This window comes from Arthrobacter sp. LAPM80 (genome assembly GCF_046736435.1).
Lineage (GTDB): Bacteria > Actinomycetota > Actinomycetes > Actinomycetales > Micrococcaceae > Specibacter.
The window spans coordinates 1-114218 of record NZ_JBCHVD010000003.1; the positions used below are offsets into that span (position 1 = coordinate 1).

General features: G+C 63.4%; 105 protein-coding genes, 4 tRNA genes and 2 pseudogenes (1 of these 111 running past the window's edge). 42 read left to right on the forward strand and 69 right to left on the reverse strand.

Going from position 1 to position 114218, the window contains the following annotated elements; genetic code table 11:
* The coding region (gene sucB / locus AAGW05_RS04095) for a 2-oxoglutarate dehydrogenase, E2 component, dihydrolipoamide succinyltransferase (RefSeq protein ID WP_411803207.1) at positions 1-1316 on the forward strand (1316 nt) is incomplete at its 5' end.
* Positions 1317-1807: 491 nt separating this feature from the next.
* On the opposite strand, the gene AAGW05_RS04100 is transcribed toward sucB, so the two are convergent.
* Positions 1808-6364 (reverse strand): discoidin domain-containing protein, encoded by a 4557-nt coding sequence (locus tag AAGW05_RS04100; RefSeq protein ID WP_411803208.1) that lies wholly within the window; start codon positions 6362-6364, stop codon positions 1808-1810.
* Positions 6365-6900: 536 nt separating this feature from the next.
* Here AAGW05_RS04100 and purS point away from each other — a divergent pair.
* From purS to AAGW05_RS04120, 4 genes are all read left to right on the forward strand, one after another.
* Entirely contained in the window at positions 6901-7152 is a 252-nt protein-coding gene (purS, locus tag AAGW05_RS04105; RefSeq protein WP_411803209.1) for a phosphoribosylformylglycinamidine synthase subunit PurS, read from the forward strand.
* Positions 7153-7154: 2 nt separating this feature from the next.
* Positions 7155-7907: a phosphoribosylformylglycinamidine synthase subunit PurQ gene (gene purQ, locus AAGW05_RS04110; protein ID WP_411803210.1), complete on the forward strand. Its 753-nt coding sequence runs from the start codon at positions 7155-7157 to the stop codon at positions 7905-7907.
* Positions 7908-7916: 9 nt separating this feature from the next.
* Entirely contained in the window at positions 7917-10226 is a 2310-nt protein-coding gene (gene purL, locus AAGW05_RS04115; RefSeq protein WP_411803479.1) for a phosphoribosylformylglycinamidine synthase subunit PurL, read from the forward strand.
* 574 nt (positions 10227-10800) lie between these two features.
* Positions 10801-14604 carry an alpha-L-fucosidase gene (locus AAGW05_RS04120; protein ID WP_411803211.1) on the forward strand — a complete coding sequence of 1268 codons (3804 nt, stop codon included), beginning with the start codon at positions 10801-10803 and terminating at the stop codon, positions 14602-14604.
* Positions 14605-14679: 75 nt separating this feature from the next.
* Here the strand turns inward: AAGW05_RS04120 and AAGW05_RS04125 are convergent, their stop codons facing one another.
* The 8 genes from AAGW05_RS04125 to AAGW05_RS04160 all read right to left on the reverse strand — a co-directional run bounded on the left by AAGW05_RS04125 (position 14680) and on the right by AAGW05_RS04160 (position 20541).
* Positions 14680-15255 (reverse strand): DUF1990 family protein, encoded by a 576-nt coding sequence (locus tag AAGW05_RS04125; RefSeq protein WP_411803212.1) that lies wholly within the window; start codon positions 15253-15255, stop codon positions 14680-14682.
* Entirely contained in the window at positions 15236-15649 is a 414-nt protein-coding gene (locus AAGW05_RS04130; RefSeq protein ID WP_411803213.1) for an MmcQ/YjbR family DNA-binding protein, read from the reverse strand. The genes AAGW05_RS04125 and AAGW05_RS04130 overlap by 20 nt, the downstream gene beginning before the upstream one ends.
* On the reverse strand, positions 15646-16260 hold the full coding sequence (locus AAGW05_RS04135; protein ID WP_411803214.1) for a dihydrofolate reductase family protein: 615 nt from the start codon (positions 16258-16260) through the stop codon (positions 15646-15648). The genes AAGW05_RS04130 and AAGW05_RS04135 overlap by 4 nt, the downstream gene beginning before the upstream one ends.
* A 59-nt stretch (positions 16261-16319) precedes the next feature.
* Positions 16320-17231, reverse strand: a complete 912-nt coding sequence (locus AAGW05_RS04140; RefSeq protein WP_411803215.1) for a polysaccharide deacetylase family protein — start codon at positions 17229-17231, stop codon at positions 16320-16322.
* 40 nt (positions 17232-17271) lie between these two features.
* The gene (locus AAGW05_RS04145) at positions 17272-17688 is read right to left on the reverse strand and encodes a CoA-binding protein (protein ID WP_411803216.1); all 417 of its coding nucleotides are present in this window, start codon (positions 17686-17688) and stop codon (positions 17272-17274) included.
* Positions 17689-17719: 31 nt separating this feature from the next.
* On the reverse strand, positions 17720-18232 hold the full coding sequence (locus tag AAGW05_RS04150; RefSeq protein WP_411803217.1) for an SUKH-4 family immunity protein: 513 nt from the start codon (positions 18230-18232) through the stop codon (positions 17720-17722).
* A 63-nt stretch (positions 18233-18295) separates the two neighbouring features.
* A complete protein-coding gene (locus AAGW05_RS04155; protein WP_411803218.1) occupies positions 18296-19102 on the reverse strand; it encodes a carbon-nitrogen hydrolase family protein in 807 nt (268 codons plus the stop codon).
* 146 nt (positions 19103-19248) lie between these two features.
* The gene (locus AAGW05_RS04160) at positions 19249-20541 is read right to left on the reverse strand and encodes an adenylosuccinate synthase (protein ID WP_411803219.1); all 1293 of its coding nucleotides are present in this window, start codon (positions 20539-20541) and stop codon (positions 19249-19251) included.
* A gap of 326 nt (positions 20542-20867) precedes the next feature.
* Between AAGW05_RS04160 and AAGW05_RS04165 the strand changes: the two genes are divergently transcribed.
* The 4 genes from AAGW05_RS04165 (at position 20868) to AAGW05_RS04180 (ending at position 24719) form a co-directional block, all read left to right on the forward strand.
* Positions 20868-21614 (forward strand): SDR family NAD(P)-dependent oxidoreductase, encoded by a 747-nt coding sequence (locus AAGW05_RS04165; RefSeq protein ID WP_411803220.1) that lies wholly within the window; start codon positions 20868-20870, stop codon positions 21612-21614.
* Positions 21607-22161, forward strand: a complete 555-nt coding sequence (locus AAGW05_RS04170; RefSeq protein WP_411803221.1) for a MarR family winged helix-turn-helix transcriptional regulator — start codon at positions 21607-21609, stop codon at positions 22159-22161. The genes AAGW05_RS04165 and AAGW05_RS04170 overlap by 8 nt, the downstream gene beginning before the upstream one ends.
* A gap of 1 nt (position 22162) precedes the next feature.
* Entirely contained in the window at positions 22163-22963 is an 801-nt protein-coding gene (locus AAGW05_RS04175; protein ID WP_411803222.1) for an SDR family oxidoreductase, read from the forward strand.
* Between the two features lie 112 nt (positions 22964-23075).
* On the forward strand, positions 23076-24719 hold the full coding sequence (locus AAGW05_RS04180) for a DHA2 family efflux MFS transporter permease subunit (RefSeq protein ID WP_411803223.1): 1644 nt from the start codon (positions 23076-23078) through the stop codon (positions 24717-24719).
* A 79-nt stretch (positions 24720-24798) separates the two neighbouring features.
* Here AAGW05_RS04180 and AAGW05_RS04185 read toward each other — a convergent pair whose 3' ends face one another.
* Positions 24799-25224 carry a DUF3151 domain-containing protein gene (locus tag AAGW05_RS04185; protein ID WP_411803224.1) on the reverse strand — a complete coding sequence of 142 codons (426 nt, stop codon included), beginning with the start codon at positions 25222-25224 and terminating at the stop codon, positions 24799-24801.
* A 1-nt stretch (position 25225) separates the two neighbouring features.
* On the reverse strand, positions 25226-26248 hold the full coding sequence (gene fbaA / locus AAGW05_RS04190) for a class II fructose-bisphosphate aldolase (RefSeq protein ID WP_411803225.1): 1023 nt from the start codon (positions 26246-26248) through the stop codon (positions 25226-25228).
* A gap of 56 nt (positions 26249-26304) precedes the next feature.
* On the opposite strand from fbaA, the gene AAGW05_RS04195 reads away from it, so the two are divergent.
* Complete coding sequence (locus tag AAGW05_RS04195; RefSeq protein ID WP_411803226.1) at positions 26305-26436, forward strand: hypothetical protein; 132 nt, start codon at positions 26305-26307, stop codon at positions 26434-26436.
* A 4-nt stretch (positions 26437-26440) separates the two neighbouring features.
* On the opposite strand, the gene AAGW05_RS04200 is transcribed toward AAGW05_RS04195, so the two are convergent.
* The 4 genes and pseudogenes from AAGW05_RS04200 to AAGW05_RS04215 form a co-directional block, all read right to left on the reverse strand.
* A complete protein-coding gene (locus AAGW05_RS04200; protein ID WP_411803227.1) occupies positions 26441-26620 on the reverse strand; it encodes a hypothetical protein in 180 nt (59 codons plus the stop codon).
* Positions 26617-27222: a hypothetical protein gene (locus AAGW05_RS04205; RefSeq protein ID WP_411803228.1), complete on the reverse strand. Its 606-nt coding sequence runs from the start codon at positions 27220-27222 to the stop codon at positions 26617-26619. Before AAGW05_RS04205 ends, AAGW05_RS04200 begins: the two co-directional genes overlap by 4 nt.
* Positions 27223-27915 (reverse strand): annotated as a pseudogene (locus AAGW05_RS04210) (protease pro-enzyme activation domain-containing protein).
* Between the two features lie 94 nt (positions 27916-28009).
* The gene (locus tag AAGW05_RS04215) at positions 28010-28678 is read right to left on the reverse strand and encodes a TrmH family RNA methyltransferase (protein WP_411803229.1); all 669 of its coding nucleotides are present in this window, start codon (positions 28676-28678) and stop codon (positions 28010-28012) included.
* A gap of 92 nt (positions 28679-28770) precedes the next feature.
* On the opposite strand from AAGW05_RS04215, the gene AAGW05_RS04220 reads away from it, so the two are divergent.
* On the forward strand, positions 28771-29565 hold the full coding sequence (locus AAGW05_RS04220) for an HAD-IIA family hydrolase (RefSeq protein WP_411803230.1): 795 nt from the start codon (positions 28771-28773) through the stop codon (positions 29563-29565).
* A 180-nt stretch (positions 29566-29745) separates the two neighbouring features.
* Here the strand turns inward: AAGW05_RS04220 and AAGW05_RS04225 are convergent, their stop codons facing one another.
* Both AAGW05_RS04225 and pyrE read right to left on the reverse strand, forming a co-directional pair.
* Positions 29746-30372: a thymidine kinase gene (locus AAGW05_RS04225; protein WP_411803231.1), complete on the reverse strand. Its 627-nt coding sequence runs from the start codon at positions 30370-30372 to the stop codon at positions 29746-29748.
* Positions 30373-30720: 348 nt separating this feature from the next.
* Positions 30721-31284 carry an orotate phosphoribosyltransferase gene (pyrE, locus tag AAGW05_RS04230; RefSeq protein ID WP_411803233.1) on the reverse strand — a complete coding sequence of 188 codons (564 nt, stop codon included), beginning with the start codon at positions 31282-31284 and terminating at the stop codon, positions 30721-30723.
* A gap of 62 nt (positions 31285-31346) precedes the next feature.
* Between pyrE and nadE the strand changes: the two genes are divergently transcribed.
* Positions 31347-32168: an ammonia-dependent NAD(+) synthetase gene (gene nadE / locus AAGW05_RS04235; RefSeq protein WP_411803234.1), complete on the forward strand. Its 822-nt coding sequence runs from the start codon at positions 31347-31349 to the stop codon at positions 32166-32168.
* 95 nt (positions 32169-32263) lie between these two features.
* Positions 32264-34000, forward strand: coding sequence for an AMP-binding protein (locus tag AAGW05_RS04240; RefSeq protein ID WP_411803235.1), 1737 nt, complete (start codon positions 32264-32266; stop codon positions 33998-34000).
* 127 nt (positions 34001-34127) lie between these two features.
* Here AAGW05_RS04240 and AAGW05_RS04245 read toward each other — a convergent pair whose 3' ends face one another.
* The 3 genes from AAGW05_RS04245 to AAGW05_RS04255 form a co-directional block, all read right to left on the reverse strand.
* Positions 34128-35018: a glycine betaine ABC transporter substrate-binding protein gene (locus tag AAGW05_RS04245; protein ID WP_411803236.1), complete on the reverse strand. Its 891-nt coding sequence runs from the start codon at positions 35016-35018 to the stop codon at positions 34128-34130.
* A 74-nt stretch (positions 35019-35092) separates the two neighbouring features.
* Positions 35093-35947, reverse strand: a complete 855-nt coding sequence (locus tag AAGW05_RS04250) for an ABC transporter permease (protein WP_411803237.1) — start codon at positions 35945-35947, stop codon at positions 35093-35095.
* Between the two features lie 2 nt (positions 35948-35949).
* Positions 35950-37218: a quaternary amine ABC transporter ATP-binding protein gene (locus AAGW05_RS04255; RefSeq protein ID WP_411803480.1), complete on the reverse strand. Its 1269-nt coding sequence runs from the start codon at positions 37216-37218 to the stop codon at positions 35950-35952.
* 632 nt (positions 37219-37850) lie between these two features.
* Between AAGW05_RS04255 and AAGW05_RS04260 the strand changes: the two genes are divergently transcribed.
* A complete protein-coding gene (locus AAGW05_RS04260; RefSeq protein WP_411803238.1) occupies positions 37851-38654 on the forward strand; it encodes an exodeoxyribonuclease III in 804 nt (267 codons plus the stop codon).
* A 3-nt stretch (positions 38655-38657) separates the two neighbouring features.
* The gene (locus AAGW05_RS04265; RefSeq protein WP_411803239.1) at positions 38658-39500 is read left to right on the forward strand and encodes a hypothetical protein; all 843 of its coding nucleotides are present in this window, start codon (positions 38658-38660) and stop codon (positions 39498-39500) included.
* Between the two features lie 39 nt (positions 39501-39539).
* Here AAGW05_RS04265 and AAGW05_RS04270 read toward each other — a convergent pair whose 3' ends face one another.
* The 14 genes from AAGW05_RS04270 to AAGW05_RS04335 form a co-directional block, all read right to left on the reverse strand.
* Positions 39540-40559: a LacI family DNA-binding transcriptional regulator gene (locus AAGW05_RS04270; protein WP_411803240.1), complete on the reverse strand. Its 1020-nt coding sequence runs from the start codon at positions 40557-40559 to the stop codon at positions 39540-39542.
* A 316-nt stretch (positions 40560-40875) separates the two neighbouring features.
* Positions 40876-41715: a carbohydrate ABC transporter permease gene (locus tag AAGW05_RS04275; RefSeq protein ID WP_411803481.1), complete on the reverse strand. Its 840-nt coding sequence runs from the start codon at positions 41713-41715 to the stop codon at positions 40876-40878.
* A 47-nt stretch (positions 41716-41762) separates the two neighbouring features.
* Complete coding sequence (locus tag AAGW05_RS04280) at positions 41763-42794, reverse strand: carbohydrate ABC transporter permease (RefSeq protein WP_411803241.1); 1032 nt, start codon at positions 42792-42794, stop codon at positions 41763-41765.
* A 122-nt stretch (positions 42795-42916) separates the two neighbouring features.
* On the reverse strand, positions 42917-44203 hold the full coding sequence (locus AAGW05_RS04285) for an ABC transporter substrate-binding protein (protein WP_411803242.1): 1287 nt from the start codon (positions 44201-44203) through the stop codon (positions 42917-42919).
* A gap of 409 nt (positions 44204-44612) precedes the next feature.
* Positions 44613-44894 (reverse strand): hypothetical protein, encoded by a 282-nt coding sequence (locus tag AAGW05_RS04290; protein WP_411803243.1) that lies wholly within the window; start codon positions 44892-44894, stop codon positions 44613-44615.
* A 100-nt stretch (positions 44895-44994) separates the two neighbouring features.
* On the reverse strand, positions 44995-45270 hold the full coding sequence (locus AAGW05_RS04295; RefSeq protein WP_411803244.1) for a hypothetical protein: 276 nt from the start codon (positions 45268-45270) through the stop codon (positions 44995-44997).
* A gap of 66 nt (positions 45271-45336) precedes the next feature.
* On the reverse strand, positions 45337-45957 hold the full coding sequence (locus tag AAGW05_RS04300; RefSeq protein WP_411803245.1) for a hypothetical protein: 621 nt from the start codon (positions 45955-45957) through the stop codon (positions 45337-45339).
* On the reverse strand, positions 45954-46574 hold the full coding sequence (locus AAGW05_RS04305; protein WP_411803246.1) for a hypothetical protein: 621 nt from the start codon (positions 46572-46574) through the stop codon (positions 45954-45956). The genes AAGW05_RS04300 and AAGW05_RS04305 overlap by 4 nt, the downstream gene beginning before the upstream one ends.
* Positions 46571-46945: a hypothetical protein gene (locus AAGW05_RS04310; protein ID WP_411803247.1), complete on the reverse strand. Its 375-nt coding sequence runs from the start codon at positions 46943-46945 to the stop codon at positions 46571-46573. The genes AAGW05_RS04305 and AAGW05_RS04310 overlap by 4 nt, the downstream gene beginning before the upstream one ends.
* Positions 46942-47094 (reverse strand): hypothetical protein, encoded by a 153-nt coding sequence (locus AAGW05_RS04315; protein WP_411803500.1) that lies wholly within the window; start codon positions 47092-47094, stop codon positions 46942-46944. The genes AAGW05_RS04310 and AAGW05_RS04315 overlap by 4 nt, the downstream gene beginning before the upstream one ends.
* Positions 47095-47129: 35 nt before the next feature.
* Positions 47130-47690, reverse strand: a complete 561-nt coding sequence (locus tag AAGW05_RS04320; protein ID WP_411803249.1) for an Asp23/Gls24 family envelope stress response protein — start codon at positions 47688-47690, stop codon at positions 47130-47132.
* A gap of 384 nt (positions 47691-48074) precedes the next feature.
* A tRNA-Phe gene (locus tag AAGW05_RS04325) sits at positions 48075-48150 on the reverse strand.
* A gap of 57 nt (positions 48151-48207) precedes the next feature.
* Positions 48208-48281 (reverse strand) — tRNA-Asp (locus AAGW05_RS04330).
* 99 nt (positions 48282-48380) lie between these two features.
* A tRNA-Glu gene (locus AAGW05_RS04335) sits at positions 48381-48453 on the reverse strand.
* Between the two features lie 196 nt (positions 48454-48649).
* Between AAGW05_RS04335 and AAGW05_RS04340 the strand changes: the two genes are divergently transcribed.
* Both AAGW05_RS04340 and AAGW05_RS04345 read left to right on the forward strand, forming a co-directional pair.
* Complete coding sequence (locus AAGW05_RS04340) at positions 48650-49057, forward strand: metallopeptidase family protein (protein WP_411803250.1); 408 nt, start codon at positions 48650-48652, stop codon at positions 49055-49057.
* Between the two features lie 162 nt (positions 49058-49219).
* Positions 49220-50707 carry a C40 family peptidase gene (locus AAGW05_RS04345; RefSeq protein WP_411803251.1) on the forward strand — a complete coding sequence of 496 codons (1488 nt, stop codon included), beginning with the start codon at positions 49220-49222 and terminating at the stop codon, positions 50705-50707.
* Between the two features lie 109 nt (positions 50708-50816).
* Here AAGW05_RS04345 and AAGW05_RS04350 read toward each other — a convergent pair whose 3' ends face one another.
* Entirely contained in the window at positions 50817-51821 is a 1005-nt protein-coding gene (locus AAGW05_RS04350) for a universal stress protein (RefSeq protein ID WP_411803252.1), read from the reverse strand.
* A gap of 250 nt (positions 51822-52071) precedes the next feature.
* Here AAGW05_RS04350 and AAGW05_RS04355 point away from each other — a divergent pair, with 250 nt between their 5' ends.
* The 3 genes from AAGW05_RS04355 (at position 52072) to AAGW05_RS04365 (ending at position 55405) form a co-directional block, all read left to right on the forward strand.
* Positions 52072-53388: an amino acid deaminase/aldolase gene (locus AAGW05_RS04355; RefSeq protein ID WP_411803253.1), complete on the forward strand. Its 1317-nt coding sequence runs from the start codon at positions 52072-52074 to the stop codon at positions 53386-53388.
* Positions 53385-54692, forward strand: a complete 1308-nt coding sequence (locus tag AAGW05_RS04360) for a D-arabinono-1,4-lactone oxidase (protein WP_411803254.1) — start codon at positions 53385-53387, stop codon at positions 54690-54692. Before AAGW05_RS04355 ends, AAGW05_RS04360 begins: the two co-directional genes overlap by 4 nt.
* Positions 54693-54766: 74 nt before the next feature.
* Complete coding sequence (locus tag AAGW05_RS04365) at positions 54767-55405, forward strand: FAD-binding protein (RefSeq protein ID WP_411803255.1); 639 nt, start codon at positions 54767-54769, stop codon at positions 55403-55405.
* A gap of 12 nt (positions 55406-55417) precedes the next feature.
* Here AAGW05_RS04365 and AAGW05_RS04370 read toward each other — a convergent pair whose 3' ends face one another.
* Positions 55418-56032 carry a copper resistance protein CopC gene (locus AAGW05_RS04370; protein WP_411803256.1) on the reverse strand — a complete coding sequence of 205 codons (615 nt, stop codon included), beginning with the start codon at positions 56030-56032 and terminating at the stop codon, positions 55418-55420.
* A 233-nt stretch (positions 56033-56265) separates the two neighbouring features.
* Here AAGW05_RS04370 and AAGW05_RS04375 point away from each other — a divergent pair, with 233 nt between their 5' ends.
* A complete protein-coding gene (locus tag AAGW05_RS04375; protein WP_411803257.1) occupies positions 56266-57720 on the forward strand; it encodes an NCS2 family permease in 1455 nt (484 codons plus the stop codon).
* A 166-nt stretch (positions 57721-57886) separates the two neighbouring features.
* Entirely contained in the window at positions 57887-58849 is a 963-nt protein-coding gene (gene hutG / locus AAGW05_RS04380; RefSeq protein ID WP_411803258.1) for a formimidoylglutamase, read from the forward strand.
* A gap of 55 nt (positions 58850-58904) precedes the next feature.
* On the opposite strand, the pseudogene AAGW05_RS04385 reads toward hutG, so the two are convergent.
* The 4 genes and pseudogenes from AAGW05_RS04385 to AAGW05_RS04400 all read right to left on the reverse strand — a co-directional run bounded on the left by AAGW05_RS04385 (position 58905) and on the right by AAGW05_RS04400 (position 65450).
* Positions 58905-60924, reverse strand: a pseudogene (locus AAGW05_RS04385) (ABC transporter ATP-binding protein).
* Positions 60924-62654, reverse strand: coding sequence for an ABC transporter ATP-binding protein (locus AAGW05_RS04390; protein ID WP_411803259.1), 1731 nt, complete (start codon positions 62652-62654; stop codon positions 60924-60926). The pseudogene AAGW05_RS04385 and the gene AAGW05_RS04390 overlap by 1 nt, the downstream one beginning before the upstream one ends.
* A 173-nt stretch (positions 62655-62827) precedes the next feature.
* The gene (gene hutH, locus AAGW05_RS04395) at positions 62828-64393 is read right to left on the reverse strand and encodes a histidine ammonia-lyase (RefSeq protein ID WP_411803260.1); all 1566 of its coding nucleotides are present in this window, start codon (positions 64391-64393) and stop codon (positions 62828-62830) included.
* A gap of 217 nt (positions 64394-64610) precedes the next feature.
* Complete coding sequence (locus AAGW05_RS04400; RefSeq protein WP_411803261.1) at positions 64611-65450, reverse strand: IclR family transcriptional regulator; 840 nt, start codon at positions 65448-65450, stop codon at positions 64611-64613.
* 191 nt (positions 65451-65641) lie between these two features.
* Between AAGW05_RS04400 and AAGW05_RS04405 the strand changes: the two genes are divergently transcribed.
* Together AAGW05_RS04405 and putP are read left to right on the forward strand one after the other, a co-directional pair.
* Positions 65642-67075: an amino acid permease gene (locus AAGW05_RS04405; RefSeq protein WP_411803482.1), complete on the forward strand. Its 1434-nt coding sequence runs from the start codon at positions 65642-65644 to the stop codon at positions 67073-67075.
* 181 nt (positions 67076-67256) lie between these two features.
* Positions 67257-68744: a sodium/proline symporter PutP gene (gene putP / locus AAGW05_RS04410; protein WP_411803262.1), complete on the forward strand. Its 1488-nt coding sequence runs from the start codon at positions 67257-67259 to the stop codon at positions 68742-68744.
* Between the two features lie 37 nt (positions 68745-68781).
* Here the strand turns inward: putP and AAGW05_RS04415 are convergent, their stop codons facing one another.
* From AAGW05_RS04415 to AAGW05_RS04445, 7 genes are all read right to left on the reverse strand, one after another.
* Positions 68782-69639, reverse strand: coding sequence for a spermidine synthase (locus AAGW05_RS04415; RefSeq protein WP_411803264.1), 858 nt, complete (start codon positions 69637-69639; stop codon positions 68782-68784).
* Positions 69640-69801: 162 nt separating this feature from the next.
* Positions 69802-70470: an O-methyltransferase gene (locus tag AAGW05_RS04420; protein ID WP_411803265.1), complete on the reverse strand. Its 669-nt coding sequence runs from the start codon at positions 70468-70470 to the stop codon at positions 69802-69804.
* Between the two features lie 59 nt (positions 70471-70529).
* On the reverse strand, positions 70530-70862 hold the full coding sequence (locus AAGW05_RS04425) for an MTH1187 family thiamine-binding protein (RefSeq protein ID WP_411803266.1): 333 nt from the start codon (positions 70860-70862) through the stop codon (positions 70530-70532).
* A 173-nt stretch (positions 70863-71035) separates the two neighbouring features.
* Complete coding sequence (locus AAGW05_RS04430; RefSeq protein WP_411803267.1) at positions 71036-71347, reverse strand: AzlD domain-containing protein; 312 nt, start codon at positions 71345-71347, stop codon at positions 71036-71038.
* Positions 71344-72099, reverse strand: coding sequence for an AzlC family ABC transporter permease (locus AAGW05_RS04435; RefSeq protein WP_411803268.1), 756 nt, complete (start codon positions 72097-72099; stop codon positions 71344-71346). Before AAGW05_RS04435 ends, AAGW05_RS04430 begins: the two co-directional genes overlap by 4 nt.
* A 73-nt stretch (positions 72100-72172) precedes the next feature.
* Positions 72173-74038, reverse strand: a complete 1866-nt coding sequence (locus AAGW05_RS04440; RefSeq protein ID WP_411803269.1) for a glycoside hydrolase family 15 protein — start codon at positions 74036-74038, stop codon at positions 72173-72175.
* Positions 74039-74089: 51 nt separating this feature from the next.
* A complete protein-coding gene (locus tag AAGW05_RS04445) occupies positions 74090-74878 on the reverse strand; it encodes a glycerophosphodiester phosphodiesterase (protein WP_411803270.1) in 789 nt (262 codons plus the stop codon).
* A 115-nt stretch (positions 74879-74993) separates the two neighbouring features.
* Between AAGW05_RS04445 and AAGW05_RS04450 the strand changes: the two genes are divergently transcribed.
* A complete protein-coding gene (locus AAGW05_RS04450; protein WP_411803483.1) occupies positions 74994-76199 on the forward strand; it encodes a DUF445 domain-containing protein in 1206 nt (401 codons plus the stop codon).
* Between the two features lie 54 nt (positions 76200-76253).
* Here the strand turns inward: AAGW05_RS04450 and AAGW05_RS04455 are convergent, their stop codons facing one another.
* The 3 genes from AAGW05_RS04455 to AAGW05_RS04465 all read right to left on the reverse strand — a co-directional run bounded on the left by AAGW05_RS04455 (position 76254) and on the right by AAGW05_RS04465 (position 78099).
* On the reverse strand, positions 76254-77123 hold the full coding sequence (locus AAGW05_RS04455) for a hypothetical protein (protein ID WP_411803271.1): 870 nt from the start codon (positions 77121-77123) through the stop codon (positions 76254-76256).
* Positions 77124-77284: 161 nt separating this feature from the next.
* A complete protein-coding gene (locus AAGW05_RS04460; RefSeq protein ID WP_411803272.1) occupies positions 77285-77725 on the reverse strand; it encodes a DUF2871 domain-containing protein in 441 nt (146 codons plus the stop codon).
* 116 nt (positions 77726-77841) lie between these two features.
* Positions 77842-78099, reverse strand: a complete 258-nt coding sequence (locus tag AAGW05_RS04465) for a hypothetical protein (protein ID WP_411803273.1) — start codon at positions 78097-78099, stop codon at positions 77842-77844.
* 182 nt (positions 78100-78281) lie between these two features.
* Between AAGW05_RS04465 and AAGW05_RS04470 the strand changes: the two genes are divergently transcribed.
* The 6 genes from AAGW05_RS04470 to AAGW05_RS04495 all read left to right on the forward strand — a co-directional run bounded on the left by AAGW05_RS04470 (position 78282) and on the right by AAGW05_RS04495 (position 85950).
* Positions 78282-79070, forward strand: a complete 789-nt coding sequence (locus AAGW05_RS04470; protein ID WP_411803274.1) for a DeoR/GlpR family DNA-binding transcription regulator — start codon at positions 78282-78284, stop codon at positions 79068-79070.
* On the forward strand, positions 79067-80014 hold the full coding sequence (locus tag AAGW05_RS04475; protein WP_411803275.1) for a 1-phosphofructokinase family hexose kinase: 948 nt from the start codon (positions 79067-79069) through the stop codon (positions 80012-80014). The genes AAGW05_RS04470 and AAGW05_RS04475 overlap by 4 nt, the downstream gene beginning before the upstream one ends.
* Before the next feature lie 17 nt (positions 80015-80031).
* Positions 80032-82059: a fructose-specific PTS transporter subunit EIIC gene (locus tag AAGW05_RS04480; protein ID WP_411803276.1), complete on the forward strand. Its 2028-nt coding sequence runs from the start codon at positions 80032-80034 to the stop codon at positions 82057-82059.
* Between the two features lie 23 nt (positions 82060-82082).
* Entirely contained in the window at positions 82083-83795 is a 1713-nt protein-coding gene (locus AAGW05_RS04485; protein ID WP_411803277.1) for a putative PEP-binding protein, read from the forward strand.
* Between the two features lie 50 nt (positions 83796-83845).
* Positions 83846-84121, forward strand: a complete 276-nt coding sequence (locus AAGW05_RS04490) for an HPr family phosphocarrier protein (RefSeq protein WP_411803278.1) — start codon at positions 83846-83848, stop codon at positions 84119-84121.
* Between the two features lie 242 nt (positions 84122-84363).
* Positions 84364-85950: an MFS transporter gene (locus tag AAGW05_RS04495; RefSeq protein ID WP_411803279.1), complete on the forward strand. Its 1587-nt coding sequence runs from the start codon at positions 84364-84366 to the stop codon at positions 85948-85950.
* 25 nt (positions 85951-85975) lie between these two features.
* Here the strand turns inward: AAGW05_RS04495 and AAGW05_RS04500 are convergent, their stop codons facing one another.
* The 3 genes from AAGW05_RS04500 to AAGW05_RS04510 form a co-directional block, all read right to left on the reverse strand.
* Positions 85976-86737 carry an SDR family NAD(P)-dependent oxidoreductase gene (locus tag AAGW05_RS04500; protein ID WP_411803280.1) on the reverse strand — a complete coding sequence of 254 codons (762 nt, stop codon included), beginning with the start codon at positions 86735-86737 and terminating at the stop codon, positions 85976-85978.
* The gene (locus tag AAGW05_RS04505; RefSeq protein WP_411803281.1) at positions 86738-87073 is read right to left on the reverse strand and encodes a GNAT family N-acetyltransferase; all 336 of its coding nucleotides are present in this window, start codon (positions 87071-87073) and stop codon (positions 86738-86740) included.
* 110 nt (positions 87074-87183) lie between these two features.
* The gene (locus AAGW05_RS04510) at positions 87184-88017 is read right to left on the reverse strand and encodes a hydroxymethylpyrimidine/phosphomethylpyrimidine kinase (protein ID WP_411803282.1); all 834 of its coding nucleotides are present in this window, start codon (positions 88015-88017) and stop codon (positions 87184-87186) included.
* Between the two features lie 164 nt (positions 88018-88181).
* Between AAGW05_RS04510 and AAGW05_RS04515 the strand changes: the two genes are divergently transcribed.
* A complete protein-coding gene (locus tag AAGW05_RS04515) occupies positions 88182-89225 on the forward strand; it encodes a hypothetical protein (protein WP_411803283.1) in 1044 nt (347 codons plus the stop codon).
* A 109-nt stretch (positions 89226-89334) separates the two neighbouring features.
* Here AAGW05_RS04515 and AAGW05_RS04520 read toward each other — a convergent pair.
* Positions 89335-89407, reverse strand: a tRNA-Lys gene (locus AAGW05_RS04520).
* Positions 89408-89464: 57 nt separating this feature from the next.
* Here AAGW05_RS04520 and AAGW05_RS04525 point away from each other — a divergent pair.
* The 4 genes from AAGW05_RS04525 to AAGW05_RS04540 all read left to right on the forward strand — a co-directional run bounded on the left by AAGW05_RS04525 (position 89465) and on the right by AAGW05_RS04540 (position 92074).
* On the forward strand, positions 89465-89596 hold the full coding sequence (locus AAGW05_RS04525; RefSeq protein ID WP_411803284.1) for a hypothetical protein: 132 nt from the start codon (positions 89465-89467) through the stop codon (positions 89594-89596).
* A 9-nt stretch (positions 89597-89605) separates the two neighbouring features.
* Positions 89606-90253 (forward strand): hypothetical protein, encoded by a 648-nt coding sequence (locus tag AAGW05_RS04530; protein WP_411803285.1) that lies wholly within the window; start codon positions 89606-89608, stop codon positions 90251-90253.
* Between the two features lie 190 nt (positions 90254-90443).
* The gene (locus AAGW05_RS04535) at positions 90444-91061 is read left to right on the forward strand and encodes a DUF47 domain-containing protein (protein ID WP_411803286.1); all 618 of its coding nucleotides are present in this window, start codon (positions 90444-90446) and stop codon (positions 91059-91061) included.
* A gap of 5 nt (positions 91062-91066) precedes the next feature.
* Positions 91067-92074, forward strand: a complete 1008-nt coding sequence (locus AAGW05_RS04540; RefSeq protein ID WP_411803287.1) for an anion permease — start codon at positions 91067-91069, stop codon at positions 92072-92074.
* Between the two features lie 145 nt (positions 92075-92219).
* On the opposite strand, the gene AAGW05_RS04545 is transcribed toward AAGW05_RS04540, so the two are convergent.
* The 5 genes from AAGW05_RS04545 to pstS form a co-directional block, all read right to left on the reverse strand.
* On the reverse strand, positions 92220-93326 hold the full coding sequence (locus AAGW05_RS04545) for a hypothetical protein (protein ID WP_411803288.1): 1107 nt from the start codon (positions 93324-93326) through the stop codon (positions 92220-92222).
* Positions 93327-93403: 77 nt separating this feature from the next.
* Positions 93404-94183 carry a phosphate ABC transporter ATP-binding protein PstB gene (pstB, locus tag AAGW05_RS04550; protein ID WP_411803289.1) on the reverse strand — a complete coding sequence of 260 codons (780 nt, stop codon included), beginning with the start codon at positions 94181-94183 and terminating at the stop codon, positions 93404-93406.
* 23 nt (positions 94184-94206) lie between these two features.
* Positions 94207-95313, reverse strand: coding sequence for a phosphate ABC transporter permease PstA (gene pstA, locus AAGW05_RS04555; RefSeq protein ID WP_411803290.1), 1107 nt, complete (start codon positions 95311-95313; stop codon positions 94207-94209).
* Entirely contained in the window at positions 95313-96245 is a 933-nt protein-coding gene (gene pstC / locus AAGW05_RS04560) for a phosphate ABC transporter permease subunit PstC (RefSeq protein WP_411803291.1), read from the reverse strand. The genes pstA and pstC overlap by 1 nt, the downstream gene beginning before the upstream one ends.
* Positions 96246-96267: 22 nt before the next feature.
* Positions 96268-97386 (reverse strand): phosphate ABC transporter substrate-binding protein PstS, encoded by a 1119-nt coding sequence (gene pstS / locus AAGW05_RS04565; RefSeq protein WP_411803292.1) that lies wholly within the window; start codon positions 97384-97386, stop codon positions 96268-96270.
* Between the two features lie 199 nt (positions 97387-97585).
* Here pstS and AAGW05_RS04570 point away from each other — a divergent pair, with 199 nt between their 5' ends.
* The 3 genes from AAGW05_RS04570 (at position 97586) to disA (ending at position 101433) form a co-directional block, all read left to right on the forward strand.
* Positions 97586-98719, forward strand: coding sequence for an FUSC family protein (locus tag AAGW05_RS04570; protein WP_411803293.1), 1134 nt, complete (start codon positions 97586-97588; stop codon positions 98717-98719).
* Between the two features lie 39 nt (positions 98720-98758).
* A complete protein-coding gene (gene radA, locus AAGW05_RS04575) occupies positions 98759-100156 on the forward strand; it encodes a DNA repair protein RadA (RefSeq protein ID WP_411803294.1) in 1398 nt (465 codons plus the stop codon).
* A 206-nt stretch (positions 100157-100362) separates the two neighbouring features.
* Positions 100363-101433: a DNA integrity scanning diadenylate cyclase DisA gene (gene disA, locus AAGW05_RS04580; RefSeq protein WP_411803295.1), complete on the forward strand. Its 1071-nt coding sequence runs from the start codon at positions 100363-100365 to the stop codon at positions 101431-101433.
* A 5-nt stretch (positions 101434-101438) separates the two neighbouring features.
* On the opposite strand, the gene AAGW05_RS04585 is transcribed toward disA, so the two are convergent.
* A complete protein-coding gene (locus AAGW05_RS04585; RefSeq protein ID WP_411803296.1) occupies positions 101439-102146 on the reverse strand; it encodes a hypothetical protein in 708 nt (235 codons plus the stop codon).
* Positions 102147-102361: 215 nt separating this feature from the next.
* On the opposite strand from AAGW05_RS04585, the gene AAGW05_RS04590 reads away from it, so the two are divergent.
* Entirely contained in the window at positions 102362-103273 is a 912-nt protein-coding gene (locus AAGW05_RS04590) for an A/G-specific adenine glycosylase (RefSeq protein WP_411803297.1), read from the forward strand.
* Positions 103274-103288: 15 nt separating this feature from the next.
* On the opposite strand, the gene dhaM is transcribed toward AAGW05_RS04590, so the two are convergent.
* From dhaM to AAGW05_RS04635, 9 genes are all read right to left on the reverse strand, one after another.
* Positions 103289-103984 (reverse strand): dihydroxyacetone kinase phosphoryl donor subunit DhaM, encoded by a 696-nt coding sequence (dhaM, locus tag AAGW05_RS04595; protein WP_411803298.1) that lies wholly within the window; start codon positions 103982-103984, stop codon positions 103289-103291.
* Positions 103981-104628: a dihydroxyacetone kinase subunit DhaL gene (dhaL, locus tag AAGW05_RS04600; RefSeq protein ID WP_411803299.1), complete on the reverse strand. Its 648-nt coding sequence runs from the start codon at positions 104626-104628 to the stop codon at positions 103981-103983. Before dhaL ends, dhaM begins: the two co-directional genes overlap by 4 nt.
* Positions 104629-104630: 2 nt before the next feature.
* Positions 104631-105632 carry a dihydroxyacetone kinase subunit DhaK gene (gene dhaK, locus AAGW05_RS04605; RefSeq protein ID WP_411803301.1) on the reverse strand — a complete coding sequence of 334 codons (1002 nt, stop codon included), beginning with the start codon at positions 105630-105632 and terminating at the stop codon, positions 104631-104633.
* Positions 105633-105775: 143 nt separating this feature from the next.
* Positions 105776-106282 (reverse strand): amino-acid N-acetyltransferase, encoded by a 507-nt coding sequence (locus AAGW05_RS04610; protein ID WP_411803302.1) that lies wholly within the window; start codon positions 106280-106282, stop codon positions 105776-105778.
* Between the two features lie 176 nt (positions 106283-106458).
* Positions 106459-108948 (reverse strand): ATP-dependent Clp protease ATP-binding subunit, encoded by a 2490-nt coding sequence (locus tag AAGW05_RS04615; protein WP_411803303.1) that lies wholly within the window; start codon positions 108946-108948, stop codon positions 106459-106461.
* Between the two features lie 225 nt (positions 108949-109173).
* Positions 109174-109506, reverse strand: a complete 333-nt coding sequence (locus tag AAGW05_RS04620) for a histone-like nucleoid-structuring protein Lsr2 (RefSeq protein WP_411803304.1) — start codon at positions 109504-109506, stop codon at positions 109174-109176.
* 96 nt (positions 109507-109602) lie between these two features.
* Positions 109603-109755: a hypothetical protein gene (locus tag AAGW05_RS04625; protein ID WP_411803305.1), complete on the reverse strand. Its 153-nt coding sequence runs from the start codon at positions 109753-109755 to the stop codon at positions 109603-109605.
* 12 nt (positions 109756-109767) lie between these two features.
* On the reverse strand, positions 109768-111216 hold the full coding sequence (lysS, locus tag AAGW05_RS04630) for a lysine--tRNA ligase (protein ID WP_411803484.1): 1449 nt from the start codon (positions 111214-111216) through the stop codon (positions 109768-109770).
* 135 nt (positions 111217-111351) lie between these two features.
* Positions 111352-112338 (reverse strand): LacI family DNA-binding transcriptional regulator, encoded by a 987-nt coding sequence (locus AAGW05_RS04635; protein WP_411803485.1) that lies wholly within the window; start codon positions 112336-112338, stop codon positions 111352-111354.
* A 232-nt stretch (positions 112339-112570) separates the two neighbouring features.
* Between AAGW05_RS04635 and AAGW05_RS04640 the strand changes: the two genes are divergently transcribed.
* A complete protein-coding gene (locus tag AAGW05_RS04640; protein ID WP_411803306.1) occupies positions 112571-113572 on the forward strand; it encodes a nucleoside hydrolase in 1002 nt (333 codons plus the stop codon).
* 20 nt (positions 113573-113592) lie between these two features.
* Positions 113593-114218, forward strand: the 5' portion of a protein-coding gene (locus AAGW05_RS04645) for an MFS transporter (protein ID WP_411803486.1). Its footprint extends 775 nt past the window's final position; only the first 626 of its 1401 coding nucleotides appear in the window; it begins with the start codon at positions 113593-113595; its stop codon lies off the right edge, out of view.

A 114218-nucleotide genomic window follows, 5' to 3' on the forward strand; every position in this document is an offset into this window, starting at 1 on the left:
CCGCGGCGAAATCACAGTGGATCGGCCCACCCATGTCTGAGTCGTTGTTGCTGCCCGCACTGGGTGAAAGCGTCACCGAGGGAACTGTGACCCGCTGGCTCAAATCAGTTGGCGATTCCGTTGCCTTCGACGAGCCGTTGGTTGAGGTCTCCACCGAAAAGGTGGATACCGAAATCCCCTCCCCCTTCGAGGGAATCCTGCAGAGCATCCTGGTGCCTGAGGATCAAACCGCCGAGGTGGGCGCGGTGCTGGCCATCATTACCCCCCATGGCGCCGCCCCTGTTGCTGAGGCACCGGTCGCGGAAGCACCGGTCGCGGAAGCAACGGCTCCTGTGGCTGCGCTGGCTCCGGCACCTGCGGCGTCGAGCAACGTCGTGGCCTCCGGTAACGGAAGCTACTTCACCCCGCTGGTGCGCCAGCTCGCCCGCCAGCACAAGGTGGATCTGTCCGCCGTCACAGGTACGGGCATTGGCGGACGCATCCGCGGCGACGATGTCAGAGCTGCTGCGGCGGCGCAGTCCGCATCGGCGGTCATCGTTTCTGCTGCTCCGACCTCCGCCCCGGCCAAGGTAGAGGCATCAGCGTCGACAAGCCTGCGCGGAACTACCGTGAAAGCTTCGAGGATTCGTGCCGTCATTGCCAAGCGCATGCGTGAATCGTTGGATACTTCAACCCAGCTGACGCAGGTGCACGAGGTGGATGTCACCAACATTGTGCGGTTGCGCGGACGGGCAAAGGGGGCGTTTGCCGCAGCACACGGGGTAAACCTGACGTACCTGCCGTTCATCGCCTTGGCGGTGGCCGAGGCACTGAAGGCCTTCCCCATGCTCAACGCCTCCTTCGATGAAGCGGCCGGGACCATCAGCTACCACGACGCCGAACACCTCGCCTTCGCGGTGGACGCGCCCAAGGGACTTTTGGTGCCTGTGGTCCGCAACGCCGGGGAAATGAATCTCGCCGGACTCGCCGCGGGCATTGCCGACGTCGCAGCACGAACCCGCGACGGTTCCATCAAGGCCGACGAGCTCTCCGGTGGCACCTTCTCCATCACCAACATTGGTTCGGTGGGTGCGCTCTTTGACACGCCCATCATCAACGCGCCGCAGGTGGGCATTCTGGGGGTTGGCGCCATCGTCAAACGCCCGGCTGTGGTCACCGGTCCTGAAGGGGACGACGTGCTGGCCATCCGCCACATGATGTACCTGTGCCTGACGTACGATCACCGTCTGGTTGACGGTGCCGACGCCGGCCGGTTCCTGCAAACCGTGACCGCCCGGTTGTCATCCGCAGCCTTTGAGGGCGATCTGGGCTTGTAAGCACAACAGTTGCAAGTGCAAAGCACGTGCCCCCTACATTGGAGAATGCGAAGTGGAATCCGCATTCGCCAATGTCGGGGGCATTTTTTTGCCCTGCAACTCTGCAGAAAGCTGGGCGAGATTCTTTGGGCCATGAGGGCGTAGGCGGCGGTGTCGGGCATGAGGGTGTCGGGATTGCGATCCCGGGCTTCCTCTTCGCTGAGGGCGGCAGGCCCGCCAATCAGGTGCAGCCGCACGTCGCCCTAGACCACAACCGTTGAAAAGGCCTGCACTGTGGCCCGGCCCGGCCCAGGTTGGTCAGCTGCCGTGCGTGATCCACCGCCGGCCCACTTCACCAACGGTGGTGACGAAAACGCCGTCGAACGTTGCCTGCGCCGGGGAGAAATCCCTAAAAGCGTCGGCCGGAGGGCTCCGGCCTTGGTACGCAAAAGCGGGGGCTGCCGGTGCTTGTGGCACCAGCACCCCCCGCTATTTATGGGTTTCGCGTCGAACTACTGGCGGGCACCCCGGGGGGAGAACCTGCGCAGGGCTAGCGTTCCACCGAGCAGGAGTAAAAGCCCACCCATCAGGCCTACCGGCAACAAGCCAAAGCCGGTGTTTGCCAGGGCATCGCCTGTTGTTCCAGCAGCTGTGGAACTTGCGGCGGAGGCCGGTCCGGTGGTGCTGCCGGTGGCTGCACCCGTGGGGGCAACCTTCACGGCAATGCTGACTTCAACGGCTTTGCCATCGGCACCCATGCCTGCAATAACCACAGTGTGGGCACCAGCTGGCACGTTTGCCGGCAGCTTGGCCGTCAGGGAAACCGTTCCGTCAGCCCCAACCACAGCCGTACCCAAAACCACAGGATCCGAATGCAGTGTGAACGTTGCAGTGGTGCCCGGCTTGAAGTTCTTGCCTGTAATGGTCACGGTGCCTCCAGCGGAAACCGTGCCCGAACCCACCGAACCTGACGGCTCACCCTCGGCCGGAGGAGCCGCTGTCGGAGCAACCGTGGCCGAAGGCGAAACTGACGGGCTTATTGTCGGGCTGGCCGACGGGGTGACGGAAGGGCTGACCGACGGGCTGGCAGACGGGCTGACGGACGGGCTGACGGACGGGCTGGCCGACGGGGTGACCGACGGTTCCGCAGACGGGCTGACGGACGGGCTGGCAGACGGGGTCTGGGTTGGTTCTGGAGCAAGCTCCAGTGCAAACGCAACTCCGGCAGCCGTGTTGGCAACGTTCTTGACACCATTGTGGGCGGCGCCAGCAACGGAGATCTCAGCTACCTTCTTGGCAATCAGGTCCGCTGCAGTCACTGTGTGCTTGAAAGTCCCAACAGTGCTTGCACCGGCAGCCAACGTAGCCGCGGCTCCGGTCGTATCAGGCAGGGAGAGACCGGTCAGCGCAACGTTTCCATCGTTCTTGGCAGTCACCGGGAAGCTGACAACGTCCCCCACACTGGCGAAACCGCTGGCATCCTTGTCTTCTAGGACGCCCGTGCCGACAGTCAGTGCCAATGAAGGCCTGCGGACAAGAACATCAACCTCGCCACCGTCGATGGTGTAATTTACGGACGTGGCGCCGGTTCCTTCTGCCGTCCACTGTGTCACGGGTTGGAAGAAGCCATTGGCAACGTCTTGGGCCGTAATGACACGCTTGGCCGTGGTGCAGGTGTAGCCACCACCAACGGGGATGTTCCTGTAGCGGCAGTTGGGCGTCCCGTCGATGTTGAATCCGGAGAGTTCACCGGCGGTTGGGTAGACCGTGGAGACGATGTCAGCGGTGCTCTTGACAACAAAGCTGTACGGCAGTTCCTGGCCCACCGTGTACGGGCTTGTCATCATGTCTCGGCTTGTGTCCGTGCGCTCGCCCTTGATGGTTGCGCCGACAACTGGCGTGCCTGTGCTGGGAACCGCGGTGACAACGATCCCCACTGTGGCGCTGACAGCTCCTGCCGTGGCAGTCACCGTGCGGTTGCCTGCAAGGATGCTTGCAGGAACCGTAACCGATGTGGTGGCCTTGCCAGCCGCATCAGTGGTGACGCTGCCCAACGAGGCTCCGCCATCCAACGTCAGTGCCACGGCGGTGCTGGCCGGGAATCCTGATAGCGATACCGAGATGTCCTTGCCGGCCTCAACTGAGCCCGGGGTTGCGGTAACCGATGCTGCACCTGCTGTGACTGCCAGGCCGCCGATGTTGACTTCGGCGCCTCCGCCGAAGGCATTCCCGGCGATGGAGTTCAGGCCGACAAGCTTGACGTAGCGTCCTGCCTTGTTGCCGGCAATGACAATGCGCTGGCGCTCGGCGACGCCCGTAAACGAGCCGCTAGCCACCTTCGTGCCAAAGTCGGTGAGGCTGTCGGAGACAAAGATTTCATAATCCTTGATCTTGCCATTTGTTGCATTCTGGCGCTGCGTGTATTCGAAACCAGTGATCTGGTAGCTCTTGCCAAGGTTGAAAACCACAGAGTGGGGAAAAGCCCCTGGCGTGCCCGACCACTTGGTGTGCCAGAACGTATCGGGGTTTCCGTCTAGCAGGGCTGCTGCCGGACCGTTGGGTGCGGTCTCGCCTGTCAGCTCTTCCGATGAGACTGACGCAATGGTGATCTCGCGCTGCGGTATCCGGTTCGCGATAGGCGGCTCGGCGCCGCAGAGTTCATCGCCACAGGCTGCGACAGGGGCCGATGAAACCGATGCAGCGGCAACCTTTGCACCGTTCCTCGCGCTTACTGCGAGTCCCTTTGCCGCGACCTTGTTGGCGGAAACATCCGCGGCCGTCAGGGTGTAGACGGATGTGGATGTCTTGCTTTCAGCTACAGCCAGATCGAAGCTTGCGGCACCGAATCCAGTCACGTCTGCGAGCTTCACATTGCCAGTATTCGTGACAACGGATGTGTAGGTGACGGTGTCGCCGACAGAGGCGAACCCGCTGCCATCAACATCCATCAAGGCGCCAGCGGTGTAGGCCAGGGAAATAGACGGCTTGCGGACCAACAGATCCACTTCGTCACCTGTGATAGTGGTGCTCTTGGTGAGGGCTCCGGCAGTGGCCTTCCAGGTGGTCAGCGGAACAAAGTATCCGTTCGCCAACTCATCAGCGGTCACTGCGTGCAGGGCAGTGTTGCAGGTGTAGCCTTCAGCAACCGGCAATGATCCCCAGCGGCAGTTGCCTGCATCGGCAGTGCCACCTTCAGCCACACGGAGCAGCGGGTTGAAATTGCCTGCCGTGGGGTAGATTTCGGCGGCAATGTTGCCGGCATTCCTGATCATGAAATTGTAACCAACCTTGTCCCCGACAGCGTAGGGGGTGGTGGCAACATTGCGCAGTGGTGCCCGCAGCTCGCCGCGGCCGTCAACGCCGACGACGGTGTCCGCCGCGCCGCCTGTAACGGCAACCCTTACGGTGGTGGTCACCTTGTCAGTACCGCGGGTCAGGTTTGCATTGAATGTGACTTCCCCAACCTTGGCAAAACTGGGAATGCCAACAGGAACCTTGACGACTGTGGAGGCACCGGGTGCCACGTTGGGCACTGTGACCGAACCTGCGGTCCAACCGGCGTTGGTTACGTATTTTCCACTTGCGCCCGGAACGGGAACCCCAAGGGAAGCAACGGCACCGGAGAGAACGTCGGTGCCGTTGTTCGTCACGGTCAAGGCCACATCCACGGTGGATCCGTTGGCGCCTGAGCCGTTGGCGGCCGTGAGGGCCGCACTCATGATGCCCCCACAGTTGACTTCCAGCCACGCGGCGTCGAACTTGCCGAACGTCATGGCGTTGCCGTCAGCCTCGTAGAACAGGCCGAACGTTCCGTCGCTGAGCGCTGTCACGGTGGAGTACGCCATGTAGCCGCTCTTGAACTGCTTGCCGGCGCTCCATGTGGTGCCGTCGTCGCAGGAGTAGCGGATGGTGCCGTTGGAGCGGCCTGAGGTGCTGTTTGCGTTGGAGAATAACAGCATCTTGGCTTCGGCCGAGCCCTGCACGGCATTTGGGTACATGCGCGCAATGGAGGCGTTGTTGACGGGGTCAATCAAGGTGCTGTTCACGGTGACGGGACCGTAAGTTTCACCCCCGTCCTTGGAAATGGCTACCTTGCGGCCGGTGCCACCACTGCTGATACGGGAGTTGAGCATGACGTCGCCGTTGGAAAGTTCAACGGTCTTGTTCTCATCCATGCCATCACCGACGAAGGACCCGCGCTGCCAGGTCTTGCCGTGGTCATCGGAGTACACGCTGTAGGCCTGGTACGGGGTGCTTCCGTTTGCCTGCTTGACCTTACCGGTGAACTGCTGGATCAAACGGCCCTTGTGAACACCGTACTGAAGCTGGATGCCTTCGCCCGAGGCGGCAAAGAGACCTGCGACGCCGCCAACATTGCTTGCATCTCCGACCGGCTTGACCACGTCCGTGATCAGCGGTCCGTCAAATGCCGCAAAGGGTGAGCTGGCAGCATAGTTTGCCGGGGGCAGAACAGGCATGTTGCCGGGGTCAGTGGACCATGTCAGGCCCTTGTCCCTAGAGACGGAAACCTGGGTGCCGATGATCTGGCGGTTGGCGTCGTCGTTGCCATATCCGCTGCCCTGGAAGCCCTGATCCTTGGAGTAGACGTGGAAGTTGAAGACGTCTCCGGTGACCTTGTCCACAACGTAGCTGGGATCGCTGAAACCGAAGCGCAGGTTGCCGTTTTTGGCTTCCTGGCCGCGCGCAATGTAGGTGGGCGCACCCCAAGTGAGACCACCGTCCACGCTGCGGCGCTGGACGATGGAGTTTGGCGAAGGAGCATCGCCGCCGTCTGGGCGGCCGTCATAAGAGGCCAGGACAACGCCACCGCCCAGATCCGCCAAGGCGGGGATGCGGTAGTAACGGCCCAGGCTTGCATCAATGGCGTTGTCGCCACTTTTGGCCAAAACCTGTTCGGCGTAGCTGCCAGCGGCAGCCAACGGGGCCGGTGCCTGATCTTGGGCAAAAGCCGGGGCCATCATGCTCGTCAGCAGTCCGGCTGCCAACACACCCGCCGTGACGGTTGCAAAGCCGCCCTTTGTTCGACGGGCCTTATCGGTGAATTTCATCGATTCCTTTCAAGTGACCATCATGGCCAAGAAAAATATGCTGTCTTACCAGAGCATCCAGCGACTACCCCAAGAAGTCGGACATAGGATGACCGGTATGATTCTATAGTGTTATGGATCACTCTTGAGGGAGATTCCCAATTATTACTCCGGCCACCCTGCCGATCCCTGTTCGACGAAACAATCCGCCGATGAATATGACGAGCACCGAGGTAACTGCAACTGCGTGGCCCGTGTTGCAAAACCGGTTAACCCTGTCGGGAAATGTGATTTATAGGACATGGAACATCAGGTCAATCTAACGTGCTTGTGATCACAAAACCATTTTGCCAAGCGACTCATTTGTGACTACTATCAATCTCCCGTCGTCCAGCGGGGCCCCAAATTCCTGAGTTTGGAAACTCTCGGTAGAATGGGAGTGCAAGCTCGCGGAGCGCTCTTCTTATCGGTTTTCAGGCGGAATACAACCTGACCCACAAGACGGCGTAAGACGGCACCTCCGCGGCACCCCCTCTTAAACACCAGGAGTTCCTTCGATGCCCCGGATCGTTGTCGACGTCATGCTCAAGCCCGAAATTCTGGACCCCCAAGGGAAGGCCATTGTTGGCGCACTCCCTCGTTTGGGATTCAACGCATTCTCCGCCGTCCGTCAGGGTAAGCGCTTCGAACTGACGGTGGACGGCGAGGTGACCGAGGAAATCCTGGCCCAGGCCCGCGAAGCCGCGGAGACCATGCTCTCCAACCCCGTCATCGAAGATGTTGTTAACGTTGAAGTTGTGGCGGACTAGCCATGAGTGAAACCCCCTTGATTGGCGGGGCCGTCCTGGCCCCAATTGACTCCCGTCTGGCGGGCGCCCGCATCGGCGTTGTCACCTTCCCCGGCACGCTGGATGACCGCGACGCAAGCCGCGCCGTCCGCCTCTCCGGCGCAACCGCCGTCGACCTTTGGCACGCTGACACGGAACTGGCCAACGTCGACGCCGTCATCATCCCCGGAGGATTCTCCTACGGCGACTACCTTCGTGCCGGCGCCATTTCACGCTTCGCGCCGCTGATGTCCAAGATCATCGACGCCGCAAAATCCGATGCAAAGCTGCCTGTTTTGGGTATTTGCAATGGCTTCCAGATCCTGACCGAGTCGCACCTGTTGCCCGGTTCCATGATCAAGAACGATCACCTGAAGTTCCTGTGCCGCGATCAGGTGCTGCGCGTGGAGAACAATGCCACCGCCTGGACCAATGCCTACGCCGCTGGCGAAGAGATCACGATTGTCCTGAAGAACCAGGACGGCCAGTACATCGCGGACGAAAAGACCCTTGACGCCCTTGAGGCCGAGGGTCGTGTGGCATTCCGCTACGTGGGCGGCAACCCGAACGGCTCACGCCGCGACATCGCAGGCATCACCAACGCCGCAGGAAACGTGGTTGGCCTCATGCCGCACCCCGAGCACGCGGTTGAAGCCGGCTACGGCCCCGGCCACACGGGCACCGACGGGCTGGGCTTCTTCACCTCAGTCTTGAACACTCTTCTGGGAGACAAATAAATGAGCGAGATCTCAACTGAATCCGCGAAAAAGTTCAACATCGACACCGTTGCTAACGCAGCCGTGACACCTGAGGTTGAGCTGCCGTGGGCCGAGCTTGGCCTGAAGCAGAACGAGTTCGACGACGTCGTAAAGGTTTTGGGCCGACGCCCCACCGCCGCTGAGCTGGCCATGTACTCCGTCATGTGGAGTGAGCATTGCTCCTACAAGTCCTCCAAGAACCATCTGCGCCAGTTTGGCGAGAAGGTCACCGAGGAAATGAAGAAGGACATGCTGGTGGGCATCGGCGAAAACGCCGGCGTCACCAACCTTGGCGACGGCTGGGCCGTGACGTTCAAGATCGAGTCCCACAACTCCCCCACGATGATCGAACCGTACCAGGGTGCCGCAACCGGCATCGGCGGCATTGTCCGCGACATCATCTCCATGGGCGCACGCCCGGTTGCAGTCATGGATCCGCTGCGTTTTGGCGCCATTGACCACCCGGACACCGCCCGCGTCATGCACGGTGCCGTTGCCGGCATCGGCGGCTACGGCAACTCGCTGGGCCTGCCGAACATCGGCGGTGAAATGGTCTTTGACTCCGTTTACCAGGGCAACCCGCTGGTGAACGCCCTCGCCGTGGGCGTCATGCGCCACGAAGACATCCGCCTGGCCAATGCCTCGGGCAAGGGCAACAAGGTTGTGCTGTTCGGCGCACGCACCGGCGGCGACGGCATCGGCGGGGCCTCGATCCTGTCCTCCGAGTCCTTCGACGACACAAAGCCCTCCAAGCGTCCCGCCGTCCAGGTGGGCGACCCCTTCGCCGAAAAGGTGCTCATCGAGTGCTGCCTTGAACTGTTCAAGGGGTCCCTGGTGGAGGGCATCCAGGACCTCGGCGCCGCAGGCATTTCCTGCGCCACCTCGGAACTGGCCTCTAACGGCGACGGCGGCATGGAAGTCGAACTGACCTCCGTGCTGTTGCGCGACCCCACCTTGACCCCGGGTGAAATCCTGATGTCAGAGTCGCAGGAACGCATGATGGCTGTTGTCTCCCCGGAGAACATTGCAGCGTTTGAAGCCGTCATGGAGAAGTGGGCCGTGGAGTACTCCTGGCTTGGCGAGGTCACCGACACAGGCCGCCTGATCATCAAGTGGGACGGCGAAGTCATTGTCGACGTCGATCCCCGCACTGTTGCGCACGACGGCCCGGTCTACGACCGCCAGTACGCCCGCCCGGAGTGGCAGGACGCCTTGCAGGCTGACGCCTTCAAGGGTTCAGCCGCCGATGCCGGCCGCCCCTCCACCCCGGATGAGCTCAAGGCCGCCGTGCTGGAACTCATTGCTTCCCCGAACATGTGCTCAAAGGACTGGATCACCAACCAGTACGACCGCTACGTTGGCGGCAACACCGCCATGGCGTTTCCGGACGACGCCGGCGTGATCCGCGTGGATGAGGAAACAGGCTTGGGCGTTGCCCTGGCCACCGACGCCAACGGCCGCTACACCTTCCTTGACCCGTACCATGGCGCCCAGCTTGCATTGGCCGAGGCCTACCGCAACGTCGCCACCTCAGGTGCCATTCCGATGGCCGTCAGCGACTGCCTGAACTTTGGTTCCCCCGAGGATCCGGATGTCATGTGGCAGCTCGCCGAATCCATCCGCGGCCTGTCCGACGCCTGCATGGTGCTTGGCATCCCCGTCACCGGCGGCAACGTCTCGCTGTACAACCAGACGGGCACCACGCCCATCCACCCCACCCCCGTTGTCGCGGTCTTGGGCAAGTTCGACGACGTCGCACGCCGCACGCCGTCGGGCTGGAAGGAAGACGGCCAGGCCATCTACCTGCTGGGCACCACGGCTGATGAAATGGATGGTTCCGAGTGGGCCAACATGCGCGGCCACCTGGGCGGCCTGCCGCCGAAGGTTGACCTGGCACGCGAGCGTGAATTGGGTGAAATCCTGATCAACGCCTCACGTGACGGCATGATCGACTCCGCGCACGACCTCTCCGAGGGTGGCCTTGCCGCCGCACTTGTTGAGTCCTCACTGCGCAACAACACCGGTGCGCGTGTGGCCCTGGATGAGGTTGCTGCCCGGGACGGCGTCGACATCTTCACCCTGCTGTTCTCCGAGACGCAGGGACGCGCCATTGTGGCTGTCCCGCGCAGCGAAGAGGTCCGCTTCAATGACATGTGCACGGCACGGCGTTTCCCGGTCTCCCGCATTGGCGTTGTTGACGCGGCCGGTGCGGCTTTGGATATCCAGGGCCTGTTCACCGCAGAGCTGGATGAACTCCGTGTTGCACACGAGGGCACGTTGCCGAAGTACTTCGGCTAACCACCCCTCCCCCATCTGTGACGCGGTTACTGCACGATAATCCCCATTTTTGGGGTTTTTTGGTGCAGTAACCGCGTCACAGTTGTTTAAGGCTGCGCAGTAGGCCCTTGACGCAGGAGGTAGCGGCGCTTATTGGCGCAGCCAAAGCCGTGGAAGCTGCGCTCGTGGTGCCTGTCCCCGGAGCGACGGTCTGATAGATGGAAGGTGCCGTCGCCGGGGCTGAAAAGTCCGATGTCTGGGCGTGAGTGGCGTAAATGACGCCTGCGAACGGTCCTTCCTGACGGTAATTTTCATGAAAAGTCCCCAAATGATATCCATAACTGTTACCTTTACACGCATACGTCTGATGTTTAATCGATGTATGCGTGTGGGTCAGTGCCGTCGCTATGAAGGTTTCGAATCGGCCGGCCTCGCAGTCCAAACCGACAGGGAGCCTTTGCAAGAAATGAAATTGACCAAGCTTCGAACCCGCCCAAATCGGGGGTCCGCCCCGACCACAAGTGCCAGACCGTTCAGCAGGCCCGGCAAGCTGCCCATCGCCGCCACGATTGCCGCCGCCGGTATGATTGCCGCAATGTTGTCACCTGCGATATCAGCCCAGGCCGCCACGTCCGACTCGTTGAACATTGGCTTCAATGGGTCCCTCGTGGGCACTACCGCCTACACGACCACAGGCGATGAAAGAATGCGCGGCGTGGTCCGGCGCATCAACGGCGGCGAGGAGCAGGTCGCCCAAGTCGGCGTCAAACTCACCGGTGGAACCCAAGGAATTCGCTTCGATTCAGCCGACCTGAACACCGGTGTCGACAAGGCCGACCAGGGCTTCCTCGGCGAAGTGAAGTTCACGCCCACCTCGAGTGCGGACATGTCCACCGTGTTCTCGGCTGGCGGCAACTTCTACATCCGCTCGCAGGGCGGCAAGCTCCGCTACGGCTTCGACTCCCTCACCGGTTCCACCTGGGCAACCCACATGAAGGAAACCCCCTACCCTGAGCTGAACAAGGCACACGCACTCTCCTTCCACTACCTGCCATCTGTAACGGGAGTGACGCTCTCCCTCATGCTCGACGGCGCAATCCTCCCACCGGTGACAAGCACCGAACCGGCCAAGAATGCACTGAACTTGGGCAATGCCTTTGGCTTTGGCAATGAACTCAACAGCCAGGGCGCAACGCGCGGCTTCACCGGAACCCTGCACGAAGTCCGGCTGGCCTCGACCGCCAAGGCGTTCAACGCCGCCGACTTTGAATTCCAGCCCCTGCCCGCATCCACGACCTTGCTGGATGTGGCATTCGGCGGCACGCTCGCTGCCAATGCCTACTCCCCCACCGGCACGGAAACCGTGCTCGGAACACTGGGCACCCGTGCAGGAACGGAAGTGGTCTCGGGCGGCAAAATCGCCTTGACAGGTGGCACCCAAGGTATCGACTTCTCCTCCACCAATGTCTCTCTCGGGACGGCAACGCTTGACAAGGCCTTCGTCGCAGAGACCGTATTCACCCCGTCGTCCGGCCAGGTCCAGCAGGGTACCCTGCTGGCCGTCGGCGGCAACTTCTTTGCCCGCTATGCAGCCAACGGCACCGAATTCGAGTACGGCTACAGCACCAACTCAAGCGGAAGCTGGGTGGATTTCAAGAACGCCATCCCCCTCCCGGCCGTCGAGCAGGAACACACCTTCTCCGTTGCCTACGTCCCGGCCGCGGACGGCAAGGTGACACTCTTTGCCGGACTCGACGGAAAGGAACTGGGAAGCGTGAACGGCACCGGCCTGTCCACCCGAAGCACCGCTGTGACAAGGACCGTGGGCTTCGGCAATGACGTCAACCCTGGGGCACTCTCACGCGGATTCAAGGGTTCGCTGAGCAAGTCCCGTTTCGCGTCCCTGCCGGGCAGTTTCAAGCCTGAGGCGTTCATCTACCAAACACTTGAAGCGACTGCCCCTGAAACATGCGAGCCACTGCTGATCGACCCCGCCAACTACATCAGCGTCACGGCAACAGATTGCACCGCGAACATCGTGGCCAAGTCCACCCTGGTGCGCCCCACACTGCCCCAGCTCGAATGGCAGGAAGCCCGCCAGACAGCATTCGTGCACTTTGGCATCAACACCTTCTACGATCAGGAGTGGGGCCACGGCACGGAGGATCCGAAGAGGTTCAACCCGAGCGATTTCAACGCCGACAGCTGGGTCAAGACCCTCCGCGACAACGGCTTCCGCCTGGCGATCCTGACCGTCAAGCACCATGACGGCTTCCTTTCCTACCCCTCCCGCTACACCGACTACAGTGTCAAGTCCTCGCCGTGGAAGAACGGCAAGGGTGATGTCTTGCGTGAGTTCACCGACGCGGCCCACAAGTACGGCATGAAGGTGGGCGTCTACATGTCCCCCGCCGACTCCAACCAGGAAGTCGACGGAGTCTTCGGCAACGGCAGCGCCAAGAGCGAACGCACCATCCCGACCCTGGTGCAGGGCGATGACAGGGCGGGCAAGACCCTTCCGCAATTCAAGTACCAGGCAACCGACTACGGATCATTCTTCCTGAACACCTTGTACGAAACACTGACCGAATACGGCCAGGTTGACGAGGTCTGGTTCGACGGGGCCCAGGGGAACACCGAAAAGCAGGAAACGTACGACTACCCGGCCTTCTACAACATGATCGGCAAACTGCAGCCCAACGCCGTCGTGGCCGTGGGCGGCAAGGACGTCCGCTGGATCGGCAACGAAAATGGCACCGCCCGCCAGAATGAATGGAGTGTCATTCCGGTCAAAACACCGAACGATGGCGGGAAGATCAGCGCCGTTTCCGGTGAGCAAAACGCCACCCTCGGCTCCCGGGACTCACTGGTCCAGGCGGCAAAGAGCGGCAGCGCCAACAACCTGCACTGGTGGCCGGCCGAGGCTGACATGAAGCTGACCCAGGGCTGGTTCGCGCACCCCAACGACGCCCCGAAGTCCCCGACAACCATGCTGGGCAAGTACCATGACTCCGTGGGCCGCAACTCCGTGTTGCTGCTCAACGTCCCGCCCACCACAACCGGCCAGTTCGCCCCATCCTCGGTCACGGCCCTGCAGGGCTTCACCGCAGAGCGCCAAAAGTCCTTCTCCGCGGACCACGCCCTTGGCAGGCCTGTCACCATCGGCGGGACCACCACGGCCCTAATGACCGACGGAAACCTGCGCACCGGTTCGGCCGTGCCGCTGGCCGCTGGCGATTCCTTTGTGATCGATCTTGGCTCGGCCAAGCCAGTGGACCGGATCACGCTGACCGAGGACACCCTCAACCACGGCCAGGCCGTGGAGAAGCTCAGCGTTGAAGCCAAGGTCAACGGCACGTGGACAAAGGTCACCGACATCGGCAACGTGGGCGTCCTGCGCATCCAGAAGTTCACCTCCACGGTGACGGCCCAGGAATTCCGTGTCACTGTCGTCGAAACACGCGCCCCGGCGTACTTCTCCGACGTCGCCTTATTCCAGCAGTTGGCAGCGGCACCGGAAGCATTGAAAGACCTGTTCGTTGACTGCTCGGCACCCGTTGCCGGCATCGGCACACAGGAACGCCCCTTCAACTCCCTGGAGCAATTCCGCCAGAGTGAAATCGCCACCGGCTCCACCCTGCACTTCAAGGCCGGCAACAACTGCGTCACATCCGACACCCCGTTCTGGGGCTACGGCACCACCGCGGCCCCGATCACTGTCACCAGCTACGGCACGGGAGCGGCACCCCTGATCGGTGGCAAGCCGCTTGGCTCGTTCTTCGCGAAGTTGGCACCACAGGGCTGGACGGTTGCACAGGATGCGCAACCGTCCAATCCGGGGGTTGCAGTGAACAAGCAAACCGTTGAGGCGGGCACCACTGTGGATGTTTCACTGACGGGCTTCGCACCCGCCAAGGAAGTTACCGTGGAACTCCACTCAGATCCCGTGGAACTGGCCAAGGTCACCACCACGGCCAATGGAACCGCGGCAGTCACAGTCACAATCCCCGCTGGCACTGCGAAGGGAGCGCACTCGATAGTGGCAACCCAGGGCGGACTGACGGCGTCGGCACCCCTCGCGGTGACGGTTGTGGAAGCGACAGACCCGCCAACGACGACGGCGCCCACTACGGATCCGACGGCAACACCGACGACCGAACCCACAACGGATCCGACGGAGTCGGCCACGGCCAGTGCCACCGCGTCTGCCAGTGCAACGGCATCCACAACGGCCCCGGGCACACCAACGCCAAGCAAGACACCGGCAACGGCCACCGGCACGGATGATCTGGCCCATACAGGGTCAACGTCCACGACGGTCGTGACCCTGGCGCTTCTAGCCCTGCTTGCAGGGTTGGGCACGGTGTTGCTGGTTCGCCGTCGCGGAAAGCGAGCTTAGAAGCCGCGCCCCGGAGCAAGCAACCCAATGAATAAGGACTGTGCCCGGTGCAAGGGATGCACCGGGCACAGCCCGTTAGAAGCCACCGGCGAGCAAGCGAGCCGCATGCTGGTATGAACGGGTCACACCCGCCTGGGTGAGCCGTGTGACGGGGGCTCCCAAGGCATAAATCAATCCCGCAGGCCTGCTGAAGGCCAGCAGTCGAAAGTACACGCCGCCGTCGGGCATCTTCATGGCGATGAAAGCTTCCTCGCCGAGGGCCGGATGTCCGGGAAGGGTGCCATAGCCGAAGCCTGCAATCTCAACCTCCCGCCCGTCTGGACCTGCCATCATCTGGGGCTCAAGCGCCCAGACCACTTCGCAGGGCACGGGGAGGCGCAACTTACCCACGCCAAATCCACTCACAACGCGTGCCCCGACGACTGCGCGCGGCGGCGCACTGACGCTCAGGCCTGCGCCGCGTTGGATCTGCCACGTCATGATTCCTTCGGCAAGCGAGACAAACGATTCGGAGCCGTTGCCCACCGCTAAGGTCTTGTCCACGTAGCCAAAGCCCTTGGGCCAGTGCGACGGATCCGCGGGTTTTTGCGCCACAAGGCGCGTGAGCCCCAGGCAGGGATAATCAAGGGTTTCACGGTTGGCTTTTGACAACGTGTGCACTCCATTTCAGGGCTTCTTGTTGTTTTTTGGGCAGGCCGGACACGACGAGGTCATAGGAATCCTCCATCATGTCCAACACCATTTGTGTCTCCACGCTGGAGGTGTCGACGGTGTTCCAATGCCTTTTGTTCAAGTGGTAGCCCGGGATGATTCCGGGGTTTGCCGCACGCAGTGCCGGGGCCAGTTCGGGGTCGCACTTGTAGCTGACTGACAGCGGCGAGAGGTCAAGGTTGCCCAGCGCGAACACCTTGCCGGCGCGTTCCGCGCCACCGCCACTTGGCGCCTTGACCTTGAAGACGCTGGTGTGCGGGCCAAACGGGAAGTCCTCGTAGGCACCCGTCAACGCCAGGGCCGCGGCACGCAAGGTAGCTGCGCTGATGCTCACTGCGGCTCCCCGGCATCCTCACCTGCGGCTCCCGCACCGGGCACAACGAAAACGTCGGGGTTCAGGACTTCGTAGTTGAGGACCGCAAACTGGCCCTGTTGGCTGGCGGAGCGCAGCGTCAACCGATCGGCCCCCACCTTGCGCGGCAGCAGCGGTGCCCCTGACACAAGCGCTGCCGGCGCGAGGGTGATGAACAGTTCATCCAGGGCCCCCACATCAAGGAACTGGCCAGCCAGGTCGCCGCCGCCGACAACCCAGACATCCAGCTCGCCTGCTGCGGCCTTGATCTCCTCCAGTACATCGGCCACCGCTCCGCTGACGAAGCGGACGTCTGCGCCTTCGGGCACCGGCAATATTCGGGAGGTGAAGACATACGTGGGCTTGGCGCCGTAGTACTGCTGCCACTTGTGCGGCTCGGCCAGCAGGTTCTCAGCCTTCAGGACCCACTCATAAGTGGATGAGCCTTCCACAAACACGCCCATGGCGTCCATGAAAGCGCCAATATCGGGGCCTTCGGCGTCATCCACGGCAAAGAGCCAGTCTAGCGAGTGGTTTGAGTCCGCCAGGAATCCGTTCAACGTCGCCGCTGTGTAGTAAACAATTCGCGTCATGGATCCAACGCTACCCGGTGGGCGTCATGCCGGCACGGGCCCGCACTACCGCGTCCGGGCTATTTGGTGGCAAGATAATCCTCCAACAGCACCACTTTGAGCCCTGCCGCCTTTTGCGCCTTCATGAAGGCCGCAAGATCAGCGGGGAACTCAGGACGGAAATGCATCAGGACAATGTCCCCCGGGCGCAGGGCCGCACCCACCTGGTAGTCCATGCCGCCGGCGTTTGCCTTGGATTCCCAATCGATGATCGCCTTCAGGCCGCACGCAGCCACGGCCTGGCGGGTTGCCTGGGTGTAGGGCCCCCCCGGTGGCCGGAAGAACACGGGCCGGCGCCCGTACTGCTGCTCCTCAAAATCCGCCATGCCGCAGATTTCGGCCTTCTGCTCCTCATAGCTGAGCCTGATGAAGCCCAGATTGTGGGTCATGGTGTGGTCCTCGATCAGGTGCCCGGCGGCGGTGTATTTCTTGAAAAACTGCGCGTTTTCCGCGATGAAGGCGTGGGCCAGGAACAGCGATGCCTTGATGCCGTTCTGCTCCAGCAGGGCCAGGTCCGATTCGCGTTTCACGGCGCCGTCGTCGATGGTCAGGAACACCACTTTTTGTTCGGTGGGCACCTTTGTCAGGACGGGGGCCAGGCCGCCTTCGATGGGCGGCAGGACGTAGTCGGGGACAAGCCCGTCCAAGGTGTCCACGCGCCCGGTGACAGGATTAATGGCGGGTGCGCTGGCAGTCGGGCTGGGAGACGGGCTCGACGCCGGAACCTGCGTTGGCGCCGTCGTACCGACTTTCGCCGGGGTACTTGCCGACGTGGCAGTGTTGGCGGTCGCGGCTGTGCCGGTCGCATCCGAGGGTGCAGGTATTGAAACAAACCACCAGATGCCGGTTGCCACGAGCGCGACTGCCACCACCAGTGTCAACAGCCCTATCAGGCGGCCGTTTTTGCGGGAAAGGTCAAGATGACGGGGCATGGCTTCTTTCAGAGGATTGAAATGCGAGCGGACCGGCGGCCTACAGGCCCAGTCTTGCCGCTTCGATCTTGGGGCAGGTGTCCATGACCACCTCGAGCCCGGCGAGCAGGGCCCGCTGGGCGGCTTCCTCGTCAACAACACCCAGTTGCAGCCAGACTGACTTCGCCCCGATGGAAATGGCCTCGTCAACGACGGCACCGACCTTGGCGGAATTGACGAAGCAGTCCACGACGTCGACGGCACCGGGGATCTCAGCCAGTGTCTTGAAACCCTTGGCGTCGTGGACGTCGTCGCCCTTGAGGCTTACCGGGATGATTTCATGGCCGAGGTGCTGCTGCAGGAACAACGAAACGCCAACGGCGGGGCGCAGCGGGTTGTTGGAAAGTCCCACAACTGCCCAGCGGCTAGGGGTCGTCAACAGCCGACGGATCACCTGCGGGTCATTAATTTTGGCCATGGTGAAAGCCTAATCCAAAACATGGAACCATTCAGGCAATCACGTAGGAGTCCTCGACCGTGGGGCGGTCGTTGTCCCCGGAGTCCGGTTCCGGTTCAACGTCCTCTTCGGGCACGTCGTCGATGTCCACGTAGTCCGCGTTGGTGAGCTCTTCGGTGTACGCGGCCCAAAACTCATTGGGGGCCGCCGCCGCGGGATCCAAGGCCTGCAACTGGGTTTGGAAGGATTTCTTGACCTCTGAAAAGTCCTCGTCGTCCTCAGGCCCCACGGTGTCCCTGTCGATGGAACCCCAGGCGGCAATAATAGCCGGCAGGGTGTCAAGGGAGGAGGTAATAAGTGTTTCCTCGTCTTCGCAGACGTAAAGCATGGCGGAGCTGTTGCGGTCAACAACCACGAACTGAAAATCGCCGTCGTTGCAGACAATCGCACGACCCCTGGCGTCATCGGCAAACGGTGGCTTGAGCCATTGCCCGTCGAGGGGCACGTCCTCCAACCCAGCCGGATAGAGCCCTTCCAATACCGACCAAATTCTGGCGTCGTTCATGATTTCCTCCTGCCCTTAGTTCTGACAGTAATCACAGCCAGCATCGTGCGTCAACGGAGACTTTTATTCGGCCGGCAGCACCACGTGGCTGTTTTCGAAGCGGCGGTTGAGCAGCACGGGCAGGAACTCCCTGACTTCTTCGATTCGCCTGTGTGTCACGTCGGCAGTTGCAACGCCTTCGGCCTCGTCGTTGAGGAAGCCAACGGGGATCCCCATGGGGTCAAGGATGGCCGAATGGCCGATGCAGTGGCTGCTTGAGGTCCCTGCGGCTGCCACCCAACAGGTGTTTTCGATGGCCCGGGCCTTCAACAGCGTCTCCCAGTGCTCCACCTTGTGTTCGCCCTTGAACCAGGCAGCGGAAACGCTGAGCAGGTCGGCACCGGAGTCGACAAGGGCGCGGGCCAGTTCGGGGAAGCGGATGTCGTAGCAGGTCATGATGCCCACTGTGAAGCCGCCAACCTCCACCACGGTGATGGCCCTGTCGCTTGGCTTGATCCGGGTGGATTCCTTGTAGGAAAAGGCGTCGTAAAGGTGCAGTTTCCTGTACGTGCCCAGGATCGCCCCGACATCATCCACGGCGACGACTGTGTTGTAGGGCCGGCTTTCACCGCTTGATTCGTAGCCGCCGGCGATGACGGCGATCCCTGTGTCGGCGGCAATCAGGGACAGGCCCTGCACAAAAGTGGTCCAGTGGCCATCGACGGCGGCGGCAAAGTCGCCATCCACCCGCCCCACCGAGAACATGGCCTCCTCGGGGAACAGGATCAACTTGCTGCCGTCCTGGGCCGCGGTTGCACTGAGCTTGCGCATGGTTGCCAGGTTCTCTGCAACGTCCCCGCCTGGATTGAACTGTCCAACACTGACTTTCATGGCCGTGGGTCCTTCCGATGGATATTCTGTGCAACCAGCCTAGTCCGTGACCCGACGTTCTTGACCCGCGCAAAAAGGCAGGGACGACGGCGGAACCTGGGTTCCGCCGTCGTCCCTGCCTTGGTGCCCGGTCAAGCCGGGTTATGTCAGATGCCGTTGATCAGGTCGTGGCGCACGATCGTCTGGTCGCGGGCCGGGCCCACGCCGATCGCGGAGAGCCGGGTGCCTGACATGCCCTCGAGAGCGAGCACGTAATTGCGCGCGTTTTCGGGCAGGTCCTCCATGGTGCGGGCACCTGTGATGTCCTCAGTCCAGCCCGGGAAGTACTCGAAGATCGGCTTCGCGTGGTGGAATTCGGTCTGCGTCATCGGCATTTCGTCGTGGCGTACGCCGTCAACGTCGTAGGCAACGCAGACAGGGATGGATTCGATGCCCGTGAGGACATCGAGCTTAGTGACGAAGTAGTCCGTGAAGCCGTTGACGCGGGAAGCGTGGCGGGCCAGGACGGCGTCGTACCAACCGCAGCGGCGGGGGCGGCCGGTGTTGACACCGAACTCGCCGCCAGTCTTCTGCAGGTAGATGCCCATTTCGTCGAAGAGTTCCGTGGGGAACGGGCCGGCGCCAACACGGGTGGTGTAGGCCTTGATGATGCCCACTGCGCGGGTGATGCGCGTGGGGCCGATGCCCGAGCCAACCGACGCGCCACCGGCGGTCGGGTTGGAGGAGGTGACGAACGGGTAGGTGCCGTGGTCGACGTCAAGGAACGTGGCCTGGCCGCCTTCCATGAGTACGACTTCGCCGCGGTCAAGTGCCTCGTTCAGCACGTAGGTTGCGTCGATCATCATGGGACGGACACGCTCGGCGAAGCTGAGGAAGTACTCCACAACCTCGTCCACTTCCACGTCACGGCGGTTGTACACCTTCACGAGCAGCTGGTTCTTCTGCTTGAGTGACCCCTCCACTTTTTGGCGCAGGATGGACTCGTCAAAGAGGTCCTGGACGCGGATGCCCAGTCGGGCCACCTTATCCATGTAGGCCGGACCGATGCCGCGGCCGGTGGTGCCGATGGCGCGGCTGCCCAGGAAACGCTCCGTGACCTTGTCCAGCACCTGGTGGTACGGGGCAACCAGGTGGGCGTTGGCTGAAATGCGTAGTTTGGACGTATCCGCACCGCGAGCCTGAAGGCCTTCGATTTCCTCAAACAGTGCCTCGAGGTTTACCACGCAGCCATTGCCGATGATGGGTGTTGCATTGGGGCTCAGAATGCCGGCCGGAAGGAGCTTGAGCTCATACTTCTCACCGCCTACGACGACGGTGTGCCCGGCGTTGTTGCCGCCGTTGGGCTTCACCACATAGTCGACCAAACCACCTAGAAGATCTGTGGCCTTGCCTTTACCTTCGTCACCCCACTGGGCGCCGACGATTACGATTGCTGGCATGGGACCCTCCCCCTTGCTCATAAGTTGAGCCGGACCTGCAGAATTCGGCGGTTGTTCCGCCGTACAGCGTCCGGACACGAAAATGCCCCTTGGGAACCACCTGCCTAATCCCATAGGTACTGCGGATAGGCATATGGCCAAGGGGGTCTTACCCCGCAAGTTTACTTCACCGCCCCCGCAGTCGCACATTCGGCACTACACTGCCGGGCGTGGCCAGGTCATAAATACATGACAGATTTTTAGTGTCCCAAGGAAACTAAGTGCTACACTGTCCTCAGGACACTAAATGGGGCTTCCGTCCAGTCCCTCGAGGAAAGTAGGCCGACATGATGTTTGAAAATAAAGTGGCCCTTGTAACCGCAGCAGGTGCAGGGATCGGGGAGGCCATCGCCCTCCGACTCGCCGCCGAGGGTGCCGCAGTGGTGGTCTCCGACGTCAATGACACAGCGGGCCAGGCCGTGGTCGAAGCCATCACGGGCGCAGGTGGGCGCGCGGCCTACATGCACGCAAATGTGGCCGATCCCGATGATGTCAAGGCCCTCATTACCTTCACCCTGGACACCTTCGGCCGCTTGGACCTTGCTGCCAACAACGCCGGGATCGGCGCCATGCCCAAGCCTGTTCAGGACGTCACCTTGGCCGAATGGGACCGCGTCATGGCTGTCACGCTACGCGGAACATTCCTGTCCATGCAGGCGCAGGTATCGCATTTCCTGGCCAACGGCGGTGGCGCCATCGTCAACACAGCCTCGGTTGCCGGCCTCTCCTCGACCGCCATGCTGACGCCGTACGGTGCTGCCAAGCACGGCGTGGTGAGCCTGACTCGCAGTGTTGCCATGGAAAACGCCGACAAGGGTATCCGGGTCAACGCCGTCGCTCCCGGCCCCATCGAGACTGCCGCACTTGCATCCCTCCCCGAAGAGGCTCGTGCCGGCTACGCTGCCGGGGTTCCCATGAAGCGCCTGGGCCAGCCGGCGGAAATCGCCAATGCCGTCGCCTGGCTGCTCTCCGACGAAGCATCCTTCATCACCGGTGTGGTAATTCCCGTTGATGGCGGCACCGTCCATGCCTAAGGAGTGGGTCCCTGACGACAACGATCCCGGCGCCCACGAACCGGACACCGACTACAGTGCGGCGTTGATCGCCACACTGACCCGGGTGCTCAGTGCATGGACCGCCCCAGACTTCATGACGGCTGTTGCTGCCCGTGAAGGGGTTGAGCTCGATCCCGGAGCCATCACCATGGTCACGATTCTTTCCAAGGACGGACCCCAACGACCGTCCTACCTTGCTGCGGAGATGATGACCGGGGCATCGAACATTTCCAAGATCTCCGCCCGGCTCACGGCAGCCGGTCTCCTGCAGCGCATTCCTGATCCAAGCGATGCCCGGGCACAACTGCTGGAACTGACAGCTCCGGGCAAGAAAATTGCCGTGGCCCTCGTCCGGGCAGGGGCCGGTCTCGTGGAGGAATTGCTGCGCGGCTGGGACACAACGGACAGGCTGGATCTGGTCAGGCTTCTCAAGAAATTTGAGGGCTCCACCATTACCTTCTCGGCAGGGCTGGGGCCCGCCACTGCTGCGAATTCAACCAAAAAAAACAACCATAAGGAACACTGACATGACCGAGGCAAAAACACCCCGCAGCTACATCATCACCGGAGCCGGTTCAGGCATCGGCGCCGCCACGGCAGCCTTGCTGCGCGAACGCGGCGAGAACGTCATTGGCGTTGACTTGAAGGGCGCCGAGGTTGAGGCCGACCTGAGTACCTCAGCAGGCCGCGCCGCTGCAGCCGCCAAGGCCGTCGAACTTGCCAATGGCAGCGTTGACGCGGTCATCGCCTGCGCAGGCATCTCCGCACCGATCCCCTTGACCGTGCGCGTGAACTACTTCGGTGTGACGGAGTTCCTCGAGCACCTGGCACCCACTCTGGCCAAGAGCCCAAACCCCCGCGCCGCCGTCGTTAGTTCCATGGCATCATTGCAGGCGAACTCCCCCGAACTCGTTGAGGCACTGCTCTCAGGCGATGAAACCGCAGCCGTGGCCATCGGAACCGCACTGGCAGAGAAGGGCCCCGAAGCGGGCTACCTGAATTACCCCTCCAGCAAGCGGGCACTGAGCCGCTGGGTGCGTCGCGAATCCATCACACCGCGCTGGGCAGGGGCCGGAATCCCGCTGAACGCCGTGGCTCCCGGCACCGTGATCTCCCCCATGACTACACAGCTATTGGCCACCGAGGAAGGCCGGGCCATGGTGGATTCCCACGTACCCATGCCGCTGAACTATCACTCCGACGCCGTTGTCATCTCTCGCCTCTTGGCCTGGCTGACAAGCGAAGAGAACACACACACCACGGGCCAGACCATCTACACCGACGGTGGCGCCGACGCTTCGCTGCGTGGGGACAACATCTGGGACTAATCCCCCTTCCCAACCGGCCGCCCGTGTGCAACCGCCCAAACGGCCAAACACGGGTGGTCCAATCAACTAGATGGTTGATGATTTTGCCCCTGTGCGGACATAGTTTGAAGACATGGAGCAGATAAACGACAGTACAAACCCGACGGGCGCTTCCCGCAACAAGTGGGCAGGCCTCGGCGTGTTGGCCGCCGGCCTATCCATGATCGTCATCGACGGCACCATCGTTGGCGTCTCCCTGCCAACGATCATTGAGGACCTCCACCTTGACCTGAACGAGGCACAGTGGGTCAACAGCCTGTACTCGGTGGTCTTGGCCGCCCTGCTGCTGACAAGCGGGCGCCTGGGCGACAGGTTCGGGCGCCGGAAGCTGTTCATCATCGGCGTTGTGTTGTTCATGGCAGGCAGCATCTTGGCCGCCCTCTCGCACGACGCCAACGGGCTGATTCTCAGCCGCGTCCTTCAAGGAGTGGGCGGTGCGGCCGTACTGCCGGCAACGCTTTCGAGCGTGAATTCCACGTTCTTCGGCAAGGACAGGACCACGGCGTTCGCCATCTGGGGCGCCGTCATCTCCGGCGTGGCGGCCATCGGGCCGCTGCTGGGAGGCTGGCTGACGTCGTCGTTTGCCTGGCAGTGGATCTTCATGGTGAACATCCCGCTGGGTATCGCCGTCCTGGTGGGAGCCGTGGTTTTCGTCCCCGAGACGAAGTCACCCAACAACAAGGCCGGGATGGACATCCTTGGCCTGCTGTTGAGTGCGGCCGGATTCGGCCTGATGGTCTTTGCGCTGATTGAGGGACCTTCGCTGGGCTGGTGGGCCGCGAGGGACGCACTTGACCTTGGACCCTTCAGCTGGCCCGCCGATGCCGCCATATCCGTTGTGCCCTTGACATTGGCCGCGGGCATTGTTCTGCTGGCCGCGTTCCTACTGTGGGAAAAGCACCGCTCAAGGATCGACCGGTCAGCGATTTTGGACCTCACCTTGTTCCGTGTGCGGACCTTTTCCTGGGGCAACTCGGTCGCTGCCATGGTGGCCATCGGCGAATTCGGCCTGCTGCTGGTACTGCCGCTCTATCTCATCAACGTCCTTGGCCTGGGCACCCTCAACGCTGGTTTTGTCCTGGCAGCCATGGCCCTGGGCGCGTTCTTCTCGGGAGCTTCGGCCAGGCATTTGGCCGCGCGGATGGGTCCGCCCAACGTGGTCATCATCGGCCTTGCCCTGGAGAGCGTCGGCCTGCTTGTCCTTGGCCTGCTGATCACGGCCAACACTTCAGTCTGGCTCATCGCAGCCCTGCTTGTCATCTACGGTTTGGGTCTGGGGTTAGCTTCAGCGCAGTTGACGGGCACGGTCCTGGCCGACATCCCCACGGCCGCTTCGGGCCAGGGATCCGCCACGCAAAGCACTGTCCGGCAGTTGGGTTCGGCCTTGGGATCGGCCATCATGGGCAGCGTGCTGGCACACTATGCAGTTTCGAGCAGCACCAAACTGCTTACGGCGGTGCCGGGCCTTCCCTCGAACCAGGTGGAGACCTTGTCGGTGCAGTTGCGCGACTCGGCCGGCGGCGTCATCTCCCACCTGGCCCAGCTGGGCACCCACGGCCCGCTGGGCGATGCCGGACCTGCGGCTGTTGACGCACTTTCAAGCGGCTTCGCGCAGGCGGCAGGCGCCTCCGTCCTAGCCGCAGCAGGGTTCTTGTTCATTGGCCTGCTCGGCTCATTCTTCGTTGCAGCAGCCTCGCGAAAGACGGCCGAAAACTAAAAATGACGCCGCTTGCGGTTTCCGACACCGTTCTAACGGTGTCGAAAACCGCAAGCGGCGTCATTTTTGTCGCTGGGGATTACAGCGCGGCCTCGATCGCGGCAGTTGCCAACGGATCGGAGTCGTTCAGGAACGTGGCAATGCGTGCAGCTTCATCGGACTCGCCGATGACACCGGCCGCGCGGCCCAGGGCGTACAACGCGCGCAGGAAACCGCGGTTTCCCTCGTGCGAGTACGGCACAGGGCCGGTGCCGCGCCAGCCGTTGCGGCGCAGTGCGTCAAGGCCGCGGTGGTAGCCGGTGCGTGCGTAGGCGTAGGACTCGATGGTCCGGCCCTCCGCATAGGCCTCGTCAGCCAGAATGGCCCACAACAGCGAAGACGTGGGATGCGCAGCAGCCAAATCAACGGCTTCGTCCCCCGCGTCCAGACGCGCAACTACGTCCTCCTCCACCGGGAGCAGTGTGGGCTCCGGGCCGAGAAGGTTCCGGCGGAATTCGTCGCTCATGTTACTTGAACGTCTTGCCTGCGGAGCCCAGCTGCTGTGCAGCCTCGACGACGCGTGCTGCCAGGCCCTTTTCAGCCGCTGCACCCCAAACGCGGGGATCGTAGGTCTTCTTGTTGCCAACTTCGCCGTCGACCTTCAGGACGCCGTTGTAGTTGGTGAACATGTGGTCGACCACCGGACGGGTGTAGGCGTACTGGGTGTCAGTGTCGACGTTCATCTTGATGACACCGAAGGACACGGCGTCGGCAATTTCCTGATCCGAGGAGCCCGAACCGCCGTGGAAGACCAAATCGAAGGGGTTTTCCTTGCCGATCGAGGCACCAACGGCGGCCTGGATTTCCTTCAGGATCTCCGGGCGCAGCTTGACGTTGCCGGCCTTGTACACCCCGTGCACGTTGCCGAAGGTCAGTGCAGTGATGTAGCGGCCGTATTCGCCCGAACCCAGCGCCGCAACCGTGGCCAGGCCGTCTTCGATGGTGGAGTACAGCTTGTCGTTGATGGCGTTTTCGACGCCGTCTTCCTCGCCGCCAACAGCCCCGATCTCAACTTCAAGGATCATCTTGGCGGCGTGGGTGCGGGCCAGCAGTTCGCGGCCAATGCGCAGGTTCTCTTCGAGGGTTTCATGCGAGCCATCCCACATGTGGGAGTTGAAGATCGGGTCGCGGCCGGCCTTCACTTCTGCCTCGGAGGCTTCCAAGAGGGGAAGCACAAAGCCGTCCAGCTTGTCCTTGGGGCAGTGGTCGGTGTGCAAGGCAACGTTGATCGGGTAGTTCTTGGCCACTTCGCGCGCGAATGCTGCGAAGCCCAATGAACCGGCAACCATGTCCTTGACACCCGCGCCTGACCAGTAGGCCGCGCCACCGGTGGAAACCTGGATGATGCCGTCGGTGCCGGCATCGGCGAAGCCCTGCAGGGTTGCGTTCAGGGTCTGGGAAGAAGTCACGTTGACCGCGGGGTAGGCGAAGCCGCCAGCCTTGGCGCGGTCGATCATTTCGGCGTACTTATCCGGTGTAGCGATGGGCATTAAGAGCTCCTCTGGGCTGAACGGTGTAAAGAGGCGATCAACGGACCGCCTCCCGCATGGCTGCTTCCATCCTAGCGATTGCCTTCACAGCAGCGAAGTTCGCGTCGCTACTGCCCAGTTTTTGGACTGTGGCCACGCACGACGACGGACCCGCGCACTTCAGTGCCGGGGTCCGCCGAAAGCGCTAGTTGTTTACCTCCCGTGCCAGCTGATGGCCAGCGCGAAGTCATAGTTCATGCTCCCGATGCCCGTGACGTTGTCGTAATCCTGGGTGGTGGTCAGGGACGTGTCAAGGTTCATCGAGACCAAATACTTCTTGCCGTCGCTGGGTCGCGTGAACGCCAGCGCCTTCGGCGTGCGCGGCTGTGTCACATCGGTGAACGTTCCGGGCTGGTGTCGACTCGTGGAGTAGATGCCAGGGTCGCGAAGCCGGGAGTTCTGCCGCTGACCTGCTGTGCGACGGCCATCTGCCCGGCGGACAATGGTGCGGCCAGGGACGTGCCACCAGATGTATGGACCGTGAACGGGTCGGTGATCAACGTGCTGTCATTGTTGATGGGGCTGATGCCGATGACATAGCCCGGGCAGTAATCCGCCAGCGTGGAGACGTCGGGCATGACACGCATGCCATGGGCCAGCGAGTTGGGCACCACGCCCTTCTGGTAGGCCGGCTGGGCAAAAACGGCGCTTACGCCACCGCCGGCTCCTCCTTGGAAGTCCGTTCCCGGCACGGGCGAAACATAGGCGCCGTTGCTGCCGGGGCCGTGCCATGGACCGAGGCCACGTCGGAGGCCTGTTCGGGCTGCCATCCACTGGGTCCGCCGCACAGGTGTTAATGTCCGAGAGCATGGTGGGGATGCATAGGCGTCAATGATCGCCACGGTTTGTCCCCGGCCGTCGGCAGGTGCGCTGTAACCGTGGTCTGACTTCGTCAGGTCAGCCCTGCCGTCGGCCGAGTTGATCTGGCTTGGCATTTAACCACACAGGTAGGTCGGATAGCTCGTCTTGCCGTAGGCGCTCGGAACCGTATCGCTGTACTGCCCCAAGGAGTTTGAGCAGGCGGCTGTTGGTGCCGGCGGCCTGGTACTGCGTGCCTGCGGCGATGGCTGGGTGCCGTCGTCGGGAGAGACGTAGTTCGGGCGCGTCAGCAGGCTGCCCTGATCAACAAAGACCCCGGCAACCGGTGCAGTATTACTTGCTGGCAGGGTCGGCGCCTTGGACGGGCAAACCAAAGTGGCGCCCTTGAAGTCGTCATTGTGGAGCTGGGCGTCGAAGGCAGCGTTCAGCTGGGCGACGGTGCCGCGAAACACCACAAACAGGCGGCTCTCAGGCACCCCGCTGATGACCATTCCCTGCAACTTGAGGTAGTTGACCACCGAATTGTAGAACCTTCAGGCCGGGAGATACTTGCCGATCCACTGGGCGGGCGAAAGCCACTGCCCATAGCTGCGGTCTCCGGGTGTCGAGACTGCCGTGGCCAGCGCCTGCGCGCCCCTGAGGTCCCGGAGTTGAAAGTAAATTTCCCCTTCGACAGTTGCATCCGCCGCTGCGGCGCCCTCATTGTTTGCCAGTTGCGCCCCACTAGGAACACCGCCGGGATACGCGGTGTCAGGGGATGCGGGGCGCCCGTGGCTGCCGTCGCGCCAAGATCGACAGAGATCCTTCACCGGGCAGGCGCCCCGTGCGCCCGCACACTGCCGAGCCTAGACCGCTGTGTTTTGCTGGCTATGAGGCTGGGCAGAAGCTATGGATCGAAGGTTTTTATTGCACCCGCTGGTCGAACACGTGCCGGCGGATCCAGGCATGCATGGCAATGCCGGCCGCCGAGGCCGCGTTGATGGATCGGGTGGAGCCGAATTGCTCGATGGACAAGGTGGTCCGCGCCGCGGCGTGCACCTCGTCGCTCAGGCCCGGACCCTCCTGGCCAAACACGAGGACGCAGTTGCGGGGCAGCTCATATGTTTCGAGCTGTTCGGAGTCGGGGAAGATGTCGATGCCGATAATCGCCAAGCCTTCGCCCTCCGCCCAGGCCACAAAATTTTCAACTGTGGGGTGGTGGCGGACGTGCTGGTAGCGGTCGGTGACCATCGCGCCGCGCTTGTTCCACCGCCGTCGTCCGATGATATGGACCTCCTTGGCCAGGAACGCGTTGGCCGTGCGCACGACGGTGCCGATGTTCATGTCATGCTGCCAATTTTCAATGGCCACGTGGAAATCGTGGCGCCGAGTGTCCAATTCGGCAACAATCGCCTCCATGGTCCAGTACCGGTATTCATCCAGGACGTTGCGGCGGTCGCCCTCGGCCAGCAGCTCAGGATCCCAGTGGTCGCCCTCCGGGAGCTCGCCTTCCCAAGGACCGACGCCCACTTCATGGTGCGTTTCCACGTACTCGGGGGCGTCAGGGGCAGAATTTTCACCGATTTTACTCACCGTCCAACTTTACGCACATGCGCGCAGGTATCGGGCCCCAGCGACATTCTCTGCAAGACTGGACACCTGATACAGCGCCCCGAAGGAGAGCAATGACCAAGCTAAACCACCGCGAGCCCGCCGACATCGAATGCTGGCTCACCGACATGGACGGCGTGCTGGTCCATGAAAACAAGGCGGTGCCCGGGGCCGCTGAGCTGATCGAGCGCTGGGTCGCCACCTCCAAACGCTTCCTGGTGCTCACCAACAACTCAATCTTTACCCCGCGTGACCTCGCCGCCCGCCTGCGTGCATCAGGGCTGGAGATCCCGGAGGAAAACCTGTGGACCTCGGCCCTGGCGACCGCCCAATTCCTGAAGTCGCAGATGCCGCACGGGCGCGCCTTCGTCATTGGCGAGGCAGGATTGACGACGGCGCTGCACGAGGCAGGCTTCATCCTCACCGACCAGGACCCCGACTATGTGGTCCTCGGCGAGACCCGGACCTACTCCTTTGAGGCCATCACCCGGGCCATTCGGCTCATCGGCGACGGCGCCCGCTTTATCTGCACGAACCCCGACGCCACCGGCCCCTCCAGCGAAGGGCCGCTCCCGGCGACGGGCGCAGTGGCCGCCCTGATCAGCAAGGCCACTGGCCGCGAACCGTACATTGTGGGCAAGCCGAACCCCATGATGTTCCGTTCGGCCATGAACCGCATCCAGGCGCATTCGGAGACGACGGCGATGATCGGCGACCGCATGGACACCGACATCATTGCGGGCATGGAGGCCGGGCTGCACACGGTTCTGGTGTTCACGGGCATCACCCAGCCCGAGGATATCGACGCCTACCCGTTCCGCCCGAACCAGGCGTTGGACTCTGTTGCCGACCTACTCGACCTCCTTTAAGCCAGGCACCTGAGCACACAATGGTTGTCCGGGGGCTTTGGCTCCCGGACAACCATTTGTGTTTAACACCCGGCTCCCGTGCCGCTGATGCAGCCGCGCCGCTACCATGAACCACGCAGCCCTCGAAGGTCCACTCCGGCCGCTTTTCATGGTTCTTTCCCGGTCCAGACGAATCCGGGCTCAGGGACCCAGTTGTCCCCCGGATATTTCCAGGTAACAGGAGCCGCAGAGCGATTCGTACCAGACCTCGGCACCCTCGATGGCGACTTGTTCGCCGTCGAACACGACTGTGTCGCCGATCTTGCGGGTGTTGAAGAGGGCTTTCCGGCCACAGCGGCAAATGGTCTTCAGCTCTTCCAGCGCGTGGGCGATTTCAAGCAACCTGGCAGCCCCGGGGAAGGCACGGGTGCGGAAGTCTGTACGGATGCCGTAGGCAATGACCGGGACCCCGTCCAGCACGGCGATGCGGAAGAGGTCATCAACCTGCTCGGGGCTCAGGAACTGGGCTTCGTCCACCAGGAGGCAGGCCACGGGCGCCTGGTCGACGTGCTCGAGCAGCGCATCGGGGTCGTCGCCGCGAGCGTGCATGGCAAACACTCTCCGGGCGTCGGCATCGGGCGGGATGACGAAGTCCACCTCACGGCTGACACCCAACCGTGAAACGATGGAAGTCTCCCCTTTGGTGTCCACCCCGGGCTTCGTCAGCAGCACCCGCTGGCCGCGCTCTTCATAGTTGAAGGCCGCCTGTAACAGCCCGGTCGACTTGCCGGAGTTCATGGCGCCGTAACGGAAGTAAAGCTTTGCCAAGGACAGTTCCTTTCAGCTGTTCCAAAAAGCTGTGGGCCCTGTACCTGTCCGGTGTCAGGCCCACATTCTATGATGGAATTCTCAGCAGTTTATTAAGACACACCACCAGGGCACCCTCGCCGTTTTTAGGCAGGAGCACGTGGGTGGGCGTGGGTGGGCCCACGCGCCCGAGGGCCCCAAGAAAGTCGCGCCAGCGGCTTTCTTAGGGAGGGCGTGGGTGGGCCCACGCGCCCGAGGGACCCAAGAAAGTCGCGCCAGCGGCTTTCGTAGGGAGGGCGTGGGTGGGCCCACGCGCCCGAGGGCCCCAAGAAAGTCGCGCCAGCGGCTTTCTTAGGGAGGGCGTGGGGACTACAGGCCGAGTTCGTCCTTGCCGAAGATGAACAGGTACGGAACGTTGGCTTCGGCTTCGATGCGTTCCTTGGCGCCGGTGTCGCGGTCAACGATCACGGCGACGGCCTGGATGTTGCCGCCTGCCCTGCGCACGCCTTCAACGGCTGTCAGGGCGGAGCCGCCTGTGGTGGAGGTGTCTTCCAGGACGACAACCTTGCGGCCGTCAACACCGGGGCCTTCAACCTGGCGACCCATGCCGTAGGACTTCTGTGCCTTGCGGACCACGAACGCGTCGATGGCGCGGCCGGCATCACCGGCGGCGTGCATCAGGGCCGTGCCGACAGGGTCTGCGCCCATGGTCAGGCCGCCGGCGGTCTCGAAGTCGATTCCGGCGTCGTCAAGCAGTGCCAGCATGACGCGGCCGGCGAGGCGGGAAGCCTCGTGGTGGAGGGTGATGCGGCGCAGGTCGATGTAGTAATCGGCTTCCTTGCCCGAGGAGAGGATCACCTTGCCGCGAACAACGGCGAGATCCTTGACGAGTTCTAGCAGGCGGGCGCGGTCAGCGGCAAGAGTGGAGGTCATGGGTTTCATTGTAATTGGGAGCACGCAACACCACCGAAACACGCACGCGATAGGCTGATCACATGCGCGAACTACAGGCACAGATCATTGCTGAACTCGGCGTCCAGCCCAGAATTGACCCGGCAGCGGAGGTCACGCGGCGCGTGAGCTTCCTGAAGGATTACCTCAAGGCAACAGGCACTCGCGGCTTTGTGCTTGGCATCAGCGGCGGACTGGATTCGACGCTTGCAGGGCGCCTGGCGCAGCTGGCCGTCGAGGAACTGGCAGAGGAAGGCATCGACGCGAACTTTATTGCCGTCCGTCTCCCCTACGGCGTCCAGCATGACGAGGATGACGCCCAAAAGGCCTTGGAGTTCATCAATGCGAAGACCGAATCCACCTTCAACATTGCCCCTGCCGTCGACGGCTTTGAGGCTGCGTTCGCCAAGACCAACGCCGGGAATGTTTCGGATTTCAACAAGGGAAACATCAAGGCCCGCTCCCGCATGATCGCCCAGTACGCGCTGGCCGGCCACGACAACCTGCTTGTCATCGGCACCGACCACGCGGCCGAGTCTGTCACCGGATTCTTCACTAAATTTGGCGACGGCGGCGCTGACATCCTGCCGCTGTACACGCTCAACAAGCGACAAAACCGTGAGCTCCTGAAGGTTCTGGGCGCCTCGGAACAACTCTGGAACAAGGTTCCCACGGCTGACCTGCTCGACGGCGTCCCCGGCCGCACGGACGAGGACGAGCTCGGCATCACCTACGAGGAGATCGATGATTACCTCGAGGGGAAGAGCATCCCCGACGCCGCAGCGGAGTCGATTGAGCGCCGTTTCCGCCAGAGCCGGCACAAGCGCACCGTCCCCGTGTCGCTGCTCGATACCTGGTGGAAGTAACCGTCCGCGGCCGCGCCACTGCACACCCACCACGGGCCCCGGGCGTATATTCAAGGTAAATCAACTACCGGCAATGACGCCGAGAGGTGGACACCATGAACGTCACTGAAGAGTTCCGCACGGCCCGCGACAGTCTCCTTGAAATGCGCATGGACAACGCCCGCGCCCAAAAGGAATTTACCTGGCCCCGCTTCACCGAGTTCAACTTTGCCCTCGACTGGGTCGATGCGATTGCCAGGGACCCGGCCACAGCCAACAACCCCGCGCTTGTCATTGTGGAACAGGACGGCACGTCCACCCGGCGCACTTTCAAGGACCTTTCCCTCAAGTCCAACCAGGTGGCCAACTGGCTGCGCAGCCAGGGAATCCAACGTGGTGACCACATGATCATCATGCTCGGCAACCAGGTTGAGCTGTGGGAACTGATGCTGGCAAGCATCAAACTGGGCGTGGTCATGATCCCCACGACCACCATGATGGGCCCGGCCGACCTGCGGGACCGGGTCGAGCGCGGTGCAGCCCAGTGGGTGTGCGCGCGTGCCGAGGACGCCCCGAAATTCGCCGGCGTCCCGGGCCGCTACACCCTGGCCTGCGTCGGCGATGGCGCGGCTGGCACGCTTGAAGCTGCGGCCGGCCGCCCCGTCCTGAATTACGCGGAATCGGCTTCTGCCCCGACGGATTTCACACCCGACGCCCCGACCCTGGCCGACGAAACAATGCTGCTCTACTTCACCTCCGGCACAACGTCCAAGGCGAAACTTGTGGAGCACACGCACACCTCGTACCCGGTGGGCCACCTCTCCACCATGTTCTGGATCGGCCTGGAACCCGGCGACGTGCACCTGAACGTCGCCTCACCGGGGTGGGCGAAGCACGCCTGGTCGAACGTTTTCACGCCGTGGATCGCCGAGGCCTGCGTGTTTATCTACAACTACGTGCGTTTCGACGCCGCCGCCCTCATGGAGCAGATGGACAAGGAACACGTCACCAGCTTCTGCGCCCCTCCCACGGTCTGGCGCATGCTCATCCAGGCCGACCTCACGCTTCTAAAAAATCCGCCCACCAAGGTCGTTTCCGCCGGCGAGCCGCTCAACGCGGAGGTCATCGGCCAGGTCGAGCGCGCCTGGGGACAGCTCATCCGCGACGGTTTCGGCCAGACCGAGACCACCGTGCAGATCGCCAACACCCCAGGCCAGCCCGTGAAGATCGGCTCCATGGGCCGCCCGCTGCCGGGCTACGACGTGGTCCTTGTGGACCTGTTCACGGGCAAGGAAGCTGACGACGGCGAGCTGTGCCTGCGTTTGGACCCCGTCCCCGTGGGGCTCACGAAGGGCTACTTCGGGGACCCAGGGAAGACGGCGGAGGCCTTCCGCGGCGGCTACTACCACACCGGCGATGTGGCGAGCCGGGACGAAAACGGGATTCTGACCTATGTTGGCCGAAGCGACGATGTGTTCAAGTCCTCCGACTACAGGCTTTCCCCCTTCGAGCTGGAGAGCGTGCTGCTGGAGCACCCGGCAGTGGCGGAGGCCGCCGTCGTTCCCTCACCTGATGACCTGCGCCTGAACGTGCCCAAGGCCTACGTGGTGCTGGCGGGTTCCTACGAACCGAACGAGGGGACGGCCCGGGAAATCTTTGCGTACTGCCGCGAACACCTGCCCGTCTACAAGCGGATCCGCCGCCTGGAGTTCGCAGAACTGCCCAAAACCATTTCGGGAAAGATCCGCCGGGTGGAGCTGCGTGCCAACGAGGAGGTTCGTCACGGCAGCGGGCCGACGCAGGCCGGCCTTGGCCACGAATACCTGGAATCCGACTTCCCCGCGGGCAGCTGAACCACCCCGTGTTCCAAAAACGCTCGGTTACATATCGTCGATAAATGGGAAACGCTCCATCACAAGGTGACGGAGCGTTTCCAAAAAACCAGCAAAAAGTAACCGAGCGTCTGACGGGGCGGGCGGGCTATGCGGTCAGTGAAGTCACGTAGTCCTGGTTTTCGCCGATCCACTTCTTGACAACTTCGGTGTAGTTATCCTTGGCTCCGTCACTGAACATGGCATTCTCCAATGAGTTCAGCTTGTCCGAATCCATCTTGAAGTTCTTCAACCAGCCGTTGACGGTGGGATAATCCGTCTCGAAGCCAACACGTGAATAGCTGTGCAGGCTCTCGGCATCGCCCAGGGCGCCCTTCGGGTCCTTGAGATCCTTGACAGGGAAGGCGTCGTAGGCCCAATGCGGGCGCCACAGGGTGACAACAATGTTCTCGCCCTTGCTGGTGGCCGTCTTCAGCTCGGAGAGCATGGCAGGTGTGGAGGAGGTGATGTAGTCCATCTTGTCCAGGCCGTACCCGGGGATCACCTTGTCGGCCGTGGTTTCGGTCAGGCCTGCGCCGGGCTCGATGCCGATGATCTTGTTGCCGAACTTGTCCGCATTGGCTGCCAACTCATCAAGGGAATCTATGGGGGCATCGGCGTTGACGGCGATCGTCAGCTTGGCGTCGTCGTTCCATACACCCAGGTCAACGATCTTATCGCCGTACTGCTCGATATAGCTCTTGTGGGTGATGGGCAGCCACGTATCCAGGGACACGTCGTAGTCGCCAGTGGACAACCCGGAATATACGGGGGCCGCGTCGGCGTAATCGAGGTTGACGTTGTAGCCCTTCTCGTCCAGGATTGCCTTCCACAGCTCGCTGGCAGCAACGCCCTCGTCCCAGCCGTTGAAGACGGCAATCGAGAGGTCCTTGTTATCGCCGTTCTCCAGCTTTGCCGCCTCGGAGCCTGTGCCGCAGGCACTCAGGCCCAGCGCCAGCGTCGCTGCCATGGCAACGGCACCCAAAAATTTCTTCTTCATGATTCATTCCTTTCATTGGCAGCCCAAAAGGTGTGGCTGCCGCGATTGGTTTGTACAGCTGTTTGCGAACGCGCTTAGGCGTTCCGCCCGGTCTTGCCGGAAGATTTCTTGCCGAAGCTGGCCGTCACGCGGTCCAGGAAGATTGCCACGATCACCACGGCAATGCCTGCCTCAAAGCCCAACCCGGCATCAATGCGGTTCAGCGCCTTGACGATTTCCGAGCCCAGGCCCGGTGCGCCGACCATGCCGGCGATGACAACCATTGACAGCGAAAGCATGATGACCTGGTTGACGCCGGCCATGATGGTGGGCCTGGCCAGCGGCAGCTGGATCTGGAACAGGATTCGTGTCGGGCTGGAGCCAAAGGCATGGCCGGCTTCCACCACTTCCTTGTCCACGCCGCGGATGCCCAGCTCGGTGAAACGCACGCCCGGGGCCATGGCGAAGATAATGGTGGCGATGATACCCGGGACCACGCCCACCCGGAACATGACCAAAGCCGGGATCAGGTAAACCATGGCGGGCATGGTCTGCATGAAGTCCAGAACGGGCCGGATGACGGATGACGCCCGGTCAGAACTGGCCGCCCAGATGCCCAGCGGAATGCTGATCACCACTGCAACAACAGTGCCAATGAGCACCAGAGCCAGCGAGTGCATGGCGTTCTCCCACTGGTTCAGGCCAACCACCACGGCGAAGCCCAGCAATGTTCCTACGCCAAGCTTCCAGCCGCTTGCCCACCAGGCAATGGCGGCGAACACCACGATGATGACCCAGAACGGCGGGGTCGTCAGCAGCAGGTCGAGTCCGTCGTAGGCCCCGACAAGAACTGTCCGGATAAAGACAAACAGGCCATCCAAGGTGGTGGTCAGCCAGTTAAGGCCAACCTCAACCCATTCGCCCAGCGGGATCCTAAATGTCGGTTCCACTACTATGCGTCTCCTTCGGTCTTCGCCAGCGCGGCGGTCACAACTTGTTCCGGGATGGGTGCCACAGGGGCATCCACCACGGGGAACTCACTGGTGGTGGAGGGCACGTTGCCCAGGGCGGCCAGCAGCGTGACCCTTGGCAGGGCACCTACGAGCCGTCCGGCGTCGTTCACCACGGGCAGCGGGATCGGGCTTTCCACGGCACGCCCAAAGAGGTCGTTCAGGGCAGTGTCCGGGCTGACCGGTTCAATGCCATTGCGGACAACGGCGTTCAGGTCGGAGCTGCGCAGCTCAACCTGCTTCATGACGTCGCGGTCGCGCACCGTGCCCAGGTAGTTGCGGCGGCGGTCCACCACGAACGCGGCAGACACCTGCAGGTCACGCATGGTGCGCAGGGCGTTGCGGGGGCCTCCGGAGAGGTTGACCACGGCCAGCGGCGGCTCCATGACGCCACCGGCTGTGAGCACACGGGTCCTGTCCACGTCCTGCACAAACGCGGCCACATAGTCGTTGGCCGGGCTGGTGAGGATTTCATCCGGGGTGCCGATCTGCACGATCTCACCGTCACGCATGACGGCGATCCTGTCACCAAGGAACATGGCCTCGTTCAGGTCATGGGTGATGAACACAATTGTCTTGTCCAGCTCGGACTGCAAGAGCACCAGCTGCTCCTGCATTTCGCGGCGGATCAACGGGTCAAGTGCCGAGAATGCCTCATCCATAAGCAGGATGTCGGTCTCGGCGCACAGTGCACGGGCCAGGCCCACGCGCTGCTGCATTCCACCGGAAAGCTCCCCTGGGTACTTCGCGCCCCATCCTTCAAGGCCCACAAGAGAGAGGATCTTCTCCGCACGGGCAGTCCGCTCGGCCTTGGCCACGCCCTGCACCTCGAGTGCGTAGGCGGCGTTTTCAACCACAGTGCGGTGCGGCATGAGAGCGAAGTGCTGGAAGACCATGGAGATCTTCTGCTGGCGGACACGGCGCAGTTCCTTGTCGCTGACCTTGGAGATGTCGGTCCCGCCCACCACCACAGAGCCCTGGGTCGGCGCCCACAGCCCGTTGAGGGTGCGGATCAGCGTGGACTTGCCTGAGCCGGAGAGGCCCATGACGACGAAAATTTCGCCTTTTTTGACTTCGAACGAGGCATCGATGACGGCTGCAGTCCCTAGTGCTGTCAACTCGTCGCGCTTCTTGCCGGCCTTCAGCTTTTTAATGACTTCGGCGGGGCGCTTGCCAAAAATTTTGTATACATTGCGGACACTCAGCGCCACGTCATTTTCAACGTTTGGGCGCTCAAAATCCGGCGAAACGCGCTGTGTCTGCGTTTCGTCTTTCGTGAATTCGTACACGTAGTACCCATCTACGCGCCAGTTCGGACCCCACGGCTTAAAGCTGTGGGGCCGGACGAACGCGGTTGGTCATCTCGTGCTGCAGGCGTTGGTACGCGTCAAACTCTTCGCTTCCCCGCACGCCCCGGCCGGGGCAGCGAGGAAAGACGGCCCCGCCAAAACACGGTGAGGAACGGGAAGCTATCCCTGCCGCCAGTTGGACGGCCTGTGTCTGGCTGCCGCAGTCCCGGAGAGGATGATTCGTCATCCTCATCACGGATTGTGGCAGTTGCCCGCAGGCTTGTCGGTTTACTGGTTCGCCCTCAACGCTAACAAACACAATTTCGCTATCGGCGGAATTGTGGCCATTTTGAGCCTCAAACTCGGGGCATACACCCCCATCCCACAGCGTTGACGGGACGAGGCGAGAGTTACACTTTCGTAACCCTAGGCAACCTAATGGTCCCCTGCAGGCCAGTTTTGTGGAGTCTCTTCCCACAGTTGGCCCGGGCCGTGCCCGGGACGTGCATCAGCCGGTCCACGCTTTCACGGCCTTAACTTGATAGCTTTGATATGTGAAGATTGCTACCTGGAATGTGAACTCCCTGCGTGCCCGTGCCGACCGTGTGGAGGACTGGCTGCGCCGGACCGACGCCGATGTTCTGGCCATCCAGGAAACCAAATGCAAGGACGAGAATTTCCCTTGGGAACTCTTTGAAAACAACGGCTACGAAGTGGCCCACTTTGGGTTCAGCCAGTGGAACGGCGTAGCCATCGCCTCCCGCGTTGGCTTGACGGATGTGGAACGCACCTTCGTAAACCAGCCCGCATTCGGCAAGGGCGGCAAGGACCCCGTCCAGGAAGCCAGGGCCATCGGGGCAACCTGCAACGGCGTGCGCATCTGGAGCCTGTACGTGCCCAACGGCCGCGCCCTTGAGGACGAACACATGCCCTACAAGCTGCGGTGGCTCGATGAATTGAAGAACCAGGCCACCGGCTGGCTGGCCGAGGACCCCAATGCCCAGATCGCGCTCATGGGCGACTGGAACATTGCGCCCCAGGACGACGACGTGTGGGACATTGATTTCTTTCGCACCCAAGGGCTGACCCATGTCAGCGAACCCGAGCGGGCAGCGTTCTCGGCGTTTGAAGCGGCAGGCTTTGCCGACGTCGTCCGTCCCCTGCACCCGGGCCCGGGCGTCTACACGTACTGGGATTACACACAGCTTCGCTTCCCCAAAAAGGAAGGCATGCGCATTGACTTTGTACTGGCCTCGCCGTCGCTTGCCGCACGCGTGAGCGCCGCGGAGATTGACCGCGAGGAACGCAAGGGCAAGGGCGCTTCGGACCACGCACCCGTGATGGTGGAGCTGGGCTGACCCATGGCTGGAGGGCTGTACTTGGGCGGGGTGCAGCTCCCATTTGTCTCCAGCCTGCGCGTATACCTGCCCCGTGAGGCATACTCCACTGCCGAGTTCGCCTACCTTGAGAGCCGGATGGAACCTGAACAAAACGCCATCAGCGTGGACGCGGGCGAACTTGCCGACTCGCTGGGCCGGGTCACAAGGCTTCTGCCCAATCCGCTTCCGACGGCGGGCGGGGACCGGGTTCGCGTACTCACCATGGGCGAGGACGAGCCATTGCTGTACGCGCCCAACCAGGTGGTCGCGAGGTCAATCGCCAGTGCGGCCGACCTTGCCACAGGCACCATGGAGCAACTGGCCAGCCTTGTCTTGTCACAGGCCGAGTGGACGGTGAACCTTGAGCGCGCCGCGGCCGGGCCGCACGTGGAAATGCCGCTGCAGACGAGGTCGTCCACATGGGGCATCCCGTTTAGCTGGTTTGTGCTGGTCTATGCCAATGACCGCATGGAAGTGGTGGAGTCGTCCGGCCGGATCCTGACGGTGCGCATCCAGGTCCCGGTGTCGAGTGCCGTGGGCAGGATCGAACGGACGCTGCGGATGCTCGCAGAGATGGCCCCCGACCTTGACTTGTTTGCGGAGCTTGCGGATTTGGGGAGCTGGCTGTCGGGTTTCAATGAGGCGGGTGTGGTTGAACTCGACTACGGCACAGTGGCCAACCGGGTGCACCCCGACGACTCCCCCGCCGATGTGCACATGGGGCTGCAATGCCTGGCCGACGGCGATTTCACGGGTGCGGCGGCGGCCTACCGCCGGCTGGCCAACCGCTGGATGCCGGTCCGCCAGCTCGCCCGCGCCAGCTGAACAAACCCCTCCCCACCACCGCTGGTTGAGATTCGAATGCTAGGCCGGTGGCGTCGGTGGTGCAGTGGACTCGCGTTGGATGAGCTTAAACGGCATGGGATCTTCGTGCCTGGGGATTGTTAGCCCGTCAAGTTCCGCCAGAAGTACCTGAGCGGCAAGAAGCCCATGTTGCAAAGGCTTCTGCGCAACGGTGGACAATCCTGCCGGGGCGGAGAAGTCGTGGTCGTCGATGCCGATCAGGGACAGGTCCTGCGGTATGCGGATGCCGCGCCGTCTGGCCTCAAACATCAGCCCAATCGCCATCTCGTCCGAGCCGCAAAAAATGGCTGTCGGGCGCTCACCCGACTGGGTAAAGAGCGTTGCTGCCGCCGCGGCGCCCTGACCAACCGTGAAATCCCCGGCAACGCTCCATTCGGGACGCAGTTCCAGCCCAGCTCTACGCATGGTGGCCTCGAACGCTTCCGCGCGCAAGGACGGAACCACAAAGTTCTTCTCATCATTGATGCCGCCGCGCAGATGCCCAATTTTCTTGTGGCCCAGGTCAATTAGGTGTTGAGTCGCGGCGGCGGCCGCCGCCGCGTCATCCACGTGCACGCCCCGACAACCTCCAACAGGACCGCCGACTGCAATGATGGGAATGTTGATTCGCTGCAGTTCCGCCAGTTCCGTGGCGGAAAGTCCCAGGCAAAGAACCACGAGCGCGTCTATTTGTTTGCGCACCATTTGCTCAGTAAAACGCCGCTGTTGGCCGTGCATGTATCCGCCGAGGCTGAAAAGCAGCAAATTGTATCCATGCTCGCGCAATTCCTGGTCGATCCCTTCCAGGGCATTCGCAAAGTACCAGCGGTCGATGAACGGCACGAGCACTCCCACGGTTTTGGTCCGTCCCGTGGCCAATCGCCTGGCCGACGGCGAGGGTACGTAGCCCATTTCCTCAGCCACAGCGAACACCCGCGCACGTGTTGCCGGGTTGACTTTCGGCAAGCCCCTCAGGGCCCGGGATACCGTGGCGGTGGAGACTTGCGCGCGTGCTGCAACGTCATCAATGCTGACTCTCATAACTGCTCCTTTTCGCTGCTCCCCCGCCCCAGGGGATCGTGCGCTATTGCGGTCGGCGACCCCGTCTTTCCGGTAGTTTCCGCCGAAGCCGGATCATGCCCCACAGCCCCAGGCAGACCAGCAATAATCCTAACGCCCACATCAGTGCCGGGGCTCCCGTGAGCTCCATCCATAGCGTCACAGCGAAGAGCACTGCCGCCCAAAAACCGAGGAACCCAATGATGATGTCAAAGTCCTCAGCACTCTTTTGCTTGCTTGTGGGAATGTGCAGGCCATCTGACCTGCCCCCCCGCTTCCCCTGGGAGCGCCCCAAGGCCTACTTCACCGCCCCTGCTGTCAGTCCTGCCACGATCTTGCGCTGGAAGATCAGCACCAGGATCACCAGCGGAATGGTGACTACGGTGCCTGCGGCCATGACTGCCGTATACGGTTCCTGGTGTGGTTGGGAGCCGGCAAAGTTGGCGATTGCAACCGTGACTGTTTGCGTGTCCTTGTTGGAGAGAATACTGGCAATCAGGTACTCGTTCCACGAGGCGATGAAGGCAAGAATGGCGGTGGTGAACACTGCCGGGGCCGCCAACGGCATGATGATTTTACGGAACGCCTGCCCTTGGGTGCACCCATCGATACGGGCCGCCTCCTCCAGCTCCCAAGGCATTTCCCGGAAGAAGGACGTCAGCGTGTACACGGTCAATGGCAGCACAAATGAAATGTTCGGAATGATCAATGCCTGGTAGGTCCCATTCCAGCCAATGTTGCCAAAAAGCTGAAACAGCGGGGTGACGATGGCAACGCCCGGGAACATGGATGCCCCGAGAACCATGCCCAGCACCAGGAACTTGCCGCGGAATTTCAGCCGGGCCAGCGCATAGGCGGCGAAAACACCGAACAACAAGGCCACAATGGTGGTCACCCCCGAGACGAACAGCGAGTTCAGCAGAGCCCGGTCAAGATGGTTGCCCAGTTGCGAGGAAAAAGCTGTGGCGAAGTTGTCCCCGGTGACGTGCGTAAAGAACGGGGTGGAATCAAAGGTGTAGCCAACGTCCCGGAAGGCGGTGACAATCATCCAGTAAAACGGCAACAGGCACCAGATGACGATGACGGCGGCACTGATGTAGGTGCGACCGCTGGACCAATTCTCCCGGCGCCTGGCCACGGACTTGGCGGCCGCAGTATGGGAATTCAGGGTCGAACTTGTGGTGCTCACTTGATTTTCCCCTTTGCTCCGCCACTGGCGGACTCAACGGCGTTGGCCCCGAGAAAGCGCACAAAGATAAACGCCACGATGAAGATGATCAGGAAGGTAATGGTGGACAATGCCGCGGCGGAATTAAAGCCGACCCTGATCTGGTTCACCACCAGGATGGACAGTGTGGTGGTGCCGTTGGCACCGCCGGTCATGATGGCAGGCAGGTCGTACATGCGCAGGGCATCAAGGACGCGGAACAGGATGGCCACCATGAGCGCCGGCTTGACCAGCGGCAAGGTGATGAGCCGAAAACGTTGCCACGCCGACGCGCCGTCAACCTTGGCCGCCTCATATACTTCGGCAGGGATCATCTGCAGCCCGGCCAGAATAAGCAGCGCCATGAACGGGGTTGTCTTCCAAACATCGGCAATGATGATGGCCGCCTGGGCAGGGCCCTGGCTGCCGGTCCACAGTATGCCGGTGTGGAACAAGGTGTTCACAATGCCGTCGAAGGCGAAGATGAAAAACCACAGCTTGGCGGTGACGGCCGTGGGAATTGCCCACGGGACAAGCACCGCGGCCCGGAGCACGCTGCGGCCGCGGAAGGCGCGGGCCATGATTACTGCCATCCAGAAACCCAGGATGGTTTCCAGGACAACTGTGACCGCAGCGAAGAAGAAGGTGATGCCCGTGGCGCTCCAGAACTGGGCTCCCAACGTTCCGGGCGGGCAGCTTGCAGTTCCCGAGGACGTCTGGCATTGCTGGAACAGCCAGTGAATGTAGTTCGCGAAGCCGGCAAAGCCACCGGCCACAAAACTGCCGGATACCGGGTCCAGGCCCTCGTCCTGTTGTAAGGACATGACGATCGCGTTGATTACGGGGTACAGAATGACGATGGCCAGCACAATCAGTGTGGGAGCAATCAACAACGCCGCCGCACGCCCTTGGGTCTTTTCCTTCCGGTCGGCACCGACTTCCTTGTTCTCGCCATCCTTGCGGGCGATCCTTCCACCGGGCCGCGCCTCCGGTTCAAGTTGTGTAGACATGCTGCTTTCCTTTCACCACTTTTTTGGGTGGCATCACGTGAGCGGTGATGCGAACGCCTGCCCTGCGGCGTTCCCGGCGCGGCTGACCAGGCCGGGAACGCCGCAGGGCGCACTCGTGAGAGTTACTTTGACCCGGCAGCTGAGATGGCCGCCTGCATGTCAGTCATCGCCTGGTCAACACTCTTGCTCCCGCTGATGGCGGCGAAGCTGTTCTGCTGGATGGCCTGGGTCACGGCAGGGTAGAAAGGGGTGACGGGCCGCGGCACGGCGTTCTGGATGGATGTCAGCAGCACGGGCAGGTACGGCAGCTTGGCGACGAGAGCTGCGTCGGTGTACAGGCTTTCCATCACGGGCGCCAGGGATCCCTTGGTTGCGTAGAACTTCTGGGTTTCTGCACTGGTCATGAAGGAAACGAAGTCCTTGGCCGTGGCCTTGTGTTTGGAGTCAACGCTGACAGCCAGGCTGTGCCCACCCAGGGATGAAGCACCAGGGCCGCTCTTGCCGGGCAGGGGTGCAATGCCGAAGGTGTCTTTCACCGTGGAGGACCCATCGGTCTTGGCCAGATTGTAAACATAGGGCCAGTTGCGCAGGAACATCAATTTCCCGTCCTCGAAGGACTGCCTCCCCTGCTCTTCCTGGTACGTCACAGCCTGCTTGGGGATGTTTCCGTCCTTGTATGCCTGGACCAGGTTGGTCAGCCCTGCCTTTGCGTCGGCGGTGTCAACTGTGGCCTTGCCGTCCTTGTCAACGATGGTGCCGCCGGCGGTGTTGATGGCCTCGGCGACATTCACTGTCAGTCCCTCGTACTGGGCAAACTGCCCGGCGTAGCAGTCGATGCCCTTTGCCTTGGCGATGGAGCACATGCCCATCATTTCGTCCCATGTCTTCGGCGGGGTCGCAACCAGGTCCTTGCGGTAGTACAGGATGCCGCCGTCGGAAGTCTGCGGCGCGGCGTACAGGGTGTCCTTGTAGGTTGCCGCTGCGACCGTGGCCGGCAGGAAGCCGGTGGTGTCGATGGCCATCTTGTCCTTCAGCGGCTGCAGCCAGCCCTTGGCCGCAAACTCGGCCGTCCACACCACATCAACGCTGGCAACGTCGTAGTCGCCATTCTTGGCTTGGAAGCGCTGGACAAGGTCATCATGCTGCTGGTCAGCCTTGTCTGACTGCTCATTGAAGGTGACCTTCTCATTCGGGTGGGCGGCGTTCCATTTGTCCACTAGGGGCCGGATCACCTCTGAGTTGTCCTTGCCCTGGACGTAGGTGATGGGACCGCGGGCATCCAGGTTTTCGGACGCCGCGCCGCCGCCGGCCGTGCCGCCGCCTGTCCCGCCACTACAGGCGGACAGTGCCAGAGTGAGTGTCGCGGCAACCGCCAGCGGCATGTACATCTTTGTCATCTTGGTTCCCATGCTCGTTCTCCTAAAGTGAAAATCCTGAGTTGCAGCGCGTGGTTCATGGCTCCACCCGCAGTGGTGTTGATCACACTAGTAAGAGGTGATGCAAAAGTGCAAGCGCTTACATCAATTCGTTATCTTTTCATTACAGGCACAACAGCACGGCAACTTCTCAAACAGCCGCAGCCAAGTCGTGCTGGACCAGTGCCGTGATCTACCTGATTTACCCGCGCTCATTTGCCGATGGCGATGGCTAGGGGATGTGCGATCTACCTCGTATTTCCGGGAAATTCGAGTCCTTGAGAGACCTTGGTGTCAACGCCGTTTCGTTGTGTCCGTTCTACGTCTTCCCCAGGCTGATGCAGAGTATGACGTGGCAGATTACCGCCAGGCAGTTCCCCGACGGCTCGGCAGCCCGCAACCTTTACATCTTTCGCAACGGCAAGGCGTGGAGACGGAGGTCCACCATGAAATGGAACCCGTACTGCGATTCTGGCTGGTCCGCAGCGTCGACGGCTTTCGATTGAATGTGGTGCATGGCATGGTGAAGGCTGCCAACCTTGAACCCCCACCGCCGTTCATCGACGACGAGGGTGTCCACGAAATTTACCTGGCCTGAACCCGTGTCCTGAACGAGTACGACGGCGCCCGCACGCCGGTTGCCGAGGCGTGGGTTGAGCGTGGCGGACCCAATTTCAAATTCCATGCTGGCGCCAAACTCGGACGTATGGATCACCACGTCAAGCCGGATGGCAACGTACAAGGGACGGCGAACTCCGCGTTCGCCGTCCCGTCAACCAGTCTGCCTACTTATCGTGCTTGAAAATACCGGCAATCTTCGCACCAAGACCCTTGGCATGCTCCATGGCGTCCCCGGCGAATTCCTTTACGTTCCCTACAGCGTCCTCGGTGAATTCCTTGATGTTTTCACCACTCTCGCCAGCAAATTCCTTTGCCTTTTCTGCGGCCTCACCGGCAAATTCCTTTGCCTTCTCGGCGGCGTCAGCGGCAACGTCCTTTGCCTTCTCGGCTGCGCCGGTGGCGGCGTCGACAATGGGATTTTCAGAATTTTTCTCAGTCATGCTTTTCTCCCCTGCAGTTGATACGCTCCCCCAAGTACTCATGCACCCACGGGTGGTGATTGAAGACTAACGGACTCGTTCCGCTTTGGTGAAGCGTACCCTCGCACCAGAGCCAATGTGCAGCAGCACGGGAACTTCAACGCCCAGAAGTTCATCCAGAGCAGAGACCAGTTCAGTGATGTCCGCGGCAATTTCGTGCGGCGCAACCCCCTGCCGCGGGAGCACCCGCACCTTCAAGGCCGTGAGCTGGCGGAAGTCATAACTCGTCACTGACACCGCCAACAAGTCCGTGCGTTCCAACAGGGCGCTTTTCAAGGCCTGCTCCGCCACGGCGCAACTGAGCCCGACGACGCCGGCCGCTCCGTCGTCGTGCGCGCTTCCCTCACGCTCAAACAGTGTGTTGGCCCGGCCCTTGCCCTGGTTTGCGATCCAGGTGATCATGGCGATCACCAGGACGAGACAAAGGGCGGCGCCCGCGAACCAGATCCAGCTCTGCGACGTCACCACCAGCCGTGTGCGCCACGCGTAGTCGCTGAGCCAGGCCACCTGCGCCCCGGCCCAGCCCTGCCACCAACGGGCAGCGGAGGGGGAGGCCGCGATGACGGTTGCTCCGGCGCCGGCGATGATCAGCACGAGGCCGATCAGGATCAGCAGGAAACGGTTAATGCCCCTGGGTGTGCCATTCATACGCCGATCACCCCGCTGTCAGCCAATTTCACCGTGACCGCCGGGACAGGATCCATCCCCATGGAGGCGATTTGGGCCTCAATGGCCGCCTGGATGGCATTTTCGGAAAGCCGGATACCCGAGGTGGGGCGGATGTTGACCTGAACCTGGCGGGCGGAAACCACAACCACCACCTGTTCCCGCGTGACCCCTGCCGCCATACGGGCGCACTTGGCCAGTGCCGCCGCAATGACTTCGTCTTCGACAACAATGGCAATGCGGGGGTCGGCAATCACGTGCCGGGCCCGGCGTCCGGGAATGAGTCCGTTGCACAAAAGAACCACTCCCAGCAGGGCAACGAGCGCCCCTGCTGCTCCGAGCAGGACCGGAGGCGTGGCGCCGGGGAGATCGGCAATTGCCGCGAATGCGTCCAGGGGGTGCGCCAGCCAGGCGGGCTGACCCAGTCCTGCAAGCATCATTTCCAGCAGGCCGTATAGCGCCGCCGCCGCGATGACGATCGCCGTCGCCACTGACACGCTAGAACGTGCCGAGTGGGTTTCCCGGCGGAGGATGCGCAGGATGAAGTCGTTCCGGGTCTGCTCGCCGGAGTCCGCGCCGCCCTTGGGTTGTCCGCTCACAGGACCCGCCCGTCGTCGCTGGTGAGAAGTCCTGAGATCCGCACATCAACCCGGCTTACGTGGGATCCAGTCAGCCGCTCGAGCTGGACCAGGATGCGTTCCTTGGCGGCCGTCGCCCTTGCCAGAATGCTCCCGCCGCCTTGGGCGACCCGGCCGGGGTTCCTGCGGACATCATTGAGGGACGGCGCGCCCATGGCGGATGAGACGGAGAGGGCAAGCGCGCCGCCGTCGTCGGACCAGTGAACACGCACCGCGGCCGGGTGCACGGCAAGGACCTCTGCCGCGGCAACCTTGGCTACGGAGGTCAGTGCCTGGGTGCTGATGCGGTTGTGCCCGGCGAATTCGGTGGCTTTGGTGAGGGGCTCGCTCACGATGATGAGCGCCGTCCTGTCAGGGCATCCAGGACGCCGCGCCAATCAAGCTTTCCGCTGGCTGCGCGCCCCAGGAAGGCCCCTACGGCAATGAAGACCGCCGACACCACGAATCCCCAGAAACCGAAGGCAAAGGCCATAAACGCCAAAAAGGCTCCAAATGCTGCACACACCACGCTGAGATTCACTGGTATTCCCCGACTTCCGATGGATTGTTGCTGGTGCTGCCGTCCGTCGGCCGCGATGTGGCCGTCGCCGGTTCGATGGCGTGCCCGTGAGAGGCTTCGTGCGGCTGGGACCGCACGGCTGCGCCGAGCCTGTCGGTCAGGCGCGGGCGGGACGAGGATTTCTCGGCGTCGGGCGAGGGGATGAAGACATCGGTGATTTCAATGTTCACCTCGATGACATTGCGGCCCACCAAATCCTCGACAGCACCATAGACGGCGCGGCGAATGGTGTTGGCGAGGGTTTGCAGCGGGTACCCGTACTCTGCCACCAGGACGATGTCCACGGCAACCTCGGACTCCCCCACCTCAACGCGCACACCCTGGGTGAGGTCCGTGGCACCCACAACCTCACGAATGGCACCCATGGAGCGTGATGCGCCCGAACCAAGGGCGTGCACCCCGTCAACGCCGCGAACAGCCACACCCACCACCTTGGCCACCGCTGTCTCAGCAATGACAGTACGGCCCTGGGTGTCTTCCGAGCTAACAATCGATGAAGCCTGGTTGTGTGAGTCCATGGACCGGCCCTTTCTGTTTCTCTTACGGTAAGCCTATGCACCGCAAAGTTCAGGGGCAACGCCGGGACAATCCGTGGTCAATTTCGGGCGCGCGGTTGCAACCCCGGAGGTGCGGATGGGTTTGCGCTCGTCGGTGGCGGGGAAATGGCGGCCACGCAACCTTGGCGTGGCACAAAACACATCAATACCGTGGGTCGGAAACGAATCCGGAGGGAGCCGACCCTCGCATGGGGGTGCTCACGGCCAGAGTCGGAGAATGCCGCTTCTTAACGAAAATATCGAAAGAGTATTTCCGCCCAAAGGTGGCATTTCAAATAATGAGGAATTGGTGCATCGGGGAAATGCCCCGGAAATAAGAAAGACCCCGATTTCTCGGGGTCTTACTGGTGGCTCCGACCGGCGTCGATCCGGTGACCTTTCGATTTTCAGTCGAACGCTCTACCAACTGAGCTACAGAGCCTTGGTGATCTGAAAATCTCGTCACCAGATCCTCTTGAACCAACCAAAAGAACCAAAGCGACCCTGACGGGACTCGAACCCGCGACCTCCGCCGTGACAGGGCGGCGCGCTAACCAACTGCGCTACAGGGCCATGCTATTTACTGCGTTTGTTACATTCACATGTTTCTGTGATTTTCACGAGTTATATCGTATCAGTAAATTTCTCACTGATTTACCACTCACTCGCAAGTACCCCCAACGGGATTCGAACCCGTGCCGCCGCCGTGAAAGGGCGGTGTCCTAGGCCGCTAGACGATGGGGGCCTAAGTCGTCCTTCAAGCCTCCGCGTTGTTTCCAGCGCTTCGGTCCGAAGTGGACTCCAAAAACTATAGGGGCATTTTCCGCAGAACGCAAAACGAGGATCCGTGTGCCTGCCCGGAGCCGAACGACGACAGACGCTGGGCTACCTAAAATCCGCGAAAATCCAACATTTTTCGCACTGGTCATTAGTCTTGAACCATGCAAGAAAACCCGCTGGCCGGCATCCCCTCCTTTGGCCGATTCACCATGGACGAGGACGAATTTGATGCCGCAGTGCAAGATGCCATCGCCAAAATCCCTGCGGACATCAGTGCCGAGATGGACAACGTGGCCATCTTCACTGCGGAAATCTATGTTCCCCGTCCCGACGAAGATCCCGACACAGTGCTGCTGGGATTATATGAAGGCACCCCGTTGACCGAACGAGACTCCTGGTGGGGAACCGGCTCACTGCCCGACCGGATCACCATCTTCCGCCGACCCATTCTGGGGATCTGCCACAGCCGTGAAGAAGTCATCGAGGAAGTCACCGTGACGGTTGTCCACGAAATCGCCCACCACTTTGGCATCAGTGACGAAAGGCTGCACGAGCTGGGCTGGGGATAAATGACACCACTGTGGTTGAAGTTGCTGATGTTACGAATGTTGCCAAAGGCTTCTCCCGGCCGTAGGGTCGGATCAGCTGTGTAAATTCCCCTGTGCCGCCAAATCCGCCCTCACGGTCCGGACCGTGCACCTTTACCTACCGACCTGCAGTAAGGCAACTGGATGACTATGCGCTTTTTGGTTCGCGGCACCACCGCACTGGCTTGTGCCGCCGTGGCCTCCACCGCATTTCTGGCCCCGGCTAACGCCGCGCCGCCCCACATCTCCACCGGCATGGGCGCCCTGGGTGCCACGTTGGGCACGACGGCGTTGCAACCGTTCACGCTGCGGCCGTTCAGTCCCGCGATTCCCAGCGAAGGCGACATCGCCAAGGCCAAGGAGTCGGAGGCCGCCGCCGCCGCCGCCTCGACCCAGCTGGATGCGATCATCAGCTCCGCCAATGACAGGCTCCAGGCATCGAGCCTTGTGGCCATGGGGGCCAACAACGCCTACACAAGTGCCCTTGTCACGCTTGAACAGCGGAAGGGCGAAGCGGACACTGCCGAGGCCAAGGCCAAGGCTGCCGCCAGCGCCCAGCAGAAGGCCAAGGCACAGCTGGGGCAGCTGGCCGGCAACCTGTACAAGAACGGCGGACTTGGCCTGGACGTCCAGACGTTCCTGACAAGCTCCGACGCGGACGACGCCATGTACCAGGCCTCAACGCTCATGACTCTGGGCACCAGCCGCGCCCATACATTCGACACAGCCGAGGCCACCGCAGCAACCTCGGTCGCGCTACAGGCTCAGGCCAAGGAAGCCAGCAAGGCAGCCAGCGACGCCACGGCTGCGGCGGAATCATCCCGCGCCCAGGCACAGGTCGCCGCCGACGCCCAGGCTGCCATCGTTGCCGAAAACCAGGCCCAGCGAGACATCCTGCTGCAGCGGCTGGCCACCTTGCACAACACCACAGTGGCGCTTGAAGGTGCCCGCGTGGACGAGTTGGCACGCAAGGCGCAGGAACAGGTGCTGCGTCAGCAAATTGAAGAGTCACAGAATGCCCCGGCGCCTGTTCGGCCCCCTACGGCAGGTCAAAAGCCGCTGGCCGGGCCCGCAGTGCCCCCGGCTGTGCCGAAGCCGCCCGTCACGCAGGCGCCCCAGCCGCCGGCACCCCAGGTCCCAAGGCCCCCCGTCACGCAGGCGCCCCAGCCGCCGGCACCACAGGCCCCCAAGCCGCCCGCTCCTCCGGTGGGCAGTCCGCCAGTGGCCCCGCCTGTGGTCCAGCCCCCGGCGCCTTCGGGCTCATACACCCAGGTCATGGTGAACTACGCGATGTCCAAGATTGGCGGCCCGTACCAATGGGGCGGCAACGGACCAACCGCGTTCGACTGTTCCGGGCTGGTCCAGCAGGCGTTTGCCGCGGCAGGAAAATCCGTCCCGCGCGAGGGCACCGACCAGTTCTGGGCGGCGCCGCAGCGGGTGCCCCTGTCACAAATGCGGTACGGTGACCTGCTGGTGTTTGACGACGACGGCTCGGGCCGCTTTGGCCACATCGCCATTTACGTCGGCAACAACCAGGTGGTGCAGGCCCTGTATTACGGCTACCCGATCCAGGTCACGCCGCTGGCCAACATGCCCACCATGAAGCTCTACCCCTACGCGGCCAGGTACTGACAGCCGCCGTTCCCCGGCCCATGTTTTTACCGCTTTTTTAGTACAGCTGGACTAGTTTCTATTTAATTCGAACATGCCAAAAATGCCATCGATATGCGCCTCATTCGGGCTATGCCTGCAGTAGCGGACCAAACGCCGAGCGGTCTCCCTGGCGGGGGTCTTCCCTGTCCCGGACCACCATGATGGGGCCCTTGGCGTGGTGGCGCACCCCGTCCGTGGTGGAACCGAGCATCATGCCGGCAAAACCGCCGCGGCCGCGCGTTCCCATGACCACCAGCTCGGCAGTCTCCGAGGCCTTGACCAACACCTCAACCGCAGACCCCTCAATGAGCTGGACCTCGATGGGCAGTTTCGGGAAGTGGCTGCGAACCCACTTCTCACCTGCGTCCAGTTGGAGCTGGATCTCAGCAAACAAGGCTTCCCTGTCCACAGGTGCCGGCATCCAGGAGAGGGAACCGGTGTAGGGCTGCACGGCGCAAATAATTCGCAGGGTGCTCCCTGACCGCTGGGCCTGTTCGGCGGCAACGAGCACGGCGTAGCGCGCCTGGTCCGAGCCGTCCACGCCCACAATGACAACCTTTTCTATCTTCGCAATGGCCTCTTCGGAACCGGGGCCTTCCCCGAGGCGCTTTGCGCAGCTCAGCGGCACGGTGACGGTGGCGCACTTGGCGTGCGCAGGCAGGGCGGAGCTGACGCTGCCAAGGAGGCGGCCGATGAACCCGCCGCGGCCGCGTGAGCCGAAGACCAGCAGCTCCGCCGTTTCGCTTAGTTCCAACAGCACCCCGGCGGCGTCGCCGTTTTCAACTCTGGCATCCATCTGGATGTCCAGGTGGGCCACCTTGGCGGCCGATTCCCGAAGGACGGCCTCGGCACCCTGGCGGATGACGTCGTCGTCCACAGTGGCATACCCGCCGTCGAGCCCGGAAGCGGCAAAGATGGGGACTGTGTAGGCGGTGACAAGATGCAGCGGAAGATTGCGGGTCTTGGCTTCACGGGCGGCCCAGATCAAGGCGCAGTTGCTTTGTTCGGACCCGTCGATGCCCACAACAATTCCTGTGGGACTGGGTGCCTGCCCGGGAGTTGCACCCTGCGTTGATTCCTGTGGGCTGCTCATGCTGCGCCTCCTGGTTCAGATGTGCCGGAGGGTGCGGAAACGCCGTGGCGCCTCCCCATCGCGGCCTGTACTTGTGACTATTGCGGGTTCGGCTTGGCGCGTCAAGTTGCTCCGCGAAAAGGCCCCGGAGCTTCGTAATGAAGTGCGGAAAAGACGCGGACTCCGGCTGCTCTAAACAGCGCCCCTCATGTGAAAGAGTGGGAATGAAGATCACCCATGGAAGTTAATACTGATGTCGGAGATGCCCGGGATGAGGAATTTGTCGGGGACGCTGGAACTACAGGAGACCGCCCTCGCACGCGGCCGCAGCGGCGGGCAGGCCCCGCCACACATCTGGGCCCAGGCGGATGCTGCCTATGCGGGCCTGTCCGCCCCGATGGCGGTTTTGGACGTGCAGGCACTGTCCTTTAATGCCGGTTCACTGTTGCGCCGCGCCGCGGGAAAGCCCATCCGCGTCGCCAGCAAGTCGATCCGTAGCAAGGAGGTGTTACGTGCGGTGCTGGCCCAGCCGGGCTTTGCAGGCATCCTGGGGTTCACCCTGCCAGAGTCGTTGTGGCTGGCGGCCGACCCTTCCGATGCGTTCACCGACATCCTCGTCGCCTACCCCACAGCCGATGGGCACGCCCTGCGCGCCTTGGCCGCCGATCCCGCCGCGTGCGCACGCATCACCTTGATGGTCGATTCCACCGAACAACTTCAATGGATGGCGGCGACACTGGCCGGCCTCAGCCCGGCAGCCCCCATCCGCCTCTGTCTTGACCTGGACGCGTCGTGGCGCCCCGCAGTGGGGGGCAAAGCTGTTGGACACATCGGCGTCTACCGCTCGCCCATCCGCACAGGTGCCGATGCCATTGCCGTGGCCCTGGCCATCAACACGTACAAGAACGGCGCCTCCCCCCTCTTCGCACTCGTGGGAATCATGGCCTATGAGGCCCAAATTGCCGGACTGCAGGACACCCCGCACACCGGAAACAAGGTGGCAGACCTGGCAAAGGGCGCCGTGCTCCGGCAGATCCAGCGTTCCTCCATGGCCGAAATCCTGCACCGCAGGGCCAATGTGGTGGCGGCGGTGCGCAACGTGGCCGAGCTGGAATTCGTCAACGGCGGCGGCACCGGGAGCCTGGAACTGACAACCAAGGACGCCTCCGTGACGGAGCTGGCGGCCGGTTCAGGCTTGTTCGGCCCCACACTCTTCGACGGCTATTCCCGCTTCACTCCGGCCCACGCCGTCGGATTTGCCGTGCCTGTGGTCAGGCGGCCGGAACCCAACGTCGTGACGGTGCTGGGCGGCGGCTGGATCGCGTCGGGCCCCTCCGGCGCAGACCGCTCCCCCGTGCCGGTGTACCCGGCCGGGCTGTCAATGATCGGCACAGAGGGTGCCGGCGAGGTGCAGACACCCTTGCGCGGCAGGGCGGCGGCGTCCCTGCGCATCGGCGCGAAGGTCTGGTTCAGACACGCCAAGTCCGGAGAGGTCTGTGAGCACGTTGATGCCCTGGAAATGCTCGACGGCGGACAACCGGTGGGCACGGCGCCCACCTATCGGGGCGAGGGGAAGGCGTTCGTATGAGTCAGTGGCGCAATTGGGCAGGGGACCAGCGGTGCACGCCGAGCCGGGTGGCCCGGCCCAGCACGGTCGCCGAGGTGTCGTCGCTTGTCAGTGCGGCGGCGGCGTCAGGAGGCACCGTCAAGGCTGTGGGGGCCGGCCACAGCTTCACGGACATCGCCCTGACCCGGGGCGTGCAGCTGCAGCTCGATGGCATCAGCGGGCTGCTCAGCGTGGACAGGGCGGCCAAGCTTGCCACGGTGGCAGGCGGCACGCGACTGCATGAGATCCCGGCCCTGCTGGCACCGTACGGGCTGGCCATGGAAAACCTGGGCGACATTGACAGGCAGTCCATCTCAGGGGCCATCTCCACCGGAACTCACGGCACCGGGCTGGCGTTTGGCGGCATCGCCACCCAGGTCAGGGCACTGACCCTTGTGAGCGGCACGGGCGAGATCCTGCATTGCTCCGCAACGGACAATTCCGAGGTCTTCTCCGTCGCCCGGGTGGGCTTGGGCGCCCTCGGCATCATCACCTCAGTCACCTTGCAATGCGTTGACGCCTTCATGCTGCACGCGGTGGAGCGCCCCGAGCCGCTGGCAGCCGTCATGGAGTCATATGGGGAACGCAATGCCCTGCACGACCACTTTGAGTTCTACTGGTTCCCGCACACCGATATGGCGCTGACGAAAACCAACACGCGCCATGCCCCCGGCGGGCTGCCCGCGGGTGTGTCCCCACTGTCGACATGGGCGCACTTTGTGGATGACGTCCTTGTCTCCAACACCTTGTTTTCCGCGCTGTGCAATGTCACGGGCAAGCTGCCATCGGCGATTCCGAAGGCCAATCGGATGGCGTCCGGCCTGACAGGCAACAGGGAGTTCGGCGACGCCTCCCACAAGGTTTTTGCCACCCAACGGACTGTGCGCTTCAGGGAGATGGAATACGCGCTTCCGCTGGAGAACATTCCGGCAGTCCTCGGAGAGCTCGACGCCATGATCAAGCGCCGCAGGCTGCAGATTTCATTCCCCGTGGAGGTACGCAGTGCCGCCGCCGACACCGTTGCCCTGTCCACGGCAAACAACCGCGAAACCGGCTACATTGCCATCCACCAGCACATAAAAACGGCACCGTTGGAGTACTTCAAGGCGGCCGAGGAAATCTTCCGTTCCCATGCCGGGCGGCCCCACTGGGGGAAGTGGCATTTTCTCCAATCGAAAGACTTCGCGCAGCTCTACCCAGACCTCGAATTGTTCTGTAAGGTTCGAGATGATCTCGATCCCAGGCGCGTGTTCAACAACGCCTATTTGGCTCGCGTTCTGCCCTAATTCGCACCACGGCACACCCGTGCTCCCGGATCTGCCGCCACACAGTTCTCCTACCGTTCGAGGAGGCATTTGCCATGACTGCTGCACCTTTGGCTGCCAGTTTAACCGCCCGGCTCCGTGCTACACCGGATCCCCCGGCGCCTGCGGAACAGACCACCACCGTCGTGATTGGTTCAGGGTTCTCCGCCCTGGCAGTTGCCGCAGAGCTAAACCGGCAGGGCATCAAGGCCATTGTCGTCGATGGCTCCTGCCCCGTGAAGCAGTCCGTCCCGCTCCAACCTGCCACAGGCAGCATCAGCCTGGCCGCGCTCAATGAGCGAAGTGAAATAGTGCGGCTGCTCGAGCATTACGCCCGGCGCCACGAGCTGGACATCCGGCCGGAAACCCGGGCCCTGGAACTGACCCAGGCACCCCACAGCACAGCGGCCCAGCGCCAGTGGCTGGTGCACACGGCCGGCGGTATCCTCAACGCGCACAGCGTTGTATTCACCCGCGGCGCATTGAGCCAGTTGTGCAAGGTCCTGCACAGCGTGGGCGTCACCACGGCCGGCGATGTACGCGCCGGCATGCATTCGCTCGGCCTGTACCTTGTAGGGGTGGGCGACCTGGCGGTCCCCACCACCCAGGAAATCCTGCATCAGGCGCGACGCGCTGGCCAGTCGATCTCAGCCCGGGCCGCCACCCGTGAATGCGGTGGGGCGGCGCTGGCCTAGCGCCGCGCCGGCCTAGTTCTCGTCTGAGAGACGACGCCGGGCCACAACCACCAGCGCGACCACCAGGCCCAGCAGCACAACAACCAGGCCAATGACGCTCCACGGCACTGCGCTATCGTTATGGGCTGCAGGCGGGGCCGGCGGCTCCTGTGCCTGGACCGAAACGATAGGGCCTGCGCCGACGACAGGGGCGGCCGTGGCTGTTGCCGCCGCTGTTGCCGTGAAGGCGAACTCACCCTCGATGGGGTGCGAATCCGAGGATACGAGGCGCCACTTGACTGTGTACTTGCCTGCCGGTGCGCCCGGCTTCAGTGCCTGCGTCGCCACATCGTCCAACACCTCCACGCCGCCAACGGACCAGTTGGTGCCCGCCGCATCAAGGACCAGGACCTGCGAGCCGATCACGGCAGGGATGTTGCTCAGGGTGATTTCCACTTTCCCTGGCACCGTGGCCAGTGTTGAGCCGTCGGCGGGGGACGTTCCCGTAACGGCGTCGTGCGCCAACGCCGCGGCCGCGGACCCGGATAAAAGCACCAGCGCGGCCAAAAGAGCTGCAAAAAAACGTCGTACGAGCATTTGCGGTGTCATGTTCGTCTCACTGGGCCGTCGGGCAACAGGGTTCTTCACAGCGTCATTTCCTTTGAAAGTTGAAGCGATGGCACCTCACGGTATCCCACGATCATGGGAGTTTCCTCAAGACGGTGGCATCTGGGCGGGTCATTCGCCCAAGCCGCCGGCCGCCGTCGTACTCGTGAGAAGAGCGGAAATCGGCCCGGACCTGCTCTGCCGCAGTGGCGCGCCACCGGCTAGTATTTCTTCGATTGACTTATCTTAATTTCACTTCGCCTGGAAGGCACCCTATGGCAACGACGACGGCTTCGCGCCTGTCCGCGGTCGATAAATATTTCAAGATCACCGAGCGCGGCTCAAACTACTCACGGGAAATCCGGGGCGGTTTCGCCACGTTCTTCGCCATGAGCTACATCGTAGTGCTTAACCCGTTGATCCTGGGCGGCGCCGACTCCTCGGGCGAAGTGCTGGGTCTGGAGCGCGTTGCCGCAGTCACCGCCTTTGTGGCCGGAATCCTGACCATCATCATGGGCGCCTGGGCGAAGCACCCGTTCGCCATGGCAACCGGCCTCGGCGTCAACGCGTTTGTGGCCGTGACCGTGGCAACCAACCCGGGCCTGACATGGCCAGATGTGATGGGCCTGGTGGTCCTTTCCGGCATCACCATGTTCATCCTGGTCCTCACAGGTTTCCGAACCGCCGTGTTCAAGGCCGTGCCGGAAGGCCTCAAGACGGCCATCGTGGTGGGCATCGGCATGTTCATTGCGCTCATTGGCCTGGTCAACGCCGGCTTTGTGCGCCGCATCCCCGACGTTGCCGGCACCACCGTTCCGGTTGGGCTCGGCTTTGACGGCAAGCTCATGGGCTGGCCCACGCTGGTGTTCGTTGTGGGCCTGGTTTTGACCATCGGCCTGGTGGTCCGCAAGGTCAAGGGCGCCATCCTGATCGGCATCGTCGTCTCCACCGTCCTGGCGAACATCCTGGAAATGACCCTGCACATTGGCCCCTCCTTCGACGGTGTCAAGAGCAACCCCCAGGGCTGGTCGCTGGTGTCCCCGCAGCTTTCCGAATGGTCGTTGCCTGACCTGTCCCTCATCGGCCACGTCAGCATCTTTGGCGCGTTCGGCAAGCTGGGCGCCGTTGCCGCCATCTTGCTGGCATTTGTGATCCTGCTGAGCATCTTCTTCGACGCCATGGGCACCATGGTGGGCCTTGCCGCCGAGGCTGGTTCGCTGCGCAAGGACGGCACCATCCCTGATGTGGACAGGGTCCTGCTGGTCGACGCCTTCGGTGCGATCGCCGGTGGCGGAGCCTCCTCCTCCTCGAACCAGATCTACGTGGAATCCGGCGCCGGCATTGGCGAGGGCGCCCGCACGGGCCTGGCCTCCATTGTCACAGGCGTGCTCCTCCTGCTGGCCATGTTCGTCACCCCGCTGATCAAGCTGGTCCCCTTCGAGGCTGTGGCCCCCGCCCTGGTTGTTGTTGGCTTCATGATGGTCTCCCAGGTGGGCAAGATCGACTGGTCCGACTGGGGCATAGGCATTCCCGCGTTCCTGACGTTCACCCTCATGCCGTTCACCTACTCCATCGCCAACGGCCTCGGTGCCGGCTTCATCGCCTTCGTGCTGATCCGCCTGTTCCAGGGCCGGGCGAAGGAGATCCACCCCTTGATGTGGGCTGTTGCCGCCGCCTTCCTGCTGTTCTTCGGCATAGGCACCGTGGAGGAACTGTTCGGGATCAAGTAGCCCCTCCCCCTTTTCGTCTATGACGCAGTAAGTGCATCGATTTACCCCGTTTTCACGGTTTTCGGTGCAGTTACTGCGTCATAGTCGGTTAATGGAGTCTGTGATGGGAGACGTCGATTTGCCGGGGCGCCTGGCATTACCCCGCAGCATGGGGTTCGCTGGGGGAATGGACTTTTCTTCGCTTGCCATTGACGTGCCCGCCACCGACTGGACCGGGAGGGACGACGGCGGATCCCCCGCCCATCGCCGCTGGTGGCAGGCGGTGTCGACCCCTGCCGCTCCCGCCCCTGAGGCGCTCGACGCGGCCATGCCGGGCCCGGCGGCCCTGCTCGGATTCCGCTCCGACGCTGGCGTGGCCCGCAACCTGGGCCGCACGGGGGCCGCCACCGGTCCTGCAGCCATCCGTGCCGCGCTTGGCTCCCTGGCGTTCCACGGCACGCGGGCAGTCACCGACGCCGGGGACATTGTGGTCTCCGGCGACGACCTCGAGGACGGCCAGGCCCGCTGCGGCACCGCACTGACGGCCATGCTCGACGCCGGGCACCTCACCTTTGTCCTGGGCGGGGGCCACGAGACCGCCTTTGCCAGCTACCTTGGCGTGGCAGCCACCTCTGCCGTGGCGAACGGCGCCCGGCTGGGCGTGCTGAACCTGGACGCCCACTTTGACCTGCGCGAGGCCCCATCGCCCAGCTCGGGCACGCCGTTCCTGCAGATGGCCCGTGCCGAAACCGCCGCCGGCCGCGAACTGAATTACGCCGTCGTCGGCATCAGTGAACCCAACAACACGCGCGCCCTCTTTGACACGGCGCACGACCTCGACGTGAAGTACCTGCTGGACGAGGACTGCTCGGCGGAGCGCACCGAGGGCTTTGTGGCCGCGTTCCTGGAGACCGTGGACATTGTGTACCTGACCATCGACCTTGACGTGCTGCCCGCGGCCGTGGCCCCCGGCGTCAGCGCCCCCGCGGCGTTCGGCGTGCCGCTGCCGGTCATCGCCGCGGTATGCCGGCAGGTCGCCGCGAGCGAGAAGCTGTTCCACTTCGACGTGGCGGAGCTAAACCCCGCATTCGACATCGACAACCGCACGGCCAAGGTGGCGGCCCGGCTCATCGACACCCTGCTGCGCTGACCAAACCGACCCGCGGAAAACGCCGAAAATTCGCGTTTTCGCCGATTTCTGCCTGTCAGTGGACGTCGGCGGTGACCTCGCCCTCCAGGTCGTGGCCGCCCTGGAACTGCATCATGTACAGCTCGTAGTACGCACCGCGGCGTTTGAGCAGTTCCGCGTGGCTGCCATGCTCCACAATGTCCCCGTCCTCCTTGACCAGGATGGTGTGGGCGTCGCGGATCGTGGAGAGCCGGTGCGCAATCACAAATGAGGTCCGGTCGGTGCGCAGCGCTGCCATCGCGTGTTGGACGAGCAGCTCGGTCCGGGTGTCCACGGAGGAGGTGGCCTCGTCCAGGATCAGCAGCGACGGCTGCGCGATGAAGGCCCTGGCAATCGTGAGAAGCTGCCGTTCACCGGTGGAGACCGTTCCGCCGTCGGCGTCGATCACCGTGTCATAACCGTCGGGTAGCTGCCTGACAAAACGATCAACCATGGTTGCCTCGGCGGCCGAGACAACCTCCTCATCCGTGGCATCGAGGCGTCCGTACCGGATGTTCTCTCGGATGGTGCCCTCAAACAGCCAGGCGTCCTGCAGCACCATGCCCACTTGGGCGCGCACCTGTTCGCGGGAAAGCTTGCGGATGTCAACGCCGTCGAGCATGATCCGCCCGCCGGTGAGCTCGTAGAAGCGCATGACGAGGTTGACCAGCGTTGTCTTGCCTGCGCCTGTCGGCCCCACGATGGCCACCGTCTGGCCCGGCTGCACCGTGAAGGAGACATCGCGGATGAGCGCGGTGTCGGGCGAGTAGCTAAAGGACACGTTTTCAAACTCCACCTGGCCGTCGGTTTGCTCCGGCATGTCCGCGAAGTCCTGCTCGGCTTCCTGCTCCTCGGCATCGAGAATGTCAAAGGTCCGCTCGGCCGAGGCCACACCCGACTGGATCATGTTGGCAATGCCTGCCATCTCGCCAATGGGCTGGGAGAACTCGCGCGAATACTGGATGAACGCCGTCGCATCACCCAGGGTCATCTGGCCCGTGGCCACGCGCACGCCACCGACGACGGCGACAAGGACGTAGGAGAGGTAGGAGACAAACTGCATGGCAGGCATGATCATGCCGGAGACAAATTGTGCCCCGAAGGAGGCCTTGTAGAGGTGCTCGTTGCGCTCGTCGAATTCGGCGAGCATCTCCTCGTCGCGGCCGTAGGCGCGGACAAGTTCAAGCCCTGAGAACGTCTCCTCGATGTGCCCGTTCAGGGAGCCGGTGTGCTTCCACTGGGCGGCAAACAGCTATTGCGACCGTGATCCGATGACCCCTGCAATGATGGCCGACAGCGGGAGCGCTACCAAGGCAATCAGGGCAAGCTGCCAGGACACGATGAACATCATCACGCCAATGCCAATGACTGTCAGTGCCGACTGGACAAGCTGCGAGAAGGCCTGCTGGAGCGCGGCCTGGATGTTGTCGACGTCGTTGGTCACCCGCGACATCAGGTCACCGCGCTGGCGGGTGTCGAAATAGCCCAGAGGCAGCCTGTTGAGCTTGCGTTCAATGTCCTCGCGAAGCTTGAAGACCACCCGCATGACAAGCGCATTCAACAGGTATCCCTGCAGCCACATGAGCGTTGAGGCCACCATGTACAGGGCCAGCACGAAGAGGATCAGCCGGCTCAGTTCAACGAAGTCGACGCCGGCGCCGGGCACGATGTTTGCCTTCTCGAGCATGTCGGCGAACTGGTTGTTTCCGGAAGCCCGGTTCGCCGCAACGAGTGTTTGAAGCGGGACCCCTGCGGGAAGCGCCGATCCGATCACCCCGTTAAAGATGACGTCCATGGCCTGGCCGAGGATCTTCGGTGCGATGACCGGTGAGCACAACAGAGGCCGAAACCAGCCCGATGACCACCGAGAACATGGCCCGTTCCGGGCGCAACAAGCCCGTGAGCCGCTTGACCGACGGCCAGAAATGCTCGGCCTTCTTTGCCGGAGTCCCGCCAAACATGTCCCCGTCAGCTTTGGACGGCTCGTATTCGTCAACGAGTTCCTCGCCCTGATCCACGGGCGTTTCAGGGGCTTCTTTTTTGCTCTTGCGTGCCATCAGGAAGCCCCTTCAATGCTCAGCTGCGATGCGACAATTTCGCGGTACGTGTCGTTGTCATCGAGCAGTTGTTCATGTGTTCCGGCGCCCACGATTTCCCCGTTGTCCAGCACAATGATGTGGTCCGCCTCCCTGATGGTCGAGATCCTTTGGGCCACGATGATCACTGTTGCACCCGTGGTTGCCTCGCTCAGGGATGCACACAGCCGCTGATCGGTGGTGACATCCAGCGCGGAAAAGGAATCGTCGAACAGGAAGATCCGCGGCTGGGCTGCCAGCGCACGTGCGATGCACAGCCGTTGCCGCTGGCCGCCCGACACGTTTGTTCCGCCCTGGGCAATCGGGGCGCCAAGCTGCTTGGGTTTGCCCTCCACAAAATCCTTGGCTTGGGCCACGCGCAGCGCCTCCCACAGCTCGTCGTCGTCTGCGTCGGGGCGGCCAAACTTTAGGTTCGATGCCACGGTTCCGGAGAACAGGTACGGCTTTTGCGGCACCAACCCCACCAAATCGGCCATCTGCCGGCGGCTGAGCTCGCTGACGTCAACCCCGCCAATACGCACGGTTCCGCCCTGCGGGTCAAAGAGCAGCGGAATCAGGTTCAGCAGCGTTGACTTGCCCGAGCCCGTCGAGCCAACAATCGCCGTCGTCTGTCCCTCGCGGGCAGTGAAAGTGACATTGTTCAGCACGGGACGCTCGGCCCCCGGATACCCAAAGGACACCGCTGAAAATTCGACGGCGTGGCCCACCGGCGGCGCCGTGCCTTGCGGAACGGCGAGACTCGGCACGGCGGAGAGCACGTCGTCGAGGCGCTCGGCCGATATGGCGGCGCGCGGAATCATCATGACCATGAAGACGCCCATCATGACGGCGACAAGGATTTGCAGCAGGTATTGCAAGAAGGCTGTCAGTGAACCGATCTGCATCTGGCCCGATGAGATGCGGTGGCCGCCGAACCACAGCACGGCGGCGGTGGCCAGGTGCAGGATCATCATGATCAGCGGGAACATCAGCACAAACAAGTTGCCTACGCGGACCGATACGCGGGTCAGGTTCAGGTTCGCGTCCCTGTAGCGTTCTGCCTCAAACTTCTCACGCACAAACGCCCGGATGACGCGGATGCCGACGATTTGTTCGCGCACCACGGCGTTGACGGTGTCGATCCGCTCCTGCATTTCCCGGAACAGCGGAAGCAGCTTCACCACGAGGAAGCCGACAACCGCGAACAGCAACGGCACAGATACCCACACCAGCCAGGACAGGCCCACGTCTTCGCGTACGGCCATGAAGATCCCGCCAATGCACATGATGGGAGTTGAAACCATGAAGTTCAGGGCCATCAGCACCAGCATCTGGACCTGCTGGACGTCGTTGGTGTTGCGCGTGATCAGGGTGGCCGTGCCGAAACGGCTCACATCAAGGGCGCCCAAGGCATTGACGCGGTAGTAGACCTCGCGGCGGAGGTCCCGGCCTATGGCCATGGCCGTGCGGGCACCGAAGTAGATGCCGCCGATGGCTGCCGCCACCTGCACGAAGCAGACAACGATCATGGTCATGCCGGTGGACCAGATGAAGTCGGTGTCACCGACGGAAATGCCCTTGTCAATGATTTGCGCATTAAGGGTGGGGAGATAGAGTGCGGCAATTGTGGAGATCAATTGCAGGATCAGCACAGCGGTGATCCATGGCCAGTAGGGTTTTGCATGGCGCAGTGTCAGGCCGAGGAGTTTCACGGGACGTCCGAACCGAATGTACGTTTGACAGCTAAAGGCGTATCGAACATTAAACACCCATCGGCCCGCACGTGGCAACGTTTAATGCCCTGTGCACGCAATTCGAACGTACAGTTGAGGGCAATGTTTCTGCCCAACATCAGCAACAACTGTACGTTCGAATCGCGCGGATCCTAGTTCAGGGGTCCGGTGGCCTTTTCCGCTGCCGCGCGGATGGCACCGGAGCCGACCAGGCGGTCGGCCTCTTCCAATTCCGGGGACAGGAAACGGTCTGCACCGGGACCGGGCACCGTCGCACGGAGTACCTCAAGCACAGCCGCGCCAGCAGGACCGGGGACAAGTACGCCGTCGGACATGGACGAACGCATGTCGATGGCGCGGGTGGCCGTGACGAGTTCGATGGCGAGGACGCGGCGCAGGTTTTCCACTGAACGGCGAAGTTTGCGGGCGGCGTGCCAGCCCATCGATACGTGGTCCTCCTGCATGGCGGAGCTCGGGATGGAGTCAACGGAGGCGGGGACGGCCAGGCGCTTGGAGTCCGATACGAGCCCGGCCTGCGTGTACTGGGCGATCATGAGGCCCGAATCGACACCGGGGTCCCCGGCCAAAAACGCGGGCAGACCGTGCGAGCGGGCGGGGTCAAGCATCCTGTCGGTGCGGCGCTCGGCAATCGAGGCGACGTCGGCGGCCACAATGGCAAGGAAGTCCAGCACGTAGGCCACGGGAGCGCCGTGGAAGTTGCCATTGGAGGACACCCGTCCATCAGGGAGGACCACGGGGTTGTCGATCGAGGCGGCGAGCTCGCGGGTGGCGACCATGAGCGCGTGGTCAACGGTGTCGCGGGCGGCACCTGCCACCTGCGGGGCGCAGCGCAGCGAGTACGCGTCCTGCACGCGGGAATCCCCCACGCGGTGCGAGGCGACGATGGGCGAATTGGCGAGCACGCGCAGCATGTTGTCCGCACTCAGGGCCTGGCCCGGGTGCGGACGCAGCTCCATGTGCAGCTCGGGCAGGAACACCTGGTCTGTGCCCAGCAGGCCCTCGACGCTGAGCGCGGCGGTGATGTCCGCCGTCGTGAGGAGCAGGCGGAGGTCCGCGATGGCCATCAGCAGCATGCCAAGCATGCCGTCGGTGCCGTTGACGAGGGCCAGCCCCTCCTTCTCGGCCAGCTCAACCGGGGTGATGCCAGCCTCGGCGAGCAGTTCGGGAACGGGGCGGATGACGCCGTCGGGCCCGGCCGCCTCCCCCTCGCCCATGAGGACAAGGGCGCAATGCGAGAGCGGGGCAAGGTCACCGGAGCAGCCGAGCGAGCCGAATTCGCGCACCACGGGCGTGATTCCGGCGTTCAGGACCTCGACCATTGTCTGGACGACGACGGGGCGCACGCCCGTTCGCCCGCTGGCCAGGGTTTTGGCGCGCAGGAACATCAGCGCGCGCACCACCTCGCGTTCCACGGCCGGCCCCATGCCTGCGGAGTGGCTGCGAATCAGCGATTTTTGCAGCTGTGTGCGCATCTCCATGGGGATGTGGCGGTTGGCCAGCGCGCCGAAGCCCGTGGAGATGCCGTAGGCGGGGGTTTCGGAGTGGGCCAGCTCGTCAATGTGCGCCCGGACGCGTTCGACGCCGGCCAGCGCCTCCGCACTGATGCTCACCTTGGCGTCGTGGCGGGCGACGGCGATGACGTCCTCGGGCGTGACGCCGGAGGAATTCAGCGTGATGGTTTCGGTGGCGGCAGTCATGGCGGATCCTTTTGTTGTGGCGGTCTTGGTCCCCACTATTCCGCTTTACGGCAAGGAAATCAGCACCATTGCGCGCTCACTGTCCGGAATACCAGACGCACGCGCCGGCGCCGGCGACGGCCCATGACGTCGAAACGGACATCCGCTGTTGATATATCGGCAGCGGATGTCCGTTTCGACGTCATGGCGCCCGTCCGTGCCCTCGCGGACCGCGAGTCTATCCCTCGAGGCGGCCGTAAATCCGGTTGGACAGCTCCCCTGCGACCTTGATGACCCTCGCCGCCAGCGCCGGCCACTTCTCCTCCGGCGTCTTCTCCTCCAGGAACGTGACAGCCACTGCCGCCACGGGCCAGCCAAGATGGTCGGTTACAGCCGCCGCAACGGAGCCAAAACCGTCGGTGACCTCGCCGTGCTCGGTGGAATAGCCGCGGATCCGCACCTGGTCCAGATGGGCTGACAACGTTGAATACTTGCTGATCGGTTCGGGCACCTCGGTCAGGGAGCTGAAGGCAGCCGCGTTCGGATACAGGGCCCGCACCTGGGACTTGGGCAGGGCCGCCAGAATGGCGCGGCCGCTGGCTGTCAGGTGGCTCGGGAGCCGCACCCCGACGTCGGTCACCAGGGACGGCCGGTTCTTGGCCCGTTCCTCCACGATGTAGAGGACGTCGCGCCCGTGGAGCACTGCCAGGTGCGCGCTTTCGCCCAGCTTGTCCACGAGGTTTGCCAGCAGGGGCCGGCCCAGCCGGGACAGCGGCTCCTGGCGGGAGTACGCGCTGCTGAGTTCAAACGCGGCAACACCGAGCCCATAGCGCTGCTCCTCGTGCAGGTGCATGACAAAGCCGCTTTGCTCCATGACACCGAGCAGGTGGTAGACGCTGGAGCGGGGCAGCTCCAGGGTGGTGGCAATCGTTGAGGCCGCCAGCGGTCCGCGCTTGGAGGACAGCAGCTTCAGGATGCGCAGGGTGTTTTCCGCGGCCGGAACTTTCGACGGCGGGCGGCCCGTCGTCCGCTTCCGTTCGGGCGTTGCCCCGGAGGGATTCCGTTCAGGATTATTCATGGCCCCCCAGACTAGTTCGGATGTCGCTATCACAGTTGCCACACTATAGAATATTGCAGTCTGAAATCCCAGATTATCGAGGTATGAACCCACTTTTTCGGCCAAACCAGGGCCGTCAGGTGGCGTCCGCCAGCCTGTTTGCGCCGACTGTGGCGCAGCCCACCCGGCACGCAGTGTTAGAAAGCTCACGCATGAACTCCAAGGGATCCGTCCTGACCCGTGGCCTGAACGCCCGCCACATCCGCTTCATGGCGCTTGGCTCCGCCATCGGCACCGGCTTGTTCTACGGCTCCTCAAGTGCCATCCAAAAGGCCGGACCTGCGGTCCTGCTGGCCTACATCATTGCCGGCGCGGCAGTGTTCATGGTGATGCGCGCCCTGGGTGAATTGGCTGTCCGACACCCCGTATCGGGATCGTTCGGCCAATACGCGAGCCGCTATCTTGGCCCCCTGGCCGGATTCATAACCGGCTGGACCTATGTCTTTGAGATGGCCATCGTTGCCATCGCCGACGTCACGGCCTTCAGCATTTACATGGGCTTCTGGTTCCACGATGTCCCGCGCTGGATATGGGTGCTGGCCATCATCTTCTTCCTTGCAGCCATCAACCTGCTCAGCGTGAAGGTCTTTGGAGAGCTGGAATTCTGGTTCTCCCTCATCAAGGTCTCGGCCATCGTGGCCATGATCGCCGGCGGCATTGCCATCATCGTGTTCGGGTTCCAGATTGAAGGCGCCCCCACGGCCGTCGGCCTGGGCAACCTCGTCGACCACGGCGGATTCCTGCCCAACGGCTGGGTTGGCCTGCTGGCGGCCTTTGCCGTGGTGATGTTTGCCTTCGGCGGCATCGAAACAATCGGCGTGACGGCGGGCGAGGCCGCGGACCCTGCCAAGTCCATTCCGGCAGCCGTCAACACGGTTCCCGTGCGCATCCTGCTGTTCTATGTGCTGACAATCGGCGTGCTCATGACGTTGATCCCCTGGAACGACATCACCGGAGAAACCAGTCCGTTCGTGCAAATTTTCGACTCCCTTGGCATCCCCCTGGCCGCCCACATCCTCAACGCCGCCGTCATTACGGCGGCGCTCTCGGCCATCAACAGCGACATTTTCGGCGCCGGACGCGTCCTTTTCGGCCTGGCCCAACAGGGCCACGCCCCGTCGGTCTTCAGCAGGATTTCCCGTTCCGGCGTGCCGTGGATGACGGTTGTCCTCATGACCGGCGTTTTGCTTGTGGGAGTGGTCCTGAACGCGACAATTCCCGAAGACGTCTTCCTGGTCATCGCCTCGATCGCCACGTTCGCCACCGTCTGGGTATGGATCATGATCCTGGCCTCGCACGTTGCCATGAAACGTGAAATTGCCCGCAGGGACCTTGCCCCGTCAAACTTCCCAGTCCCCTTCTGGCCGCTCGCATCGATCCTGACCGGCCTGTTCATGGTCGGCGTGATCGTGCTGCTTGGCTTCTACCCCGACACCCGCGTGGCCCTCTATGTTGGAGGTGTCTGGCTGCTGTTGCTGGCCGTCGCCTTTAAGTTCTGGGTGCGCGGCAGCGGACGCGAACGGGCCGTTCTTGTTGATGAGACCACGGTAAAGACGCAGACGACGGCGGCACTGGCCACCTGCTGACCCCGCACCGCCGGGGGACACGGAAATCGAAGCAATGACTGCTTTTCTGGCGCCAACACGGGCTGCACCGCCCAGTAGTTCAGGAAAATCAAGTGCCCGGCCCGCCGATTTGTCCTGCGCCTGCACGCCATGGATATTTGACTGTGACCTGCCGGTAATCGGCTGACCGGAAGGCTTCACTGTGCACGATCAATATTTTCAACTGGCAGCCATGGCGCTGTATATGGCGGGCATGCTCGGCATCGGCTGGTGGGCCTACCGGCAGACCACCGACCTTGGCGAGTACATGTTGGCCGGGCGCGATCTGAAACCGGGCGTTGCGGCCCTGAGCGCAGGGGCTTCGGACATGTCGGGCTGGCTGCTGATGGGTCTGCCGGGGGCACTGTACCTTGGTGGCGTCTTTCAGGCGTGGATCGCGATCGGGCTGACTGTTGGCGCATGGCTCAACTGGAAATTCGTGGCACCCCGCCTTCGGTCCTACACCGAGGTTTCCAATGACTCCATCACCGTGCCGAGCTTCCTGGAGAACCGGCTCAAGGACAGGTCGCACATCCTGCGGATCACCTCGGGCGTCATCATCCTGGTGTTCTTCACGTTCTACGTTTCGTCCGGGCTCGTGGCCGGGGGCGTTTTCTTTGAAAGCTCCTTCAACTCCAGCTACATGATGGGCATCCTTGTGGTGGGCGGGGTGACCATCGCCTACACACTTTTTGGCGGCTTCCTCGGTGCCAGCTACACGGACGTGGCCCAGGGCCTGCTCGTGTTTGCGGCGCTGATCCTGGTCCCTGTCGTGGGCCTGTTCCACACCGGTGGTGTCGGTGCAACCATCGACTCCATCACCCAGGTCAACCCCGACATGTTCAGCCTCGTGGCGGGGGGCACGGTGCTCGGCGCCATATCGGCCGCAGCCTGGGGACTGGGCTACTTTGGCCAGCCCCACATCATTGTCAGGTTCATGGCCCTGCGCTCCCCCGCCGACGCCAAGGCGGGACGCCGGATCGGCATCGGCTGGATGTTCATGACGGTCCTTGGCACCACGGCAACGGCCATGGTGGGCATCGCCTACTTCCAGCAGCACCCGGAATTGACACTGTCAGATCCCGAGGCCGTCTTCCTTGAGCTGGCAAACATCTTCTTCCACCCCTTCATTGCAGGCGTTGTGCTCGCCGCCGTCTTGGCCGCCATCATGAGCACCATCTCCTCTCAGCTACTGGTGTGCTCCTCGGCACTGGTGGAGGATCTGTACAAGATTGTGGCCAAGACGGCCGCGCCGGCGAAAACCCAGATGATGCTGGGCCGCCTTGGGGTGCTCGTTGTGGCGGTGGTTGCCGTCATGCTGGCCTCGGCGCGCAACGACTCGATCCTGGGACTTGTCGCCTTTGCCTGGGCAGGCTTCGGTGCCGCGTTCGGCCCGATCATCATCCTGTCGCTGTACTGGCGCAAACTGACGACGGCGGGCGCCCTGGCCGGCATGCTGGCAGGCGCCGTGACCGTGGTCCTGTGGGGCAAATCCCCGCTGGCCGCCACGATGTACGAGATCGTTCCTGGCTTCTTCTTGAACCTGGTCGTCGCCGTGGTCCTGAGCCTGCTGACTTACAAGCATCGCGCCGGCATTGACGAGGAGTTCACCGAGTCACTGGCCCAGCTGGAGCCCGCCCCCGCCCGTTGAGGCGTCATGATCTCCAACCTCAACGAGTAGCGAGGCGCTATTCTGCTTCGTCGGTGAGCACCACTGCGCTGCGCCCGAACTGGCGGACCTTGGCGTCGTCCCACAGTTGGGCCGGCATGGCCCCGCCCAGCAACACCCGCGCCAAACCGGAAGCGTCGCCAAGTGGCGCGTCGCTTCCGGCGATGATGACGTTGCCCGAGCGGCGGCCCTTGAGCATGGGCGGATCGGCAATGATCACCGTGTGCTCGAACGCGGCCGCAATGGTGGCGGCCTCACGCCGCGCAACCGCCAGTGCCGGGGAGTCGCCACAGTTGAGAACATATACACCACCGGGCATAAGAACCCTGCGGGCAGCCGCTGTGAACTCGGCCGTTGTCAATGCGTGCGGGGTCTTGGACCCGGCAAAGACGTCGCGGATGATCAACTCGCGGCTGGCCTCGGTGAGGGATTCGGTGACTTCCCGGGCCTCGCCGACGCGGATCTTCAAAAGGGGCGCACGGGGCAGGTCGAACCAGTCGCGGACGTAGCTGGCCAGTTTTCCGTCGATCTCCACCACCACGTTGCGGGAGTTCGGGTATGCCGCCACAAGGTAGCGCGGCATCGAGCAGGCGGCGCCGCCAAGGCTCAGTGTGCGCAGCTTCTCCCCGGCAGGCCACCTGTCCTGCACCAGGGCCATGATCCAGCGCATGTACTCGAAGTCCAGGCGCAACGGGTCCGACAGGTCAACGTGGGAGCTTTGCACCCCGTTGAGCATGAGCAGCCAGCCGTTGGGGTTGTCGCCGTCGGGAATCAGCTCCGCCGTTCCCGTGTCGGTCGCAAACGATCCCGCCTGGGGACCCTTGGCCGCCGGCTCCGGTTCCACCACGGCATTCTTGGGAGCTCGTTGGCGGCCCATCAGCGGCCACCAAGGGGTCGGCTGGCGGGGGGCTCCATAGAAATAGTCACCCTGCCAGCGTAGTCGAGGGCCCAACCAGCCCACCGCCGCGGTCGTATGCGAGGGCTTCCCTTCTTATGGCAAAGAAATCTGCAGGCAGGGGGCGGTCTTCGCAGTCGGGCACTACCGTACGACGGCGATCGCGAACCCGTCCCAGCCCTTGGAACCGGCCGTTTGGATGGCGGTCGCGTCCAGGGATTCGCTGGCGCCCATGAATTCAAGCGCGTCCCTGATGGCGCCGGCGTCGGGATCCCCGCCCGGATCAAGGATGGTACCTTCCCAGATCACGTTGTCCAGGACAATCACGCTGCCGGGCCGGGTCAGCTTTATCGCCCACTTCAGGTACTCGAGGTTGTTGCCCTTGTCGGCGTCGATGAAGACAAGGTCGTAGGGTTCCCCGCCGGCCAGGGCTGGAAGGGTTTCAAGCGCGGCGCCGACCCTGATCTCGACCATGGCGCCGAAGCCTGCCGCGTCGATGTTCTTGCGCGCCACGTCCGCGTGCAGGGGCAGGAATTCGCAGGTGGTGACGTGCCCGTCGCCGGGCAGTCCGCGGGCAAGCCATATGGTGCTGTAGCCGGCCAGCGTGCCAATCTCAAGCACCCGCCGCGCGCCCTGGATCCGGGCCAGCAGCATCAGCAGCTTGCCGGCAGTTGGCGCGACCTCAATCCTGGGCATGCCGGCGGCGTCGATGCTCTCGACCACGGCGTCCATGCCAGCACCGCCATGCACCAGCGTTGCGGACAAATAGTCCTCAACCTGCACCCACCCGTCCATGCTCCGATGCTCAACCATGTTTCAAGCGTAGGTCGCTTTCGCCAGCCGCAGAAGGGCTTTTCAACGCTCGACGCCGGTCACTCGCCTTGGGCGTCGATGGCAACTTCGAGCCTGGCAACCTTGCCGGCCAGTTCCCCTGCGTGACCGGGCCGGATGTCGGCCTTGAGTACCAGGGACACACGTGAGCCGTAGCGGGCCACTGCCTCGGTTGCGCGCTTGACCACGTCCATGACCTCATCCCATTCACCTTCAATTTCGGTGAACATTGAGCTTGTGTTGTTGGGCAGGCCTGATTCGCGGACCACCTTCACTGCCGCGGCCACGGCGGTGTGGACGGAGGCGTCATCACCCGTACCGGCCGGCGCGTCGGTTGGGGTACCGCTGGGTGCCACTGAAAATGCGACGATCATGGGTTTCTCCTCTTGAACTGTTAGGTGTTGCTTCCCCTTACCATTATGGGCAATCCTCCCCATCGAAAGTCGCCACCGCTATGAATCGGGTCGCAGTCATGCTTGTCTTTCTTTGGGGTCTTGCCTTGGCTGGCGCCTTTAAGCGGGCCCCCGGCGGCCAGAACCCGAACGGCTCAGGACCAACCCAGCAGCCTTAACCCTGCGGCGGCGGCCGCGCCGGCCAAGACCACGACGAGGAACGGCGCCTTGAGCCAGAGCGCAATTGCGGCTGCCACTAGGGCGCCGATCCTTGCATCCAGCACCACTGAGGTTCCGCTGGCGGCCGCGTTGACAATGGTCAGCGATGCCAGCAGCCCAATCGTCAGGGTTCCCGCCACGCGCGACATCCTCGGATTGGCCAGGACCTTGGCGGGAACCAGATATCCCAGCAGTTTCGTCAGGTACGCCAAAACCACCGAAACCATCAGCCAAAACCACAGGCTCATGCGCGCTCCCCCTCGGTGCCAGTGTGCCTGTACGGCTCGATGTCAGGCTCCAACCCGTCCTCGACGTGCCCCGGAGCATGGTCGGGGGTGCCATCCCGTCGGAACCAGCCGATCAGCCCGGCCACCAGCGCAGCCACCAAGATGGGCACTCCCGGTGGCACAAACGGCACGGCGAGCAGGGTCACGACGGCGCACACCACTGCAATCGCCGCTGGTTGGAATGCCCTGATGCGCGGCCACAGCAGTCCGAGGAACGCCGCAACGGCCGCACCGTCCAGGCCCCATTGCTTGGGGTCCCCCATGGCGTCACCAATCACGGCGCCCACGGCGGTCATAATGTTCCAGAGGATGAAAACGCCAAGGCCCGCCACCCAGAAGCCGCGCTTTTGCTCGTCGGGATCCGCCTGCCCCGTGGCAGTTGCCGTCGATTCATCGATCGTGACATGCGCGGCGGCAAAGCGGCGCCACCCCTTGGGACGCATCAGGGCATTGAGCTGCATGCCGTAAACGCCGTTGCGGATGCCCAACAGCGCCGCCGCGCTCATGGCGGCAACTCCCGTGCCGCCGGCCGCCACCACGCCAATGAATGCAAATTGCGAACCGCCACTGAACAGCAGGAGGCTGAGCGCCATCGTCTGCCAAAAGGTCAGCCCAGACGCCACCGACAGTGCGCCAAAGGACACGCCGTACAAACCTGTGGCGATCGCGATGGAGGCACCAATCCTGGCGGCGGGCGAATCCTTAAGTCTCATCGACCCATGTTTTCATGCGTCCGAGAGGCAATCCCGGTCCGTCCGCATGGCAAGAACACGGCGGGAGTGAATTTCATCCCTTCTGGATGACGATGGGCATCGTATTGGTGTCCATCGGATCGCTGGACAGGCAGAGGTTTTCGGTTCCGTGCAGCGCGTCGGCGGCACGGACCAGAGCCAGGTGGGAGAACGCCTGTGGGAAGTTCCCTGCCATCCGCCCCTGGTCCATGTCGTACTCCTCGCTGAGCAGCCCCACGTCGTTGGCAAGTCCCACCAGGGTGTCCATCAGGGCGACAGCTTCGGTCCGGCGCCCCGAATGCGCATACTGCTCAACGAGCCAGAACGAGCAGGCAAGGAACGGGTGCTCGCCCGGCGCCAGACCGTCCAACCCGCTCGCGGTCTGATAGCGCATGATGAGGCCGTGTCCATCCACCAGCTCCGCTTCCATCGCGGCCACGGTGCCCAGCATTTCGGGGGAACTGTACGCCACAAAGCCCACCTGCGGGATGACAAGCAGGGACGCATCGGTGGCCGTGCCCCCGTAGGTTTGGGTGAAGGAGTTCAGTTCCTTGTTGAAGCCGTGCTCCATGATTTCCTCACGCAGCTGATCCCTGAGGCTCTCCCACCGCTCGATCGGCCCCGAGAGGCCGTGGTCGCGTACGGCCCGCACACCGCAGTCGAAGGCCGCCCACATCATGACGCGCGAATGCGTGAAGTGCAGCAGGTCTCCGCGCATTTCCCAGATTCCGTGATCCTTGGCCGCCAGGTGCTTCTCGACGAAGCCCAGCATGGCCTGCTGCAGCGGCCAGGAGAAGTGGTCTTCATGGCCGCCTGCGAGCCGCAGCTTTTCAAGCGCCACAAGGACCTCACCCACGACGTCGGCCTGGTACTGTCCCACTGCCCCGTTACCGATGCGCACCGGCAGCGCCCCTTCGTAGCCGGGCAGGTGGCCAATTTCACCCTCAGCCAGGTTCCGCTCGCCTGATAGCCCGTACATGATCTGCAGGTCCTCCGGGTCCCCTGCTACGGCGCGCAACAGCCAGTCCCGCCATTTCAGGGCCTCGTCCGCATAGCCGTGGGTGAGCATGGCCTCAAGTGTCAGAGCGGCATCGCGCAGCCAGCAATACCTGTAGTCCCAATTCCTTCCACCACCAAAATCCTCCGGAAGCGAGGTGGTGGGCGCGGCCACGATGCCGCCGGTGTCCTCGTGCGTCAGGGCCCGCAGGACCAGCAGCGAGCGCTCCACAATGGACGCATACTTGCCGTCCTGGTTGTAGCGTGCGGCCCAAGCTTCCCAGTACGCACAGGTTTTTTCCAGCGCCACCTGGGTGTCGATGGCCGAGGGAACCGGCCTGTGCGAGGGGTACCAGATCAGTTCCTGCTCCACACGCTGCCCGGCCGTGACGGTGAAGTGGCCCTTGTGTTGGCGGTGGACGGCGTGGGGCAGCTCGTCGCCGCGCAACACCACGGCGTCGGGCCCGGCAACGCCGACGATTGCCACCGTGCCATCTTCTTCTTCAACGCGCCGCACCCAGGGAAGCACCTTGCCATAGCCGGGACGAACACTGATTTCCTGCCGGAACTCCACGCTGCCGCGCAGCCCGTCGACCCTGCGCACGATGGACGCCCTGCGGTCGCCCAACGGCATGAAGTCGGTGATCCGGGCGGAGCCTTCGGGTGTTTCCCACAGGGTTTCCAAAACAAACGTCCGGCCCATGTACGCGCGTCGGACAATGCCCGCCTCGGGGTGGGTTGGCGCCATCAACCACCTCCCGTGGTCGGAGGTTCCCAGCAGTGCCGTGAACACTGCTGGTGAATCAAAACGCGGAAAACACAGCCAGTCGATGCTCCCGTCACGGCCGAGCAGGGCGCCCGTGTGGAGGTCCGAAAGCAGTGCATAGTCTTCGATTCGCGATGCCATGGTTCCATGCAACCACATGGAGGCGGGCGCCGCAGGTAAAATTTTACGAGTTCGCTGCGGGTGGATCGCTCAGCATGCCGCGGCGCCAAGAATCTCACGAATTTCCCGTGGCCTGTTCGTTGTCACCTGTGTGGCCCCGGCCGCCAGGGCACCCTCCAGGTCCCCGGCGGTGTCCACCGTCCAAACACGCAGCATCCTGCCCGCGGCAATCCACTTCGCCGCGTTGCCCGGGTTGGCGCGCAGGTAGCCTACCCCGGGTCCGACGAGGTGGGCGACGCCGTCGTCCAGCAACCGCTCGCCCTCGGCCATGGTCCGCTGCAGCAACTGGCACAGATGCTCGGCGGGAACGCGTCCGGCCAAATACTTCACGGCGCCGGGGTGGAAGCTCATGAAGGAAACGAGCACCTTGCCCGCGGTGGAGTGCTCCGGCGACCAGCCGCGGCCGCGCAGGGTTTCAAGGGTGGCGTCAACCAGTTGGGGGTCGAAGGCCGCGCCGTACTTGAACTCAATGGCGAGTCCAACGGGCCTGCCGGCCCCGCCAAGGATCTCGAGCAGCTCGGGCAGTGTCAGCAGCTGCTGCGCGGGGGTGCCGGACCCGGGCGGGATCGGCACGCCCTTCCAGGAACTGAAATCCAGCTCCCGCAGCTGTGCAAGCGTCAGCTCCGCGACGTGACCGGTGCCATTGGAGGTGCGATCCACCGTGTCGTCATGGAGCAGGACGAGCCCGCCGTCGGCCGTGAGGTGGAGGTCGCACTCAACGCCGTCGGCGCCGTCGGCCAGGGCCTGCACATAGGCCGCTCGGGTGTGCTCGGCGAAGGCTGCGCTGGAGCCGCGGTGGGCGTAGATCTGAACGGTCATGGCACCACGCTACGCTTACTTCATGGCACACCCGCAGCAGGCTTCTTCACAGACCGGCACCCTTCCCGCCCCGACCCCGCACCCGGACATTGCCAAGGCGGCTGCGCTGCAGCGCATGAAGAACATTGCGCTCGCCCTGCTGATTTTCATGGCTGTCGTGTTCTGCATCGCCTTCGCTTTCCAGGAGCGCCACCCGTGGCTGGGCTATGTGCGGGCCGCCGCCGAGGGTGGCATGGTGGGCGCGCTGGCCGACTGGTTCGCCGTCACCGCCTTGTTCAAGTACCCCATGGGCATCAAGATCCCGCACACCGCCATCATCCCGAACCGCAAGGACGAGATCGGTGCCTCCCTTGGCGAGTTTGTGGAGACGAACTTCCTCTCCGAAACCGTCGTGGCCGACAAGCTGGCCTCCGCACAGATCGCGCAGAAGCTGGGCGGGTGGCTGGCCAAGCCTGCCAGCGCCCAGCGCGTTGCGACCGAGGGTGCGGCAGCCATCCGCGGCGCAATGGCGGTTTTGAAGGACGACGACGTCCGTGACGTCATCGAGGCCATGGTGCGCAAGCATGTGGTTGACCCGCCGTGGGGCCCGCCCATGGGCAAGCTGGCTGAACGCATCGTCGCCGACGGGCACCACCACCCGCTCGTGGACCTGCTCGTTGACCGTTCGGCCGACTGGGTCAGGGCCAACCACTCCACCATCAGTGGGCTTGTTTCGGACCGCTCCCCCAGCTGGGTCCCCCAATTTGTGGACGGCATGGTGGGCGACAAGATCTACGTCGAGTTCTACAAGTTCGTCCGTGCCGTGCAGTCCGACCCGAACCACAAGGTGCGCCTGCAGCTGGACGCGTACCTGAAGGACCTGGCGCAGGACCTCCAGTACGACCCCGCCATGATTGCCAGGGCCGAGTCCATCAAGGAACAGGTGCTGGGCGATCCGGAGGTCCGCGCCGTGGCCGGCAAGGCCTGGGACACCATTAAGGAAGCCATCACCGGCGCCGTCGAGGACCCCAACTCCGAACTCCGCCTGAAATTCACTGCCGCAGTGCAAGACTTTGGCACACGCCTGGTCGAGGATGCCGAGCTGGCGGAGAAGACCAACGCCTGGATTGCCGACGCCGCCTCCTACCTGGTGCGCACGTACAAGCACGAGATCACCTCGATCATCACCGACACCGTGGAGCGTTGGGACTCCGAGGAGACAAGCGAGAAGATCGAGCTTCAGGTGGGCAAGGACCTGCAGTTCATCCGCATCAACGGCACGGTGGTCGGCTCGCTGGCAGGGGTGGCGATCTTCACCATCGCTACGCTGGTGTTCCACTAGCGACGTTCACCCGGTACCCCCGCGGCCCCCTCGCAGGGCAGCGGGGGTCAGCAGCTACGGCGTGATGGACCTGGGGGTCTTGGTTTTCTTCACCTTGGGTGCGTCAAGCTCCGCCATCAGCTCGGCCGGGATCGCAAGCGGTGCCGGGCCGAACGCGCGCTGGGCCGAGGCGATCACGGCCTTGCCCATCATGTAGTTACCCACACCTCCCACTGCCGCCCCGATGCCGAACGGCAGGGCCTTGCCAATGACGGACGCCCCGCCCTTGACGGCGACCTTTCTCAGAAACTTCCTTTGCATGGCGCCAGCGACAGCCCGGACTGCGGAGCTGGGCAGGCTCTTGTTCACTGTCTTGCCCCAAGCCTGCAGGGGCGTCTTGCCGTTGCCTAGGGCGTGCCCCGTCAGCCCCTGGAGCATGGCGGTGCCTTCCTCGCCGAGGATGACGGCCATGACGGTGACCTGAGCCAGTTCGGGGTCGGCCAGGCGGATGCCGTGCAGTTCGGCCACCGACTGCGCGTACAGGGCCGTCGCCTCGAGGAACACCACGGTGGCGGCGGCAGAAATGGAGAGCGCGGCGACGGTGCCGATGCCGGGGATGATGGCCGTGGCGCCGATCGCGGCGCCGCCGGTGCCGACGCCGGAAAGGAAGTCGCGTTCCAAGCGCTGGCTCAGCTCGAACGCCGTCGCGTTCGGGTGGCGCTTGCGCAGCCGCCGCAGGTTGGCAAGAACAAGCGGGCGCTGCACCTCAACGGCCTTGAGCAGCATGCCGTGCACCGCGGGCTTGGGCTGTCCGCGCTCGTCAAAGGCGGCGGCCGCGGCGAGTCCCACTGCCGGGTTCGGTTTGCCCGCAGACTTTGCAAAACCGGGGGCGGCCCCCATCGCCGCGCGGTGGCCATCGGCCTGGTCAAAATTCTTCCGTGCCATGCGTTCCCCTACCCTGTCGATGACTCAAGGGTAGTCGCCATTCCTGAATGTGCCCCTGACTTTCTCTCAGGGGGAAAACCCGGCTAGGCGTTCTCCCGACCCGGCCCGGCAGGGAGGCTGGCCTGCCGGCGCGCCTATCGATCCGCCGTCGTTCGTGGCACTCAGCCTGCGAGCGCGGCGGCCCTCTCCGTGCCCTTGACGCCAAACAGGCGGTTGCGCAGGGCCAGGAACAGCAGGATCATGCCGGCCGTGATGACGATGTGGCCCACGCCCGCGATGCCCGGGATGGCGCCGGAGACAGTGGTGTCGCCGTTGACCTGCAGGATGCCGTGGACCACCATGGTGGCGACCGTCAGGACCAGGCCAATGTTGTAGGTCCAGAAGAACCAGTTGAACAGCTTCGATTCTGACAACGCGAACTGCTTTTCGAGGATCAGCACGATCAACAAGACAAGGAAGCCAAGCGTCAACAGGTGGGTGTGCACAATTGACAGCTGGGTGGAGCCGGTGAAGTCCTTGCCCCTGGTGTATTCCCGGTAAAACAGGCCCGAGAGCACGCCGATGACCATGTACGCGAACGCCGAATAGAAGAGCTTCTTCACTGTGGATTCCTTTGGTTGTTGGGCTCCTGCAAGCTTGTGGTTCAAGCCTATGAAAACGTACGACGCCGGGCATCAACCGTTTGGTTGAATGCCCGCCTTCTCCGGTGCGGGCGGCCCTACCCTCTGGGCACGAACGATCCCGGATAGCGGGCGTGGACGAACTCGGTGTTGGCAGCCAGCCATTCCGCCGCGAACCGGGTGGCGTCAGGGTTGATGAGAAGGTCAGCGGGGTCGCGCGCCCAGAGGAACGGCATCCTGACGGCCAACGGTTCCATGGCGGCGAGGAGTTCATTGGAGCCGTAGCCGTGCAGCATCAGCAACAGCGGCGTGACGTCGCGCTCGCTCTCCGGCCGGGACCACTCCACGGTTTCCATGAGGCAAGCGTACCCAGCGGGGTCCGCCCGGTCCCTCGAAGCCGGGCGCCAACCCCGGCCACACACCCGCTTTTCTGTGTTTATGTGGGAAATGAATTGACAAACAAAGATAAACGAAGATAAAGTCAACCAAAACACCATCGTGACGCCCGTCACGCACAGCTCGAAGCGGAAGGAACCCCATGTTTGCGGAGGAACGGCACAGGAGAATCGCCGAACTCGTCAGCGCCCAGGGCCGCGTTGGCGTCAACGAGCTGGCCGAACTGTTTTCCATCACCCAAGAAACGGTCCGCCGCGACCTGGCTGCCCTCGAGGAGGCCGGCCAACTGCGCCGGGTCCACGGCGGTGCCGTCGGCATTGACAGGCTCACGCGCTCCGAGCTGAGCCTGGGCGAACGCCAAAGCCAGCGGCTGGATGAGAAGGCACGCATCGCCGCCGCCGCGCTTGCACTCGTGCCGCACAGCCCGTCAGCCTCGATTCTGCTCGACTCCGGCACCACCACTGCCGCCATGGCCGAGCGTCTCGCGAGCTGGGAACCGGCCAACGCCGGCGACGAACTGCTCGTTATCACCAACTCACTTCCCATGGCAGCCTCGCTGAGCACCAACCCCCACCTGCTGCTCGACATCGTGGGAGGACGCGTCAGGGGGCTGACAAGCGCCGTCGTTGGTGCCCGCGCCACCGAACAGCTGGCCGCCCTCCGCCCCGATGTGGCATTCATCGGCGCCAACGGCATCCATGCCGACTTCGGCCTGAGCACCCCCGACCCCGTCGAGGCTGCAACCAAGACGGCCATGGTCCGGGCAGCCAGGCAGGTTGTCGTCCTTGCCGACGCGTCCAAACTCGGCGTCGAAACACTTGTCCGCTTCGCAACACTTGAGGAGATTGACACCTTGGTCACCACCACCGAACCCTCCCCCGAGCTGGCCGCAGCCCTGGCCGCCGCCGGTGTTGAGCTCGTGATCGCATGATCCTCACACTGACCCCCAACCCCAGCCTGGACCGCACCATCGAACTCCTGGCGCCACTTGAACGGGGGGCCGTCCAGCGCGCCACCGCGGCCTCCCAGCACCCCGGCGGCAAGGGCGTGAACATTGTCCGGGCCCTGTCCGCCTCGGCCATCGATGCCCTGGCCCTGCTGCCCGGCGACGCCGATGACGCCGTCGTGCGTGCCCTGGGCGCGGAGAACATCCCACACCTGACCCTTCCCATCGGGGCGCCCCTGCGCAGCAACGTCGCCATCACCGAGCCCGACGGCACCACCACCAAGGTCAACGAGCCCGGGCCGGTGCTTACCCCCGCGCAGCTTGCAGAGCTGCTTGAGCTGACGGTTGAGAAGTCCGACGGCGCAGCCTGGCTCGTGCTCGCCGGCTCGCTGCCGCCCGGCGCACCCGCCGATTATTACGCCCGTGTCATCGACGCCGTGCGTGCCGCGCACGGGACACGGGCGCCGCTGATTGCGGTTGACTCCTCCGGCGCTCCCCTGCTGGAGAGCCTGCGTGCGGCACCTGACCTGCTCAAGCCCAACGGCGAGGAACTTGCCGAGCTGACGGGGATCTCGGATGGGCCCTGCCTTGAGGCCGATCCTGCCCTGGCTGCGAGCGCATCCACGTCCCTTGTCCACAATGGTGTTGGCGCTGTTCTGGCCACCCTCGGTTCCAAGGGCGCCGTCCTTGTCACGGCACACGGCAGCTGGTACGGGCACGGCCCCGCCATTGAAGCGAAAAGCACGGTCGGAGCGGGCGATTCCGCCCTGTCCGGATATCTGTTGGCCACACTCCGCGGGAATTCCCCGCAAGCGTGCCTGCAGCAAGCAGTGGCCCATGGGGCGGCCGCCGCTTCCCTCCCCGGAACCATGGTTCCGTCCCTCGAACAAACCACCCCGGACGCCGTCATCGTGACGGCCCTGGCCTGAAGTCGAAGAGACCTGACATGACAACTCTCATCACCACCGACCTGGTACTTCTTGACGCCAATCTCGGCACGGACACCACATCCGTCATCCGCCACCTGGCAGAGCTCATCGCCAAAACCGGCCGCGCCTCCGGCGTCGAGGGCCTGTTCGCCGATGCGCTGGCCCGCGAACAAAAAACCGCCACCGGCGTTCCCGGCGGCATCGCCATCCCGCACTGCCGCTCCGAGGCAGTCCTTGAGCCGACGCTGGCCATGGCCCGACTGAACCCGGCCGTCGACTTCGGCGCCAAGGACGGCCCCGCCGACATCATCTTCTTCATTGCCGCACCGGCAGGTGCCGACAACGAGCACCTCAAACTGCTCTCCAAGCTGGCCCGCTCACTGATCAAGAAGGACTTCACGGCCGCCCTGCGCGCGGCGGCAACCCCGGCGGAAATCGTAGACCTGGTCTCTGACGCGCTGGCCGAGAAGCCCAAGGCCGCCGCGACCCCCGCGCCGTCACCGGCATCGGCCCGCCAGAAGCACATTGTTGCCGTGACGGCGTGCCCCACCGGCATCGCCCACACCTACATGGCCGCCGATTCACTCATTCTGGCCGCACAGGAGGCAGGTATCGACCTGCAGGTCGAGACGCAGGGCTCCGGGGCCGTCACACCGCTGGACCCGGCAATCATTGCCGCAGCCGATGCCGTGATCTTCGCCGTCGACGTCGACGTGCGCGGCAAGGAACGCTTCGCCGGCAAGCCCGTTATCAACGCACCCGTAAAACGCGGCATTGACGAGCCCGCCAAGATGATCCAGGAAGCCCTGGCCGCGGCGGATGACCCCAACGCCCACAGGGTGCCGCACTTTGGCGCGGAAGAAACCGCCGAGCACAACGCCGAGGCCTCAAGCGAGCACCTCGGCACCAAGATCAAGAAGGTCCTACTCACGGGCGTCAGCTACATGATCCCGTTTGTTGCGGGCGGCGGGCTCCTGATCGCCCTTGGCTTCCTGCTCGGTGGATTCCAGATTCCGGACTTTGCGGGCAAGATCCTGACATCCAACAGCCTGACCAACCTGCCCACCGACTATCCTGCCCAGGCCCTGGGCCCGCTCGGAGCCTACCTGGGCGCCGTGGCGTTCCAGATTGGCAGCCTGTCAATGGCCTTCCTTGTCCCTGCACTGGCGGGATACATTGCGTTTGGCATCGCCGACCGCCCCGGCATCGCACCCGGCTTCACGGCAGGCGCCGTCGCCGTCTTCATGGGCGCCGGATTCCTCGGCGGCCTTGTCGGTGGTCTGCTGGCAGGTCTCGCGGCGTACTGGATCGGCACGTGGCAGGTGCCTCGCTGGCTGCGCGGACTCATGCCTGTTGTGATCATCCCGCTGCTTGGTTCCATCATTGCCTCCGGTGCCATGCTGTTGTTCCTTGGCACCCCCATTGCCGCCCTCACCAACGGACTGAACCACTGGCTGACAGGCATGTCCGGTGCCTCCGCCGTCGTGCTCGGCATCATCTTGGGACTGATGATGTGCTTCGACCTGGGCGGCCCCGTCAACAAGGTGGCCTACGCGTTCGCCGTCGCCGGCCTTGGTGCGGGCAGCATCGCCAACCAGGCCCCGTGGGAAATCATGGCCACGGTCATGGCCGCAGGCATGGTTCCCCCGCTCGCCATGGCACTGGCCACGGTCCTGGACAAGAGGCGCTTCTCCCTCGCCGAGCGTGAAAACGGCAAGGCCGCCTGGCTGCTGGGGGCCTCCTTCATATCCGAAGGCGCCATCCCGTTCGCCGCGGCCGACCCCCTGCGCGTCATCCCCGCCACCATGCTCGGCGGCGCCGTGACGGGAGCCATGACCATGGCCTTCCACGTCACCTCCCAGGCCCCGCACGGCGGCATCTTCGTCTTCTTCGCCATCGGCAACGTGGGCATGTTCGTGCTCTCCATCCTTGCCGGCACCGCTGTCGCCGCATTTACGGTTGTCGCGCTGAAACGCTGGGCCGTTCGCAAGCCCGTTGATACCCTTGCAGCAGCGCAGCCTGCAGGCGTAGCCGTCAGGTACTGAAAATGACCTTCGAAGGAGCACCCATGCAAAGTTTTGTCGGAGTCGGCGTCTTCCGCGGCCGCGTCATTGGCCCGGCAAGGCACATGCCCCCTGCCTTGGCAGAGCCACCCATGGGTGAAAAATTGGAAAGTTCGACGGCGCCCGAGACTGCCGCTGCCAACGTCAAGGCCGCGGGTGCCGCCGTCAAGACACAGCTGTTGGAACGGGCCGGCCGCGCCGACGGCACAGGCAAGGAGGTGCTTGAGGCGACGGCGCTTATGGCCACCGACCCCATGCTGATCAAGGCTGCCATCAAGCTGATCAACGCCGGCACATCGGCAGAACGTGCCGTATGGGAGGCCGGGGAGAGCGTTGCGCAGATGCTCCTGAACCTTGGCGGCTACATGGCGGAGCGCACGCACGACGTCCACGACGTGAAGTCACGGATCGTGGCCGAGCTGCGCGGGGTTGCCGCCCCCGAAATTCCCGACTCCGCCGAACCCTTCATCCTGATTGCCGAGGACCTCGCCCCGGCCGACACCGCAACCCTTGACCCCACAAAGGTCATCGCACTTGTCACCGCGGGCGGTGGACCGCAGTCACACACGGCCATCATTGCCCGCAGCCTGGGCCTGCCGGCCGTTGTGGCGGCGGCAGGCGTCCACGACATTTCCGACGGCGCACTGGTCTACGTCGACGGGTCGGCCGGCGTCGTCAGCACCGAACCCGGGGACGCGGAAGCGGCGGCGGTGGCGATCTGGCAGGAAAAGGCATCGCTGCTGAACGTCTTCGACGGCAACGGACAGCTCGCAGACGGCACCTTGATACCCCTGCTCGCCAACGTCGGAGGCGCCAAGGACGCACAGGAGGCAGCCGCAGCCAATGCCCAGGGCGTGGGCCTGCTGCGCACCGAATTCTGTTTCCTTGGCAACAGCACCGAGCCAAGCCATGGCGACCAGGTCGCCGCCTACAAGGGCGTCTTTGACGCGTTCCCGGGCCGAAAGGTTGTTGTGCGGACCCTGGATGCCGGGGCTGACAAGCCGCTGCCCTTCCTGACCGACAGCACCGAGCCGAACCCCGCACTTGGTGTGCGCGGCTACCGAACAGACATCTCAACTCCGGGTGTGCTTACACGCCAGCTCGCCGCCATCGCGGATGCGGCGTCGCAAGCCGAAGCCGATGTCTGGGTCATGGCCCCCATGATTTCAACACCCGCCGAGGCTGCCGACTTTGCCGCCATGTGCACGGGCGCAGGACTGAAAACCCCCGGCGTCATGGTCGAGGTCCCCTCGGCTGCCCTCACCGCACGGCACGTGCTTGACCATGTGGAATTTGCCAGCCTCGGCACCAACGACCTCACGCAGTACGCCATGGCCGCCGACAGGCAGCTTGGCCCGCTGGCGGCGCTCAACGATCCCTGGCAGCCTGCAGTCCTTGCCCTGATCCAGGCAACTGTTGAGGGCTCCATCTCCCAGGCGAAGCATTCGGCTTCGCTTGAGGATGCGCGGCCCAAGCCTGTGGGCGTGTGCGGCGAGTCGGCGGCTGACCCGGCCCTCGCCGTCGTGCTTGCAGGGTTGGGGGTTTCCACATTATCGATGACACCGCGGGCATTGCCTGCTGTCGCGGCCGTCCTGCGCACTGTCACCCTTGCCCAGGCGCGCCAGCTGGCCTACCGAGCGGGGGCCGCGGCCTCCGCAGCCGAGGCGCGCGCGCTGGTTCGCGACGGGCTGCCCGCCCTGGCTGAGCTTGGCCTCTGACTTCATTTGCGCCGGCCCGGCACCGCAACCAACAACCCGAAGGACCACCCATGATTGAAAAGACAGCCACCATTGCCAGTCGCGTGGGCCTGCACGCACGGCCTGCCTCGATCTTCGCCGATGCCGCCGGGGATCTCGATGCCGAGGTGACCATTGCGCGCCTCGGCGAGCCCGTCGAGGAAGCTGTCGGCGCCGACAGCATGCTCGCCCTGATGAGCCTCGGCATCGAGCACGGCGAAGTTGTTGTGCTGCGCACCGACGACGACTCCGTTGCCGACGCCCTGGACGCCTTGGTCCTGATCCTGGAAACCGACCACGACGCCTAACCGTATTTTTATAACTGGCCCGCAATAGCGGTTGAAAAAACGCGATTTAGAGGCGTTTATCGACCACTAGTGCGGGTCATTTTTTGGTGTGGAGACACTTTTTTCGAGCCCCGGCAGGCACCTCTCCGAGGCCGTGAAATGAGGCGTCTGGTAAAATTGATCCCCTGCCCGTAGCGAAGCAGCAGAACGTCGCAAGCAAATGAACTCCTTAAGGGGACAAACAAATGCCCAAAGACAGAAGCATGACTCAACCGGAACCAGGTGTTAAGGACACCGCAGATCGATTACAGACTCGAGCGAAAAAGGCTCGCCTTCCCACACTTAAAAAACGCAGGCTGGCCGTTGGCGACGTCAATGTTGTTGACCAGCCGATGCTCAGAAAAGCCCTTAGCGGCACAGTAGTCGGCAACACCATGGAATGGTACGACGTCGGCGTCTTCGGTTATCTAATCGGCACCATGGGCCCGGTCTTCCTCCCTGATGCCGACAGGGATGTCCAGACGCTTTTCCTCCTGGGAACCTTCGCGGCGACCTTCCTGGCCCGCCCCCTCGGCGGCGTGGTCTTTGGCTGGCTCGGTGACAAGGTAGGACGCCAGAAGGTGCTCGCCACCACCCTGATCGTCATGGCGGCGTCCACGTTCGCCGTCGGGCTGCTGCCCGGATATGCCCAGATCGGCATATGGGCTGCCGTGCTGCTTGTCGTGGTGAAACTCATCCAAGGCTTTTCCACCGGCGGCGAGTACGCCGGTGCCACCACGTTCGTCAGCGAATACGCCCCGGACAAGCGCCGCGGCTACTTCGCGAGCATCTTGGACCTGGGCAGCTACATGGGCTTCGCTATTGGTGCCGCCCTGGTCTCGGTCATGCAGCTAACGCTGGGCCAGGACGCCATGGAACAGTGGGGCTGGCGCATTCCCTTCCTGATTGCCGGACCACTGGGCCTAATTGCCGTGTACTTCCGGATGAAAATTGAGGAGTCGCCCCAATTCCAGGCAACCCTGGACGCCAACGAAGCGAATTCCAAGTCCGCCGCAGCAGAGGACGAAGATGCATCTGGCGGTCCCGTCCGGCTCGTGAAGGTGTACTGGCGCCAGATTGTGCTTGCCATGGTGCTGGTGGCAGCCGCCAATACGGTTGGCTACGCCCTGACCTCGTACATGCCCACGTACCTGACCGAATCAAAGGGCTACGACCCTGTGCACGGGACCTTGCTGACCATCCCCATCCTCGTTGCCATGGCCGTGTGCATCCCGCTGACCGGCCGCCTCTCGGACAAGGTTGGACGCCGCCCGGTGCTCTGGGTTGGCGCGTTGGGAACTGTGGTGCTGGCAGTACCGGCGTTCCTGCTCATCGGTCTGGGCCCTGTGTGGTCCACGCTGCTGGGCCTGGCCCTGATTGCCTTCCCCGTGACGTTCTACGTGTCGAACCTGGCTTCCTCACTGCCGGCCCTGTTTCCGACGTCGAGCCGTTACGGCGGGATGGGCATTTCCTACAACTTTGCCGTGGCGATCTTTGGCGGCACCGCACCCTTCATCATGAAGGGCCTGATCACCCTGACCGGCAATGACATGATGCCTGCGTTCTACCTGATGTTCACCTCGGCCATCGGCGCCGGGGCCATCTATTTCCTGCGGGAATCAGCCCAGAAGCCGCTGCCGGGATCCATGCCCAGCGTGGCTACGGTGGAGGAAGCCGAGGAACTCGTGGCCACGCAGGATGAAAACCCGCTGCTGGACATGGACTACCTGCCCTTTGACGACTCTTACGAGGCGCCCACACCAGGCACGGGCATTCCCGTCACGGTGGGCCGTCCCACCGTTGGCACCTGATTCATCGGGACGGCCGCCGTGGGACTTAGCGGCCACGGTTGCCTGCGGACGCCGCAAGCCCGTCAGGCACGAAGCGGGTCAGTGCCATGAGTGTTGCGTAGCGCCTGGACGGAATCGACACGGCTTTGCCTGCTGCGTTATCGGCCAGGCCTTCGCGCACCACCCTGTCCGCGTGGAGCCACATCCAGGGCCGGACCCCGCCCATGTTGGCACCCATGCGCGCATGGAATTCCGTGTGCACGAACCCGGGGCACACGGCAGTCACCTTGACCCCCCTGGGGCCGTACCGCAGGTTGGCGAAGCGGCTGAAGCTTGTCAGCCATGACTTGGCCGCGCCGTAGCTCCCCCGGGGGATGAACGCCGACACGCTTGAAACGTTGACAATCCGCCCCTGGCCGCGTTCGAGCATCCCCGGCAGCACCGCATGCATGAGTTCCATGGGCGTGCGGGCCAGGATGCGCAAGTGCCTCGCCTCTTCCTCAACCGTGTTCTGCTCAAAGTGCTTCACGAGGCTGAAGCCTGCATTGTTGACCAACACCGAGACCGGCCGTGCAGGATCCGCCAGCCGGGCACTGACGGAGGCAACGCCGTCGTCAGTGACCAGGTCGGCGGGCAGAATCTCAACGTGCACGCCACATTCGCTCCGCAGCCGCACGGCCTTGGCCTCCAGCCGGGCTGCGTCCCGTGCCACCAGGACGAGATCGTGCTGGGAACGGCCCAATTGTTGGGCGAATTCGGCGCCGAGGCCGGAGGTTGCTCCCGTAACAAGCGCGGTGGGGCGCGCCACCTACGCCACCCCGGGGAAGTCCGTGTACTGCATGTACGGCTCCGGATGCTTCTCAAGGAAACGCACCACATAGTTGCAGTGCGGGATGATGCGCTTTCCCGACGCCACGACGTCATCGAGGGCGTAGCGTGCGAGCACCTTGGCATGTCCGCGGCCCTCAAAGCCGGGCTCCGCAACGGTTTCGATCAGGTCGATGTGCCCGGGCCGGTCCCTGAACGTGATGACAACAGCCAATTCGTCCGCGACGAAAAGCTCATACCGGTGTCTGGAATCATTGCGGGTCATCCGCACATTGGCGTCAAAGGGGTCGGAATCAGGGGCTTCGTTCACACTCATGAACCGAGCTTGGCACACGGGGCAGGCGCTGGCAACAGTGCTCAGGCTATGCATTTGCGCCCGCTCCCCGTGGGAGGCGTGCCGTGCCGGGAGACGCACGATCAGGTGCCTTAGGAGGCTGCGCCACCCTGCCACAGGGCCGTGAACGGGGCGCCGGAGGTCACCCGGTTTTTGATGCCCTCGGTGACGAAGGCCTTGGCCGTGCGTGCCGCCTCCAACGGGGTGGCGCCCTTGGCCAGTTCGGCCGCCACGGCGGCGGCCAGCGAGCAGCCAGCTCCGGACACGGCGACCTCGCCGACCTTCGGTGCGGAGAGGACCTCAAGGGTTTCACCGTCAAAGAAAACGTCGACGGCGTCGGAGCCTTCAAGCCGTACGCCGCCCTTGGCGAGGACTGCCGCTCCGCTGATCTGGTGAATCTTGCGGGCCGCAGCCTTGAGGTCCTCGAGGTTGTTGATTTTCAGTCCGGAGAGCGACTCCGCCTCAAAGTGGTTCGGCGTGACAAAGGTGGCCAGCGGCAGGATCTGGGCCTTGAGCGCCTGATCGGTGTCCAGCGCGTGGCCGGGCTCCTGTCCCTTGCAGATCAGCACCGGATCAAGCACCACGTTCTTGAAGGACTCGGCCTTGAGCGCGGCTTCGACCGTGCTGATGGTGGCGGGGCTGCCCAGCATGCCAATCTTCACCGTCTCCAGCACGGTGGGTGCGCCCGACGCCGAACCGTAGGCCGCCGTCGTGGCCTCCAACTGGTCGGCAATGACCTGCTGGTCAACCGGGACGAAGCGGTGGTTCCAGTTGTCCTTGGGATCAAAGGACACGATGCAGGTGAGGTTCACAATGCCGAAGACACCAAGTTCCTGGAACGTCTTGAGGTCGGCTTGGGCGCCGGCACCGCCTGTCGCTTCCGATCCGGCGATGGTCAGGGCAAGTGCGGGGGCATGTGTAGTCATGGAACCATCTTGCCACCTCGAACCGGACAGCTTTAAAGTGCGACGCCGGAGGGCCGGGACGGGTGCCGAAAAGTCACCCGGGCGCGTGGCCCTGCCACCGGGTAAAATCACCCTCAGGCAGCTCCGCACCATCCAGCAGGGCGCTGCCGATAAGGAGCGAGACCATGTCAAGCAAAGTTCCCTATTCCCCCTATGCTCGCACCCTGTTGCACACCGGCCGCACCGTGTGGGGCGTCATCCTGACAGCCCTGGCCCTGTATTTTTTCTTCCTCACAGGCACCACGGGTTCGGGGCTCTGGGTGGTCCCGTTTGTCATCTGCGCCGCCATTGGAATCCCCCTGCTGATCAGCGGCATCCGGGCCTGGCGCAAGGCCGTCGCGTTCAACGAGGCCGACTACGCCTTCTCGCTGAGGATCCACGCACAGCTGTCGGCACTGGCCGCCCTGCCCCATGAGGCAGTCTTCGGTTCCGACGCCAGCTGTGTTGACATCCATGGGGCCAGGGTAGTGGAACTCGAACGCCATTTTGACCAGGAAACCTCAGGCGCCATCACGGGAAGCCTCAACCACTCCATGAGCATGTTTGGCGCCTCGGTAAGCCATAGCAGGGGCTACATCTCTGGGGCTACGGAGACATCCGCACGCACGTCCTCCAGCTCTGTCTCCGTCATGCGCGGGATGATCAAGGGCGTCTCCACTGTCCAGCTCGGAATGAGCAGCACCACCCGCTCAAACCTGCTCGGCGACGCACTGTTCTCGGTTCTGGAGTTCACAGGAAACGACGGGCACAGGGACACCATGCGTCTGGTCTCCATGTCGGCCCCGGCGGCCGGTCAATGGATGGGCGATCTCATCCACGGCGTCAGCCAGTCCCTGGGCGGGCCCGCCACCCATGCGGGCAAGGCAGTGGCCGACTGGATCCAGCCCCTGGTGAACAGCTTCGCGCCCCGGGACATTTCCTATGCCACGGACAGGCTCAAGGCCATGGAGCGCGACAAGAAAACAACCCTGCCAACGGCATCGGGGCAACTCGTGGGCCGCAACGCCATGCTGGCCACAAGCATCGAGTTTTCCGGCGGAACCACCACCAGGCTGTTCCCGCACAAATTCCCGGTCATGTTTGGCGCGAGCATCGGACACGCCGGCAGCGACGCGCTGGGCCTGTCCGGCCCGTCGCACCCTGGCGCCATCGAGCGGAGCCAGGCCTGACCCTGGGCCGCAAACATGGCCAGCAAACCAAAAATGCTGCCGCTTGACGGACTCGACATGGTTTGATCCACGTCATTTCCATCAAACGACAGCATTTTCACAAAGTCGGTGGGCCCTATGGGGCTCGAACCCATGACCCACGGATTAAAAGTCCGATGCTCTACCAACTGAGCTAAAGGCCCGACCTAACGGCAACCCCTCCCAGGGAAAAGTTGTCGGAATTTAGACTACCGCACGCCATGCACCAGAACGCAATTGCACCAACGATTGCGCGCGGCGGTTCCCGCCCTGCCCCTGCACCGGCAACCAATGGGCAGCGTTTTCCACACATGCTGGCCAACTATCTCGACCGCGCCGTGTGGCAGGGGTAGTGTCGTGTCATGAATGATCGACCAGCCAGCAATGCCCCCCGGCCGCACAAGCCGGTGCCGTTTGCGCCCGCAGACTTTGAGCCGTATCCAGGTGGCCCCGATCCGGCACGCGTATCCGAGGCGGCACACCTTGCCGCCAGCGCGCTGGTGCACAGCGGCCGGGCCAGCAACGACCCCGAGGTGACCAAGCGCCTGGTTAAGCTTGCCGACAAGCAGGGTCTGGAGTCCATTGCAGAGATCTGGGCGGCAAGCCCGGCCCGATCCCTGCCCGGAGCACTGTGGCGGCTGTATGCCCTGCGCGCGGCCGCCCAGCAGGACCCCGAGGGCATCAGCATCTTCTTCAAGGCCGGCCAACACACGGCACAGGTCGCAAATGTCGTGGCAGGCGTTGCGGAGCCGCCCGGCCCCAAGGAGATCACCGACATGGCCGACGCCATTCTTTCCGGCGCGTTCGACGGCGACTTCGACGTTGCGCTTGAACGCTCGGCCGCGTTTTGCCGGGTTGTCGCACTGGGCCAGGCCACACTGGCTGCCGAACGTGAGGCTGCCCACTTTGAGCATTCGGCGGCCCTGACAAAAAAAGCCCACCAATTGGTGCGCACGGCCGAGGATCTCGAGGGTGCTGCCAAGGCCTGGCGCAAGGGCGAACTTGACTAGTCCACGGGCCCCAGTTGACAGTGGGGCCAAGACGTACAAGACTGAAAGCGGTGTCGAACCGTGGAACCCCCGGGCTCCATTTTATAGCCGCTACGAGCGGCCCAGTGCCGAGAGGCGCTCCCGGTTCGACACCACTTTTATGCCCTGAATCCATAGGATTTCCTTGGTCCGCCAACACGAAGGCCCCCCAGTGAAGCTTCGACTCTTCCCGCAGGAGACTGCCGGACTTCAGGCGCTGGCCAGCATGTCAGAGCGCATCATGGCCGGCACGCAAACACTCGCGGAACTGCTCGGTGCAGGCCGTGCGGATTTCCCCTCCCTCACCGAGTCACTGCGCCGGGAGGAAGCCGCCTCCACGGCCAGCTTCGCCACACTCCTGACGGGCATGCGCACCAGCTTCATCAACCCGCTCCCGCGCGAGGACCTGTACACCCTGGGCCAGTTGCTCAACGGAACAAGTGAAATACTGACAGGTGCAGGGGAAGTCATCGAGCTGTACACCCTGGAGCGCCTTCCCGCCCGGGTCAGTGACCAACTTGAAATTCTCTCGCGGCAGGCGGAACTGACGGCCGCTGCGATGAAGGCCCTGAATGACCTCGACAGCCTTGAGGACTACTGGCTTGAGGTCCTGCGCCTGGCCAAGCGCGCAGACCACACCCACAGGGTGGTCATTGCCGAACTGCTTGATGCCCACAGCCCCACAACCTTCGCAAAATACCGCTCGCTGGCCGACCAGCTCGCGGCCGCCAGCCGCCAGATGCGCGCCGTTGCCACGCAGGTGGGCAGCATCATCGTCAAGGAATCCTGAGCCAGGTGGTTTTCCTGCTCAGTGCCGTCATCGCCACGGCGGCCGTTTTCGCGTTCCTTAACGGTTTTCGCGATGCCTCCTCCGCCGTCGCGCTTTCGGTGCGGACGCGGGCACTGACGCCGTCCATCGCGGTGCTGCTGGCGGCAGTGTTCAACTGCCTCGGGGCACTCTCAAGCGTGGCGTTGACCGCGGCGTTCGCCAACAGGCTGTTCACCGTTCCGCCCGGCAATAATGGGCTGATCCTGCTGCTTGCCGCGCTCATTGGGGCCATCCTGTGGGGCATCTACCTGTGGTGGCGCGGGTATCCGTCGTCGTCCACGCATGCCCTGATCAGCGCCCTGGTGGGCGCATCGCTGGGGTCCGCGCTCATTGGCGAGCCCCCGCTGCAGGGCATCAACACGACCATGGTGACCCTGGTGCTGCTGCCGCTGCTGGTGTCCCCCATTGTGGCGTTTATCCTGGGTTTCGCCGCGGTCTACCCGACGTCCTGGGCCGCACGGAACACAGCCCCCCACCGTGTGAACCGGCGCACCAGGCAGCTCCAGTCGGTTGCAGGCGCGGCTGTTGCCTTTGGCCACGGCCTCCAGGACGGCCAGCGCACGACGGCTGTTGTCCTGTTTGCGCTGGTGGCCGCGGGGACCATCGGTGCCGGGGACATTCCCCTGTGGGTGCCCATCTTCACCGCCGTGCTGCTGGCAGCCGGAACCTTGTTTGGCGGGTGGCGGATCTCCTACACACTGGGCCACCGCCTGGTCCGTATCGACCCCATGCGCGGTTTTGTGGCCCAACTGGTCGGCGCGGGCCTGCTGTTTATTGGCGCCATTGGCCTGCACATGCCGCTGTCCACAACGCACACCGTCACCGCCGCCATCACCGGGGCCGGGGCCAACCAGCGCTTCGCGTCGACCAACGCCCGCGTGCTGCTGCGCATTGCCGGCGCCTGGATCGCCACGCCCGTTGTCTGCCTGGCGCTGGGCGCGGTGTTCTTCCTGGCGCTTTCGCCGCTGGCCTGAGCGCTGCTGGCATCTTTGTGCCCGGATCCACGCCTGCACTCCCCTGCGTTGAGCTGGACTGGAGTTTTGCGCACAACAGTGTTGTGCGCAAAACTCAACCTCCAACTCAACGCAGAACGGATCGCCGGGGGCAGCAGAGGGTGGCTTACACGTTGGCCGCTTCGATGACCTCGGCGTGCAGGCGCAGCAGGGGTGCCGTGCGCTCGGCGGGGCCGCGACCAAAGCCGCATTCGGTGGCAATGCCAAATGACTCAAAACCGGCCAGGGCCGGACGGGCGGCTGCGATGCGCTTGGTTGCGCCTGCAACACCGTCCTCGTGGTGCACAAGGCCCAGGTAAAGAGTTGTTTCGGGGTGCAACTCAAGTGCGCGGAGCGGGGCGAAGTACTCGGCGTCGTCGCGCTCGATCGGCACCGGCAGGTGCAGGAAGTCGATGGGGCGGGTGATCTTCGCGGACAGTGCGTTGGCCACGGCGGTCAGGTTGGCTGCGTCGGCGGGCTCAACGAAGTGCTTCTCGGCGACGTCACCGTAACAAAGGTGGATGCCGAACTGCACGTCGGCCGGTACCGTGTTGGCCATCGCGGCGGCGAGCGCGGTGCACCCTGCGATGATGTCGGCCGGCGCGGCCTCTGCCCCGGCGGCAAGTCCCTCGACGAACCAGGGGAACGGCTTGCGCCCGCCCATGGACACCTGCTCGATGTAGGAGAACTCGGTGGCCAGGTCGATCTGGACCGCCAGGTCTGCGGCCGGGATCCCGGCGACAATTTCGGCGATCTCGCGCTCAAGGGCTGCCTCGTAGGCCGGGTACACGGCAGGCTGGTCTGCGGGAACCACAAATACGGACAGCGGGGCAAGCGGCGTGGGCAGGCAAACCTGGAAACGCGTGCCGGCATCGATGGTGCCTGCATCGCGCAGGGACTTGAAGTCTTCGTAGGCGGCCAGTGCTGCCGAGGCGTAACCCAGGGGGCCAAACGTCAACTCTTCGGCCGGCACGCTGCCGTCAAGGACAGTGGGGCGCACATCGAAGCCTGCGCGCACGATGGGGTCGATGGCCACCCGCGAGAGCCCGTCCACGGCGTCGAACCGCGTTCCCTGGAAAAGCATCCAGTGGAAGCGTTCGCCCACTTCGCCGTCAGGAATGCGTGCAGCGTGGGCGCCGAGGTTCTCGGCAACAACGCGCAGGGTGTCCGCCGCTGTGGGCTGGTTGATGGATCCGACGAGGTGGGCGCCGCTGACGGCAGGAAGGGAAGTCATGTTTTCACCATATCGCTGCCTTCCCGGAGCTGCAGATTCCAGCCCCTAACGGCGCCGTCACAGTGGCCCGCGCCCGGTTATCCGAAGCGGCCGGAGACGTAGTCCTCGGTGGACTTCTGCGAGGGGTTGTTGAAGATGGTTGCCGTCTCGGCAAATTCAATCAGTTTGCCGGGCTTGCCGGTGCCTGCGATGTTGAAGAACGCCGTCTTGTCGGAGACGCGGGCCGCCTGCTGCATGTTGTGTGTGACGATGACCACCGTGTACTCGTCCTTGAGCTCGTTGATGAGGTCCTCAATGGCGAGCGTTGAGATCGGGTCCAGGGCCGAGCATGGCTCGTCCATGAGGATCACGTCCGGGGACACCGCGATGGCGCGTGCAATGCACAGGCGTTGCTGCTGGCCGCCTGAGAGCCCGGAGCCGGGCTTTTCGAGGCGGTCCTTGACCTCGTTCCACAGGTTGGCGCTGCGCAGCGACTTCTCGACGAGCTCGTCGGCGTCAGACTTTGGCATGCGGCGGCTGTTCAGCTTCACACCGGCCAGCACGTTGTCGCGGATGCTCATGGTGGGGAATGGGTTGGGACGCTGGAACACCATGCCAATCTGGCTGCGCACAGTCACCGGGTCGACGCCGTCGCCGTACAGGTTGTCGCCGTCGAGCAGCACCTTGCCCTCGACGCGGGCGCCGGGGATGACCTCGTGCATGCGGTTCAGGGTGCGCAGGAAGGTTGACTTGCCACAGCCCGAGGGGCCGATGAAGGCGGTGACGCTCTTGGCGTCGAGGGTGATGTTGACGTCCTCCACGGCACGAAAATCGCCGTAGTAGACATTCAAATCGCTGACATCAATACGTTTGGACATGGTGTGGTTCCTTCTAAGAAAAGTTAGCGGCCGGTTTTGGGCGCAAAGATGCGGGCCACAAGGCGGGCGCCGAGGTTCAGGAGCATGACGAGGATGATCAGCAGCAGCGCCGCGGCCCAGGCCCGTTGTGTCGACGGGTCCGCGTTGGACGGCGACGTGGGGTTCATGATCTGCGTGTAGATGAACGTCGGCAGGGATGCCATCCAGCCGCCAAACACGTTCATGTTGATGGTCGTTGCGAACCCGGCGGTGACCAGCAGGGGCGCTGTCTCGCCGATGACCCGGGCGATGGCCAGGGTGACACCTGAGGCTATACCTGAGATCGCCGTCGGAATGACAACCTTCAAGATGGTGCGCCACTTGCGGACACCCAGCGCGTAGGCGGCCTCGCGCAGCTCGTTCGGGACAATTTTGAGCATTTCCTCGCTTGAGCGCACCACCACCGGGATCATGAGCACCGAAAGGGCGACGGCGGCCACGAACCCGGTCTTGGCGCCCGGCCCAAGGAGCATGGCGAAGAAGGCGGCGGCAAACAGGCCGGCCACGATCGAGGGGATGCCCGTCATGACGTCGACAAGGAACGTGATGACCTTGGAGAACTTGTTGCCGGCGCTGTATTCCACCAGGTAGATGGCTGTCAGCAGGCCAACCGGCACTGAGATGATGGTCGCCCACAGGGTGATCAGGACCGAGCCAACCAGGGCGTGGTAGACACCGCCAACTACCGGGGTGTGGTTGGTGACTGAGGCGTTGTCAACGGCGCCCGTCACGCCATTCATAGACGTGGTCAGGAAGCCGGGGGTCAACAGGCCGGGAATGCCGTTGACAAGAACGGTCCAGATCACCGACACAAGCGGCAGCAGCGCCACGAGGAAGGCCCCGAGCACGAGCGAGGTGGCCAGCCTGTCGACGGCCTTGCGGCGACCCTCGACGACGGCGGAGCTCACCACATTGCCCGCGGCGAACAGCACCGCGGAGAGCACGGCCCAGCCAAAGACGTTGAAGCCGATGAGGGACATGAGCGCGGCCGCCACCACTATGGCGCTGCCGGCGACAATGTACGGGGTGGAGCGGGGCAGGTGGCCGCGGGTGAGTGCGGAGCGTTTGCGTTCGGTCATGAGCGTGGCCATTAGTTGGCTCCCGAGAATTCTTTGTGGCGGTTGATGATCCAACGGGCCACCATGTTGACGGCGAGCGTGATGACGAACAGGACCAGGCCGGCAGCGATGAGTTCGTGCATGCGCAGGCCAAATGCTTCGGGGAAGTCCAGGGCGATCTCCGCCGCGATTGTCTGGTTTCCGGAGCGGATCAGTGAGCCGATCAACGGTCCGGAGGAGAGGACGAGCGCCACGGCCATGGTTTCACCCAGTGCGCGGCCAAGGCCCAGCATGACGGCGCTGATGATGCCGCCGCGGGCGAAGGGCAGTACTGCCATGCGGATCATTTCCCAACGGGTGGCGCCCAATGCCAGCGCCGCTTCCTGGTGCAGCATGGGGGTCTGGAGGAAAATTTCACGGGTCAGTGAGGCAATGATGGGCAGGACCATGACCGCGAGCACGACTCCCGCTGTCAGGATGGTCTTGCCGGTGCTTGAGGCCGGTCCGCCAAAGATGGGGATCCAGCCGAGGTTGTCGGCCAGCCACTGGTAAGGGACCTTCAGCTGTGAGGCAAGGAAGCTCGCTCCCCAGGCACCGTAGACAACCGAAGGGATTGCGGCGAGCAGGTCCACCACATAGCCCAGCCCGCGGGCCAGTTTGCGCGGCGCATAGTGGGAGATGAACAAGGCCACGGCGACACCGATCGGGGTGGCGATGATCAGGGCGATCGTGGCCGCGATGAGCGTTCCGATGACGATGGGGAAGATGTAGGCGACGAAGCCGTTTCCCCCGGTGATCTCGGCTGCTGGCGCGGCGAAGGTCGGCATGGCCTGAACGATCAGGAACAGGGCAACGGCGAACAGTACGGCCACAATCAGTGCGCCAGCACCCAGGGCCGCGCCGGAGAACACTTTGTCTCCGGCGCGGCCTGATCGGGCCCGGCTGGCGGGCTTTGTGGTGGACAATCTAATACCTTTTGTTCGGCCGTTACTTGGCGACGCTGATGGACTCGATGGCAGCCTTCGCCTTGGTGGCGAGGGTTGCGGACAGCGGCGCGCTCTTGGCGGCGGCTGCCGCCTCCTTCTGGCCGGCGTCGCTGAGGGCGAACGCACCGAAGGCCTTGACCAGGTCAACGGTTGCGGCGTCCTTGTAGGTGGAGCAGAACACGCCGTAGGAGACCAGGACTGCCGGGTAGGCGCCTGCCACCGTGGTGGTGCGGTCAAGCTTCAGGGACAGGTCGCTGGTGTTGCGGCCTTCAACAGGCTTGGCCGCGTCGACTGCCTTGGCGGCTGCTTCGGCACTGACGGCGACGTAGTTCTCGCCAACCTTCAGCTCGACCTTGCCGAGGTTGCCTGTGATGGCGGAGTCATCGGCGTACGTGATGGCGCCGGCGGTCTCCGTGACTGTCTTGACGACGCCGGAGGTGCCCTTGGCGTTTTCTCCCGGCAGTGCCGTGGGCCAGTCGCCCGAGGCTGCATCCGACCAGACGCTCTTGGCGGCTGCGCCCAGGTAGTCGGTGAAGTTCTGCGTGGTGCCGGAGTTGTCCGAGCGGTGCACGGGGGTGATGGCCAGGTCAGGCAGGGTCGCCGTCGCGTTGGAGGCCTTGATGGCGGGGTCGTTCCAGTTCTTGATCTCGCCGCGGAAGATCTTGGCGATCGTGTCAGCGTCGAGCTTGAGGTCCGTGACGCCGGGGACGTTGAAGGCCACGGCGATCGGGGAGATGTACCAGGGGACGTTGATGGCGCCGTCGGGCCCGCAGGTGGCCTTGGCTGCGGTCAGCTCGGCGTCCTTAAGGTAGGCGTCCGATCCGGCGAACTGCACGGCGCCTGCGATCAGGGCCTTGCGTCCGGCGCCGGAGCCTTCAGGTGAGTACTGGACCTTGGCGTTCGGGTTGGCGGACTTGAAGCCGGCCATCCACGCGTCCATGGCGGCGGAAACCGAGGTGGCGCCCGTTCCGGTCAATGTGCCGGTGACTGAAGCGCCGGTGGCTGCCGGCGTCGTTCCGCCGTTGCCGGGGCTCACAACGTTGTCGGTGCCGCAGGCTGTCAGTGCCAATGCGCCGACGGTCAGAACTGCTGCCACGCGGCCAATGTGAAGTGCCTTCACGCTTTTACCTCTTCGATGGGTTGCTTTCGACTCATTACCCCTTGACACTAAGAGCCCGAGGTAACGCAACACCCCGTCCCAAGTGAACGGAAGGTTAACGCTTCGGGGATTCTTGGTTTTCGGGCACGACGCCGGTCACATCAGTGCCCCTGGAGGCCCCGGCGCGCGGTGTCGGGCGGCGAAGAATAGACTGGGCAGCATGCCAGAGTCAGCGCAGGCGGAGTTAACCCGCCCGGCCGCAACCGTACTGTTCCTGAAGCGCCGCGTCCGCTTGGGACTGCGCCGCAGCTACAGTTCCGTCGTCCGGGCTCTGCTGATGGCAGTCTGCGCCGTGGGTGCCTACTATTTCTCGGAAATCGTCCTTGGCCACCAGAACCCCCTGTTTGCCGCGACAAGCGCCATCATTGCCCTGGGTTTCACCCGGGATCCGCGTCTGCGCCGCGTGCTTGAGGTCGGCCTGGGCTGCACCATTGGCATTGTCCTGGGCGACTTCCTGTTGCATCTGCTCGGCTCGGGGATTTGGCAGGCGGCCCTGGTGGTCTTTTTGTCGGTCCTGCTTGCACGGTTCCTGGACAGCGGCGCAATTTTCACCACCCAGCTGGCGCTGCAGTCACTGCTGGTGGTTCTGCTGCCCATTTCGGCAGGCGGGCCGTTCACCCGCAGCATTGACGCCGTCGTGGGTGGTTGTTTTGCCCTGATCCTCACGTTCCTTGCGCCCAGGGACCCCCGCAGGGAACCCAAGGACGACCTCAAGGAGGTCCTCGGCGAGCTCTCCCTGGTGCTTCGCGAATGTGCCTCCGCCCTGTCATACAACGATTCCACCACCGCCTGGCATGCCCTTGTCCGTGCCCGCAGCCAGCAGCCGCTCATCGACGCCATGCGCCAGGGCCTGCGCGGTTCGGTGGAGATTGCCACGCTCTCGCCCCTTTACCGGCGGCACCGGCAGGAGGTCGAGGGGATGGAGAAGCTCATGGTCCACGTTGACTACGCCATGCGTTCGAGCCGTGTGCTCGCGCGCCGCCTGGCCAGCGTCATCAACAATGCCGCCCTGTCCGACGCCGGCACTGTCCACCTGGCCGAGGTCATATCGGAGACGGCGGCTGCCGTGGACGAGCTCGCCGCGGCCCTCTCCGAGTCAACCACCCTCGCCAGCCTGACCCACACCCGTGACTCCCTGGCCGACATCGCCTCACGACTGCATCCAAAAACCCTTGAGATCACGCGCATGGAGGGCGAAACCCTGGTGCTGTTGTTCCGCACGCTCATGGTTGATCTGCTGGAAGCGGCCAGGATGGACCCCGCCGACGCCAGGGAGCAGCTGCCGGAGCTGTAGCCGGGCGCCAGTGTCAGTGCCCGGCGATAGGCTTGGACCATGGCAACAAAGAGCGCAAAAACTAACGCCGGGCAAAACTTCCGCTGCGCCGAGTGCGGCTGGACGGCCGTTAAATGGGTGGGACGCTGCGGCGAATGCCAGGCGTGGGGAACCCTGGAGGAGGTTGGCACGGTTGTCGTGCGGACAACCGCTGCCACCTCAGTGGTGAACCCGGCCCAGCTGATTTCAGAGGTTGACGCGTCCCAGGCCGCCCACAACCTCACCGGCGTGCCCGAGCTTGACCGCGTCCTTGGCGGGGGCATGGTCCCGGGTGCGGTCATCCTGCTTGCGGGGGAACCCGGCGTCGGAAAATCCACGCTGCTCCTTGACGTTGCGGCGAAATTTGCCCGCAACGAGCACGGCCAGGCGACGAAAAAGGTGCTGTACCTGACGGGTGAGGAATCGGCCGCCCAGGTCAAGCTGCGGGCCGAGCGTATTGGCGCAGTCGCGGACACCCTCTACCTTGGGGCCGAAACCGACCTTGGCACGGCACTTGGCCAGGTCGAGGCGGTGCAGCCGGCCCTGTTGATCGTGGATTCGGTGCAGACCTTCAGCAGTGCCCTTGTGGACGGCAGTGCCGGCGGGGTGTCGCAGGTGCGCGAGGTGGCGGCGTCGCTCATTGCCGCGGCCAAGCGCCTGAACATGACAACCCTGCTGGTGGGGCACGTGACAAAGGACGGCTCCATCGCCGGGCCGCGCCTGCTCGAACACCTGGTGGACGTGGTCTGCCAGTTCGACGGCGAGCGGCACTCCCGCCTGCGTCTGCTGCGCGCAATCAAGAACAGGTACGGACAGACCGACGAGGTCGGCTGCTTTGACCTGACCGATGACGGCATCCAAGGCCTTGCCGATCCCAGCGGCCTGTTCACCTCCAGGACCTCCCAGCCTGTCTCCGGAACCTGCATCACAGTGACAATGGAGGGCCGGCGGCCGTTGCTGGCCGAGGTCCAGGCGCTGCTGACGCCTTCTCTGGGTTCACAGCCCCGGCGGACTGTGAGCGGGCTGGATTCCACCCGCATCGGCATGCTGCTGGCTGTCCTGCAGCAAAGGGCGGGCCTGCGCCTGGACGCCGACGACAGCTATGTGGCCACCGTGGGCGGTGCCCGCCTGAGCGAACCCGCCATGGACCTTGCCGTGGCGCTGTCCATAGTTTCGGCGAAAACCAACATGCCGGTCCACGCCAAAATGGTTGCCTTCGGTGAGGTGGGGCTGGCCGGGGAGGTGCGTCCGGTGCCGGGCATCAACCAGCGCATCCACGAGGCCAGCCGGCTCGGTTACACGCACGCACTCGTACCCTTGAGTGCGGCAGGTCCCGGCGTCATTCCCCCCGACTTCACAGTCAAGGAAATTGAGCACATTGCCGAGGCGACGGAGATCATTTTGCACGGCTCCCACTAGCCCGGAAAGCGGCACTGACGGCCCCTCGCATGGCCGGTGCGGCGCCGGTCCCGGCGGCTTACCATCCGGTAACGGGAGGAAAAGACACAGATCGGTCAAGATCCGCTTCCGCCATGGTCTTTCGGACCTGTATTGGTGCCTCGTTCCCACTACTATGGGCATTGTGACTTGTGCGGATTCCCGCGCTCGAAAAGAAGGAACCACCCATGCAACGCAGTCCCGAAGAGGCCCTTAAAGCCACTCTTGCCCGTGTCGCGCCGGGGACCCCGCTGCGTGACGGGTTGGAGCGCATTCTTCGCGGACGCACGGGTGCACTCATTGTGCTTGGTTCCGATAAAACCATTGAAAGCCTCTGCTCCGGCGGCTTTGAAATTGGCATCGACTTTGCCGCGACCAGCCTTCGTGAGCTGGCCAAAATGGATGGCGCCATAGTGTGCGACAAGGATGCCACCAAAATCCTGCGTGCCGCCGTCCAGCTGGTCCCGGACCCCAGCATCGAGACCCAGGAATCAGGCACCCGCCACCGCACCGCGGAGCGCGTCGCCATCCAGACCGGCGTGCCGGTTGTTTCGGTCAGCCAGTCAATGCAGATCATTGCCCTTTACGTTGACGGACTGCGCTACGTGTTGGAAGGGTCGGAAAAGGTCCTCGCCCGCGCCAACCAGGCCCTGGCAACCCTTGAACGCTACCGCGCCCGCCTCGACCAGGTGACAAGTTCCCTCTCGGCCCTTGAGATCGAGGCCATGGTCACCGTCCGCGACGTGGCCATCACCTTGCAACGCCATGAGATGGTGCGCCGCATTTCCGAGGAAATTGCACAGTACGTCCTTGAACTTGGCGTTGACGGACGTTTGCTTTCCCTGCAGTTGGAGGAGCTTTCAACCACCCGCGGCTCCGGCGCCGACACTGTCATCCGCGACTACACCGACCCCGAAACCACCGACGTCGACGCAGCCGTCGTGGCACTTCAGGAAATCGACCAGGCTGACCTGATCGACCTGAACCTCATCGCATCAATTGTTGGCCTGCCCAGCGGCAATGACGCCCTCGAGGCCATCATCCAGCCCCGCGGCTACCGCCTGGTTTCGGGATTGAAGGCGGTTCCCCGTGCCGTTGCCGGCCGTCTCGTTGACCACTTTGGCGGGCTGCAGAACCTGATGGCCGCCACGATCGACGAGCTCATGATGGTTGATGGCATTGGCGAATTGCGTGCCCGCAATGTCCGTGAGGGCCTTTCGCGCATCGCCGAGGCAAGCCTGCTTGACCGCTTCCTCTAAACCGCTTATTGCAGTGTGAAGGTAACCTTTTCACTCGACCACTTGCCGAGGGTTGCCACCAATGAATAAGTGGCGCCGCCTCGCCCGGGCTGGCTCACGACCTTGGCGCAATCAGGCGCGTTGCGCTTGACCTTCCACACCATGTTGGCCGATTCGGAAGCGCCGGGAGCCAGGGTCTTCACCAGGTCGCTCGGGTCAACCTGGCAGAACTTCGAGTTGTAGATGATGTCCTCGCCGCTGGTGATTTGGTATTGCATTTGGCTGGTGCCGACGTTGATGTCGCACGATGCCTTGCCGGAATTTGTCACCCGCAGGGTCAGGACCGGCTCTTCGTCGGCACCATAGGAGGGCTTGTCGACGGCGGCGCTCACCTTAATGCCGGATTCATCGCACACGGCCGACGGCGGGGTCCCGGGTTTCGCTGCCGGCTTGGCCTGCGCCGGGCTGCCGGTGGCGACCGGGGCGGATACGGCGCCGTCCTTTGAGCCAAGCCCAAGCAGCCCGGCGATATAGAAGCCGCCAGCCACAAGTCCGCCAACAACCAGCAGGGCCAGGATTGCCACGACAAGGCGTCGCCGGCGGTAGACCATCGAGGAAACCTGCGGCTTGGCCGCTTGCGCGGACGGGGTTCTCGGCCGCTGTTGGGCGGCTGTCTTCGGGGCAGGCTTCGGCGAGGGGCCCTTGCCCGGTCCGGTTTTCCCTGTTGTTCCCACGTTCCAAGACTATCGAAGGCAGGGTCAAGAGGCGCAAACCACGCCGCCACGCCGCCGGTTGCAATGCTCACAGAGCGCAACGGGCTTGCTCGAGCACCAAGATCTGGACTGGCCAGCGACAGGGCGTGACCTAGAGTTGTAATGCTGTTCCGGCGCAGGCCGGACGCAGCACGGCAAGAGCCGGGGCCGATAAAGGACAACTCGTCGCAAGGAGCATGGTGTACACCGAAATCCAGGAATGGTTCAAGCGCGAGGCGAGGGACCTGCCATGGCGCGGCGACTGCTCGGCCTGGGGCATCCTTGTCAGTGAAATCATGCTGCAGCAAACCCCTGTCGTCCGGGTGCAGCCTGTCTGGGAGGAATGGCTTGGGCGCTGGCCCACCCCCGCCGACTTTGCCGCAGCCCCTGCAGCCGACGTGCTTCGCGCGTGGGGAAAGTTGGGTTACCCCCGCCGGGCGCTTCGCCTGCATGCCGCCGCCATGGAGATCGTTGAAAAGCACAGGGGCGCCGTGCCCGATACTTACGATGAGCTGCTGGAACTCCCCGGCGTCGGCACCTACACGGCAGCTGCGGTTGCCGCCTTCGCCTTTGGCCGGCGCACCACCGTGGTTGACACCAACATTCGGCGTGTCCATGCCCGCCTGGTCATTGGACAGGCGTTGCCGGCACCCGCGCTGACTGCGGCCGAGATGGCACTGGCCGCCGATCTGTTGCCGGAGGATGTCGCCGAATCGGTGCTGTGGAACGCTTCAGTGATGGAGTTGGGCGCACTTCTCTGCACCGCCCGCAGCCCAAAATGCGCAGACTGCCCCGTGCTTGAGAAGTGTGCGTGGATTGCCGCGGGCCAGCCCGAACCCACCTACATTCCCAAGGGGCAGCCATGGGCCGGCACGGACAGGCAGGTGCGCGGGGCTGTCATGGCGGTCCTGCGTGCGTCAGCTTCGCCTATCCATGCGGACCTGCTGTGGGACCCGGCGGCAGCGGCGCTGCACGCCGAAGCGGCACCGGAGCTGGGCAAGCTGCACGACCTGAACACCCATGCTCCCCAATTGCAGCGCGCCCTCGCCGGACTTGTCTCCGACGGCCTCGCCCAGCTGACGGACAGCGGCTACCGGCTGCCCGCCTAGCCGCGCACCAGCAGGCTAGAGCTCGCCGAAGCCGTTCCCCACCTCGGCCGTCACGAGCGCCACAGCCCGTTCGGCGTCGGGCCCGGTTGCCGTCATGGAAAGCTCCGTCCCCTGCCCCGCACCCAGCGTCATGAGCATCATGACCGACTGCGCGTCGACGCCGTTGATCTCGATGTCAACGTCCATGGCACCCAGTTCCCCGGCAAGGACGGCGGCCGGCCTCGCGTGCAGGCCCAACGGATTGATCAGCGTCACCGTTGCACTGACCGCCCCTGATGGAACCGGTGCGGCACGTCCCCCGGCTGCGGATGCCAGGTCAGGGATCTTCTCGGCACCGGGGTTCAGTGCCGTCTCCGCCGCCTTGCGCACAGCAGCAAGGGATGCCCCGCCCTGCGCGGTGACGGCAGCCGCGATGGCACCCTCCACGAGCGGGGCGTCGGCCAGCAGGATGTTTTCCGGGTTGCCCAGGAATTCCAACGCCGACTCCGCCGTCATGACGGCGGATCCCAGGTCGGTGAGAACCACCGCGCCTGCGCCCGAATCCGCCTGCCCCAGCGCTGCCATGACCTTTTCAAGGGAGGTCCCGATGCCGCCGTCGTCCATGCCTCCCGCGGGCACCAAAACCACATCCCGGGCCATCTGTGCAGCAAGTTCGACGACACCGGCGGCCAACTGGGCGCTGTGCGAGACGATCACGAGCCCGACGTTCATGCCCCTGCCCCTGCCGCTGCATCGGCGGCGGCCTGCAGGATCAGCGCCGAGGAGGCCGCCCCGGGATCCCTGTGCCCGATGGCGCGTTCCCCGAGGTAGCTTGCACGGCCCTTGCGGGCTATGAGCGGATCGGTCGATTCGGCGCCGGACTGTGCGGCCGAAGCAGCAGCGGCAAGTGTCTGGGCGGGGCTGAGACCGTTGGCTGCCGCAGCCGCGGCGGCGTCAACGGCGGGCGTCCACGCGTCGATCATGGTCTTCTCCCCCACCTCGGCCTTGCCCCTGGCCACCACGCCGTCCCTTGCGGCAGCCAGCGCGGCCGAAAGGAGCCCGGAATCCAGCTCGTCCGCGTCACCCACTGCCGTTGCCGCACGCAGGAACGCCGTACCATACAGGGGTCCCGCGGCACCGCCAACCTTTGACATCAGAGTCATGGCGGCCAGCTTGAAGGCGGCGCCAGGCGTTGCGGGCGACTCCTCGTCGAGTTTTGCCACGATCGCGCTGAAGCCGCGGTCGAGGTTCTCGCCGTGGTCGCCGTCGCCGATTTCCCTGTCAAGCTCGATCAGCATGACCCGGTTTTCGGCAACGACCGCGGCACTGCGCCGGAGCCAGTCAACGGCCCAGCCTGTGTTGAGCGTTTGTGCCACCCTTACATCCCCCATCGCAGGGCCGGCGTGTTGACCGGCGCGTCCCAAAGTTCGGTCATTTCATCGTCCAGGCGCAGCACCGAAATGGAGCAGCCCTGCATTTCCAGCGCCGTGATGTAGTTGCCAACAAGCGAGCGCTCCACGGTGATCCCGGCATCAGCGAGCACCTTTGCGGCATGCCTGTAAACGATGTACAACTCGCTGGCTGGTGTGCCGCCCATGCCGTTGACGAACAGGAGCACCTTTTCGCCGGCGTTCAGACCAAGGTCGGAAAGGATCGGTTCGAGCAGCCTGTCGGTGATGCCGTCGGCGTTCTCCATGGGGATGCGGTGGCGGCCGGGTTCGCCGTGGATGCCGATGCCAATCTCAATCTCGTCCTCGCCCAGCGTGAAGCTGGGGACGCCCGCGTGCGGGACGGTGCAGGCGCTCAGGGCCACGCCCATGGTACGCACATTGTCGTTGACTCGCTGCCCCGTGGCGGCCACGCTCTCGAGGTCGTCACCGCGTTCGGCGGCCGCACCGGCAATCTTTTCAACAAGGACCGTTCCGCCCACCCCTCGCCGGCCCGCCGTGTACAGCGAATCCTCAACGGCAACGTCGTCGTTGACCAGGACAGTTCGCACGTTGATGCCGTCGGCCTCGGCCATTTCGGCCGCCATCTCAAAGTTCAGCACGTCGCCGGTGTAGTTCTTCACAATATGCACCACGCCGGCACCGGCATTGGCGGCGACTGTCGCCGGAATGATCTGGTCGGGGGTAGGCGAGGTGAACATGGCACCCGGCACTGCGGCGTCGAGCATGCCGAATCCCACATAGCCCGCGTGCAGCGGCTCGTGCCCGCTGCCGCCACCTGAAACCAGCCCGACCTTACCCTCGCGCGGCGCATCCTTTCGGGTCACGAACAGGGGGTCCGGGTGGACTTTCACATGGTCGGCGTGGGCCGCACCGAATCCTTCAACCGCTTCATCCACAACAGCCCTGGGATCATTGATGAGCTTTTTCATGGTCACACCCTCCGAATCGCACAACGAACATGGAGTCGCGGGGTGGCCCCGCGCCTTCCCTGAACACTACCCGGGCACCTGGGCCGTTGGTAGGGCTGAGGTGGGTCGGTGCCGGGAATTATCAGCGGGGACGTGGCAGCCGCCTAGAGCTGGCGGATCATCCTTGTGTTGCCCAAGGTGTTGGGCTTGACCCGGGCAAGGTCCAGGAATTCTGCGACACCCTCATCGGCTGAGCGCAGCAGTTCGGAATAGACGGCAGGGTCAACGACGCTTTGGTCGGGCATGACCGTGAAGCCGTGGCGGATGAAAAAGTCCACCTCGAAGGTGAGGCAAAAGACGCGGCTGACGCCAAGTGCGCGGGCCTTGTCCAGGAGCTGTTCAACCAGCTCGTGCCCAATCCCCCTGCCGCGCCAGGCGTCGGCGGTGGCAAGTGTCCGGATTTCGGCCAGGTCCTCCCACATGACGTGCAGTGCACCGCAGCCAACGTTTTCGCCCTCAATCTCGGCTATCAGAAATTCCTGGATGCCCTCAAAGTACGTCACCGATTCCTTGGAAATCAGGATCCGCTTCTCGGCCAGGGGCGCAACCAGGTCCTTGATGGCGTAGACGTCTGAGGTGCGGGCGGGGCGGATTGTTAGCGCTGAAGTCACCAGAACAGTCTAAGACCGGATCCCGGATCCTGCCCGCACAGCCCTCGCCTGTCCATGGCCCCCTCCGCCCACGGCTGCATGAGCCCGGAGCTGTCCGCGTACCGCCACGGCCGACCCGGCTAGGCACGATGAAGGGCGCACAACCCGCAGGTCATGCGCCCTTCATCATTGAGCAGTTACGCGGAGGCCGTGATGGCGTCAGGGATGTGCGGCTTGGCCGTGCCCACAAAAGTGAACTTGGCTTCCTCGCCCTCGCCCTCGACGTCGACCGTAACGATGTCGCCATCCTTCAGCTCGCCAAAGAGGATCTTCTCCGAGAGGTGGTCCTCGATCTCGCGCTGGATGGTGCGGCGCAGTGGCCGGGCACCCATCGCCGGATCGTAGCCCTTGGTGGCCAGCAGGATCTTGGCCGCAGCCGTGAGCTCGATGCCCATGCCCTTGTCAGCCAGGCGGCCTTCCAGGCGTGCAACCATCAGGTCGACGATCTCAATGATCTCGTCCTGCGTGAGCTGCGGGAACACCACGACGTCGTCAACACGGTTCAAGAACTCGGGGCGGAAGTGCTGCTTGAGCTCCTCCGTGACCCGTGCACGCATCCGGTTGTAGCCGGTCTGCGTGTCAGATCCCGATTGGAAGCCGGTGGCCACGCTCTTGGAAATGTCGCGGGTACCCAGGTTCGTGGTCATGATGATGATGGTGTTCTTGAAGTCGACCACGCGGCCCTGGCTGTCGGTCAGGCGGCCGTCTTCAAGGATCTGCAACAGGGAGTTGAACAGGTCGGCGTGCGCCTTTTCAACCTCGTCGAACAGAACCACGGAGAACGGGCGGCGGCGGACCTTTTCGGTCAGCTGCCCGCCTTCCTCGTAGCCGACGTATCCGGGAGGGGCGCCGAACAGTCGCGAGACCGTGTGCTTCTCCGAGTACTCTGACATGTCCAAGGTGATGAGTGCGTCCTCATCGCCGAACAGGAACTCGGCAAGGGCCTTGGCCAGCTCAGTCTTACCAACACCCGTGGGGCCGGCGAAGATGAACGAGCCGCCCGGGCGCTTGGGATCCTTCAGGCCTGAACGGGTGCGCCGGATGGCCTTCGAGATCGACTTGATGGCTTCATTCTGGCCGATCACGCGCTTGTGGATTTCATCTTCCATCTTCAGCAGGCGCGTGGACTCGGCCTCGGTCAGCTTGAAGACGGGGATGCCGGTGGAGTTGGCCAGGACCTCGGCGATGAGCTCCTCATCAACCTCCGAGATGTCATCCAAGCCGCCTGACTTCCACAGACGCTCCTTGTCTGCACGGGCGGAGATGAGCTTCTGCTCGTCATCGCGCAATGAGGCGGCACCCTCGAAGTCCTGGGCGTCAATGGCGTCTTCCTTGCGCTTCTTTACTGCGGCAATGTCAACGTCCATGGCCTTGAGCTCCGGCGGGGCGGTCATGCGGCGGATGCGCAGGCGGGCACCGGCCTCGTCGATCAGGTCGATCGCCTTATCAGGCAGGAACCGATCGGAGATGTACCGATCAGCCAGCGTTGCCGCTGCCGTCAGCGCGCCGTCGGTGATCGAGACGCGGTGGTGCGCCTCGTAGCGGTCACGCAGTCCCTTGAGGATCTCAATGGTCAGCGGAACCGATGGCTCCTGCACCTGGATGGGCTGGAAGCGGCGCTCAAGGGCGGCGTCCTTCTCAATGTGCTTGCGGTACTCATCCAAGGTGGTGGCACCGATGGTCTGCAGTTCCCCGCGGGCCAGCATGGGCTTGAGAATGGAGGCGGCGTCGATTGCACCTTCGGCGGCACCGGCACCTACAAGGGTGTGGATTTCGTCGATGAACAAGATGATGTCGCCGCGGGTGCGGATTTCCTTGAGGACCTTCTTCAGGCGTTCCTCAAAGTCGCCCCTGTAACGCGAGCCTGCTACGAGGGAGCCCAGGTCAAGGGTGTAGAGCTGCTTGTCCTTGATGGTTTCGGGCACGTCGCCGCGCACGATGGCCTGCGCCAAACCTTCAACGACAGCAGTCTTTCCAACGCCCGGCTCACCAATGAGGACAGGGTTGTTCTTGGTGCGGCGGGAGAGGATCTGCATGACGCGTTCCATCTCGTGCTCGCGCCCAATGACAGGGTCAAGCTTGTTTTCCCGGGCTGCCTGGGTCAGGTTCCGGCCGAACTGGTCCAGAACCACCGAGCCCGCGGGCTGGCCTTCAGGCTGGCCGCCGCCGCTGGCTGCGGGTTCCTTGCCTTGGTAGCCGGAGAGCAGCTGGATGACCTGCTGGCGTACACGGCCGAGGTCGGCTCCGAGCTTGACCAGGACCTGGGCGGCAACGCCCTCGCCCTCACGGATCAGCCCGAGCAGGATGTGCTCGGTGCCAATGTAGTTGTGGCCCAGCTGCAGCGCCTCCCGGAGCGAGAGCTCCAGGACTTTCTTGGCGCGCGGAGTAAAGGGGATGTGACCGGCAGGTGCCTGCTGGCCCTGTCCGATGATCTCCTGGACCTGTTCACGGACACCATCAAGTGAGATGTTCATGGATTCCAGGGCCTTGGCGGCAACACCTTCACCCTCGTGGATGAGGCCGAGCAGAATATGCTCAGTGCCAATGTAATTGTGGTTGAGCATGCGGGCCTCTTCTTGGGCCAGCACAACAACACGTCGGGCTCGATCAGTAAATCGCTCAAACATTTCGCCACACTCCTTTTACTGCGTACTTTGATGCTACGCAGAACCCGGCCGCTATGGGGGCGTGTTCGCCACAGGGGAAATAGCAAAGGGTTGTCACGGGCTTGTCTTGGTGGTCAAAACGACGGCGGGGCCTCCCCTGATAAGGAGTCCCCGCCGTCGAAAGTGGGCGGCTTGCGCCCTAAAACGTCGTGCTGGGCCGGCAGGTGCTGGGCCGGCAGGTGGGGATCAGCCCTGTGCCGCGTTGTAGGCGTCGCGGATCTCAGCCTGGATGCGCCCGCGTTCGTGGACGTCGAAGCCGTTGTCACGGGCCCAGGCTCGAATCTGCGCAACATCGCTGCTGCCCTTGGGTGCCGCTGCCTGTCCGCGGCCGCGAACTGCGCGTCCGCCAACGCGGCGACCCGCCCCAATGTACTGCGCCAGTGCGTCCCGCAATGCCTGTGCATTCTCGGCGGTGAGGTCAACTTCGTAATTGATTCCGTCCAGGCCAAAGATGACATTCTCATCTGCGGGACTGCCGTTAATATCGTCCACGAGGGTGACGTGAATTTTCTGTGCCATGGTGAATAATCGCCTCACATTGAGTTGATGAATACTTCAGAACAAATTATCGTTTGAAAATTCATTCGCGTCAAAGACTGATTCGCGCAATGCCCTTTAAGATTCGGCTTCAAACTTCGCATCTGCGTCATGTTCGGCCTGCGCCAAAGCGTCACGCTCGGAGCGGTCCGCGTTGAATATTGCCTTCATGGCAAAGTAGAAAAGTGCACCGACGCCTAAAGAAGGCAAGATAACCGCAACATATTCCATAACAGTGCGCTCCTACTCTGGTTTCATCAAGGGGAAGAGAATTGCTTCGCGGATGCCAACACCCGTGAAGAGCATGACCAGGCGGTCAACACCCAAGCCGAGGCCGCCCATGGGCGGCGCGCCGTATTCCAGGGCGCGCAGGAAGTCTTCATCCAGCTGCATGGCCTCGGGATCGCCGGCGGCGGCCGCCAGCGATTGCTGAGTCAGGCGGTCACGCTGAATAACGGGGTCAATAAGTTCAGAGAATGCGGTTCCGGTTTCCCGGCCGTCAATAATAAGGTCCCACGCCTCGATCAGCTCGGGCTTGTCGCGGTGCGGGCGGGCCAGCGGCTGGGCCGACGGCGGATAATCGCAAACAAATGTGGGCTGGATAAGTGTCGGTTCAACAATTTCGCCGAATAGTTCGGTGACCAACTTCTCCGCATCCCACGCAGGGTCAATCTTTACCTCGAACCCGGCAGCAATGGCGCGCAATTCTTCAGCCGTGGTAGCCGGGGTAATTTCCTTGCCCACACAGTTGGAAAGGCCTTCGTAGACGGGAAGCCAGGGCCATTCACCGTCAAGATTGATCTGGCCGCGTTCCGTTTCAATGACGCGTGAACCAACGGCGTCGGCGGCAGCAAGAATAATGCGCTGCATGGTTTTTGCCATGGTGAATTGATCACCATAGGCCTCATATGCCTCGAGCATGGTGAATTCCGGGCTGTGCGTTGAATCAACGCCTTCATTGCGGAAAATGCGTCCGACCTCGAAGACCTTGTCCATGCCGCCGACAACTGCGCGCTTGAGGTAGAGCTCAATGGCGATGCGCAGCGTCATGGGCTGGTCAAAGGCGTTCAGGTGCGTGCGGAACGGGCGGGCGGAGGCGCCGCCGTGGATGAGCTGAAGGATGGGGGTTTCAAGCTCGATGTAGTCTTCGCCGTGAAGGGTGTCGCGGATGGCCCTGACGATCGCGGAGCGGGTCTTGACCTGCTCGCGGGCAGTGTCGCGAACAATCAGGTCAACGTATCGCTGGCGGACGCGCATTTCCTCGGAGAGTTCGGCGTGCAGCACGGGCAGCGGGCGCAGGGCCTTGGATGCCATGGCCCATTCGGCGGCCATAATGGACAGCTCGCCGGTGCGGGAGCTGATGACCTCGCCCTTGATGAACACGTGGTCCCCGAGGTCAACAAGCGCCTTCCAGTCTGCCAGAGCCTCTTCGCCGACATTGGCGAGGGAGAGCATGACCTGCAGGCGGGTGCCTTCACCGGATTGCAGCGTTGCAAAGCACAGTTTGCCCTTGTTGCGCACAAACACAACGCGGCCGCTGACGCCGACGACGTCGCCCGTGGCGGTGTCGGCTTCCAGCTCGGGGTACTTGGCCCGGATTTCCTGAAGCGTGTGGGTGCGCCCCACCCCTACCGGGTAGGCCTGTTCGCCCCGTTCAAGCAATTTGGCACGCTTATCCATTCGGACAAGCATCTGCTCGGAGACGTCACTGGATTCATGGGTAAGGGTATTTTCTGCGCTCACGATATACCAGTTTAGGTGCTGAATCTGGGTGTACCCTCCGTGCCGCCTTTATGCGCCCAATTTACGGCTGCGAATTGTCGAAGATCACTGCCCATGCGTCGAAAGTGTGGATCCGCGGACCACCAGCGTGGCCTCCAGGATCAGGTGCGGTACGTCAATCTCCTCGCCCGCGATCAGCCTCGACAGCTGCCGCCCGGCAAGTTTCCCCATTTCCAGCGCCGGCAGGTGGACGGTTGTCAGCCCGGGATTGGACGTTTCCGAATAGGGCAGGTCATCAAAGCCCGTGACGGCCAGGGCGCCGGGGACGGCAACGCCGGCAACCCTGGCTTCCTGCAGGACACCGTAGGCATGGGTGTCGGTGGCACAAACGACGGCGGTCACCCCCTTGCGCGACCACCCCGGCCAGGAGCCGGTGAAGACAAGCGCCGCCGCACCGACGTCGATGGTTGAGGATCCCTTGGCTACAACCTCGATGCCGAGTGCCGCCGCGGCCTCGGTGAAGGCATCGCGGCGGACGCGGAAGGTCTCGGTGCCCGTTGCGCTGTCAAGATAGGCAACCTTGCTGTGGCCCAGCCCGGCCAGGTGGCCAGCCAGCATGCGGGCCCCGTGGGCCACGTCGAAATTCACCGACGGGGCATCGCTGGCAATCCCGGCGGCGTCCAGGAGCACCATCGGGTCGGGAACGCGCAGTTCTTCAAGGAACCGCGCACTGGGCGCGTCGACTAGCAGTCCAGCCGGGCGTAGGGCAAGCAGCCGCCTGACGTCGTCGGGCTCGGGAATCTCCCCGGCCTCCGTCACCGACAGCAGCAGTTGGAAGTCCCCGCCAATGGCTTCGCGGACACCGGCGATGACCTTGGCGTAGAACGGGTTTGATACGTCGGGGGCCACAAGGATCACAATGTTGCTGCGCCCCTTGGCCAGGGAGCTGCCCAGTCCGTCGACCACATAGCCAAGCTCGGCGACGGCGGCGTCGACCCGGGCAATGTTTTCATTCGACACCCGCCCTGCCGTCTTCCCGCTCGTCACAAGGGAGACTGTCGCGGCGGACACCCCTGCACGGGCTGCGACCATTGCTGCGGTGACGCGGGTTTTGGGGGCGGCCGAACCGCGGGGCTGTGTGGTTGCTGGCGGCTGCATGAATCGATCGTATAACCGCAGCTGGATCTTTGCTGAAAACACCCTGGGTCAAGCGCTTGACATAAACCACGTTAAGCGCTTGACGTCAATGGGGCCGGGGTGCCAGACTTAGCTTCGATGCACAATTCCGGCTTGCCGGAACACCCCCAACGACGTGGAGAAACAAGTGAACACGGAATTCCCTTCCGCCCAGGAAGCAGCCGCCGGCACCGCAGCTGCGACGCCCCGCAAGATCATCCTTGACTGCGACCCCGGCCATGATGATGCCGTGGCCCTGCTGCTTGCACACGGAAACCCCAACATTGAACTGCTGGCAGTGACCACAGTGGTGGGAAACCAGACCCTGGAAAAAGTCACCCGCAATGCCCTGAGCGTTGGCACCATCGCAGGCATCACCGGCGTACCGTTCGCCGCAGGCTGCGACCGCCCCCTCGTGAGGAACATAGAAACCGCACCCGACATCCATGGCGATTCCGGCATGGACGGTCCTGAGCAGCCCGATTCCACCATCGAGCTGGACCCCCGTCACGCCGTCGACCTCATCATTGAGATCATCATGGCGCACGAGCCGGGCACCGTGACCCTGGTCCCCACTGCCGGGCTGACCAACATTGCCATGGCCGCCCGCAAGGAGCCGCGCATCGTTGAACGCGTGAAGGAAGTTGTCCTGATGGGCGGCGGCTACCACGTGGGCAACTGGAGCGCCGTGGCCGAATTCAACATCAAGATCGACCCCGAAGCGGCACATATTGTCTTCAACGCGGGCTGGGAAGTTGTCATGGTCGGGCTTGACCTCACCCACCAGGCACTCGCCACCCCCGACGTCGTCGCGGCGATCCAGGCAGTGGGCACCAAGCCGGCCAAGTTCGTCATGGAACTGATGGAATTCTTCACCAAGACGTACAAGGACGCCCAGGGCTTTGACTACCCGCCGGTCCACGACCCGTGCGCCGTCGCCTACGTCATCGACCCCACCGTCATGACCACGCAGAAGGTCCCGGTCGACATTGAGCTCACCGGCACCCTGACGCTGGGCATGACCGTGGCCGACTTCCGCGCACCGGCTCCCGCCGACTGCAAGACATCCGTAGCCGTGACGCTTGACCACGCCAAGTTCTGGAACATGGTCACCGACGCACTCGTGCGCATTGGCGAGGTTGAGCTGTGAGCACTGCCGCCACAAAAGTCATGAGCAAGCCAGGCAACATCACCGCCCTCATGGTGGCGCTGCTGACCGCCTGCATTGCCTTCCAGCTCAACGCCTCAATGCTCAGCCCCGCCCTTGTCACCATGGGCGAGGAACTAAACGCCAGCCAGGCCTCCATCGGCCTGTCCCAGACGTGGTTCTTCACCGCCGCAGCCGTCTTCTCACTATTCCTCCCGCGCCTCAGCGACATCATCGGGCGCAAGAAGGTCCTGCTCGGCATGATGATCATGATGGGCCTCGGTTCAGTCATTTCCGCCATGGCCCCCGACATCACGTGGCTCTTTGTGGGCCGCATCATCCAGGGTGTCAGCGGCCCCACGGTTCCGCTGGCTTTGATCATGCTGCGCTCCGCCGTGAAGGACCCCAAGAAGTACGGCGCACTCATGGGCCTGATCACGGCCGTCAACGGCGGCATCGCCGGCATTGACTCCTTCGTGGGCGGCTACTTCGCCGAGCATTTCGGCTTCCGCAGCATCTTCTGGCTCATGGTTGTCATCGCCGCCATCGCCACAGTGTTGATCTTTGTCCTTGCCGGTGAAAGCAAGCCTGGCGAAGGCACCAAGATGGACTGGCTCGGCGTGTTCTTCATCGTCATTGCCGTTGGCGC

Bases quoted from the DNA above. Each gene is read 5' to 3' on its own strand.
- AAGW05_RS04435 (WP_411803268.1), bottom strand. From the start codon at position 72,099: ATGAGACTTAAGGATTCGCCCGCCGCCAGGATTGGTGCCTCCATCGCG.
- AAGW05_RS04280 (WP_411803241.1), bottom strand. From the start codon at position 42,794: ATGTCTACACAACTTGAACCGGAGGCGCGGCCCGGTGGAAGGATCGCC.
- AAGW05_RS04430 (WP_411803267.1), bottom strand. From the start codon at position 71,347: ATGAGCCTGTGGTTTTGGCTGATGGTTTCGGTGGTTTTGGCGTACCTG.
- AAGW05_RS04140 (WP_411803215.1), bottom strand. From the start codon at position 17,231: ATGCCCCGTCATCTTGACCTTTCCCGCAAAAACGGCCGCCTGATAGGG.
- AAGW05_RS04205 (WP_411803228.1), bottom strand. From the start codon at position 27,222: ATGCCAAGCCAGATCAACTCGGCCGACGGCAGGGCTGACCTGACGAAG.
- AAGW05_RS04285 (WP_411803242.1), bottom strand. From the start codon at position 44,203: ATGGGAACCAAGATGACAAAGATGTACATGCCGCTGGCGGTTGCCGCG.
- AAGW05_RS04345 (WP_411803251.1), top strand. From the start codon at position 49,220: ATGACTATGCGCTTTTTGGTTCGCGGCACCACCGCACTGGCTTGTGCC.
- pstA (WP_411803290.1), bottom strand. From the start codon at position 95,313: ATGGCCACGCTCATGACCGAACGCAAACGCTCCGCACTCACCCGCGGC.
- AAGW05_RS04570 (WP_411803293.1), top strand. From the start codon at position 97,586: ATGCCAGAGTCAGCGCAGGCGGAGTTAACCCGCCCGGCCGCAACCGTA.
- AAGW05_RS04245 (WP_411803236.1), bottom strand. From the start codon at position 35,018: ATGAAGAAGAAATTTTTGGGTGCCGTTGCCATGGCAGCGACGCTGGCG.
- nadE (WP_411803234.1), top strand. From the start codon at position 31,347: ATGCGCGAACTACAGGCACAGATCATTGCTGAACTCGGCGTCCAGCCC.
- AAGW05_RS04480 (WP_411803276.1), top strand. From the start codon at position 80,032: ATGACAACTCTCATCACCACCGACCTGGTACTTCTTGACGCCAATCTC.
- AAGW05_RS04185 (WP_411803224.1), bottom strand. From the start codon at position 25,224: ATGAGCGACGAATTCCGCCGGAACCTTCTCGGCCCGGAGCCCACACTG.
- purQ (WP_411803210.1), top strand. From the start codon at position 7,155: ATGAGTGAAACCCCCTTGATTGGCGGGGCCGTCCTGGCCCCAATTGAC.
- AAGW05_RS04100 (WP_411803208.1), bottom strand. From the start codon at position 6,364: ATGAAATTCACCGATAAGGCCCGTCGAACAAAGGGCGGCTTTGCAACC.
- AAGW05_RS04220 (WP_411803230.1), top strand. From the start codon at position 28,771: ATGACCAAGCTAAACCACCGCGAGCCCGCCGACATCGAATGCTGGCTC.
- AAGW05_RS04470 (WP_411803274.1), top strand. From the start codon at position 78,282: ATGTTTGCGGAGGAACGGCACAGGAGAATCGCCGAACTCGTCAGCGCC.
- AAGW05_RS04415 (WP_411803264.1), bottom strand. From the start codon at position 69,639: ATGGGCCGCCAACGAGCTCCCAAGAATGCCGTGGTGGAACCGGAGCCG.
- AAGW05_RS04175 (WP_411803222.1), top strand. From the start codon at position 22,163: ATGACCGAGGCAAAAACACCCCGCAGCTACATCATCACCGGAGCCGGT.
- pyrE (WP_411803233.1), bottom strand. From the start codon at position 31,284: ATGACCTCCACTCTTGCCGCTGACCGCGCCCGCCTGCTAGAACTCGTC.
- AAGW05_RS04590 (WP_411803297.1), top strand. From the start codon at position 102,362: ATGGTGTACACCGAAATCCAGGAATGGTTCAAGCGCGAGGCGAGGGAC.
- AAGW05_RS04320 (WP_411803249.1), bottom strand. From the start codon at position 47,690: ATGGACTCACACAACCAGGCTTCATCGATTGTTAGCTCGGAAGACACC.
- AAGW05_RS04145 (WP_411803216.1), bottom strand. From the start codon at position 17,688: ATGGCCAAAATTAATGACCCGCAGGTGATCCGTCGGCTGTTGACGACC.
- AAGW05_RS04195 (WP_411803226.1), top strand. From the start codon at position 26,305: ATGGCTGCTTCCATCCTAGCGATTGCCTTCACAGCAGCGAAGTTCGCG.
- AAGW05_RS04350 (WP_411803252.1), bottom strand. From the start codon at position 51,821: ATGAGCAGCCCACAGGAATCAACGCAGGGTGCAACTCCCGGGCAGGCA.
- AAGW05_RS04375 (WP_411803257.1), top strand. From the start codon at position 56,266: ATGGCAACGACGACGGCTTCGCGCCTGTCCGCGGTCGATAAATATTTC.
- AAGW05_RS04525 (WP_411803284.1), top strand. From the start codon at position 89,465: ATGCACCAGAACGCAATTGCACCAACGATTGCGCGCGGCGGTTCCCGC.
- AAGW05_RS04620 (WP_411803304.1), bottom strand. From the start codon at position 109,506: ATGGCACAGAAAATTCACGTCACCCTCGTGGACGATATTAACGGCAGT.
- AAGW05_RS04465 (WP_411803273.1), bottom strand. From the start codon at position 78,099: ATGGAAACCGTGGAGTGGTCCCGGCCGGAGAGCGAGCGCGACGTCACG.
- AAGW05_RS04420 (WP_411803265.1), bottom strand. From the start codon at position 70,470: ATGGTTGAGCATCGGAGCATGGACGGGTGGGTGCAGGTTGAGGACTAT.
- AAGW05_RS04445 (WP_411803270.1), bottom strand. From the start codon at position 74,878: ATGACCGTTCAGATCTACGCCCACCGCGGCTCCAGCGCAGCCTTCGCC.
- AAGW05_RS04625 (WP_411803305.1), bottom strand. From the start codon at position 109,755: ATGGAATATGTTGCGGTTATCTTGCCTTCTTTAGGCGTCGGTGCACTT.
- AAGW05_RS04615 (WP_411803303.1), bottom strand. From the start codon at position 108,948: ATGTTTGAGCGATTTACTGATCGAGCCCGACGTGTTGTTGTGCTGGCC.
- disA (WP_411803295.1), top strand. From the start codon at position 100,363: ATGCAACGCAGTCCCGAAGAGGCCCTTAAAGCCACTCTTGCCCGTGTC.
- hutG (WP_411803258.1), top strand. From the start codon at position 57,887: ATGGACTTTTCTTCGCTTGCCATTGACGTGCCCGCCACCGACTGGACC.
- AAGW05_RS04355 (WP_411803253.1), top strand. From the start codon at position 52,072: ATGAGGAATTTGTCGGGGACGCTGGAACTACAGGAGACCGCCCTCGCA.
- AAGW05_RS04165 (WP_411803220.1), top strand. From the start codon at position 20,868: ATGATGTTTGAAAATAAAGTGGCCCTTGTAACCGCAGCAGGTGCAGGG.
- AAGW05_RS04450 (WP_411803483.1), top strand. From the start codon at position 74,994: ATGAAGAACATTGCGCTCGCCCTGCTGATTTTCATGGCTGTCGTGTTC.
- AAGW05_RS04155 (WP_411803218.1), bottom strand. From the start codon at position 19,102: ATGAAAGTCAGTGTTGGACAGTTCAATCCAGGCGGGGACGTTGCAGAG.
- AAGW05_RS04490 (WP_411803278.1), top strand. From the start codon at position 83,846: ATGATTGAAAAGACAGCCACCATTGCCAGTCGCGTGGGCCTGCACGCA.
- AAGW05_RS04120 (WP_411803211.1), top strand. From the start codon at position 10,801: ATGTTGTCACCTGCGATATCAGCCCAGGCCGCCACGTCCGACTCGTTG.
- lysS (WP_411803484.1), bottom strand. From the start codon at position 111,216: ATGCTTGTCCGAATGGATAAGCGTGCCAAATTGCTTGAACGGGGCGAA.
- AAGW05_RS04160 (WP_411803219.1), bottom strand. From the start codon at position 20,541: ATGCCAGCAATCGTAATCGTCGGCGCCCAGTGGGGTGACGAAGGTAAA.
- AAGW05_RS04295 (WP_411803244.1), bottom strand. From the start codon at position 45,270: ATGACTGAGAAAAATTCTGAAAATCCCATTGTCGACGCCGCCACCGGC.
- radA (WP_411803294.1), top strand. From the start codon at position 98,759: ATGGCAACAAAGAGCGCAAAAACTAACGCCGGGCAAAACTTCCGCTGC.
- AAGW05_RS04135 (WP_411803214.1), bottom strand. From the start codon at position 16,260: ATGACGCGAATTGTTTACTACACAGCGGCGACGTTGAACGGATTCCTG.
- AAGW05_RS04400 (WP_411803261.1), bottom strand. From the start codon at position 65,450: ATGAATAATCCTGAACGGAATCCCTCCGGGGCAACGCCCGAACGGAAG.
- pstB (WP_411803289.1), bottom strand. From the start codon at position 94,183: ATGTCCAAACGTATTGATGTCAGCGATTTGAATGTCTACTACGGCGAT.
- AAGW05_RS04505 (WP_411803281.1), bottom strand. From the start codon at position 87,073: ATGAGTGTGAACGAAGCCCCTGATTCCGACCCCTTTGACGCCAATGTG.
- AAGW05_RS04150 (WP_411803217.1), bottom strand. From the start codon at position 18,232: ATGAACGACGCCAGAATTTGGTCGGTATTGGAAGGGCTCTATCCGGCT.
- AAGW05_RS04515 (WP_411803283.1), top strand. From the start codon at position 88,182: ATGTCAAGCAAAGTTCCCTATTCCCCCTATGCTCGCACCCTGTTGCAC.
- AAGW05_RS04545 (WP_411803288.1), bottom strand. From the start codon at position 93,326: ATGACTTCCCTTCCTGCCGTCAGCGGCGCCCACCTCGTCGGATCCATC.
- AAGW05_RS04475 (WP_411803275.1), top strand. From the start codon at position 79,067: ATGATCCTCACACTGACCCCCAACCCCAGCCTGGACCGCACCATCGAA.
- AAGW05_RS04240 (WP_411803235.1), top strand. From the start codon at position 32,264: ATGAACGTCACTGAAGAGTTCCGCACGGCCCGCGACAGTCTCCTTGAA.
- AAGW05_RS04455 (WP_411803271.1), bottom strand. From the start codon at position 77,123: ATGGCACGGAAGAATTTTGACCAGGCCGATGGCCACCGCGCGGCGATG.
- dhaK (WP_411803301.1), bottom strand. From the start codon at position 105,632: ATGAAAAAGCTCATCAATGATCCCAGGGCTGTTGTGGATGAAGCGGTT.
- purS (WP_411803209.1), top strand. From the start codon at position 6,901: ATGCCCCGGATCGTTGTCGACGTCATGCTCAAGCCCGAAATTCTGGAC.
- dhaM (WP_411803298.1), bottom strand. From the start codon at position 103,984: ATGAACGTCGGGCTCGTGATCGTCTCGCACAGCGCCCAGTTGGCCGCC.
- AAGW05_RS04180 (WP_411803223.1), top strand. From the start codon at position 23,076: ATGGAGCAGATAAACGACAGTACAAACCCGACGGGCGCTTCCCGCAAC.
- AAGW05_RS04440 (WP_411803269.1), bottom strand. From the start codon at position 74,038: ATGTGGTTGCATGGAACCATGGCATCGCGAATCGAAGACTATGCACTG.
- AAGW05_RS04265 (WP_411803239.1), top strand. From the start codon at position 38,658: ATGGCTGGAGGGCTGTACTTGGGCGGGGTGCAGCTCCCATTTGTCTCC.
- AAGW05_RS04170 (WP_411803221.1), top strand. From the start codon at position 21,607: ATGCCTAAGGAGTGGGTCCCTGACGACAACGATCCCGGCGCCCACGAA.
- AAGW05_RS04510 (WP_411803282.1), bottom strand. From the start codon at position 88,017: ATGACTACACATGCCCCCGCACTTGCCCTGACCATCGCCGGATCGGAA.
- AAGW05_RS04270 (WP_411803240.1), bottom strand. From the start codon at position 40,559: ATGAGAGTCAGCATTGATGACGTTGCAGCACGCGCGCAAGTCTCCACC.
- AAGW05_RS04405 (WP_411803482.1), top strand. From the start codon at position 65,642: ATGAACTCCAAGGGATCCGTCCTGACCCGTGGCCTGAACGCCCGCCAC.
- AAGW05_RS04635 (WP_411803485.1), bottom strand. From the start codon at position 112,338: ATGGTCGCAGCCCGTGCAGGGGTGTCCGCCGCGACAGTCTCCCTTGTG.
- AAGW05_RS04485 (WP_411803277.1), top strand. From the start codon at position 82,083: ATGCAAAGTTTTGTCGGAGTCGGCGTCTTCCGCGGCCGCGTCATTGGC.
- AAGW05_RS04290 (WP_411803243.1), bottom strand. From the start codon at position 44,894: ATGGAATTTGAAATTGGGTCCGCCACGCTCAACCCACGCCTCGGCAAC.
- hutH (WP_411803260.1), bottom strand. From the start codon at position 64,393: ATGACTGCCGCCACCGAAACCATCACGCTGAATTCCTCCGGCGTCACG.
- AAGW05_RS04530 (WP_411803285.1), top strand. From the start codon at position 89,606: ATGAATGATCGACCAGCCAGCAATGCCCCCCGGCCGCACAAGCCGGTG.
- AAGW05_RS04340 (WP_411803250.1), top strand. From the start codon at position 48,650: ATGCAAGAAAACCCGCTGGCCGGCATCCCCTCCTTTGGCCGATTCACC.
- fbaA (WP_411803225.1), bottom strand. From the start codon at position 26,248: ATGCCCATCGCTACACCGGATAAGTACGCCGAAATGATCGACCGCGCC.
- AAGW05_RS04300 (WP_411803245.1), bottom strand. From the start codon at position 45,957: ATGAATGGCACACCCAGGGGCATTAACCGTTTCCTGCTGATCCTGATC.
- AAGW05_RS04365 (WP_411803255.1), top strand. From the start codon at position 54,767: ATGACTGCTGCACCTTTGGCTGCCAGTTTAACCGCCCGGCTCCGTGCT.
- AAGW05_RS04360 (WP_411803254.1), top strand. From the start codon at position 53,385: ATGAGTCAGTGGCGCAATTGGGCAGGGGACCAGCGGTGCACGCCGAGC.
- AAGW05_RS04495 (WP_411803279.1), top strand. From the start codon at position 84,364: ATGACTCAACCGGAACCAGGTGTTAAGGACACCGCAGATCGATTACAG.
- AAGW05_RS04425 (WP_411803266.1), bottom strand. From the start codon at position 70,862: ATGATCGTCGCATTTTCAGTGGCACCCAGCGGTACCCCAACCGACGCG.